This window comes from Paenibacillus sp. PAMC 26794 (assembly GCF_000316035.1).
GTDB lineage: Bacteria > Bacillota > Bacilli > Paenibacillales > Paenibacillaceae > Paenibacillus.
On the sequence record NZ_ANHX01000080.1, the window covers coordinates 1 to 115,343 of the forward strand.

Here is a 115,343-nt window from a genome sequence, read left to right on the forward strand (position 1 = left end):
GTTACCTACTTCAGAGCAAAAGCGCTTGAAGTGCCATATAAGATGAACATTAAAGATCAAACGTTAACGGAGGTGACAGAACAAACGAAGGAAGCGGAGCGTTCGCCTTTATCCCCGGATTTTCCCATTCCAGATGGGATTCAAAAAAATCCGGGGATAACAGCGATCCGAAGTTGTTCTGTCACCGCAGTGGCTTAGTTGATCCCACTTATTCATCTTATATAATTGCCACTACATGCGCTTTTTGCGACCCACCATGATCCAAGCCCCACCCATAATCAACACAATCGCCACGAAAGGCTGGATAAAGCTCAAGCTGCTCAGCATCGTGCCAATCGACATCACGGCGAAGAACAGCAGTGATATAACCGTTAGAATGTTGATGGGGATCAGCAACCATTTGTTCCGACCACCGAACCAGTATAATTCAAACAAACCAACAGCTACAGCCAGAATGAAGCCCGGCCACATCGTACCCCAGTTGTTAAACAGCATGGCGATCTGACAGACAATACCGACAGTGAGCAACAAGCCACCAGGAACCAGCAGTCCAACCCCTCTGCCAATCATGGAGAAGTAGAGCCAGTGGAAGAACAGTCCTAGTGGAATCACGAATAACGTGGGCCAGAAGGTCGCAAAGATTGTACCCGGACCGAGTGAACCTCCCTGGTTCAGAATCAGGTACACGCCCAGCAAAATGAGAACAGGCGCAAGGATCGTACGTTTAGCCATAATATCTCTCCTTCTTAATACAAGATCAATTTTCCGAACGGTTGTATGTAGAGCAATTACTTTGTTATTCACAGCATACCATGAAATGGAAAAGTCTATCCTCCGTCTTTGGAGTTAAAATGAACCTAGACCAAAGTCTAGGTACGTAAATTTGAGAAACTATACTCCCTAGATGAGGGTGTAGTTGAACATACTAAAAACCCACTCTGCTGAAGAGTGGGTTCTGTCATTCTTTTTATCAACAGCGAAGCTTGTTATTTCACCACATCCGAATGTTTCTTGCCCCAGCTGTTCACACCGTCATCCTCAATAATGGATATGGCTGCGTCGGCGATGTCGGGGTTCGTCATCAACTTCTCCTGAATACGGAACTTGATGTCATCTGCATCAGCCAGGCTGAGTCCTTTGGTCAACTCAATCAGACCTTCAACATGATAATAACGGCCTTCCTGAATGATACGCATCATCTGAATGTCAGCAACGTGTGTGTCTGCCAGAATGGTTTGGGACACTTTGTCCTCAATATCCTGTGGAGCCGCTACCCCGATCAATCCGATCATATTATCGTAACCGACACGGAAGGCTACAGCGATCATCAGACATCCAATAATCGTTGTCACAATGCCATCGAGCAATGCAAAATTGGTCAATGCAATGACTACAACGGAGATCAAGGCGAGTGTCGCACCGAGTACTGCTACAACATCTTCGTAGAATACGAGACGGGTTGGTGGCGCAGCACGGCCTACATTTTTGATGGCAGCAGGGACCAAGGCCAATCCAGCGGCTTTGGGTGCGCGTGCTTCTTTTAGAATTTCCTTCATGGCTTTGATCAGGATGGCCCCGTCAATGACAATGTTCAGAACAAGCACTCCGATGTTAATCCAGAGACCGCCGGTATGACCAACAGGATGCTGCAAAAGATGGATGCCTTCATGGATCGTTTCATACGCCATAATGGTAACAACAATAACGGCGATCATACAGAAAATGTTGATGACCCGTCCGAATCCGGTCGGGAAGCGGCGTGTAGGTTTTTTTTCGGACAACACACTTCCGACAAAGACAAACCCTTGGTTAATGGCATCAGCGAGTGAATGCATCGCCGAAGCGAACATGGCACCACTGCCACTGAATAGGAAGGCTCCTCCTTTGCATACAGCAAGAACAGCATTACCTGCCATCGCTACGGCGGAGGATGTGTTTCCTTTTTTGACGAGAGACATAAAGCTCTCAGACTTCGGTTGTTCAGCCACTTCGGTTGTTCCTCCCAGATCAATGTATTAGGTGTAGAAAAGGCAGTTTATCTATACAGCATGTGCATTTCCACTAAATGTTATTATAACCGCTTTGACATATCCCAGCATTATGCAAAAAAGGTCATATCATCATGCGCATTTCAGTACTCGATGGCCTCCAAGGCACGTAAATTCCGGTTGGATTGTTCCAAAAGCTCCGTAAACGTTCCAGCAACATAATATACAAAATCAGGATCATGCACGTACATAATAATCTGTCCAACTGTTCCTTGCTCTGTCGGATCAAAGTCAAACATCAGATACAAGGACCCGCCTCCAAGCTTGCCAAACGTAACCCATTTTTTCTGAAAAAGGTAGGGTTTGATTCGGGGATCAAGCTCACGGATCTCTTCTTCGGTAAAATAATCATCCATGCGGTTCTCCACCAGCGTGGACTGCTCTTTTTGAATCTTTTCCAGGGATAACAGGTAAAATGGCTCGGACTCTCGTCCTTCCTCAAGGCTTGGGTACAAGACGTGAAAGCCATAACCGCTCCCATTTTTACGTTTATAAAATGCACGAAAATCAGCAGGTAAACGAATACCTTGCTCACGCTCGAATGCATCAAGCTGCTCATCCGTCACGCCTTCAAACTCGCGATATGCCTCCAAGAGCTCCCGGTTTCCCTCATCCTGTACCTTCTCCTCCAGCAACATATCCAGTTCATCCATCAATTCATATATACGCTGTTCTGGCATCCAATTCCCCTCCGTATGAGCTATTCAGATAATAAGGTGAGTGTATGCGAGCAAACTGTGCCTGATTTCACCTCATATTATAGTTATAATCCGGAAAAGCACACAAGAAACCGGAGTCCTTGCTTACGTACTACAATGGTCTCATTATTTAAAGGTGGTTGTTGCATATCAGCACACCTGTCTCCATCCCAATCGATTACGTACAACCATCATGACAGTCGGTCCTAACAACAAATAAAGCGTAGGTTACAGGGACAATCCCTGTAACTCACGCTAGTTATTTATCTACTATATAAATGAAACTAATCTTTTACACGAAAACGTAGAGGGCAGAAATAACCTGAAGAAGCGAAGTGTTCGCCTTTATCCCCAGATTTTCACCTTATATAAAGTGATTAAAAAAATCTGGGGATAACAGCGATCGGAAGGTTGTTCTGTCATCGGAGTATCGAGTGTGAATATTTTTAGTTTGTTTTATATAGTCCTCTTTAATCAAACTTCCAACAGGACAAGCTCAGGTTACCATACTGATAGGCTTTGAACAGGAGCGATGCCCGCTTGTTCTGATCACCCGCACCCATGGCGAGCAACAGCGGTACAAAATGCTCCGGCGTAGGCACGGCGGCTTGAGCTGAAGGTGCCAGTTTATCATAGGAGAAGAGAGACTGCGTATCCCAACTCACCAACTTGTCATGTAGCCAGTTGTCGAACTCTGATGCCCACGGGTCAACGCCGTCACTTTCCCAGTTCAATCGACGTAGATTGTGGACGGTTCCGCCGCTGCCAATGACAAGAATGTCTTGCTCGCGCAAGGAAGCGAGCGCCTGTCCAACCTGATATTGCTGCTCACCTGTCAGATAGCGATTCACGGACAAGGCAACTACGGGAATATCCGCATCCGGGTAGAGTAGGCGCAGAACAACCCAAGCGCCGTGATCCAGGCCACGAACGTCATCCGTTTGTACCGGAATCCCTGCTTCTGCAAATAAACGCTCCACTTCGGCAGTGGTTTCTGCCTGTCCTTGAGCCGGATATTTGATCTGATACAATTCAGGCTGGAAACCGCCGAAATCATAGATGGTCTCGTAATTGGCTACCGAGGATACAAGCTGAGTTGTGGATTCCCAGTGAGCAGAGAACAATACAATTGCTTTGGGTTTCGGCAGTTCCTGTCCAAGTTTTTGCAAAAATTCGGTGTACGCATTCTCCTCCAGTGCCAGGGATGGGGCACCATGAGCAATAAATAGAGATGGCATCATTATGAATTCAGTCCTTTCGAGTCTTCGGTAGTCAGATTTGCATCCGTCCGAAACCAGTGTTGAAATTGTTGATATAGAACGGGGGTCACCTGGTGTCCACCGTTGTAAGGTACATATGTGACGTGATTGGTGTGTTGACGGAAGAAATTGGCGTTATCTTCGCCCAGTTGCAGCGGGAATAGATGATCCTGATCTCCATGCGATATGAACACAGACAGCTCCGATTCGGGTTGCAGCTTGTACTCGTCTTTCACAAATTGCGGGATGTACCCACTCATCGCTACAATGCCTTTAATGGCATCTCCCATAATCAGCGATAAGGTCATCGCCATAATGGCGCCTTGGCTGAATCCGGCGATATAACGCCGCGTGGGATCAATAGCATATTGGGCCGACAGATCAACGATCAACTGTTGCAGTCCCAGCACGGAGGCATCATACAATTCACGAATGGGGTTGCCGATGCTTTTGATCTGAAAATAAGCATAACCACTACCCTGAACGATAGGCCCACGGATGGCAACAATAATAAAATCAGACTGCATAGGCTCCATTAAACGAAGCATATCCTGTTCATCTGATCCCATCCCATGTAAGGCGAAAATCACGGGATAACGTTGATCTGGATTGTAATTAGACGGTAATCGGACTTCATGTATATAAGGAGAATTCATTGAAAACACCACCTGATGAGGATTGAGTTAGATATATTGTTCTGATAATAAAGTTCACCAATATGAAAAAATATTCTTATTTATGAACAAAATTTATCACGGTTTCATTGTAGGGTCAATACTTTTTTTGTATGATGAATATATGTTGTTTATAAAAAAAAAGTTAAAAAAAGTTAATAGATAAGCCACTGAGATGGATTCATATTTTATTCCCGAGGACGTGATCAGGATGTTAAAGCGTATCGTGCCTATTTTGAGAATATTTGATGAAAATAAAGCTAGAGAGTTCTACCTTGAATACCTGGGTTTCCAATGGGATTGGGAACATCGATTTGAGCAAGATATGCCCTTATATATGCAGATTTCACTCGATTCCATCGTGATTCATCTGTCTGAACATCATGGAGATTGTACACCTGGAGCTGCCTTGCGCGTGGAAACGGATAACTTGGATACATTCGATGGTGCACTTCGTCAGAAAGAGTACAAACATGCGAGACCCGGTATAGAGGAGACCCCTTGGAATTCAAGGGAGATGACCGTGACCGATCCGTTCGGAAACCGGATTATTTTTGTTGAGGCAAGCGCCGGATAGATAACCTGAAGAAGCGACGCGTACGACTGGTGTTCGAAAATCAATAGAAGGGGAGGGACGTAATATGGATATTGGCTTGGCTATTCGTACGATTCGCAAACAGAAACAGATTACGATCATGCAGATGTGCGAGGGAACGGGGTTGTCCAAAGGTTTTATCAGCAACGTAGAAAATAACAAAACATCACCTTCCATTGCTACGCTTGAAAGTATTGCGGATTATCTGGAAGTGCCACTTCCCTATTTGCTGCTGACACCAGAGCAACGGATGAATGTGGTACGTAAGAACGAGCGCAAGGAGACGACAGCAGGAAGCGGACAGATCAAAGTGCAGCAGCTTACAGCCAAAGGTGCGATGCGTATGTCCATTGTGGAGTTACCGCCAGGTGCTTCGACCGGGGTGAGCAAACATGCCGGGGAGGAAAGCCATCTGGTGTTGCAGGGCAAGATTCGTGCGGAGCAATGCGAAGATGTGGAAGTTCTTGAAGTGGGTGATTCGTTTACCTGGAATGCGATCGTGCCTCATGAAGTGACCAATATCGGTGAGGAGCCTGCAGTGGTGCTCATTGCGGTGTCCAAGGAATTGGGTCTGGATCATTTGTAAAATACAAAAAGGACGGCTCCCAGGTCATGAACATGCGAACCTGCATACATGTATAATGGGAAACGTCCTTTTTTATATTTCTAACGAACTGAGCGAGCCCTATTAGATGATTTTAAGCAGATATCGAGATGTAACGAATCTCAGACGCTTTATTTCACTGCTGTGTGTGTAATTTGGCTACATTCCACAGACTTCTGGCGAAATAACGTCGCAGAGATTCGTTACGTTTCTCATTTCCTGCATATGACAACAATAGGGTGCGAGAAGTTCGTTAGAAAAGACAGAGGCTCTGTTTATTGCGGATTGGTCGTCCAGATGCCTGCTGCTTTGACAAAGACACGGTCCGACAGTTTGAGCGTTGCGAGTGCAAGTTCAGCTACATCTTCCGCTTGCATCATGCGATCTTCGTCGCCAATTTTCAGTCCGGCATTGGTCGCAAGCTCCGTATTGACTGTACTTGGTGTCAGTGCGGTCACGCGAATGTTGGACTTACGCACTTCCTGCATCAGAGATTCGGTCATGCCGAGTAGCGCAAACTTGGATGCACAGTATGCCGAACCTGTAGCGAATCCGCGTTCACCTGCAGTGGAAGCAATATTGATAATGCTGCCGCTACTTTCCTTGATCATGCTTGGAAGGACAGCGCGTGTAACGTAATATGTACCCATAACGTTAACATGCAGGATGCGCTCCCACTCTTCCGGCTCCATCTCCATGAACGTCCCGAACTTTCCGATCCCCGCATTATTGATAAGGATATCCACCGCACCGAGTTCCATCTCGATGGCTGCTACAGCGGCTTCCGCCTGCGTGCGATCCGAGATATCTGCTACAGCACTGGTTACTTTCACACCGTATTCTTGACTCAGAGACTGTTGCAGAGCCTGAAGATCTGAAGCGGTACGTGCAATAAGCCCGAGGTGTACACCTTCTTTGGCAAGTGCTTCAGCGATCGCACGGCCGATACCTTTACCGGCACCTGTGATGATAGCAGTTTTATTTTTAAGTTCCATGTGGGTAATTCCTCCTTAGAATTGGACTGGCATCTGATTATACTATATTACCCACAGTTCGGAAATTTGCTTCATCACTATTTGGTAATCTCGATGCTGCCAGAAGAGGTACGGGCCTTGATCACTTCCCGGCTTACCATTGGGGATTCAGGTACATCGATACTTCCGGAAGTAGCCTTAGCATCGTAGATTCCGTCAAAATCAGGTGCAGCTTGAATGAAAATATCTCCTGATGTTCCAGACGCATTAATCGGGGCGGAATGGGACTGTTCAATATGAATGCTACCCGAAGTGAATTGAACATCGGCTGCGCCGTTTAATTCAGTAATCTCAATATCTCCTGATTTAATCTTACTGTTTACTTGACCGACTACCTGATCAGCAGTGAAGCTTCCGGATGTCTGTTTCACGGTCATGTCTCCATTAATCATGGAAGCGTTAATGTCACCAGAAGTTAGAACCAATTCAATATTGGGCGCCTTGATGTTTTCCAGACGTATGGAACCTGAGGTGTTGTTCAGCTCAAGCTGATTGGCATTTAGACCTGTCAGATCCCAGTCACTTGAAGAGGAGTCCAGCTTAACCTCATTTAATTGGTGTCCTTCAGGCAGGGCAACCGTTATTGTGGAGTCTTGATCATTCCAATACAGGGTGAAAAATTGCAATCGATCACGTGCTGTCTGAGACAGTTGGAATGTGCCGTTAGATAAAGTGGCTTGTTCGAAGCTTTTGACTACGGCAGGGTCCCATTTGCCATCCACTTCGATATAACCATTCGAATCCGGGCTTACAACAAATTCAATATCTGCACTGAAACTCGCATTCATGACAATGTTCTGCAATTCATCTTCTTTGAAATCCCATCGTTTGGAGTAATGCTCTCGTTCATCCCCAAACTGAACGCCATAGATGGATGTTCCGAGTAAACCTATTCCGATACATATCACGGCAAGCGCAAGCCATTTCTTGGTACTCATGCAGAAACATCTCCTTTCATTGTGTTTTTATTCCATTTCATATATTGAAGAGTGACGATTTTGAAGGCTCTAAAGACATACTTTGATGCGATGGCAAAACAAATGCCGACACCAAATGCGCCAATCGCAACGAAGATCTCTGCTTTATCGAGTTGGCTCAGAAATACGAAATCCACAACCGCTGCCACAGGAGCCAATACCAGTAAGGACAGGCTGGCGAGCGTAAGCCATACTGACCACATCATGAGACCAAGAGGGATACCAAGGATCAGATTCAGGAACAACAGGCCGATGGCCGTGAAGAAGTTGCGAGTGGCTCTGGTGCTATTTCTAGGTGACCGCATGTGGCGATACGTCGGTGCATAGAACGCATCTGAACCCGGGGTATGCACGTCATAACGATCACCCAGTGCTTCCTTGGCGATCTCTTCCGGCTGTCCGAGTTCCCGAGCGATCTCTTCTTCCAGTCTGCCTTCTCTGAGTCCAAGCTCGAAATGTTGATCATAATCTGCGAGCAATTCGGCCCGTTCCTGCGGTTCCATCGGCCGTAGATGAATTTCCATGGCCTGCATAAATTGTTGTCTATTCATTTTGAATTCCTTCCTCAATCAGATTTGCAACATTGCGCACAAAATCATTCCACTCTGTCGTCAGTGCCGTCATGTAGTCGCGACCTGTATCGGACAGTCGGTAATACTTGCGCGGCGGGCCTTCAGTTGATTCTTGCAGATAGGTGGTGCAGTAACCGTCATTTACAAGCCGTCGAAGCAAGGGATACAGTGCACCTTCAGCAACTTCGATATGTTTGGAGACCGCCTGAGCCAGTTCGTAGCCATACCGATCCTGGCGGTTAATTAATACCAGGACGCACAGCTCCAATACTCCTTTTTTGAACTGGATGTTCACATTCACACAGGTTCCTCCTTAGTAGCTTCATTTATCGCTAGTGTATATTGTTCAGTAGTGGTGAAGTCATCATAGCATCCAGTACTGTTTAATGCAAGGTAGTGACTTTAAAATAGTTCCGTATCACGATTGATCGATAATAAGTTCGTTTAATACTGATGAGCAGCTGAAGCTGTCTGTTTGGCTATAATTCAGCATACGCAAAAACCGGATCGGTTACTTCCGTCTGGAGGCGGATTCCGATCCGGTCTGTGAGATGAACTTTTGTTTCTTTGGTTTACAGGTTAATCGCTAAATGTCGGTTATTCTTGTGCATCCAGAACTTTAAGGTCTTCCACAGCAGGGCCCTCAATGACATGGCCTGCATAATCGAAGCGGGAACCATGGCATGGGCAATCCCAAGAGCGCTCGCCCACGTTCCATTCGACTTCGCAACCCAGATGGGTGCAGGTGGTATCCACCAGAAACAGCTTGCCACTGGTGTCCTTGTAGGCGCCAGCACGTTTGCCATTATGACGAACGACGGCTCCTTCGTCATCACCAATATCGCTAACCTTTTTGTGCACAATGCCTACTTTACCGGAGATTAATTCCTTGGCTACATTCATATTTTCCACAATAAAGTGCTTCATACCAGGATCGGCCTTGAATCTTGCCGGATCGAATATGGCAGCATGAGGGTTGTCACGTCCAGTGATGCGATCCGCAAGAAGATGTCCTGCCATCGTGCCAGTCGTCATCCCCCATTTGGCAAACCCGGTCGCCACATAGACTCGTTCATGTCTTCCGGTAATCGGTCCAATGTAAGGCACCTTGTCGATGGAGATCAGATCCTGCGCTGACCAGCGAAAAGGAATGTTGCGGATGCCAAATGTCTCCGCTGCGAACTGCTCCAGGCGTTCATAATGACCGAAGGTGCAGATACCTTGCCCGGTTTTATGATTTTCGCCGCCAAAGAGGATAAGTTCCTTACCATCATGTAAGACGGTACGCAAGGAGCGGTACGGTGTATCGTCCGAGATGTACATGCCACCCGCATAGGCTTTCTCCGGTTCGACTAATACAGCGTAGGATCGTTCGGCGTGTAATCGTGTGAAATAAAATCCGGGATCATAGACGGGAAAATGAGAAGCCACGACAATATGTTCCGCTGTTACGGATGGGCCATCTCCATAGGTTCTGACATGCAGGGAAGCATCTTCCTCCACATCGGTTACAGTGGTGTGCTCATAGATGCGAACCCCTTGTTTCACAGCAGAATCGAGCAAGTAGTGCAGATAAGCCAGCGGATCAAAGCGTGCCTGACCCGGCATGCGAATGCCTGCTCTGGCTGGGACTGGAATAGGGAGGGGATCGACCCACTCACCAGGGATATTGAGTTTGCCATAGGCGGTCAGCTCGATCTCCAGTTTTTTAATGTTTTCCTCCGACTGAATATAGACGTAGGCATCTTCCTCTGCCCACTGGCAATCAATCTGTTTTTCCTGCACCAGATTACGCATCCATTTCGCGGCATCGGCATTGCCTTCATAATACATCTGGGCCTGTTCTTGTCCGAAGTGATGCATAATTTCATCAAATATGACGCCGTGCTGTGCAGATACCTTGGCCGTGGTATGTCCGGTCGTGCCATCCAATACTTTTCCAGCCTCTAGTACGACCACACGCATACCCGTCTGTGCCAGCAAATAGGCTGTAGTAATGCCGGCAATACCGGCACCAATAATCGCAACATCCGCGGTGATATCTTCAGTCAGTTTAGGATAGGCGTCGAATTCATGCGTAGCACGCCACAGTGATTCGGGGACCGGGGGCAGACCCGTCTTGGGCTGCTGATTGTCGCTCATTTTTTTTCCTCCTTGATTATCTTCAATCTATCGAATGGGATGTTGTTCAGCGCACATTTTTGTACTCTTATTCATGATTGCCAGACTATGCCAGGAAAAAACGGTGTTATTCAGATTTTGCAGAGAGGATGTTCACAATTTCCTGCGCAGAACCTCTGTTTTTTTTGTTAAACATGCTATATGATAAGATTACCGAAACCGTTTTAGGTTTTGAAAAGGAGATCGAGTTTTACAGCTGTAAATGCTTATTTTAGAAGGATTAATACATCTATTGGAAGAAAGAAATCAACCGAATTTGTATCCGTTTTTTTCTGATAAATGTATTCGCTATCATTTTAATTAACTACCGATAACCAAAGGAGATTCCATATGACGACCAACCAAACGAAATATCCGTTTCAAGATACAGCACTAGAGTTAGACACCCGTGTAAAGGATCTTGTATCCCGCCTGACTGAGGATGAAAAAATTGAATCCATGCTGCAATATCAGCCGGCAGTAGAACGCTTGGGTGTGCCTGCATACAAACACGGTACAGAAGCGGCCCATGGCTTGGCCTGGCTTGGAGAAGCAACATCTTTCCCACAACCGGTGGGGCTAGCATGCACATGGGATGCGGATCTGATGAAGGAGATTGGCTCCGTGCTCGGAGACGAGGCACGTGTATTTTATAAACGCAATCCGGCAGTGAACGGTCTTACGCTGTGGGCACCTACAGTGGATATGGAACGTGACCCGCGCTGGGGACGGAATGAAGAGGCGTATGGTGAAGATCCGGAACTGACAGCCGAGCTGACGACAGCATTGGTCAAAGGAATTCAGGGCGACCATCCGAAGTATTACAAAGCGGTCGCTACCTTGAAGCATTTTCTTGCGAATAATAACGAAGTTGATCGTGGAAGCGGTTCGTCCAGCATTGATCCGCGCAACATGCGTGAATATTATCTGAAGGCGTTCGAGAAGCCATTTAAAGAAGGCGGCGCACAGTCCATGATGACGGCGTACAACTCCATTAATGGTACGCCAGCATTGTTGCATCCTTTTGTGAACGAGATTGTCAAAGGCGAATGGGGAATGGATGGTTTCATTGTCAGTGATGCAGGTGACGTAATGGGTATCAAGAACGATCATAAATACTATGAATCTCACACACCAGGTACGGTAGAATCCGTGAAGGCAGGAATTGATAGCATCACGGATGATGCTGAGCTGTCCAAACAGGCACTGCGTGAAGGATTGGAACAAGGTACACTCACGATGGATGACATCGACAAAGCGTTGTTTAATACGTTCCGTGTGCGTTTCCGTCTGGGTGAATTCGATCCGGAAGAAGGCAACCCGTACGCTGCTATTGGTGAAGAGTCCATGATGACGGAGAAATCAAAAGAACTGTCGCTCAGAGCTGCTAGAGAACAAGTGGTATTGCTCAAAAACGACAAAGGCACACTGCCGCTGGACAAAACCAAAGCAAGTAAAGTGGCTGTGATTGGTCAATTGGGCGGAACGGTCTATCGTGACTGGTATGCAGGCACCATGCCGTATAACGTATCCCCGCTTGAAGCAATCCGTGGCAAAGTAGGCAACGACAAAGTGACGTTCAAGGATGGAAATGATCGAATTACGTTAACTTCCGTAGCCAATGGGAAGAAGATTGGACTGGCGGATGGTGAGAAATCACCTGTCATTGCTTCGGGAGAAGCGGAGACGTTCATGGTTTCCGACTGGGGCTTCGGAAGTTATACCTTGCAGGCGGAAAGCAACGGCAAATATCTGACAACAGATGAAGAGACCGTAACGGCTTCCGCAGATGAAGTGTATGGTTGGTTCGTGAAGGAAGTATTCCACCTGTTGCCACAGCAGGATGGTAGTGTAGGTCTGACCACATGGAATGGCAAAACGGTGACTGCACCTAATGGCGGAAACGATGCATTCGCGGTGTCCGAAGAACTGAAGACCTTTGGTGCGACAGAGACATTAAAGCAGGATGTGGTTGTGAATGGACTGGAGGAAGCGGTAGCAGCTGCCAAAATTGCAGAAACGGCAATTGTTTTTGTCGGTAACAATCCGCTTATCAATGGTAAAGAAGAGGTTGACCGTCCAAGTCTGGATCTGGCCGAATCCCAGCAACGTCTGGTTGAGGCGGTCTATGCCGCGAACCCGAACACGATAGTTGTCATCGTGGGTAGTTATCCATTCACATCCAATTGGGTTCAGGAGAACATCCCGGCGGTATTGTATACTTCACACGCAGGACAGGAACTGGGTAACGCAGTAGCTGACGTATTGTATGGCGAATACGCGCCTGCTGGCCGTCTGAACATGACATGGGTGCAATCAGCAGATCAACTGACCGACATCAAGGATTACGATATCATTCAATCCGGTCGTACGTATCAATATTTTGAAGGCAATGTATTGTATCCGTTTGGACATGGTCTGACGTATGCAACGTTTAAATACAGCAATTTGGAACTTAGCCCAGCTCAAGTGGGTACAGAGGGCAACGTTACGGTAACTGTAGATGTAACCAATACGGGTTCAATCGCCAGTGACGAGGTTGTACAGTTGTACGTTCGTGCAGGCAAATCCCGGGTGAAACGTCCACTCAAAACGTTAAAAGGATTCCGTCGTCTTCATATCGAAGCGGGAGGTACAGCGAAAGTCAGCTTCACCTTGCCTGTTCTGGAACTGGCAATCTGGGATGTAACTCGTGATCGTTATGTCGTGGAAAGTGGAACATACTCCATTATGGTTGCCAAGTCATCCTCTGATGTTCAGCTGGTTGCAGACCTGACGGTAGAAGGAGAGACAATCCCTGCTCGTAATCTGGGTGTGGCTACTCGTGCCGAGAATTATGACGCTTACCTGGGTGTTGACCTGGATGAGAGCAAAGAGGGTGGAAGTGCTGTCCGTGTAGTTGGAGAGCAAGGATGGATTGCTTTCAAGGATGCCGATCTGGGTAGTGGGGCAGCAGCAATTGAAGCTCGTGTATCCGCAGAACAAGCAGGCGCTGTATTGGAAGTTCGACTCGGTTCACCAGACGGTACGCCCGCAGGACGTGTGGAACTGGCACAAGGTGAAGCCCAGCAGTGGTCTACCGTGAAGGCGGAACTCACAGGTGCATCAGGTGCACAAGATGTATACATTGTGCTGTCCGCAGGTGTACGTATCAGTCACTTCGAGATTCGTTAAGTCAAATAGCTCATGAAAAAGCCTCCGAACTCATTCGGAGGCTTTTGTTTGTTGTTTGCTATCAAACGCATTTTTTATTTTCTATCAAACGTATTTTTATTTTCCGTCAAACGTAATCATTTTTTGCACAAATTGCTTCAATTGTTTGTTGGTTTCATTCAGCTGCTCAATTGTGCTCATAAAATTGTTTACGAGCTCAGCCTGCTCTTGGGAGCTTGCAGTGATCTCACCAAGTTCATTCTCCATGCCTTGAATGGATTGCCGTACCGAGAGAAGAGAATCTTCAATACGGGCCGTTGCTTCCTTGGTATCCACAGACAGTTTGCGAATTTCTTTGGCAACAACGCCAAAACCTGCACCTGCTTCCCCTACACGAGCAGCTTCAATGGCTGCATTCAAGCCGAGCAGATTGGTTTGTTCGGAGATTTCACGAATGAAACTGGCGACCTGAGTTACATTTCCTGATTTCTGTACGGCTTGTTTGGAGTTGTTCCGGATCTCTTCGGTTGTGGCACTGAGTTCCTCGGAGTGTGCAGCTACATGCTGTACACTGTCAATTAACTGGTTAGTCAGATTTTCGGTAGCATCCATGAGCTGTTGCAGCTGATCCTGGTCATCCATACTGTAGAGCAAGTTAAACAGGGCGATGACTTCACCTTGTTCATTTTTAATGGGGATAAAAGCTACGTCAAACGGAACACCGAATAAATCTTTAGGGTAGTGATCGAATCGCTTGACTGTACCGCCGTTGAGATCAGCAAAATTTCGATTTACATCCAATAGAGGGTCGCCGGGTTGATAATTCAGTTGCTTTAACGATTCCCCTGCTGAGAAATATAAGAATTTTTCATGATCAATAACGGAGAGGGTTACATCCTGACGAATCGTATCTCGAAAGAAAGGCATACATGTAATTAATGCTTGAACAATATCCATATAAAAGATCATTCCTCCCTAGTTACCTGATGTAAACAGTTAAATTTTAAATGCTAAATTACTAACTACTTATATAATATATCGTCATGCAATAGAGAAGAGAATAGAGAGAATGGATAAAACTTATTTCTTTAAAGAAGGCGGTTATACGCCAAAAAGACACGAGTCCTCTGGGGGGACCCGTGTCTTGCTAATTAGTGATGGGGGATAAAATTAATGTTTACAGCATACTGAGCTGTATCGTAACGACCTTTTGAGTGTCTAGTGTTGCACTGACATCAATCAAACGTTGATTCCGACTGCCGCGGAAGGGCAGGGAGATATCACGCTCTGCTTCAACGTATCGCCCGTCGATAATGACATCGCACAAGCGGGCAAGCTCCGCTCTCGCAGGGTCGGTGACCAGCTCTTCATATTCGAATCCCGTGTAGGCCCATACCGTCAGATCAGGACGTGCAGCACGGAGCTGCTGAACCCAAGACGTACATTCTGCTGCCGAGAAAAAGGGATCACCACCACATAACGTAATGCCATCCAGCAACGGATGGGTCGTCACTTCATGCAGAATCTGCTGCTGCCGCTCCTCTGTAAAGGGCTCACCCGCTCGAAAGCTCCATGAATCCGGACTGAAGCAGCCCGGACAGGCGTGTCGACATCCGCTGATGAACAACACGGCACGCAAGCCTGTCCCTTCATTTATCGATTCCGGGATGTAACCATATAGATTCACCGGTGTTTCACCCGATCCCGCACTTCGGCCTGCTTCGCAGCATTGAAGCGTACTTTGTAATCTCCGGTCAGATAGCCGGTTACGCGGCGTAACCGCTGGAAGTGTACATGGTTCTCGTGGGCTTCACAGCCTGGGCAGACATCCCCGATGACGCCTTCATAACCACATGCAGGGCAGCGATCAATCGGATGATTAATCGAGAAATAACCGATATCCTGCGCCAGTGCATACTGCACAATTCGCAGGAAAGCTGCGGTGTTGGCTCGAACGTTCCCATCGAGCTCCACATAGGATATTGCTCCTGCGTTACATAACGTGTGGAACGGGGCCTCCAGTTCAATCTTCCGATAAGCTGGAAGGGTATGATAGACCGGAATATGGAATGAGTTCGTATAATACTCCCGATCATTAACTCCAGCAATGAGGCCGTATCGCTCTCTGTCAATCTTCGTGAATTTGCCCGACAACCCTTCAGCAGGTGTGGCAAACAGTGTGATATTCAAGTTATGCTGCTCGCTCATCCGATCACAGAACTCTCTCATGTTCCGAATTATGTTGAGCGCTTCGCGATGCACATGGGGGTCCTGCCCATGATGGCGCCCATACAGAGCTGTCATACATTCTGCGAGACCGATAAAACCAAGAGATAACGTTCCGTGCTTTAATAGATCGGCAACGGGCTCGTTCGGGCCAAGCTGTTCTCCACCTTCCCATACACCCTCCCGCATCATGAAGTCCGATGCCTTGGCAGGCTGTGCTCTCTGAATTCGGTAGCGATGCAGCAAACCGGAAGCGGCATTATGCATAACCGATTCCAAAGCAGTATAGAATCCGGCCCGGTCAGCGACAGCTCTGGCACCTTGGCAGATGCCATACCGGATGCCCAGCTTGACAAGGTTAATGGTGTTGAAGGACAGATTACCTTTACCACTTTGACGATTGCGACCAAACCGGTCAGCCAGTGTACGTGTGCGGCATCCCATAGTTGCGATGATCGTATCCGGATCTTCCGGATGATAGAAAGGCAGATTGAAAGAGGCATCCACATTGACAAAGTTAGGATACATCCGCCGGGATGAACAGGTGACTGCGAGCCGGAACAAATCATAGTTCGGCTCTCCTTGAGCCTGATTGATCCCCTGTTTACATTGGAAAATATGTTGAGGGAACACGGGAGTCTCCCCGTTGCCCAGGCCACGAATGGTTGCTTCCAGCAACGAGCGTGATACCAACCGACCTTCCGCTGATGTACATAATCCATAGTTCAGTGAAGTAAATGGAATCTGACCCCCTGCCCGGCTGCTCATCGTATTCAGGTTATGAATCAGTGATTCAGCAGCTTGTCCTGTCTCCAATTCAGTCTCTTCATAGGCGAAGGCATATGCCCGCGGACATTGATTCTTCGCTTCGATGCTATCCAGATGAAGCTGTTCATCCCCGATCAGAACATTTTCACCAAAGAGCCGTTGCCCTTTGCGGTAATGTTTGCGGAACGATCGCTGTACATAAGGGGCCAAATCCCAGTCAATCTTATTGGCCGATACACCGCCATATTGACTGTTCTGCTGGGATTGGAAGATGATCGCAACCAAGGCCATTGCAGACATGATCGTCTGAGGTGTGCGAACCGATCCGTTGCCTGTATTGAAACCCGCAGCAAGGAGACGGTCAAACGGGATAAAGATGCAGTTGGTCGTTCCGAGTGCATACTGATCCAGATCGTGTACATACAGATCCCCGTTCTCCACAGCTTGGGCAAGCTCTTCCGGCAACACATGACGCAGAGCATGCCACTTGGCTGTCTCCGAACCGAGCCTGCTCATCTTACCGCTGAAGGAGTCCCCGTTCAGATTCGCATTTTCTCTCAGCGTATCGGCGTCTTCTGCGCCAATAATTCGTCTTCCCAGGTCGGATAATAGATCGGATGCCGGTGGAGTGGCATACTCAAGCATATTCATGTAAGGTTCCTCCTAAAATGATTTTGGGTATCATTCAATTCACGTTAAATACTATATGTAGATTCATATTATCCATTTATAAACTATATGTGGTTTTTTGGGTGTGATAATGATCACACAACTTACTGGACCAAGTGGACTTTCCTTTAATTGCTGCGGATAAAGGTTTCCAAAGTCTGAGTAGAAGCGTATAATTTCTAGTTATCCTGCAAGGATAATATTCGAAGTTGGGCAAGATGGACTTTAATCCATCTGAAAAGGCGATTAGCAAACCATTTTCGGTTGTTAAACCATCAACTCAAGACCTGCTTTTGTCCGAAAACGGGCTATCGGCAGGGAGTATGATTCTCTTTTACTTCTACGGTGTTAATCATATAAGTATAGATTGTGACAGCTATTCGGATTCTTGATGAACCCTTGTACGTGATTAAACATTCTGATATACAGATTTGAAAGTGCAGCTAAGACAAAAGGGGTGGATCATGGGGACGGCAGAAGGCATTACGAGAGGCTTCTATGAAGATATAAAGGAAGCTGCGGCCCATATTGTAGACGTATTAAGCGGTATATTGAAGGTCAATACCATCTTCGTTGCGACGAATGACGGGGTGACAAATGTCATTTTGGAGGCCTTTAATCGTACGGAAGAGTTAGTTGTTAAAGGCAGTGCACTTCCATTTACAGATTCATATTGCAGCCTGGTATTAAGAGACAACGGTAGTGTTCTTACGATCCAGGATACATGTGAACATCCGATGACACGATCCATGGGCGTTACGAGCGGACTTGGCAATCGCTTCTTCGTGGGCGTGCCTATTATGAAAAGATCGGGCCAAACATTTGGTACCATCTGTCTGATGGATGATCCTGGTTATGTGATCAGCGAAACCGATATGAAGACACTGAAGGCGATGGCTGTATTCCTGGGCTATGTTGTCGATCTGGAAAGCACGTTGCATGTTCAAGAGCGGAAATTGAGTGATTCGGAACAAATGCAAGAACAGCTCCAGGCAGAGAAAGAACGTGCCGAATCCGATGCCATGACCAAAACACAGATGTTGAAGCTGATGAGTCATGAGATTCGTAATCCCTTGAACGGTATTTTGGGACTGACAGATCTGATTCGCACACCGGATATGCCCGAGGAGCAGTCCGAATATGTGAACATGATTGAGACAAGCGGTAATATTTTGCTTTCCTTGCTGAATAATATGATGAATTTCAACATTAATGAAGCAGGTAAAACGGTTATACATGATGATCCGTTTGATCTGGTAGGTACCATTGAGAATACCGTGTATCTCTATGCCGGGATTGCGACGGGCAAGAACATTGAGCTGGGATTAAATCTTGAACTGAATGTATCTCAAGTGTTCGTTGGTGATGAAGTCAAGATTGGACAGTTGGTTGCACACGTCATTCAATATGCTCTCGATTCAACGCGTGAAGGTTCCGTTCTGATCACAGCAGTGGTGAACGGAGAAGAATTGGAGGAGACCGGTACACTTCAGCTCAAGGTGAAGTACACGGGTCAGATGTTATCGGACAAGAAGACACAAACCTTTAACAGCCAAGATGAAAATTTGAATATCCAAAAACTGATTGGAAGCAATCTGGGTTTAGCTGTAAGCCAGAATCTTGCCATTCTCATGCATGGCCGTATTCAGGTGAGCAGTGTGAAGGAAAATGAGACGGAATTCAACATCTCCCTTCCGTTGCGCAGATACTGGGAGTTACCTCAACTCGCAAGTGTTCAGCAGCGGTTAAAAGGGAAAAAGGTGTTGCTTGCCAAGGACCCTGACATTTTGCAAGGCGTCTCTTCCCTGATGCGCAGGTGGGAGATGGATGTACACATGACCTCGGGTGTGACATTAGCGCATGATTGGATCAAGGAAGGATTTACGCCTGATGTAGCCGTTGTGGATATGGGATTAATGGAAGGCGGTGCGGTCGATTTTGTACATGAACTGAAACAGCGACTGCAGAATCTGCCCGTCATTGTTCTTGTTCCTTATGGTATGCACATTGAATTGCATGAAGCAGAAGCCTTTGATGCTGTTCTGACCAAGCCGGTCAGACAGGCTGATCTGTTGAATGCATTGAGCATTACTTTGCCTTAAATTATAATCATATGATAAATCTTTATTCGGCGCACCGGTTATAGGTGCGCTTCTTTTCATTTTCCATTTTCTGAGCCAAAGCCCTTTTATTCCGAGCTGGTTACGTTACAATAGAAAGTGAACTTCATCTTTATAACCGACAGAGGAGGATGTACATTGGATTATCGCAGATTAGGTGGAAGCGGACTGAAAGTAAGCGAGATCAGCCTGGGAAGCTGGCTGACGTACGGAGGGTATGTGGAACGTGAAAATGCGGTAAAATCAATTGAAACTGCATTTGATGAAGGCATTAACTTTTTTGATACAGCTAATGTATACGAACGGGGTGCAGCAGAAGAACTGCTTGGGCAGACGCTCAAAGCATATTCCCGTGACTCTTATGTACTTGCAACCAAAGTATTTGGCAAAATGGGTGATGGTCCGAATGACCAGGGGCTGTCTCGCAAACATATCAAGGAGCAATGTGAAGCAAGCTTGAAGCGCCTGGGCGTTGAATATGTGGATATCTATTACTGCCATCGTTATCATACCGAAACACCAATTGAAGAAACACTCCGCGCTCTCGATGATCTGGTACGTCAAGGCAAAGTGTTATATGTTGGTGTCAGCCAGTGGACTGCGGCTCAGATGGAAGCTGCGTTAGGTACAGCAGACCGTCTGCTCCTGGATCGTATCGTGGTCAATCAGCCGGTGTACAACATGTTTGACCGTTATATCGAAAATGAAATTATCCCGCTCGGCGAGCTTAAAGGCATCGGACAAGTTGTATACTCCCCGCTTGCTCAAGGTCTATTGACCGGGAAATATACGTCGGTTTCCGATATTCCAGAGAACAGTCGTGCTGCCAAACTGGGCTGGGACGAAGGAAAGATCAATGCGGATCGAATCGGGAAAGTTCGTCAACTGATTGAAGTGGCGGACAAGCTGGATCTGAAGGTTGGCCAACTGGCCCTTGCCTGGATTCTGCGCCAGAATAATGTATCCAGTGCACTTGTAGGGGCGAGTCGTCCCGAGCAGGTAAAAGAGAATGCGGCTGCATCTGGCGTGAAGCTGGATGCTGCCATTGTCGAGGAGATTGAGAGCATCCTTGCTTGATCTCTTGTCAGCACACAAGCTGAGATGATATGTAATGATCCATAAAGCAAGGGATGTCCTGTGCGCCTGAATAGGCGAACGAGACATCCCTTTTTTGGAGAACGTTGAAAGGTTAGTTTATTGAAAGGTTAGATGTTACTTTAAAGTGTAAGAGGCAAGGAACGAAAAGTTAAGGCACACACACGGTTACGGCCTGTATTCTTGGCTTCATATAAAGCACGATCGGCCTGTTCAAAGAAATCGTCATCGTCATCACAATGATCGGGATACACGGCTACACCAATGGAGATGGTTAGACGTGTCGTGTGCCCGTCGGGCAGAGCAAAATGGTATTTCTCTACAGCCTGCCGTATAGATTCGGCGGTAGCTACGGCCTGACGGTGTCCACAGTCGAGCAAGAGAATGGCGAATTCTTCCCCACCATTTCGTGACACGATATCAGCAGAACGTGCATGCTCAACAAGCAGTTGTCCAAGTTGCTTCAGGACCGCATCGCCGGCGGAATGACCATAGGTGTCGTTTACCTTTTTGAATCGGTCAATATCAATGGCAAGCAAGGACAACTTTTGTTGGTAATCCCGCGCACGCTGAAGTTCCAGTTGAAGTGATTTTTCGAACTGTCGTCGATTGCTCAGGTTGGTAAGATGATCGGTAGATGCTCTTCTCTCCAATAGAAATAACATTTCATTGGATTTATTAATGAATTCAGCGATGAAATAGATAAATATTCCACCGACAAAGGAAATGGTCATTTGTAACGGATATACCTTCATTAATGAATTCATGCTGTCCGTGTTCAACATAAGGATGATAAAGATTAATGTTATGCCGAGCAGATTCATCGTAATTATTTTGGTCAGTCTGGACCAGGAAGCATAGGCGAAGTATACACCGGACAGTCCGATCAGAGTCATGACAAATCCCGCATCAATGGCAGAGGATGATATGCCAAACATCAGAATACGAAGGACGGAGAGAACGAGTCCTGTAATGACCGAAGCCAGTCCTCCCAGATATACAGCCGCCGTTACAATGGCCAGATGCCGCAGATCTACAATTGTAGTCTCGTTCAGAGGGAAGGAATAGTTCATGAGTACTGTGCCATATATGCCGAATAATAAGCCGCCGATCAACTGAACACGTAACGAGGGAAAAGGCAATCGGATACTATAGAACTTGGCGATGATCCCGGACACATACATAAACGTAATCATGACACAGATATTAATGAAAAAAGTGCTAAACAACCGACATTCCCCCTTTATACGCACATCCCTATATTTTATCTGAAAAGTGGTGCTGTAGCGAACCATATTATCCCAAATTTATGAGGGGTTGCTGGGAAAGGTGTTTTATTTGCATATCCAGGATGTTAGAGTGATATTGACTTCAATATACAATAAGATTTATACTTAATCTAAGTCAAAATTTATTCCTTATTTTTTGGGAAGACCATCATAAGTAGAAGATCAGTGTCTGATTTCATATAAAATGGATCAATAATAAAGGAGAAATGGTTGTGAGAACTTTAAATCTGACGATACAACGGCAAGCGGTATATGATGTGGTGCGCCATTCGGAGGATCACCCTACTGCTGCTGATGTCATGAATCGACTCGTGGAACAAGGATATAATCTGGCCTACGGTACGGTGTATAATTCTCTTCGTTATCTGACGGACAAAGAATTGATACGGGAACTTAAACTCGGAGAGACAGCAAGCCGATACGATGCCCGTATGGATGATCATCAGCACATTATGTGTGAAGTGTGCGGCAAAGTGGACGAGGTGATGACGGAGGTTCCTCCACAATGGATGAAACAGGTAGCTGAAGAAACCGGATATGTAATCGATCATGCTCATGTGGTCTTTGGAGGTGTCTGCGGGGAATGCAGAAACAAACGGATCAAGTAAAAGTAAGGTTGCCTGGTCGCCGTTTGCCCCTTCGGGTCAAACCTGCCTTGTCCGATCCAGCACCGGTTGTGGATAATTGTCCGACTACACGGCGTGTCATTCTGATTAGCCCAATGCCGGGACAGGTCCATGAATTGGTGAAGGCTCTGACAGACAGCTGCTTCGACGTGCTGGTCTTTCATCGCTGGGAACCGGATCTGCATGAGCGCCTTGTCTTTGATCTGTTGATCTATGACCTGTCTGTTGCCGGAACTATCGATGCATTTGCCGGCATTAGCAGCCGATTGAATCGTGAGGCTGAGCATACAACCCCTTGTCTGTATCTGGTTGGTGAGAAGATGATCGGCAGCGCGAGTGGACCGATGCTTCAAGAGGAATTGCTAGTGTGGCCTGCACGCCCGCAGGAAGCTCTATACCGGGTGCAGCGCATGATTGGAAATAGTCCTGCTCTGCCCAACCGTGGGTTCTTGCCTGAGGAAGGGCACCGTATCGGATTTAAGGATCTGTGGCTCGATCGTGAACGGATGAGTGTGCAGCGCGATAATAACCGGATTCATCTGACCAAGACCGAATATGATCTGTTACTCAAGCTGATTGATGCCAAAGGTGCAGTCATTTCCCGTGAGGAGATGCTCAGCGATATTTGGGAGACGGACTTTACGGGTGGAAGTAATGTGGTCGATGTTCATATCAAAAGCTTGCGCAAAAAATTGGGCGATAACGCGTCTTCGCCGCAATATATCGTAACTGTAAGAGGAGTGGGCTACCGCCTGGCGGATTAGTCCGCTTTTTTTGTCTAATTTTATAGTTCACCTCATGTATTTTCGGGTAAAGCCTAATAGATAGAGTAAATCCGAATCACTTCCGTAAAAACATGTTCATAGTTCATTCATGAAGTGGTGAAGAACCTCATCTTAATCTCATGTGAACCTCATGCAAGAGCAGAGGGGGACATGTTAGAATCAATTTAACAGTTAGATCAAGTCTAAATGTATATTTAAACCGAAGCCGAATATGATTTTAATAGTAGATATATAGCAGCCGTGAAACCCATTAGAGGAGGACGACATGATGACAGAACGTATGACAACCAATCAGGGCGCACCTGTCGGTGATAACCAGAATTCCCGCACAGCAGGCAGAAGAGGACCAACACTGCTTGAAGACTACCACCTCATTGAGAAAATGGCCCACTTTGACCGTGAACGTATTCCGGAACGGGTGGTACATGCAAGGGGTACAGGAGCTCATGGCGTATTTACGTTGGAGCAGAGTATGAAGGCTTATACCACAGCGGACTTCCTGCAAGATCCGGGTACGGAGACGGATGTGCTGGTTCGTTTTTCGACCGTTATTCACGGTACGGGATCACCAGAGACTGCACGGGATCCGCGTGGATTTTCCGTCAAATTCTACACACGGGAAGGCAACTATGATATTGTCGGCAACCATCTGCCTGTGTTCTTCATTCGTGATGCCATGAAGTTCCCTGACATGGTGCATTCCTTGAAGCCGGCTCCAGATACAAACATTCAGGAACCAGCCCGTTATTGGGACTTTATGACCCTCTCACCGGAATCAACGCATATGATGACTTGGCTGTTCTCTGATCTGGGCACACCGGCAAGTTATCGGGAGATGGATGGTTTCGGCGTACATGCTTTCAAATGGATTAATGCACAGGGGCAGGTCCACTATGTAAAATATAAGTGGGAGTCTGCACAAGGGGTTCGCGGCTTTTCACGTCAGGAAGCTGCCGAGGTACAGGGGCAAGACTTTAACCATGCTACCCGGGACCTGCATGAACATATCAAGAACGGGCAGTACCCGCAGTGGAAGCTTCAGGTACAGCTCTTGAAGCCGGAGCAGATGGATGATTTTGCTTTTGATCCGCTCGACCCTACCAAGACCTGGCCTGAAGATGTATTGCCGTTCCATACAGTGGGCACGATGACCCTGAATCGGAATCCGCAAAACTTCTTTGCTGAAGTAGAGCAGGCGGCCTTTTCTCCTAGTGCGCTTGTACCCGGAATTGAGCCTTCTGAAGATAAATTGCTGCAAGGACGCCTATTCTCCTATCCAGATACACAGCGTCACCGGCTTGGACCGAACTATTTGCAAATTCCGGTGAATTGCCCGTACGCACCTGTTCGTAATCACCAGCGTGATGGACTCATGAATGTGAACCAGGACCCATCTCCGGTGAACTATGAACCGAACAGTTCAGGAAACAGCCCGCAGGAAGATCCGGCATACCGGGACAGTCAGGTTCCGTTGCAAGGGCATGTTACACGCGAGAAAATCGAGAAAACGGATGATTACACACAGTCAGGTGAGCTTTTCCGTTCATTTACTCCTGTAGAGCAGCAACATTTGCTTGATAATCTGATCAATGACCTTAAGGGCGTATCTGTTGATATTCAAATGCGTGCCCTGTGCCACTTCTTCCGGGCGGATGGACAGCTTGGCGGACGTTTGGCTCATGGACTCGGCGTGGATATTTCTGCACATATGCCGTCACAGGATGGAAAATAAAGTGCAGTTTGACCCTGTACTCACAACATCATACGGACTGATATTTGATGAAGACTGGGAAAACCGTGAACGTGCGGAATTTCCCAGTCTTTGGCTTTTTTACTGAAATTGAAAACAAATTTACAAATCATTTACATAAAATAGCTGACATAGAGGTTGACTTCTCATTTGTTGGCACTACAATGGGTAGTGTGAGGGGTGTCAGAAAATGAGAATACACAATTTCAAAGTGGGTGAGCGTGGGCTCAACCGATTTTTCGGTCCGCTGGAGGCCAAGATCATGGACATTTTATGGGCTCGTCCTGGCAGTAGCATCCGTGAAGTGCAGACCGCACTTGAACAAGACAAAGACGTCAATTTTAATACAGTCATGACAGTGATGAACCGGCTCGTGGACAAGGGACTGCTTGGCAAGTCTCAGAAGGGCAGAACATCTTTGTACCAACCAGTACAGAGTAAGGAGGAGTTTATGAACGACCAATCCAAGGAACTGTCACATGAGTTGGTGGATGAATTCGGAGCTTTGGCATTGAATCATATGCTGGATGCGCTGGACGAAGCAGATGCGGGTCTGATTGAACGCTTGGAACAGAAGATCAAACAATGGAAAAAGGATAGCGATTAAGATGTGGAAGACCCGCTCGAAACTTTTGTTTACCGTCGGGTTTGGCATTCCGCTACTCGTGTTCATGCAGATGTTCATGTACGCTATGTACAAAATCTTTGGCTGGGATATCCCGTTTAATCTGCTCTGGCTCTGCAATCATTGGATGAGTCGACTGGGTTGGTTATCCGTGGGACATTTCCTGCTGGCACTGGTATTGCTGACATTTGCGGGAACAGGCTGGTTGCTAACGGTACGTATGGTGAAAACCAGAGCAGCCGTACGTAAACTCCGCTCCATGGAGGTGCGTGCATTGTCCCGCGAATTGGAGTCCAAGTATCACCATCTCGGACAGCCCGGATTCATTGTTGTGGACAAGCCATCTCCGGTTGCATTTACAATCGGTTTATGGAGACCTTGCATTGTACTCTCCACAGGGCTTCTGACGATGCTTGATGCAGAAGAGGAGACTGCTGTTGTGTACCACGAAGTCCATCATCTGTGGCACCGTGACCCACTGAAGACGACACTGTTATCGGTATTTGCAATTATGATGCCGTATATTCCCGTATTGAAGCATACTTCGAAACATTACAATATCGTTAGAGAGATTCTGGCAGACAATGAGGCCATTGAGCGTACAGGCAATGTGGCGGGCATTGGCAGTGCTTTGCTCAAGCTGCTCCGTGCTTGTCCTGAACCTTGGGGGGCCAAAGAACTGACCGTTCAATCCTCATTTGCGGATACGTCGGTGAATGTCCGAATTTCACGTCTGCTGGACCCGGAAAAGGACGTCACGCTGAGGTTACCACGCTATGCTGTCCTGATGTCGGCTACCGTTTTCCTATTGATGTCTATCTTGTTTGTTTGGTCCATTGGATGAATCAACTTAGCTATGTGAGGTCGAGTATAACACTAGGAAGGATGATGAACATGAATAATAAAAGTGTAGAGATTGGATTATTTTTCTCAAGGATTATGATCGGTCTGATCTTTGTATTGCACGGCTGGAGTAAATTCGAAGGTGGAATCAGCGGTACAGTAGGTTTCTTCGAAAGTATCGGTATTCCCGGATTTCTTGCATCGGTTGTAGCCATTATTGAGTTGGTGGGTGGTGTGGCGATGATTTTGGGTCTGGGTACACGTGTGTTTGCTGCCCTGTTTGCCATCGTGATGGTTGGCGTTCTGTTTACAGCCAAAATGGGTGAGCCGTTCCTGAGTGGTACCGAGTTAGAGTACCTGCTGCTGGCGGGTTCCCTGACACTGCTCTTCACAGGAAGCCGCTTTCTGGCCGTGGATTATCTGTTCTCCAGACAAGGGAACGCTCGCCAGAATGTGAGCGCTTGAATTGAATAACGATTGCTAAAAAATAATGAAGTGCAGGATGAGTCCTGTAACGAGGTTCTTTATTGGCCAGGCCGGTTCGGGAATTGTATTTGCGAACCGGGCTGATCGGTAGAGAACTTTTTTCTAAATATAGGAAAGTATATCATGTCGCCATTCTTTATCTATATTTCTTCGGAATGAAACACGCTGAGCCGCTAGAGGACGGCGATAGCCGTTTCACCTTGTTTGGACGACATGCCTTTGGTTTGTTACAATGAGAATAAGTATGCTACTAAGAAAAAATAAGGAGGATGCATTTTATGATTAACGTCATTCCATCCGATGCCCGCTCCAGCTTCGATCGAGGCTGGCTCCGTGGTAGTCACAGCTTTTCTTTCGGAGAATACCAAGACCCGGAGAATACGGCGTTTGGACCGATGCGGGTAGCAAACGACGATGTGATTGCGCCTGGTCGCGGTTTTGGAGCTCACCCACATAGTGATATGGAGATTGTGTCCATTGTATTGAACGGCAAGCTGCGACATGAAGATAATCTGGGCAATGTGGCCGTTACAGGTTTTGGCGGTATTCAGCGAATGTCAGCAGGCAGTGGCATGATTCATACCGAGCATAATGCATCCGATACCGAAGAAGTACGTCTGCTTCAGCTCTGGTTCATGCCGCAGACGAAAGGGTTGGAGCCATCCTATGAGACCACATCATTTGATCCAGCGGCACTGGCAGGAGCACTCGTGCCGATTGTATCCCCAGGAGGGGGCCCAAGAGTTGCGACCATTCATCAGGATATGACGATCTACCTTGGCCGATTAGCCAAAGGCGAAACGTTAACCTTTAATCAGGATACGGGCCGCCGGATGTACATTTTCTCCATCGAAGGCAAGCTGGGGTTGGATGGAGAGTACCAGTTGAACGAAGGCGACACGGCTCGTGTGGAACAGCGGGATTCAATCGAACTGCAAGCAAACGAAGATACGTTCTATATGATTATTGATTTGCCGTAGATGGCTGATGAAATGAACTCCAAGATGAAGGAGGATATACACGTATGGAGCAACAGGAATGGTTTATGGTCAAACATGCGGTGACCGGGCGAGGACTAGCTAATAGCAAAACAGATTCCCTGTCCTATCGTTTCCAACAGGAGGATACAGGCTTCATATTTACCGTTACGGGTCTGGACGAGCATATTGTGGAACAGATTATGGAGCTTAGACAGGAACTGAACGTATTTCGCTTCGTCCAACGTAAGGATCAGCCCCTTTTGAAGCACTGGTACTACGTAGACGGTGAACGGGTAGTGTATGACAGGGAGAGTCACACGCTAAGCATCTATGCGAAGTCGGAGATTCGCTATGTGCCTGAAGATTATTTCGCAGATTAATTAAAAAATAGGTTGAACATGATTTGGAATAGATCAGAAGGTCTCTGTTAAATACAGAGGCCTTTTTGCTGTCTGAACTCAGAGAATTTAATCGTAATTTTGCAAAAAAGACCACATAATTCCCGTCTGTCTGGCACAAGCTACCTTGTATAAAAACAAGAACGGAGGGGCGGCATATGGCGGACAAAACATCTGGGAAAGACAAGTCCCGACAACCGGGACGCGCTTCAGAAGAGAACAAACATATCCCTTTGGGACTGCCGTCCCCGCCTTTTCTACGGCAGCCGATTAGTGCAGTACATGAAATTCAGATTCAAGCGGTAAAGGAGATCTTCTCCGAATGCTCGGATGTGGTTTTTCGCAACGTCATGATTACGCCGGAAGTGAAAGGGCTTCTGGTCTATATTGAAGGCATTGTTAACTCGGCTGATATCCAGGAGCATATGCTGCGTCCGATTATTCGAGGGTTGGTGCAGCAACGCACAGATGAACCCGATGTTCCACTGGATGAGACAACCGTTGAGCTTACGCAGGTGAAGCGAGTTAAAAATTGGGCTGATGCGACAGAAGGGGTGCTGGCATCCTCTGCCCTTCTGGTGGTCGATGGAAGTAGCGAAGCCTGGATGTTCAATGTCAAAGGCGGCGTCAGACGTGGTGTGGAGGAACCACAGACGGAATCCGTAATTCGGGGACCACGGGAAGGATTTACCGAAACGCTCCGTGTGAATACGGCTTTGCTGCGGTTCAAGCTGAAAACTCCCTCTCTCAAGATGGTGAGTATGACACTAGGCACTGAAACCAAGACAGATATCGTTCTGACCTATCTGGATGATATCGCTGATCCGAAGTTGATCCGGGACGTGAAGAAACGCCTGGAAAAAATCAAGATTGATGGCATTTTGGAAACGGGTTATATCGAGGAACTAATTGAAGACCACCCGTATTCTCCATTCCCACAGATGCACTATTCCGAGCGTCCAGATACGGTAGCAGGCAACCTGTTGGAAGGGCGGTTTGCCATTATGGTAGACGGTACTCCCTTTGTATTGATTGCTCCAGTCACGATGTGGCAGATGCTACAGGCCAGTGAGGACTACTATGAACGATTCTTCATCAGTAATCTGTTGCGTTGGATACGGTTTTTGTTCGTAGCCATTGCACTTTTCCTTCCAGCGTTGTATATCGCCATTACCACATTTCATCAGGACATGTTACCTACGACACTGATACTCAGTATTGCTGGAGCTCGTGAAGCGATCCCTTTCCCGGCTTTGGTGGAAGCCCTCATCATGGAGCTGTCGTTCGAAGCCCTCCGGGAGGCGGGGGTCAGGTTACCGAAAACAGTCGGTCAGGCCGTCAGTATTCTCGGTGCGCTCGTGATTGGGCAGGCCGCAGTTCAGGCAGGGATTGTGTCCGCCCCGATGGTTATTATCGTATCGATGACAGGGATAGCTTCCTTCACGATCCCGCGGTTTAACTTTGCGATTACGGTGCGTTTGCTGCGATTTCCCATCATGTTGCTGGCGGGTATGCTCGGACTGTACGGTATTGTGATCGGTTTGGTCCTGATCTCGGTACATCTGACACAGATGACATCTTTTGGTGTGCCTTATCTGTCAGGTCTTAGCCCTTACAGTAAAACAGATACCAAGGATATTCTTATTCGTGTGCCGTGGTGGAAAATGATCAATCGTCCTTCTACGGTTCAGGATAACCAGAAACGGATGAATGACAAGATCAATGGTTCGCCTGAAGCTGAGGAAGGATGGTGAACACATGTTTCTTATTCGTAAATTCCGCGCTGTGTTGATGTTACTGCTGTGTACCCTTTTCATAGCAGGGTGTTGGGATCGTAAGGAAATTAATGATATTGCCTTTGTAATTGGAATTGCCATTGATAAGGAAGGAGAGAATTACAGATCTAGTTTGCAAATTGCACTTCCCGGTCAATCCGGTTCTACCGGCAGTTCTGGAGGTGGCGGTGGTACAAGCGGGGACAAATCATGGTTCATGTTGTCCAACACGGCGAAGACGCTACGGGGGACTACACTTGAGGGCCAAAAAGCGCTATCTCGCAAGATTTATTATGCGCACCGCCGTACCATGCTCATTGGGGAAGATCTTGCCCGGGACGGCGTTGCCTCCATGCTCGATTTGTTTACACGTTACCCGCTTAACCGCTTCTCTGCATTGCCGATCGTTACAAAAGGGGCAGCATACGCGGTCATGGATACGGATGCACCTATAGAAAAGTTCCCATCTGAGATGGTGCGAGAGCTATGCTTTCTAAATATGCGCAACCCACGTTCGCTTAAAACGTTCACGGATGCCATTCTTAGTGAAGGTGTAGATCCATTCCTGCCCGTTGCTTCGAGAGTGGACAATGTTCCTAAAAATTGGAATGATGCTAAAACAAACATCAAGCTGGATGGATTGGCCGTGTTCAAGAAAGACAAGCTGGTTGGCATGATTGATAAGGCTCCCGCCGATGCCCTGATCCTCGCTATGGGGGAAGCCAATGCGCCGGAAGTTATGGTCAAGGCTCCGCGAGGAGAAGGAGATATATTCATCAAGCTGAATGAGAACAATTCTTCGTTGCACCCCAGTGTCAAGAATGACAAGGTTACTGTGACCGTTCAATTGTACGCCAAAGGCGTGGTTGTAGATAACGAATCAAATTACGGTGATTTGCGTGAAAAAGAGATTTTAAAATTAAATGACGCGATCCACAAAAAAATAAAAGAGGATATCGTTGAAGGGGTTCGATTAATACAGCGAAAATATCATGCAGATATTCTCGGGATTGGTCGGTCGATCCATCAACACTTGCCTGAAGAGTGGGACAAAATGAAGGATCGATGGGATGACATCTATCCTGATGTTGAGGTGAACGTTATCCCCCACGTCATTATTGAAAATGTAGGGGTAGTCAATAAACCGATCGGTGTCGTTGAGGAGGATATCGTACATGATTAAACCACTTTTGTTCACCTATCTGGGGATGGTCATCGTTGTCATTGTGATGGACTTCAGACATCTGAAGCAGGCGGCGGTCATTAATCGCTGGTTATCCTATGGCCTGATTGCATTAGGGACAGGCCTATGGCTCTATGTAACCCATTTAAGTAAAACCTTTTTTGTAGCGGTATGGATCAGCCATGTCATCCAGCGATTCTTACCGCTACCATAGATACGGGCTAGAAATGGTGCGGAGTACAGTTTGAATGATAGAAAGGAGGTATTGTATGAATCAAAGTGTGACTTCTCGACAGATTGTACTACTCGTGCTGCTACTCAGTATTACGGGCACGTTGATTCAACCCCATGCACAGGCCATTTTTTATGCGGAACAGCACGCTTATCTCTCGTATGTGCCAGTTGTTTTCGTGATGATTATATCCATGTGGATGGTAAGTCGAATTCAGCGGAGATTTCCGAATCAGGATCTATTTGAGGCCCTTGCTGACCGGTTCCCCTTTATGGGAAGGCTCGCAGGCGTGATGTACATTTTGTTTTTTTTCTTCATATTCGCAAGAGATATCCGATTAATTGGTGACTATGTAAGTATAACCTTGCTAGAGACAACGCCGATATCCATTGTGGTATTGTCACTCATGATTATGGCAGTATTTATCGTCAGAGGCGGGCTTGGTTCGTTGATCGGAATGTCAGAACTATATGTTACCCTGTTCCTATTGAACTCTATCATTGTGCCTTTCATGCTTATTCAGCAGTTGAATATGGATAATCTGATGCCCTATTTTCATGTCGATACGGCAGGTGTAGGCAAAGGGAGTTGGTACATATTTTCTTTTTATGGGGAGATGATCGCCTTACCTTTTGTCGTTAAGGGCAGTGATTTTCGCTTCAAGCCTGTGTTATGGGGCATCATTATCTCGGGATTGGTGATGATGCTGATTATGGTGGAAACCATCACGTCGATTGGTGTGCCCATTGCTTCCAGACTAGTATACCCTTCGTATGAACTTGCAAGGCAGCTGCAAATTAGTGATTTTCTGGACCGGTTTGATCTGGCACTTGCAGCGGCAACCTTGCCTACCATGATTACAAAAATTGCATTTGATCTGTACTTTGTCTGTTGGGGAATGAAGCGAATGATCCCGAATGTATCGGGAAAGGTCCTGACAGGTCCAGTGGCACTGGTGGGCTTTGTCTGTGCATTCTGGTTTTTCCAAAATGCAATTCAGCTCTACCGTTTTACCCGGGAATGGACATGGATCGCCATTTTGTTTGAAGTGCTGTTCCCTATTGTTCTGTTTATGTTTCTTCGTCCACGTAAAAAGGATAAAAAACAGGGACAAGAATCTTCTGATTCGGAGAAGAACGGAGAGAAAAGAAGACCGGATTCTCATGGTGGAGAACTCCAGCCTTCCTGATGCATCCCATCAAAAATCCTTATAGATGAACGGGCAAAAAGAGGGGAAGTGCAGTTTCCCTTCGCAGAAGTACCCTGTATACTGTAGTCAGACTGATGAACATTCGGCTGAACTAACGGGGGGAACATGAATGGCTCAACATTTGGCAGGTGTGCGTGTAGCATTGACAGGACCACGAAAATCGAAAGAAATGTCCATACTGGTTGAGAAAATGGGTGGAATCCCGCTTGTGCGACCAGCACAGGGAACGGTATTTCTGGATGACCGGAATATCAGGGATGGACTGGTATCCTGGATCTCGGACCCGCCGGACTGGGCGGTATTGACCACGGGCATGGGATTGGACGCGTTGTTTGAAATGGCCGAGGATATGGAAGTGGCGGGAAAATTACTGGATGTGCTGTCGGAATCCCCGATTGCAGCCAGAGGATACAAGACGGTGAATGCACTCAGGAAACGCAAGTTAACGCCATTGGTACGAGATGATGATGGTAGCACGGACGGGCTCATTCGAGAATTCGCCCCGCATGATCTCGCGGGGAAAAAGGTTATGTTGCAGCTTCATGGCGAGACAGCTCCCAAACTTGTCGCATGGTTGGAAGAACAAGGCGCAATCGTCACACAAGTGCTTCCTTATCGACATGTACCGCCGGAAGATGCAGAGCTGGAGCAGCTATTGAATGAAATCCTAAATTTCGAAGTAGATGCTGTTGCATTCACAAGTGGACCGCAGGTCAGATTTCTGACGCAATATGCGGCCTCCCAGGACAAGCTTGAGCCGATGCTTGCAGCCTTCAGACAAGGTGTAATTCCTGCGTCTGTAGGTAAAGTTACAGCAAACTCCATGCGTGAAGAAGGCATTGAGGCACTGGTCATTCCGGAGGATGAGAAGATGGGAGCACTCATCGTTGAGCTGGGACGTTACTTTGCAGCGGAACGTGCGGCCAAGATTAGTGGCCTGCAATCATAGTTTTAATGACTATGAACGTCTTCAATCATTAGGTAGATGGATGGTTGAAACGAATCGTATATGTATATGTTACTTCTGGTTCTGATCCGTTTTTTGGAGCAGGACTTTTTTCAGTTTGCTTGCCTAGCAAGGGGTTACGTGGCTTGAAGCAAGAGGGATATGCCGCAGGCAACATCGTGGCGGGGTATACGCACGTTCATCTGGGGCTCTTACCCGGCAGCCGCTCGAAGATGGGTGGAGCATTGTCTAGCCTATCGGCAGGAGCGAGAAATGTAGGGATAATAACAGTTATTTGTAGCTCAAATAGATAGCTGGATTCAATAAGCAAAATGGCTCTAATCTTGCTTTTACCTCCTGAGTCTTTGGTCGTGAAGTTGGCGATCCGATTCTGAATTAAAGGTTTTTAGATGAAAATGTGGAATGAATAAAAGACAGAATCATTATGCGAGGGAGGGACATCATGATGAGAACCGTATGTGTAACTGGAGCTGCCCGGGGATTGGGATTGGCTTTGACGGCACAGATGCTGAAGAGAGGGTATTTCGTGTATGCGGCCGGTCTGGACGTGGAAGATTCCGAGGGGATTCGTATGCTTGCAGAAGGATATCCTGACCATCTGCGCGCCATCGAACTGGATATCGCGGACGACCTGTCGGTAGCTCTGTTCACGGAGACATTGAAGCTGGATACGAATCATCTGGATATGCTGATCAATAATGCGGCTATACTAGGAAGTATTACGGATCATATCCGCGGGCCGTTGAATATGGCGGAGATGGCTGAAGTATTTAATGTGAACACCTTAGGTACACTGCGTGTGACTCATTCCCTGTTACCCCTCCTTCTTCAAGGACAGGTCAAGCTGATTGTTGATATCTCTTCCGAGGCTGGAAGTATAGAGCAATGCAGTCGGGATGGGTGGTATGCCTATTGTATGTCCAAAGCTGCTTTGAACATGCAGGCCCGTCTTGTGCACAATGGTCTGAAGGATGAAGGCGGACAAGTGATGCTTGTGCATCCCGGTTGGGTACAGAGTTATATGAGGGGCGAATTGGATGTTGCTGCGGATCTCACGCCCGAGCAATCTGCACAGCATATCGCAGTACTTATCGACCGCCATGAACAGTTTAAAGGAGATCAGCCCGCATATGTGGACTACAAGGGAGAGAAGCTCCCCTGGTAGTTGGTTTTATACAGTGAGGTGAACAAGAAAGGAGATTAATTGAATGGATCATCGTAAAAAAGCATTACTACTTGGCGATTATACACATCCGGATTGGCACCCGCTTCAGGGGGTGGATGCGGAGATAAGCCGAATTTTCCATGATACTATGACTGTGCAGTGCAGTGAGAATCGGAATATGCTGCTGCAAGAAAATATAACCGGATTTGATGTATGTATCTCATACATGGACGATTGGAAGGGGAAAGTCTCTCCTCAGCAGACAGCAGGTTTGTTGTCCTATGTAAGTAATGGAGGTGGACTGGTCATTATACATAACGGCATCTCGCTCCAAAATCGTTATGAACTCAAACAGATGATCGGTGCCAAGTTCCTGCATCATCCGGCTTATGCACAACTTGAATTCACCGTAACCGCGGAAAGCCATCCAGTGACGGAGGGCATTACGGGGTTTACGATGGAGGAGGAAGCATATCAGTTCGAGTTTGGTTCTTTTGCCGAAACGAAGGTATTGCTTGAATATCAATCTGAAGAAGGACCGAAGCCTGCAGTATGGGCACATCGATATGGTGTTGGACGTATTGTTTATCTGATGCCGGGTCACCATGTACCGTCTTTTGCACACGAAACGTACCGCAAGTTACTCCTGCAAGCAGGCAAATGGGCTGCTCGTTACGTCTGATTGGACAGACATTTTTGCATGCGGAGTATAAGGGGTATAATATAGAGATCAACGAAGAGGAGGATGACAAAAATGAGCGATTTGTTCAAAAAGGCGATCTCGTTAGGGCTTGGTCTTACTGTCGTAAGCAAAGAAAAAATTGAGAAAACCGTGGATGATTTGGTCAAGCGCGGGGAACTTGCACCCGGTGAATCCAAAGCTTTGGTTGAACGCCTGATGGAACGGGGCGATGAAGAGCAAGGCCAGTTCAAGAGAATGATTCAGGAACAGGTCAAGCGAGTGCTTCAGGAAGCTGGTGTGGCATCCGAAAGTGATGTAACCAGTCTGGAACAGCGCGTTGCCGTTCTGGAGAAAAAACTTGCCGAACTGGGCCACTCACCACAGCTTCAACCTGATGAATCCCCAGCTCCACTTGAAGTTCCGCCTCCTCTCAAAGGAAACGAGATCGAGTAGATGGCAGTGCGAATCAAACATGTCGGCAGATACCGTGAAATTGCCATGGCGCTCGTGCGTCATGGCTTCGGTTATATGGTCGAGGAGCTGGGCTTGTTCCAGCTACTGGCTCTGCCCAGACGGTGGATGTCGCGTGAAGCACACACCACCAAAACGCTGAGTGAACGCATCAGGCTTGTGCTGCAGGAGCTGGGGCCAGCTTTCGTCAAGCTGGGGCAACTCGCAAGCACAAGGGCAGATTTATTGCCTGAGTCTGTCATTCGTGAGCTGGTGAAGTTACAGGATCAGGTCCCGCCGTTCTCTTCCGAGACGGCACGGGGTATTTTGGAACAGGAATTGGATACACCGCTGGAGGAGATCTTTTCCCGGTTCGAGGATACCCCTGTAGCTGCGGCCAGCATTGGACAGGTGCATATGGGCAAACTTCGAAGCGGTGAGTCGGTAGCCATCAAGATTCAGCGGCCGGGTATATCGCGTATTGTGCAGCGTGACCTGGATATTTTGCGTGAGCTGACAGCCATGGCCGAGAAGCGCTGGGATTGGGTGAAGCAATATCAGATTCCGCAAATGGTAGAAGAATACGCTCAGGCATTGATGGCCGAGCTGGATTATACGGTCGAAGGCCGCAATACGGAAAAGATTGCACAGCAATACCAACAGGACAACAAGGTGAAAATCCCGACAATTTACTGGGATCAGACTTCGTCACGTGTGCTCACTATGGAGTATATCGAAGGTATCAAACTCAATGATCGTGAAGAACTGGTCAGACGCGGTCATGATCTGAATAACATTGCTGAGCGGCTGGTGGATTCATTATTGAATCAAATCTTTATTCATGGGTTCTTTCACGCTGACCCACATCCGGGCAATCTGATGGTATTAAAGGATGGACGTCTTGCTTTTATAGACTTCGGTATGGTGGGTAGTCTGAGTGATGAGATGAAACAACAGCTCGCTTCGCTTATTATTGGGTTAATGCGCAAAGATACAGACAGTATGATCCGAGCGATTGAGAAATTGGGCATGATGCCTGATGACATGGATCTGCGTGGGCTTCATGTGGATTTGGACAAGTTGCGTACCAAATATTACGATATTCCCTTTTCCAAGATTAGTGTGGGTCAGGCGTTGAATGACTTGTTCGGCGTAGCTCAGAGGCACCGGGTTGTCATGCCTGCGGATATTCTGCTGCTTGGTAAATCGTTGCTTACGATGGAAGGTGTAATCGAACATCTTGATCCTTCCCTGAGTATTGTAGATATGGCCGAGCCCTTTGGCCGTAAGCTGATCAAGGAGCGTTTTAGTGCCGGAAGAATCAAGAATCGGTTGTTCCGCAGTGCGGCCGATATGGCTGAGAGTGTCATTGGTCTGCCAGGGCAGTTAAGGCAGTTATCATCCATTATTAGCAAAGGCAAGCTGAGGCTGGAGATCAGTGTCCCTGAACTGGATGCCCTCATGCGCAGAATGGACCAGATTAGTAATCGGCTGTCCTTCAGTATCGTGCTGCTCGCCTTTTGTATCATCATGGTGGGCTTGATTATCGGTTCGTCCATCAGTCATCAGTCCACGATGCTGTGGGATATTCCGGTCATTGAGATTGGTTTTCTGGTGGCGATTTTGATGGTGGCTTTCCTGCTCTATTCGATATTCAAATCAGGAAGATTCTAGCATAGTATCACATGAACACCCGTAAAGAGACTTTCTTCAAAGGATCTTTGCGGGTTATTTTTTGTGAATAGAGAATTGGTGAGTAAATTATAGAAAGATTAAGATAATAGAAGAAAAGGTTCTGTTTTTTCGCCTTAACTGTATTAGTACATATCCGGTCCTGTGACTATAATAATAGGTCAGTACATTAACGGACCCGGTTTTTCTGAGAGGGGAAAACCTATGGGCATCAGGATCAGCTCCTGATGTCGCATGAAGTAAGGCAACTGAGGCAGTAATGGAACACCAGCGGTACACACTGGAACGGAAAAGACATGAGTGCATATTAACCCTTCAAAGCTATATGGATGGTAAATAATGGTGCAACTCAGGGATGAGCATAGGTGAATGACGCGGAGAGGAATCCGTTGTTTTGTGCTGTCCTGGGTAGATGGTTAGTGTGAACGGCTTCCGTTACTCTTCAGCAGGATGTCCATTATGAGGAATACACGTAGGAGGAACGGCAAAGAACATATGAACACTTTAAAACAACAATGGTTTGGCAACATTCGCGGAGACGTGCTGGCAGGCATTACGGTAGCGCTGGCGTTAATTCCGGAAGCCATTGCTTTCTCCATCATTGCAGGTGTCGATCCGATGGTCGGATTGTACGCTTCGATTACGATTGCAATTGTGATCTCGATTGCAGGTGGCAGACCTGGTATGATCTCGGCGGCAACAGGTGCCATGGCGGTACTGATGGTTGGACTCGTCAAGGATTATGGCGTGGAATATCTTTTTGCAGCGACGATATTGACGGGCATTATCCAGTTTCTGCTTGGCATATTTAAGGTTGGGCGATTTATTACGTTTGTGCCTCATTCGGTACTGACCGGATTCGTGAATGCATTGGCTATACTGATCTTTATGGCACAGTTAACCCACTTCACTGGAGCGAACTGGATCATGTATGCGATGGTAGCGGGTACGCTGGCGATCGTTTATATTTTGCCGCGGTTTTTCAAAGGCGTTCCGGCTCCGTTAATTGCAATCATCGTGATGACGATTATTACCTTGGTGTTTCATCTCGATGTAAGAACAGTTGGTGACATGGGAAATATAACGAGCACTCTGCCGATGTTCCATTTGCCGAATATTGCGTGGACTTGGGACACGCTGATGATTCTACTGCCTTATTCATTCACCATGGCACTGGTTGGTTTGCTGGAATCTCTGTTGACCGCAACCATCGTGGATGAGATGACCGAGACCAAGAGCAGCAAGAACCGTGAAGTGCGTGGTCAGGGTATCGCGAATTTTGTGAACGGTTTGTTTGGCGGGATGGGCGGCTGTGCGATGATTGGGCAGTCGGTCATTAATGTGAAGTCTGGCGGACGTGGAAGATTATCTACATTTACTGCGGGTGCGTTTCTCGCGATCCTGTTGTTGCTGTTTAGTGGTGTGGTGAAACAGGTACCGATGGGTGCGCTCGTCGGTGTAATGTTTATGGTGTGTATCGGGACATTCGACTGGAGTTCCATCAAAAATATTGCTCGCGTGCCGCGCGCGGAAGCCTTTGTCATGATTGTGACGGTGGCAATTGTGGTCTATACCCACGATCTGTCGATCGGGGTTATGGTCGGCGTTGTGCTCAGTGTGCTGCATTTTGGCTGGAAACAGACCAAGATTCGCGTACAGGCGAGCCAGGAGCAAGGGCAGAAGGTATACCGGGTTCATGGACCGTTCTTCTTTGGTTCTTCGTCCCGCTTTGTAGATGAGTTCGATGCAGAGGCCGATCCGAAGGAAATCACGATTGATTTCGGAGGGTCACATATCTGGGACAACACTGCGGTTGTGGCTATCGGCAAAGTGAAGTTCAAATATGCGAAGCTGGGCAAAACCGTGCACCTGCGCGGGTTGAACGAGGAAAGCTCCCGTATTCTTGAACGGAGTGGGTTTGCTACAGCGGGCGGGCACGGTTCGTAACTTGGTTGGACGAAGGTTGTTGTACAAAGGTGCAATGTCGAAACGTAGTTACGCAGACAAGGTGAAAAATGAACGGCTTAGTAAATCTGGAATTAAGGATCTAAAGAAGTAATAAGTAGTAGTAAAGTTATGAAGGCTACTGTCCTAAAGTAGTGGTGAGCAGACATGTGACATCCCTATGAAGTAGACAACATAACTTTTTATCAGCGGCGCACTTTTTCCCAATGTAAGTCGGGGAGAGGGCGTCGTTGTTTTTTTATTAGAGTGTGTGGTGTGTCCAGTGAAGAAGTAGAAGTAGAAGTAGTTCTGGTGGTAGTTCTAATGGTGGTAGTCCTAGTAGAAGTATAGGTAGTGTTGATTGTTTTTGGTTGATAATGTTGGTGTTGGTGTTGGTGTTGGTGTTGGTGTTGGTGTTGGTGTTGGTGTTGGTGTTGGTGTTGGTGTTGGTGTTGGTGTTGGTGTTGGTGTTGGTGTTGGTGTTGGTGTTGGTGTTGGTGTTGGTGTTGGTGTTCCTAGTTCTAGTTTTTGTAGTTGATGTTCTGGTTCTAGTAGCTGTTTTAGCTGTAGCTGATGTTATTGTGCTTAAGCTTGTGTCCTTCCCTGTGTGTAAACTCTAACGAACCTAGCACGTCTTATATGGGGGTATTTCATGTTTTCGTTATTTTAACGAATCACAGACATCTTATTATGCCAATGTTACTGATATTGAAGCCGTTTCGCAGGTATTTCCGAGTAATAAGGTGACTGGAGTTCGTTAGAAAATCTAAAGGGTTTTAATTGGCGTAATAGGGTGTCCTGGATTCGTTAGAATTAGTGGTACGTGAGAGGTTCATCGTTAGGGCTATTTTCGAACCGTGAGAAATCTTGATCCCAATGTACAGAGTCCCAGGTACCCTCAATTCCTGATACTTTCGCAAAATCGATTCCTTTTGATCTGTTTTTAGGATTACCTTTACAACAATTTATAGAATCATAGCAGCTATCTCAATCTCAACGATATCACTAAACTATCCTGGGTTTTGGACATAACGATCCATTACATCCTTCTCAAGGAGTATCATTAGAGACAGTGTACCCTGTTATCCCCTCCGCCTGACCACGTGCAGTTCAATCCTCAACCAATTCACAGAGTCATATTTCGAGCTAGCGTCTTGGCTTGTTCCACTCATCATTATTCTCAGAGGGGCTCCTATAGTTACTGTCAAAACCATCCTCAAACTCACTTGGTCGATACAGTTACGCTGATCTTGGGATTTTGTGCTACAAGTTAGGGTTGAGACGCTGTATCCCCTTTTGTTTTGCTTGACTAACGTGTAAACTACAGGGTATGGAGAAGAAGAGCAACGAGTGGATTGCTTTTTAAAAAATTCATTTCATAATCAGGATTGAACTAAGGAAAACTAGCCTTGATTGCAGAATTGATTACAGAAATACTGAAGTCATTATGAAATGGACTTATCTAAATGAATATACAGAGGTGTAACGATTGGCAAACTTTGAACAACTGGGCATTCGCCCGGAATGGTGTGAGATCCTGAAACATCAGGGCATCACCGTGCCGACTCCGGTACAGGAGCGTTCGATTCCGGTACTGCTGGGTGGACGCGATATTATTGCCGAGGCACAGACAGGCACAGGGAAAACGCTGGCTTTTTTGCTGCCGATTATTCAGAAAATTAACGTATCCGACCGTTCGCCGCAAGCGCTGATTATTGCGCCTACGCGTGAGCTTGCGCTGCAAATTACGGAAGAAGCGAAGAAACTCACGGCAAACGACGATAAACTGCATGTGCTTGCCGTATACGGCGGGCAGGATGTGGACAAGCAGCTGCGTAAATTGCAGAACGGTACCCAGATCGTTATTGGTACACCGGGTCGTCTGCTGGATCACCTGCGCCGTGGCACGTTGAAGCTTGATAATGTGAAAAAACTGGTGCTGGATGAAGCCGACCAAATGTTGCACATGGGCTTCCTGGACGATGTGGAAACGATTCTTAGTGAGCTTCCACATAAACGTCAGACAATGCTGTTCTCAGCAACGATGCCAAAGGGCATTCGCAACCTGGCGAAGACCTACATGAAAGATCCGGAAGATGTAAAAGTATCTTCCCAATCCGTTATCCCGATCAAACAGATTCGCCAGCAGGTGCTGGAATGTACGGATCGCGGTAAGCTTGAAGCGCTTCGCGGCATGATTGATACGTATCGCCCATACTTGGCGATTATTTTCTGCCGGACCAAGCGTCGTGCATCCAAGCTGAACCAAGATCTGCGTGAAGCCGGTTATGCAAGTGATGAACTTCATGGAGATCTGTCCCAATCCAAGCGTGAGAACGTAATGAAAGCGTTCCGCGATGCCAAACTGCAAGTGCTCGTTGCTACAGATGTAGCTGCACGTGGACTTGATGTTGAAGGTGTCACGCATGTATTTAACTACGATATGCCGCATGATGCGGAAAGTTATATCCACCGTATTGGTCGTACGGGCCGTGCAGGCGGTACAGGTCTTGCTGTAACGTTTGCAACAGAGCACGACAGACCGGAACTTGCACGTATTGAACAAGGGATCGACCAGAAGCTGTCCCGCATCCAGTGGACGAGCGAAGGTCCAATTGCTTCAACTGGAGCAGCTAGACGTTCCATCAACGGTCAAGGGGATGACGAACGTTCAGGCGGACGCTCTTCCGGAACGGGCAGTGCCCGTCGCGGTGCAGGCCGTAACGATCGCAGAGATGGCGGACGTGGGGGTCGTGGTTCCCGCGGCGGCGAGGGTGGTCGCAGTGAAGGCGGACGCAGTGGTGGTCGTAGCGGTGACCGCAGTGGCGACGAGCGCAGCGCAGGCCGTGGTTCCGCACGCAGCAGCGACAGCAGTCGTGGTGCAGCAGGCCAAGGTGGACGCGGTGCGGGTCGCAGTGGCGACGAGCGCAGCGCAGGGCGTGGTTCCGCGCGCAGCAGCGACAGCAGTCGCGGTGCATCGGGCCAAGGCGGACGCGGTGCAGCTAGCAGCGGCTGGGCTGGCCGTAGTGCCGACAAGCGCACCTCCGGGCGCAGCAGCGAAGGCTCTCGCCGTCCGGAATCCGCAGGACGCGGACCGGCGAAGGGCGACCGTCGCGATTCTCGTCGCGGACGGTAAAGCCTTGGCGCAAGCGGCGATATAGCCACAATTGCGCAGGCACCATGCCATGCCACAGGGTTTGGCATGGCACATATGAGAGGGTTCGGGTACAGATGTACCGAACCCTCAGATCAAGGGTCGCGACGGAACCACGTCGCGGCCCTTTTTCACCAGGACAGATGATCATTTCCGCTTATTCTTTTTGTCACCTGCGAGTGTCTGTTTGCGCGCCTGCTTGATCCATTGAAGATGCCATTTAGGTATTCCCCATCTAGTTTTTCTTTTTGTCCGTGTATTGCGCATAGCACTTGGCAGACTGCCATAAAATTCAAAACACCTCATCCTAGACCTAAGGATGGGGTGTTTTTGGATTAATTCTTATATCATTAGAAGCATAACCTTCGATCTGTGGTGCTGACTCGCATGCAGGGATGGATGAAATTGCATTCGTCTATATACAGGGAGTGAGTTTGCACTAAACTACGTTTTTCTTTCTCAATATATCATCCCTACAGCTGAACATCTGCGTATTGATCCCGATATTTCTCGTTATACACTCGACCTACCGACTCTGCCAATCCCCCTCGTGCCTTGCTCGGATAGCGTTCAATCGTGTGATAAAGTCTCATGAAGCGATCCTTGGGCATAAAGCGGGCGTAGCGGGTAATAAGACTAGGGAATAACTCAATATATTTGCTCTTGCGTACGGCAGCAGCAGCTACGGCTGTAAGTATCTGAATTCCATTGTGCAGCTGTAAAATGTTCACTTCATAGGTCGCGATATAACGAATCGCGTCTTCCCGGATCAAATCGGGCTTAAGCCGTGCGATCTCACCGATATAATCAGCCAGCAGCCTCTCGAAGCTGTGCAGCAGCAGTGGCTTGAGTTGCAGATCCATATCACTGCGCAGGACGAAGGATTGCAACAGCGCAACCTGTTGCAGTCGAATCCGGTCATTGTAAACGAGTGAGCCGATCTCGCGGAGCATCTCATAGGCAAGTGCTTCATCCTGCTTTCGGGCTTCGGCGACCAGAGCCCAGTTGCGGTTAATACCCTGGCGGATGAGTTCCTCATCCTGTTGCAACGTGCGCTTCAACTCGCGCTGCTGCTCTACCTCGAACGAACGTTTCTGCATGAAGATCAGTCCAGCCAGAAGCAGCAGGGAAACGCTGGCCGCCGCCATGGTCTGATCTATGGTTTCACCGAAGTAGGTGGCAGCTGTACCGAACAATAACGTAATGAACAGGTCGCGTGCAATGCGGCGTTTCACTCGGGAAGTCGCCTTTGCCTGAACAGAGTTCAGTGTACCCCGGCCACAGGCCGTGCACTCGTCTTCCCACAGGCAGGTGTACTGTCCGCAACGTGAGCAGACTTGCAACTTTTCATAGGCATAGGTCGTTCGATGAAATGGTCTTATGGATACAACTAGTTTAGTACTCATGCTTAATCACGCTCACCATTCAGAATAGTGTAGAGGGTACGATCCGTGTCTTCCCGGGATACCGGTTTCCGTCGATGAAGCTGGAGTGAAAAACCCTTTATAATGACAAAAAGAAACAATATGGCGAGGCATCCGTATGTAACCATAATCCGTTCCCTTCTATGGCTTGGTGAACAAGCGCTGTTATATTGCAGTTTGCTGGCAATAACTATATCATATTTCCATAGTTGGTACTTTTGTGCCAGTTACAGATGTAGAATCGTCGATTTTTGTCAGTCATTACAAAACTGTAACTCAAGATAGGGGTGCTTTTCAGAATTTGTTAGCAGACTGTTAAGATTTCCTTAAGGCTTGACGCCTATAATAAACTATTCCCATTTTAATCTCAAACGTGAAGGAGTACACCTAATGCTGCGGACATACAAAATACGCTGGCTCAGCGGAACTCTGGTTCTGCTGGCATTTCTAACGCTGTTGCTTCCTCAGGCGTTGCTGCCACAAGCAGCCGCTGCTCAGGCACAGACGAGCGGAATCGATGCGGTGCTTGTAGCCGATGTAAGTAATTCAATGAATACAAGTGACCGTGACAAGATCAGTAATGAAGCCATGAAAATGTTTATTGATATGCTGCCAGTCCAGGGGGACAAGGTAGGGATTGTCGCTTATACCGATCAGGTGGAGCGGGAAAAGGCGTTGCTTACGATTCAGTCCGATGCGGACAAGAGCAGCCTGAAAGATTTTATTGATCAGCTCGCCCGGGGGCCATATACCGATGTCTCAGTTGGTGTCGCCGAAGCCGTGAACATACTGAATCATGGTGCAGACCCATCCCACTCGCCGATGATCGTGTTGCTGGCGGATGGTAACAACGATTTTAATAAAACCAAAGGTCGTACGCAAGCTCAGTCCGATGCGGATCTGGCAAAGGCCGTTAAGGAAGCGCAGAACCAGGGTATTCCGGTATATACGATTGGACTGAATGCCGATGGCAAGCTGAACAAGGATGCACTCGCAGACCTGGCTCAGCAGACCGGAGGTAAATCATTCATTACCGATACGCCGGATGATCTGCCACAGATTCTGAGTGAGATCTTCGCCGATCATGCCAAACTGAATGTGGTGAAGCTGCCCTCTGTAACGGGAAACGGCAGTTATCAGGAAGTTACCGTGAATGTGCCGAATGACAGTGTATTGGAAGCAAATATTTCTATCATGTCTTCGAAGCCGGTGGAAGTGCAATTGACGGACCCTTCCGGACAAGCCGTCGATCTGAACTCGGATGCAGCCAAGCTCTCGACGTCGAAGAGTTACTCATTGGTGAAGCTGTTGAAACCCCAAGAGGGCGACTGGAAACTTCGGGTAAAAGGGGCTCCGAAAGACAACATCGATATCAACCTGTTGTTCAACTATGATCTTCAGCTCGTTGTGGACCCAATTAAGACCAAGTCCTATACCAAAGGGGACAAGGTTGATCTTGCTGCCAAACTGGAGAATGGCGGTCAGCCACTTCAGGATAATGATCTGTATACAGATATGAAGGCCACGCTGGTTGTGAAAGATGTAGATACAGGTAAAAGCGAGGAACAACCGCTGGAAAACACAGGTTCTGGTTTTGCCGGAACGTTTGAAGTACCGGACAATCATAACTATGAATTAGTCATCCGTGCGGAAGAAGACAGCTTCTACCGTGAAAGTGCGCCAATCACCATTAATGCGAGCGGAGCAGCCGGAAGCGGATCTCAACCAACAACGTCAGGCGGTGAACAGGACAAGCCGTTTCCTTGGTTACCTGTCATCCTTGGTGTTATAGTCCTGATCGTGGTTGGTGTTGGTGCCTGGTTCCTGATGGGCTGGCTGAAACGCAAAAACCGGGGATTTGTAGGTCAGATGGTTGTGGAGATTCGTGATGAGAACACAGGAGACAAGTCATATCCGCAATATAAAAAGCTGGTATCCTTCCGCGGCAGATTCCATCTGCATCAGTTGTTGCAACTGGACCCTGAGCTGAAGGAAACCGAAAAATATGTATTTACGCCCAGCAATGGGGACCGAATTATAATCCGTAACACCGCAGGCGGTACGCTGGAGAAATCCGGTCGTGCAGTCGATGCAAGCTCAGGCGTTGAACTGAAGAACGGTGACCGACTGAGCATCCCGCTGCAACAGGCGGACAAGACGATTTTGATTGAGTATCTGGTGTGAAGGATTATAGCTAAATGAATGTAAGCTATATAAGTTGAACTAATCCATTTACACGAGAACGCAGAGGACAGAAAAAAGCTGGAGAAGCGAAGCGTTCGCCTTTATCACCAGATTTTCACCGTTGAAAAAGAGAATCAAAAAATCTGGGGATAACAGCGATCGGAAGTTTGTTCTGTCATCGGAGTGGCAAGTGTAAATATTCTTTAGTTTGAATTGTATAGATTGAAGCATATGTGCGTTAATCTAAGGAGGACATGGAATGAAACCGATTGTTAGAGAACATATTCAGCAACTTGATGTATCACTTGGCGGAGGTATTGTCAGTGAGAAGATCAGAGTTGATACGATTGATAACCCCATTCTGATTATTGGTCTGGGAGGAACGGGAATTGACGCACTGCTGCGTCTCAAATATCAGATCAACCGTCGTTTCAAGCTGCCACAGGACCCGGTATCCAAGAAAAAAATGGACAAGCCGGACAATGTGGAGTTTCTGGCTTTTGAGACAAACGAACAGGATCGTGCCAAAAAGTATAAAGGAATCGGACTTGATCCGATCAATGAATTCGTATTGCTGTCCAATGCCGAGATTGGCGGACTTCTTCAAAACCGTAGCGTGCTGGAGCCGTACATTACGGACTGGTTGTCTCCGGAACTGAGCATCACGGATGGCATGAACGGTGCCGCAGGAGTGCGTCAGGCTGGACGTCTGCTGCTGTTCACGAAGATTAATCAGGTCGTGCAGGCCATCGACAAAAAAATCAAAACCTTATCCGTAGGCACCAACAAAAAACTGATGGTGTTCCTGCTGACAGGTCTGTCCGGCGGTACAGGCAGTGGTTGCTTCCTCGATATTTCCTATATCGTGCGCGGTATTATCGAACGGGATCACGGCTCTGCCGGGATTGACCGCGTGAATACGCTGGGATATCTGTTCACGCCAGACGTGAACCTGTCCAACAAAAGCTTGAGCGAACACACTCGCGAATACATTCGCAAGAACGGATATGCTGCGCTCAAAGAGCTGGATTACTGGATGAACGTGGATAGCCGCGGTGAGCGGTTTACACAGAAGTACGGCAATATTTTAACAGTCAACTCACCACTACCGCCATTTAACCTGTGTCACCTGATCTCTGCTACGAATACCGAAGGCAAATTGCTGGAGAACGCCTACGATTACTGCATGAACGTTACGGCCGAGAACATTACCAACTTCATGGCAAGTGAGGAGAAGCAGTCGGGTGAGGAGTTTGCGATCCATGACTATATCAGCAACATTCGCACCAACATTGCACAGATGAACAAGGTGTACCCGGCGAACTATGATTACAACATCATTGGTGCATCTTCGGCTGTACTGCCGATTGAAGAGATGACCACGTATCTGGCGTATCGCATGTTCGACAAAATGAACACCATGTTCTCCAAAGCACCGAACCAGGAGGATACCGAGAAGTTTGCCCGCAAGCTGGGCATTGATCTCGAAAGTGTGGTCAAGTCCTTTGAAGCGCGCGTGCCAGAGCCACTACCTGGCTATCAGAACAGCGAGCGTTTATCCTATGGCAACGTGGTGAAATCACAGGTTGTGAATATGGATACCGAGCTGGAGCAGAACTTCCTGGCACGTGCCCGTGAAGAATATATCAAGGCGAAGAAACAACTGCCGGGCGAGATTGCCGGTCAGTTCACCGAACAGATCCGGCGTATGTTTTTGCATCCCGAACAAGGTCCGTTCTATGTCTCTCGTCTAATTTATGCGGAAAAAGGTTTCTGTGTACTGAAGATGATTCAGTCGTACATCGAAACTTTGCGTGAGAATGCATTCCGCATTCCGCGTGATATTGAAGCAGCTCAGGAGCAGTCCGAAGAGAAGCTGGGCGATGCGAAGAGTGCTTTTGTCTCCAAAGAGAAGAAAAAGAATGCTTATATTGAAGCAAAAATTCATGAGTACTGGCTGCACGCCGACGTGGAACGCAACGATCAGATGATCGAGTTCTATGAAGATCTGTATGAGTTGCTGAACCAGGAAAACAGCCGCATTTATAACGTATTTACCGAGACACTGAACGCCCTTAGCTCGATATTCGCGAAGAACGGCGATCTGCTGACACGTGGCGAAGAACAAGCCGATCACAAAGGCAACAAAACATATTATTGGAACGTTGTAAGTGTACCGGATATCGTCAGTGTGGTGGACGGGCTGTTGGATAAGCGTGATACAGATGATCTGATCCGTGACTTCTCTCGTGAATTGCTGGAAAACTCCAGCCAGTGGGTGAAAGAAAACGAGATTGATATCGTCAGCTCCATCTCCGACTTCCTGAGTGAGAAATTCGGTGATCTGATTACTCGTTCCATGGAAGATTTCCTGGTGATCAAATATGGTCAGGATGAGTCAGTCGAGAAATTCGTGGAACGTTTCATTGCTGGCAAGTTGGATGATGAGGCTGTTCCGGTGTTCAATCTGAGCAACAGTACAGGCAGTCTTCATTTTCCTTCATGGGGATTTGTATCGGTACCGGCACAGGCGCCAGGTATTCTGAAAGGGATTCGCAATTATCAGAACAATGCCGTGGGCAAGTCTCATTTTACCGTCAAGGAAAGTGAAGTGCGTAACCGGATTTTCTGGCTAAATACACGTAACGGGGTACCACTCTTTGTGTATACACCGCTCAAAGTATATGAGGAAAGTTATGAACGTACCATTTTGGACAAAGAAGGCATTGGTCGTCACTTGGTGCAAACGGAGAAAAACAACTGGACCTATCTGCCGTCTCCGATTCCAGAGAAATCATGGGGAGATGTGTACGAGAACGCCCGCGTGAAGCAGTATAACGCCCGTGTGCGTAACGAATTCGTACAGGCACTCGGATACAATATCGTGACAGCCAAATCGATTGATGAGAATACAAGCAACCGGTATGCGATTGTGACAACAGAAGCGTTTGATCTGTCTGCCAAACTGGGAGCCTACGACATGCGTCTGACGTCCACCACGCCGAACCTCGGCGAAGTGAAGCGGGCGGTGATCGAGCTGAAACGTCTGCAATCCGAAGGGTTGCCGCGTGTAGGAGTTAAGGATATTTTCGGCAGTATTAATGAAGATATGGCCAAAGAAAACCTGGTACGCTCCCCGCAGCTAATTGCACGTGTACGTGAGGAACTGGCAAAGATGAATGCCATCTCGGCCAAAGTCGCCGAACTCGAAGGCATTCTTGCCCAGTACCAGGATGAAGAGCAGTGGTATGATCGCTTCATCGAAGCGTTATATACCGACACCATCGTCAAAAAAGGTGCGCTCTACGTCTATGACCGTGACCCGGAAGAAGACGCATGGGAGCCATTCGCGAACCTGATGAAGAGCCGTAACTTTGCCGAGTATGAAGTGTTTGGCAACTTCCGCGGCCTGGCGGAGAAGGATCGCAGTACATTGCTGCGCAAAGCCTCCCGCCGCGATAACGATCTCACGGCTTCAGAGGATATCACCCCACTGCTGACAAAGCTGGATGATCTGGCTGCGCTATTCATGGAATCACGCGATCGTCTCGAATACGAGCGTGTAGAACTGGCTAACGGAGAAGACATCTATCAGTTCTACAGAACGATGTCGTCCAAGCTGAACGACATTCGCAGAAGGCTGAAGTAAGATGGCGGCCGGGATGGAGTTCAATTCGAACAATACCCTGAAGCGTGATCTGGAGAAGTATGCAGCGCAGTATGCAATAGAGCAGGAGCGTCAAGGCAGCCTGGGTGATGGACGCAGCAGTATCCATTACCCGGCTTTGTTCCTATTCGTGGGTGATCTGGTTGCACCTGCCGTGTCTGCCGTGCAGGAGATCAATCGGCTGAAATGGGATAACGGAGACGGTGTGGTCTACGTTCAGATTGGTACAGAAGATCAGGAAGCGGGTCCGGGTAAAACGAGAAATGGTGGCTCGTCCGATGACGCTCAGGTGACTCTTCACCGCTTGCCTCTGTCCACTGGGCAGACGGAGCGACCGTCCAAAACACGGCGTAAGGATGTACATCGCAGTTTCCACGAATCGGATCAGGCGCTCTACGATCTGAATCGTACGCTTCGGCGGGTCAGTAACCGAATTGCCGAATATGGACGGTTATACTCGTCATTTGATCGGATTTACGTTACGGTGGTAACCAGAGCAGATGATCCGTTGAATGTATTGTTGCCAGAACTGACCAAGCTGACGGAGACCATTTTGTCCCAAGCCTTCAAGTCCGTGCAGACGGATCTGCATGTGTTGGTCAGCGAGATGGAACAAGTGGATTCCTTCGGATATGCCAGCGCAGCAGGCCTCGCTTTTCTGCGGGAACTGGATTATATGCAGTCGCTTGACTACACGTTCAGCGGTAAACTGCTGGTGACGGAGGATGGGATCTCCATTCCGGTTACACATCCCGCTTCCCCGTTGTTTGATCTTGTATATCTGTTGTCCGACAAAAATGAGCGTGGAACCGGCGTTCCCGGTGGCTGGATCGAAAATGCCGAGATCATCTGCCGCATCTGCCTGTTGAAGAACCGGAAGCAGGATACGGATCACTCGGGTAGCGTTTCAAGCACGGGAGCGAATACGTACAACAATACATCCTTTAAAAACAATATTCGTACCACCTCTGATCAGCATGGTTATGCAAGTGCGGGTTTTGCCGAGATCAGGCGGCCAAACAAGCCGATTGCACTGGCGGTGTTATATCACATGTATCGGTATCTGCTCGCACGCATGCGGCAGGAGCCGGATTGGAGCATCAAGGACAAGCTCGCTTTCTTTGGACTGGACGCAGCCTCGGTGGAACGCAAAGTCGAAGGCCTGCTGCCCAATGAAGATCTGGTTAGTGGCATGAGTGGCATCATGACGCATAACGTCAGTTTCTCTGATCTGAAGCCGCTCTCACTTCGTGAAGCGGAGAGAGCGTTGTTTGGACAAGGAGCTGAAGCGTACTTCCGCGATAACGTGGTCCGTCTTGTCGAAGAGCGTGTGCGCGAGCGCAGCTCTGGCGGCTCTCTGCGCCGTCAGGCCGAACAATCCCGCGCGGAGCATCCAGAGGTTGGTTACTTCCAGTGGGCGGCTTGGAGTGACAGTGAGCCTGGCAGTGTACGTGAAGCGCTGCTCGGATTGATTCGTGATAAATCGATGCAGCTTGAATCGGCACGTGCTCTGCTGGAGCAACGTCAGCAAGAGCGAGTGGAAGATCAGTCGTTCAAACGAGCGTTGTTCCGTGATAAACAGAATGTACGCAATCTGATTGACTGTATGCTGGAGCGAGTGTATGTACCGAAGGTAGAATTACTGCGACTGGAAAATGAATTACATCTGCTGCGTATCTACGATACGGAGATGGAAGAGCTTCACCGTTTCAGTCGCCACGTCACCGCAGCACTTGAAGCGCTGGAACGCACACTGCGAGAGACAGCTGTCCAAAGTATCGCCGCTGCGGATGAATACATCGGGCAGAACGTGATGGAGTACTACGGCAAAGTGACGGAAGAGCTAATCATCGACCTGGAAGCCAAACGCGGACGGGATGTATGGTTTGAGGACCGTTACATGGGAGACATGAACCGGCTTGCCACAGAAGGCGATGACCGTCTTTTGAAACGCCTGATGGAGGTATGTCACTCGTTGCTGCTTACGGCCGAGCCGTTGCGATTGCCATTTGAAGAAGAGCTGTTGCAACGGGCTAACGTTACGATTGCCTACGGAGATAAAGACGTATTAACCCGGGATGATCTGTTCCGCAGGTTGTACCACACGCTGGAGGATCAGGCGGTGGTACGGGTACGGGTATTCGATTATACGCAGGAACATCGGTATGAAGAGAAGTATTTCTTTGGTGATCATCATAGTGCTTTCATGGACTACGCGGCACATGCCGAAGAGACGTCACGTATCTACAAGTTGGGTGTGGTGTACGAAGAACGCAGTAGTGGCGTGGAGAAGCTGAATCTGATGGGCGGTTTCCATCTGGAGGATCTTATGGTGTATCGGAACGGCAAGGTATATTATGACTCGTACACGGAGAATGGCTATGAACTTCACCCCGCAGGTCTGTTGGAAAAGTTGTCACCCATTCGTTAAGACGTCTGGCGGTGTCCTGACACCCAGCACCAATCTTGTATTAACTCAGCCTGTTTAAGGCTGGTATGGAAAGGATGCATGTGGACATGCAGCGAAAAATCAATCTTCTCCTGGTCCTGTTCAGCCTTATTGGCGGGGCAGTGGGCTTTGCGGCAGGAGAAATCATGCTGCGTCAATGGCTTGGGGAGATGCCACGTCTGTTGCTGATGGGATTATACTTTGGCGTACTGGCGCTGAGCGTTGGATTGTTCTGTTTGATCGCAGAGATGATCTCACCCAAGCTGAATGGCGCTTCATGGAAGCTCCGGTATCTGGGACTGTCGTGGAAATTGCTTGTTCCGGCAACACTGGCTCTGTTATTTGTTGTTGGACTCGCCCTGCAATTGTTGTATCAGATCAATCCGGGCGGTGTGAAGCAAGTCAAGGACATCGTACTGATGATCGATAACTCGGGCAGCATGAGCGAGACAGATCCGGATAACGGACGCTTTGAAGCAGCCAAGACACTAATCAGCCAGATGGAGAGTGACAAGCAGGTAGCTGTCATTACGTTTGATGACCAACCGCAGTTGTTACAGCCGTTTATTGCGCTCGATAGTGAAGCGGCCAAGAATGAGGTTTATAGCAAAATCGATGGCATTGTCACAACTTCGGGCGGCACCAATTTTGATGCCGTGTTGCGGGAAGGCATGGAGCAGATTCAGGGCAAACAGGACCCGAAACGCGGTACCGTTGTCATCTTGTTATCCGATGGCTTCAGTGAAGCGGACACGACCGATATTTTGTCCCAATATAACAACGAACAGATTTCCATTAATACAGTCGGCCTCAGTCTGGTGGACCCATCAGGAACGGATTTGCTGCGTAATATTGCCCAGCAAACGGGTGGCATGTACTATGATGTACCGGATTCCGGTGGTCTGAATCTGGCATTCCAGCAGATCTACGATACGATTGATGAACGGACGCTGGTGACGGAGCGTACAGGCATGATGGAGCATAGCGTTTATCTGGCGATTTTCCGTGTAGCAGCTGTGTTACTGATTGGAGTAGCATTGGGTGTGTCACTCGGACTCGTGTTTGATAACCGTCATCTCGCGCTCAGCTTTGGTATTGGTGGTGCGGTGTCGGGTCTACTGGCAGGGCTTCTGCTCGAATGGGGCCTCGACGGTTCGAACGTGGGTGATACATTCGTACGATTGGGTGCGATGCTCATTTTGTCTGGTGTACTGACTCTCTTCTCCTGGATTGTACCGATTAAGGAGAACACGCCGCGGAAGAGCCGAGGGCGTCGTGAAGCTGGCGGGGGAACTTCTTCTGCCGAAGGGTTTGGTCAGAGACCTAGAGATACACGCAGCAAAGGATTCTAACGTCGGGAGGTCAATGGAAATGCGGTTTACGGATGCAGACCCTTCGACACCCTTGATTCGAAAACTGACACTTGCGGTGGATGAAGGGCGTTGTACACTTCGCTGGCTCTGGCCGGAACGGGTAGAAGCTGTGTATGTGGAACGGCTGGAGCTGGATATGATGAGCGATGATCGTACCGGGGAAGAGCCTGCACAGGGCAAGCTGAAGCTGTACACGAGAGAGGAATATAAGGCGAGCAATGGATACACGGATCGGATCACAGGTTTTGGTGCCATTAAGTACACAGTGTATGTGTGTCAGGTGGGGGAAGAGGGACCTGTACTGATCCGTCAACGAGACGAGGACAACATGGTGATTGCAAGCGCAGGGAAGGCGGATATCCGCTTTTCCATTCGCTACAAGAGCGGTTTTTTTCAGAAACGAAAAAGTGTATTGATCACCGTCACAGCGGAAGTACCTGTTCCGAAGGAAGCACTCTGTTATGTTCGCAAACAGGGCGGGGTTCCGCTGAATAAGGAAGATGGTACGGTGTATCCTTTTGTGAGTGATTTTGCTCCCGGAAGAAATGAGATGCCGCCCGTTGAAGTTGCCAAGGATGATTATGTGCGAATATTCTTCACGGACGGACCGAAATATGGAGCCGCCTATCGGCTTATATCAGACTAGATAGTTGGACTAGCGATTGGAAGGTTACTCTGTCATCGTAGTGCAAGTGTAAATCACCTTAGTCTGACTGATCATGGGAGGGGAGTGGCTATGAGCTTTTTTAGTCGGTTTTTGAAGAGACAACAGCCGGAGGAACGTCCGCTGTTTTACGATATTGTATGTCCTTATTGTTTCAGCAAGTTCTCACCGGAAGAGGTGGTGTTCCGCGCCGCCCATCACCGCGATGATGATGAGGACTACGCACTCGGGGAAGATGCGAAGTTGAATCGGTATCGTGAAAGATTTGGACTCGATACGGTATTTGATATGGAAGCCGTATTGGCTCCGCATGATGTACCGGAGGAACATCGGATTTATTCCGATAACATCGTGATGGGTCTGAACGATCGGTATGGTGTCGTTACGCGTCGCCGGTTGTGTCCGAAATGTCATAACGAGCTACCTGTTACGGCGGGTAAAGCACCGAGCAATATCATATCCATCATTGGTGCATCCCAGGTAGGTAAATCCGTCTACATGACTTCATTAATTCATACATTGCAGCATTATACAGCCGATCATTTTGACGCGGCTTGCATGCCATTGAATGCGGAGATCAGCCGCCGGTTCCGTGCGGATTATGAAGAACCGTTGTTCGAACGGGGCGACCTGCTGGATTCCACGCAGAAGGAAAAGTTGCAGGAGCCGTTTATCTTCCAGTTTGTATTCAAGGATGAAGATAAAGCGCCGCTGACACTGGTGTTCTTTGACGTTGCGGGTGAAGGTATGGTGGAGCAGGACTATCTCGGACTTCACGGGCAGCACATCAAGAACTCGGCAGGTATCCTGTTCATGGTGGACCCACTCCAGATTCGTTCGATTCGGGACAAAATCCGCATTAACCTCGGCAATGAGCCGGGAGAGTGGACGCCACGATACGATGAGCCGCGCGATGTAGTGCTGACGATGTTCGGAGATTTTATCGCCTATCAGGACAAAGCCAAGACCAATATTCCAACGGCTGTTGTACTCACCAAAAGTGACATGCTACATTCCCTCAAGGATGACGAGGGGGATTATATCAAATCGAACAGTAATGTCTTCCGCAACATGGTGCACCGCGATTGGTTCGACTTAACCGAGTTCGAGAATATCGACGGGGAGATCCGGCGTTTTATCGAGAAGGTGGATCGTCCGTTCAAGGGCACGATGGATGTGTACTTCAAGGATACAGCCTATTTCGCAGTATCTGCGTTGGGCAGCAATCCGGTGGATATGAAATTGCAGGGTGTGGTTAGCCCGATCCGCGTGGATGAACCCTTCCTGTGGTTGCTGTACAAGCTGAAGTACATTGAGGGGAGAGTGGGATGATGCGTTCTTCCGTAACCCCGCCCATTGAACAACAGCTGTATACCCGAGAGCGGCGCGGGGTGTTTCGCACAACAGAGGGGTTTGATACGGTTGCGGCATCGCCGGGACTGGACCCTTCTTTTATCAAAAAAGTGCTTCACCCCTACTGTGTCTATGACGCTCCAGCGGAGCTAACAGGTCGTAGCGAGAAGGACGAGACGAAGTTTCCGGCTTCCATTCACCTGCTTCATCTGGAGAGTGGAGAGACGATTCTTGGGCAAAATGTGTACCAGTCTGCAGATTTCACCGGGCTGCGCAGTGCCTTTTTTGCACATAATTACGTCTTGTCTCCCGAACGCTCGGAAGGGCAGATGAAACACGGCGGCTGGCTGGATGCCGTGTTCGCCACGTCCTATGACATCGAACAAGGTACAGTTCTGCCAGCACTTGCTGAATTGCCCATATCGTCGGGAAATGGTCCGGATTCATCACCAGCCCAGATGCTGAGCGCCTTGAAGATGAACGAAGTACTGTTCAAGCGTCTGCTCTACGCGGTGATGCAGTCTGTAGCGACACGCAGAAAAGTATACATTGCCCTGGATCTTGCCGCAGAGGAAGTGACCGCAGGGGCCAAAGGCTTGCTACGCTTGCTGTACACGGTGTTACCTTACGCGTTCCGGCGGCAGCTTGGTTTTATGACATTTGCCAAGGAGCCGCAGGCCAAGAAAGGCATCCATGTTCAGTTTGTAGAGCGAGGGACGTTACGTCCGAAAGACCGGAATACGGAGAAGGATTTCACCTTTGATCTGGTATCCGGCAGAGTGACACATGCGGATGCATCTGTAGCGAAGTTACCTTATGCGGAATTCGCCTGGGCCTTATTGCAGGAACCTGGTGCTGCGGATGCGTTCTATACGTTTGCCGACGAGATGTTGTCTGGCATGGAGCCTGGACGGGAACTTTCTATTGAAGCATATGGTGAACTTGCGGTGTTCTATGGTCTTGAACAAGGCTTGGAAGACCTGTATCTGGATAACAAAAGCCATGTTCTGAGTGGATTGTTGACCTATCTGAAGCCGGATGGTGGATTACAGCAACGTTCCCGTCTGAACGAGCTGTTCTTGACCTTGCTCAGCAGGGAACTGGACAGTGTGAAGCGTGAGAACGTACCCGAAGAAGACGTCGCAGCTCGCATTGGAGAATATTTCAGTGTTGCCGCGCCCGTGGTGCAATCCCGGATTGTGGACTATTTCATCTACGGTGTGAATAATGCCCGCGCCCAGAAGCGTATGCGTGCTGTGCAGGAATTGTATGCTGTGCTGGATCGGGATCCGCAGCTGAATCGAGCTTTCTTTGATAAAGTGCTGGCCAATGAATCGCTTACCAAGCTGTTGTTCGAGCCTTATCTGGACAATCAGCTGAAACGCACCGAATCGGCAGCGAACGTCGTGGAAGTGATCCGAAGATGGGTTACGTCCCATCCATCTGCGATCCACTACAGCTTCTTGCAGGAGCGGACAGCCAATGAGCTGCGTGAACGGTTATGTTCTGCGCCTAATCCGGTAGAGTCTGCGAATGAAGCCCTCCAGCGTGTTAGCATACTGGATCGGGTATCCGCTGATGTCACCTATGATACAGGCATTACGGCACGAATTGGTCAATCTGAAGCTACAGCCCGCCCTAATCGCAAAGGGGGATCTCCTTCTGCCAGTCAAGATCCGGCATATCAGGAGGAGTTAACCCGCCTTGCAGACAAGCTTGCTTATGTCATTAACCTGTTTATGATTCAGGATCTCGATCTGGATCGGGTTAACCGTGAACAGCTATTAAGCATTGATATTTTGCAGCATGGCAATGAGGTTCGGGATTGGGCGGCACGTCAGGGCTCTGATGTATCCGCTCGAACGAACATGATGCTGGCTGCGAGAGTGTGGCTTAGTGGCGAGGGGAATGAAGAAGAGGCATTGGAGGCACTTTCCCTGGCAGAACGCAATGAACTTCAACGCTGGACGCGTCGCTGGCTTGCCGGAGAGCTGCAGACTCATCCGGGGATCGCGGCATATGAAGCTTTGCCGATGGCTTTTTATCGGGGGGGAAGCGGCAGCAATCGGTTGGATTATCCTGGTCTGATTGAATTCATCCGCATCAATGCAAGTCGTGCTGAAGGGCTGTATCCATTCTTCGAATGGTCAGGAGATCATCGGATGTTTGTCCGGGGTTCCAATGCGCATAAAGGATATGCGGATGCGATCGTGGCGTATTTCAAAGCCCATGACCGTGAAGCTTTCAAGTCGAAGTCAGCTTTCAAACCGTATTATGCGAGAGCAAGCAAGACAATGAAGCCGGTCTATGACCGTGCGAAGACGGAATTGTCCTCTCCACTGGTGCGAATGCTAACGGGTAAAAGGAAAAATCTGTTCGGATTAATCCTCTTGATCCTGGTTCTGGGTATTGCTGGCGGTACATATGCATGGATGAAAGATTCTGTAGAGCCGCCAGCGGCATCCCCTCCATCTACCCAGGAGCCTGTCATACCGGCTGAACCTGAGGTGCAGCTCGCGGAGCAGATTGCTTATATGATTCCTGCGAGTGAACAGGAGGGTACGGAATCACCTGCTCAACTGGTGATCCGTTTCAGGAATAATACGGGAAGCACTGAGTTTGAGCAAGGCAAACTTCAATTGACGATGAAGGATGATAGTACTCAAGAGTTGGATGCTACAGGTATGTGGGAGAGCTTTAATCGGAATGAAGAGCCTGATACCCAAGATACCTCCGATGGTGGCTCAGGAAGTACTTCCGAAGGAAGCACGGATGGCTCATCAGGGGGAAATGCGGGGAACACAGAGCAGACGGAGGATGGCGATCAACAGGCCGATCCTTCAACATCGGGTGATTCCACTTCAGATCCTGCTACCGATACAACAACGGATACAGGGACGAATGCATCGTCTAATGCTGCGAGTGGAGACACGGATCAAGGGACCGATTCAGATCAGGCTACAGGATCGACATCGCCTGACACATCTGTATCCAATGAACAGGATGCGGATGCGACTACATCTTCACAGATGTCTATTGGAGCGGTGGATCGCCTCTATCCGTATGGATTGCAGATCGATCTTCCAGCGAATATGGATGCCGAGAGCATTGTCAGTGTGAAGAGTACGCAGGGCAGTATGACGGTGATCCAATTGATACCGCAGCCTAATTAAGCTGTAAATCATATTATTTGAGCATGTTGCATAGATTCATTAAGTGTTTTTTGATCCAATGATGAAAAATGCTGGCTTCATACCTTATTAAACGAGCGTATGTGAGATGACCTTGAACTTGAATTTCAAGGTCATCTTTTTTTGTTCCACATCCCGGGATATAGCAAACGAATGAAAAAAACTCACACATTCACAATTCAGACACAAAATTTGCGATTCAAGAGTTTGAAAGACAGTCAGAAGTGATAAAGTACGCGGAATGAATGAGAAAAGATCTCATGTGTACTTGAGAAAAGAGGGGGATTTCTGCTACAGAAAGACCAAATAACGCACGAAAAGAGAAGGGAATTTGGTTTTTTATGTTGACAAATGATAATGATTATCAGTATCTTTAGTGTAGAAGATATTTGCGTCGGAAATACACAGAATTAAAATTTCGTTTTTGTTGTCATAGCCGGATTACATAACCGGGATAAATGAGAGAGGGATGATCGCATGTTTCGTCTGGAGACGACCAAGCTGGATATCGCTTATGAGGAAAGACTAATTGTAGAGGATCTGAATATTCAGATTCCCCAAGGAAAAATTACAGCACTTGTTGGAGCCAATGGTTCAGGGAAGTCAACCATCCTGAAAACGATGGCACGTATTATGGCTCCAAAAGCAGGTAATGTATTGCTCGACGGGAAGTCCATCCATAAACAGTCCACGCGTGAAGTTGCCAAGCAACTTGCGATTTTGCCACAGAATCCAACAGCCCCTGAAGGTCTTACCGTTACTGAACTGGTATCGTATGGTCGCTTTCCTTATCAAAAAGGATTTGGCTCCATGCGTGCGGAAGACAAACGTATGATTGAATGGGCTATCGAAGTGACAGCCATGACTGAATTCCATGATCGTCCGATTGATCAACTGTCCGGTGGACAGCGTCAACGTGCCTGGATTGCCATGGCACTTGCACAAGAAACAGATATCCTTTTCCTGGACGAGCCGACTACGTTCCTGGATATGGCTCACCAGCTCGAAGTATTGCAATTACTGGAGCAACTGAATGCCACAGCCAACCGTACCATTGTTATGGTTGTGCATGACTTGAATCATGCTTCCCGCTATGCACATCACATGATTGGTATCAAAAAAGGTAACGCCATCGCTCATGGTTCACCTGTGGAAGTTATGAACTCGGATGTGCTTCGTGAAGTATTCAACATTGAAGCAGATATCGTGATTGATCCGCGTTCCGGTGTACCGCTCTGCTTGCCTTACGCTCTTGCAGGCGAACGCCAGCAATCGAAGACGCCAGAGCAGCTGGTCATGAACAGTGCGATGGTTCATGCTGGGGGACGGACAGAACCACGTGTTCAAGCGACAGGAAGTTAATAAATTGGGCTTATGTGGTCCTTACATTATAGAATGAAGCCGCTGTGCGCTATTGCACGCGGCTCTTTTGCATTCATGGGGGATTTGCAATGCATGGGAGCAAAGGGGACGGGTAGACCCTGGATTTGGTAATCGCATCGGATCGGTCTATAATAATAGGACAGGCTGTGGGTTCATTGGTTATGCCAACGTGCTCGCAACAGCCCAAACCAACATATGTCATGGGAGGAATCAGTCATGTCCGTATATTCATATCAGGCGGTAACCGCCGCAAACCAAGAAGTCTCACTGGATCTGTATCAAGGTAAAGTATTGGTCATTGCCAATACAGCCAGCAAGTGTGGGCTGACCCCGCAATACGGTGAATTGCAAAAGCTCTATGATCGTTATCGCGATCAAGGCTTGGTTGTACTGGGTTTCCCTTGTAACCAGTTTGGAGGGCAGGAGCCAGGTACAAGTGAGGAAGCAGAATCATTTTGCCAGATTAACTATGGTGTGAATTTCCCGGTGTTTGCTAAGGTAGATGTGAATGGTGAGGACACTCATCCCCTGTTCCAATACCTGAAGGAGCAACAACCTGGCGTAGGTGAAACAAGCGACATCCAATGGAACTTTACCAAGTTCCTTGTTAACCGTGAAGGTGAAGTGGTAGGTCGTGTTGAACCGAAAGAATCTCCGGAGACAATGATTGCAGATATCGAGAAATTGCTCGGTTAATACAAGAACGTTTGAGAAGCCTGTCCTTGCATAAACAAGGATGGGCTTCTTTGATTATTTTATATACGCAGATTTATTCTCTTCACAGGTAGGAGTTGGATCCATGAAATCAACCCTGTAATGAAAATTGAAGCCATTTATTCTTTGTATAAGTCAAACATGAAGGCAGGAGACGCCTCTAAATTTTATACGTCCACACGGTGTTCATACAGGGATCACGGAAGCCATTACATAGCATAAACGCGCCCAAATCCGGGGACAATGAAATCAATACAATGAAGGGAAGAAAGGCTTAAATACAGGGAAATGACCTCCTCTGACAAATTTTTTTTGCTCAACCTATTGCAATGTGAAAAATATCACATTATAATGAGTGTATAAAGTGAAATAAATCACATACACAGTTTCGAACAAGAAGTGAAATGTTTCACAACCATAACAACCTTATATTCAAACTCATTTATATATTTCGAGGAGGAACTTTTAATGAAAATCGCAGTTATCGGATGTACACACGCAGGGACCGCAGCCATCGTAAATACCGCCAAATTGTACCCGGATGCTACCATCACCGTGTATGAGCGCAATGACAATATCTCCTTCCTATCTTGTGGCATTGCGCTCTACGTAGGTGGGGTTGTGAAAGACCCTGACGGTTTGTTCTATTCTTCGCCTAATCAACTGGCAGAGCTTGGTGTTGAGACCAAGATGCTTCATGAAGTAACAGCAGTAGATGCCAAGGGCCATACCCTTCAGGCTAAAAACCTGCAAACCGGGGAAGAATTTGAAGATACGTTTGACAAACTGATCGTGACAACGGGTTCATGGCCTGTCGTTCCGAAGCTTGAAGGCATCGAGATGGATAACATTTTACTTTGCAAAAACTACAATCACTCCAACACGATTATTGAAAAAGCCAAAGATGCCAAACGTGTTACTGTTGTAGGTGCAGGATATATTGGCGTAGAACTGGTGGAAGCTTTCCAGATGAACGGCAAGGAAGTTACCCTGATCGACAGTGTGGACCGGATTTTGAACAAATACCTGGACCCTGAATTCACGGATGCGATCGAAGACACGTTGACTGGACGCGGCATCAAACTGGCTCTTGGTCAAACGGTACAGAAGTTTACTGGTGAAGATGGCAAAGTAACTAAGGTGATCACGTCCAAAGGAGAGTTTGAAACCGATCTGGTTATTCTGTGCATTGGTTTCCGTCCAAATACAGAGCTGCTCAAAGGCCAAGTGGATATGCTGCCAAACGGCGCTATCATCGTGGATAAATATATGCAAACGAGTCAAAAAGACGTCTTCGCTGCGGGTGACAGCTGTGCTATTCATTACAACCCAACAGGCAAAGCAGCGTACATTCCACTGGCGACTAACGCCGTGCGGATGGGTACACTGGTAGCTCGCAACCTGGTACGTCCTACGACACCATACATGGGTACACAAGGAACATCGGGTATCAAAATTTATGAGCAAAATATCGCGGGTACAGGGATGACGGAAATGTCTGCTGCTGACGAAGGTCTGATTGTGGAATCTGTGGTACTGGAAGATAGCTACCGTCCGGAGTTCATGCCAACGGCGGAGAAACTGTTGCTTAAAGTGGTATATGAGCAGGCTACTCGTCGGATCGTTGGAGCACAGGTGATGTCACAGGTTGATCTTACTCAATCGATTAATACGATCTCGGTCTGCATCCAAAATAACATGACCGTAGATGAGCTGGCCTTCATCGACTTCTTCTTCCAGCCACATTACAACAAACCATGGAACTTCCTGAACACGGCTGGTCTGCAAGCATTGCCACCGGTAGAAATAAAAGCACCAGCAATGGTATAAACAATGTGATTCGTTGTGAGAGATATGAAAAAAAATAGAATGAGTAAAGGCTGGCGATCACTCGCCAGCCTTTTACTTAATTGATATTTCTAATACATTTAGGATGAGGCTCAATGATTATTATTCATTGTCTGAACTTATAGAGATTTTATAGCTCGTTGGTATTTTCAGCAGATATTCCCCAAGCTTCTGCACTCAAATTGTTTCCACCAGCTCGATATGAGATCTCATAATCTCCGCCTCTAACTCCCTGAGGGTAATCGATATAGCTTTTCCAATCTAATGTGCCTCCGGCAGGAATGGAATCTTCAATATATACTTTGTCAGAAGAGTGTTTCATAGTAACGGTCATTGTTGATTTTCCAGTGTTTTTAATGAAAATTTTAATATGGCCATAGCCTGCCCGAACATAAAACTCGGAAATATCAGACGGACGAGTAGCCAAAGGAGTATGAAAAAGTGTGGATGTTGCCATTGGCGTGATGATTTGGTCAGGTTCCTCTACAGTAATCGGAGTTACGGGTTGATTAACGTTTAAAATTCTGTCCGGTTTTTGATCGGATGAAGCAGAGGCGGCATAAACGGATACGGCTAGTAATAAGGACAAAATGGATAATAAAAACACTTTTTTCATATATAGTAGATCTCCTTATCTATATTGGACATACATAGTCATTGTACTATAAATGTATAAAAAATAAATATTTTTCCATTACAATCTCTTATTTTATATCAAAAATTCAACCATGAAGAGTTCACCTCCATACTTTGTGATAAAAGTAACAAACCTGCCGATATCTTCACGTTACAATGAACTTATCAACAAAACCCATGAAATGAATTTGTTCATGATTAGTGAAGGAGAGGAAGACATATGGCAGTCAAAACACCACTTGAGGTTGCACAATATACGGCACAAGCGGGGGCCAAAAAAGCGCATAATCCGGTATCTTCGGTGCTGATCCTTGGCTTTCTGGCAGGTGCATTTATCGCGCTCGGTTTTCTGCTGGATATCCGAGTAATTGCTTCTGCACCGGCAGAATGGGGTAGCTTTGCCACCTTTATCGGTGCAGCGGTGTTCCCAGTTGGATTGATGTTGGTGCTTATCGGTGGCGGGGAGTTGCTGACAGGCAATATGATGGCTGTGCCGCTCGCAGCGATGACACGCAAAATTACACTTAGCAGCATGTTCAAAAACCTTCTGCTTGTTACGCTTGGCAATCTGCTGGGTGCGCTGTTCGTGGCTTTTTTCTTTGGCCATGTACTGGGGCTTACCTCCGAGGGACTGTATCTGACTAAGCTGGTTGATATGGCGGGGCATAAGTTGCATGACGGTTTCCTGCAAGCTTTCATCTCTGGCATCGGCTGTAACTGGCTGGTCGCGCTGGCCGTGTGGCTATCTTATGCTTCGGATACGATGAGTGGCAAGGTACTAGGCATTTGGTTTCCAACGATGGCATTTGTGGCGATTGGATTCCAGCACGTTGTGGCCAATATGTTCCTCATCCCGGCGGCAATCTTCGAAGGACATTATTCGTGGGGCCAATATGTGATGAATTTCATTCCGGTATGGCTCGGGAATCTGACTGGAGGTGCTCTGTTTGTAGCTGCAGCCTATTGGGTGGTGTACCTGCGCCAAGCTGAGCCAAAAGTGAAGCCAGAGATGGCGACGTCGATCGAACCTATGGAGACGGAGGGTAGAGTGATATTGAGTAAGCAGGCATAGATGGCACAAAGCGGGGCATATATACACTTATAGCAGAAGTGAAGACGATTCTGATCTTGCTCGGTTCATGGCGAATATGCTGTGGTGGAGCAGGGCGGGATCGTTTTTTTGTATGGGGTACTTGTTGGAGTTCAACGCAAAATAAATTCGCCATGACAAGGTTCGGGGGAACGAAACCTGTTCATGGCGAATTTCGGGAGTGGTCCATGATATGGCATGAGGAGGAAGTGGGGAAACACTAGCCTAATGCCTTATTTTTAATTTACCCCTGAATTCTGAAGTTGAATCAAATGGCAAAACATTTTTTTGAAAATATTTTAAAGCCGCTATAGCGGCGAATATGAAGCAAAAACATACTGTTCTCTTTACGCGATAACCTCGAAGAAGATATGATATAGGGATAGCTTTTATAGAGGGGAGCCTTACGATGATCGATCAGGAGAATGGTATATTTGCGGCGGTGTGCCCGCTCGACTGTCCGGACACTTGTGGTCTGTTATTACATAAAGAGAACGGCAAAATAGTGAAGGTGGCAGGCAATCCGGATCATCCGATAACCAAGGGTGCCATCTGTAATAAAGTTAGAAATATGACTGAGCGGGTGTATCACCCCGAGCGTCTACAATATCCGATGAAACGTGTGGGAGCCAAAGGCGAAGGAAAGTTCGAACGAATTAGTTGGGATGAAGCGATTCGCGAGATTACGACCAAATTCACTGCATTGTCCGAAACCTACGGCCCGGAGAGCATCCTGCCCTACAGCTTTTACGGTAACATGGGCATTCTCGGCGTAGACGGCATGGATCGGCGTTTCTTCAATGCGCTTGGTGCGAGTGTACTGGAGCAGACGATCTGTAACTCCGCCGGAAATACCGGCTGGAAATATACGATGGGTGCCAATCGGGGAACGGTGCCGGAAGATACGGAGCATGCGGATCTCATCCTGGTGTGGGGTGGCAATATCGTCAGTACAAATATGCACCAGGTCGTTTTGGCGGAGAAAGCACGCAAGAAAGGCGCCAAGATCGTCGTAATCGATGTTCATCGCAATCGCACGGCCCAATGGGGCGACTGGTTTATTCCGCTGTATCCGGGCACGGACAGTGCACTGGCGCTAGGATTGATGTATGTGTTGTTCGAACGGGGACTAACGGATGAAGCGTTTATGCAAAAGTATACGATAGGTCATGAGGCACTACGTGATCATGTCCGCAGTTACACCCCTGAACGTGTTGCACGCATTACAGGCGTGCCGGAGGAAACCATTGTGGAGCTGGCCGAACTATACGGCAACGCACAGGCAGCCCATATTCACATCGGCAATGGCCTCCAGCACCATGATAATGGGGGCATGAATGTGCGCAGCGTTGCATGTCTGCCTGCTATTACAGGGCAGTGGCTGAAGCAAGGCGGCGGTGCCGTTCGCACTAACAGCTACGCGAGCACGAATAGCGACGCGCTCGAACGTCCGGAGCTGCGGCAGAATCCCGAGCCGCGAGTGGTGAACATGAACCGGATTGGCGAAGCGTTGCTGGAAGCAGAGCGGCCAATCCGGGCGATGATGGTCTACTGCAGCAATCCACTGGTGGTGGCACCGGATACTGAGCGGGTGGAGCGAGGTTTTGCACGGGAGGATCTGTTCACGGTTGTGCATGATCTGTTCATGACGGATACGGCGAAATATGCAGATATCGTATTGCCAGCCACATCTTCATTTGAAGCGACGGACCTGTACACCTCTTATTGGCATCAGTACGTTCATCTGCAAGAGCCGGTAATCGCACCGATTGGGGAGAGCAAGAGCAATGTGGAACTGTTCTCACTGCTTGGGCAGGCTATGGGGTACGATTCTGCAATCTTCGGAGAAACACCGGAACAGATGATTGAGGACGCACTTCAGGGCACAGGCAACCCCTACATGAATGGGGTCACGTTGGAAGGACTGAAGGAACATCGATTCGTGAAGCTGGATATGACGCCACATGCTACATATCTGGATCAGCTGCCCACGCCTTCAGGCAAAATTGAATTATATTCGGAGACGATGGAACAGAGAGGGCTTCCGCCGCTCCCTACCTATAGTGCTTTGGTTGAAGGATATGATGGGGAGCATCCGGCTGGACCTGCCGATACGTATCCATTGATGTTCCTGTCGCCGCCAAACCATAATTTCCTGAACTCCACCTTTGGTAATTCAGCCAAACATCAGCGTTTGGAAAAGATGCCTCTATTGCAGATACACCCCGAGGACGCCATCCGTAGAAACCTGGAAGATGGAGATGCAGTGGTCGTATGGAATGATCGTGGGCGCATTGAACTTACCGCCAAGGTGAGTGAAGCCATGCTGCCGGGAACAGTGATTAGCCAAGGCTTATGGTGGGATGGTGACGGGAAGAAGCAGCGGGCGAATTCACTGACGTCCAATCGGTTGTCGGACATGGGGAACGGGGCTACCTTCTTCTCGGCCACTGTTGAAGTGAAGCGTCAATGAGTGTGCTTGCGGCGTGATTTTTTTGAGGTAAGATGAACAAAGGCTAGAATTTGAGCAGGATTAAAGAGCAATTGATGTAACACTTCATAAAACCTTCGCTCTGGCTGGTTATGGTTATGCCGTCAGGGCAAAGGTCTATTTTTCATGGCCATTTGTTTGTGCAGAGGTACTAAGGAGAATGAATTAACGATGATGAGATGGCTGGATAACTATCCAAAAGAAGTGAGAATATTTTTATTAGCAAGTCTGGTTAACGCAACAGGCAGTGCATTGATGTGGCCGCTGACCACCATGTATGTGTTTGATGAGCTTGGACGGACGATGGCAAACGCGGGTTTTGTAATCCTCATTCAGTCCCTGGGTGGCATCTTTGGACAATTGCTTGGTGGTTCGTTGTATCACAGAGTAGGCGTGAAGAAGCTGATTATTGGCTCACTGGCGCTTAATGCGTTAGGTTTGTTTGCGTTGCCGTGGATTAGTGCGTATTGGGTCGTATTTATATGTGCCATGGGCTGGATTGGGCTGTTCAGTTCATTGTCGCTGCCAGCGATTCAAGCCTTTATTGGCTTCCGGTTTGCGGAGCGACGCGGTGAATTATTCAATATTATCTATGTGGCGAACAATATCGGGGTGGCGATTGGTACGGCGCTGAGCGGTTTTCTGGCTGACTTTTCCTATCACCTTAGCTTTGTACTGAACGGGGTGACCTCAGCCGGATTTGCAATTTTCTTCTGGTATTATCTGTCGCGGGTTGAACCGGATCAGGGGGAAGTGCATCTGACCAAACGGAAAACCGTCCCCGATGGGCCGGGCGTCTGGGCATTGCTGGGTAATACCCGACTATATCTGTTTATGAGCTTGGGCGTACTCTTCCTGTTATTCGGCAACTCCATCTGGAACACAGGTGTGTCCCCGTATATCATCTCTGAGGGTATGGAAAAAAGAATGTACGGTCTGCTCTGGACCCTGAACGGGGTGCTGATCTTTGTGGGCCAACCTTTTACCAGCTGGGTGAAACGGACCATGGCCCGTACCTCCACTGCCCAGATGACGGCGAGTGCGGTATTCTATGGCATGGCCTACATTGTCATGATTACCATGTACAGCTATCCAGGCATGGTGCTTGCAATGGTACTTGCCACGTTTGGAGAGATGTTGATTTCCCCTGCAACGCCTGCGTTTATCTCGGAGCATGCGGGCAGGGCGGCACCTTTTTACATCGGGATATCGGGTGGGATCGGTGCGGTTGGACGGGTTATCGGCCCCTATGCGATGGGGGTCATGTATGACAAACAGGGACTTATTCCGGTAGCGTGGCTGGCAACAGGCACAGCAGCTATTGCGGTACTTGGTTTTGTGTTGCATGCGGTGTTGAACCGTAATCGTGAAGTGAAGGAGTATGGAATGGACGCCTAACAGATCTCATCGGGTTGGATAGGATGCGGAAGGAAGAACGAGTTGAAGTGGACGGTAAATCCACTGTAAACTGTCTGTTCATCCGTAAATTATGGTTGACAAAAAAATGTATTTATGCTATAATTTACATATAAAAAAATTCCGTATATAATAAGATTCTCCTGGCCAGGGGAATCTTATTTTTGTTTGTACGGGAGGAATAAGTATGAAGCAAAATGAATCCAGTATCACATCATTGATTTCGACTTTTGGCCGAGCTTATCACAGCCAACATGACACACCCCTCATTTTCGATGATTTTATGGCGAAATTGCTGATCTCTCCTCAAGAGTTTTCAGATATCAGCAATAACATGGTTAGAGGCATTCATTTTTTCAACCCGGATATGGCTCACGAGCTCAAGGACGACCCGGAAAAGGTTCTAAAATGGATTACCCAGGTACAGTTATCTCCAATAACTCTGGCTCGGGCCGCTTACTGTGAGCATGTACTTTTGCATGAAGTCGCGTTGGGATTGAAGCAGGTAGTCATTCTTGGCGCCGGGATGGATACGTTTGCTTTGAGGCATCCGGAATTGGAGGACACGCTGGATATCATTGAAGTGGATTATCCGGCTACACAGCAATTCAAGAAAGAGCGGCTGAATCAGTCCGAGCTGACTATTCCGGACAATCTTCACTTTGTACCCATGGATTTTACGCGTGAGCTTTCGAATGACAGCTTGACTATTGAAGGTTTGAAGAAACGGAAGACGTTGGCTAGTCTCTTGGGTGTTTCGTATTATTTGCCCCAGAATGATCTGTTTAACGTGATTCGTCATGTGTTTGCGAACCTGCCAACCGGAAGCTCTATAGTTCTGGATTATGCAGATGAGCACCTTTTTGAGGAAAAAGGAATGTTTAATCGGGTTGAAAATATGGTTAAATTGGCTGCAATGGGTGGTGAGCCCATGCAATCCGGCTATGCATATGTGGAGATGGAGGCCTTGCTTGATGAAGCAGGGCTACTTATTTATGAGCATCTGACTCCCGAGGCGATTCAGGAACAGTTTTTCCAGGATCGAATCGATCATCTAAGGGCATTTGAAACGATACATTTCATTCACGCAGTAAAAAAATAAATCGATCCGGGCATGTAAGTCACCTATATAGCCCGCATTTGCATAGCAGCGGCAAACCTTCACCCTGTGGCAGGGTGAAGGTTATTTGGTTTGATCAAAGGAACAGCACAAACCATGATTCTGTAGCCAATAACATCACACGTGATACAAATGTTCAACAATCAGACTTGTTAGGGTGCAATTCCATGTCATTCAATGTCCTCCCCTCTATTTGTGCATAATGCCCATATAATAGAATGGATCTGGTTAAAGGCAGGAGGATGCATACGATGTACAAGGTTTTGCTGGTTGATGATGAATTTATGATCTCGGACGGGATCTCCAGTGTGGTGAACTGGTCCAGATTAGGAACAGAACTGATCGGCATTGCTCAAGATGGATTGGAAGCGCTTGCTTCAATTGAGCGGCAACGCCCGGATATCATCATCTCGGACATCCGCATGCCGGGAATGGATGGGTTACAGCTGGTTGAAGCTGTGGCAGAGAAGTATCAGCATATCTCGTTTATCATGCTCACGGGTTTTACGGAGTTCGAATATGCGAAAACGGCCATGCAGTATGGGGTGAAGCACTATTTGCTTAAGCCCTGCAGTGAGGAGCATCTTGTACAGGCTATCAGTGAATTGGTCAGTGAGAAGCGAGAGTTAACCGATCAGGAGCGTTTTGTGCAGTCGATCCAATATAATCTGGAGCGTGTACTGCCGCATGCCAAGGAATATTTTCTGAAAGAGCTAGTCACGAACAGAACATACGGGGTCAAGGAATGGAAGTATTTCGAGGAATTATTCGATGTACAGTTTCAGGATCAACGTGTGCGGTTGCTACTGGTAGAGATTGAGGGGGATCATGAGTATTTGCACTTGTTCGCGGTGAAGAACATCGCCGAAGATATTTTTCACAATCCCATCTTAAGTGCCACGGTTGGAAGGCATGTGCTACTAATTATGGAGGACAAGTTGTCTGAAACGCAGTTGTTCCATAATATCGATGAGATTCGCGCCACATTTACCCGATATTATCATGATGATCTCACGATAGCGCTAAGCGAGCCAGGAGACCTCTCGCAGGCACGCCATTTGTACATGCAGACGCTGGTTTATCTCAATTACCGCTTTTACCTCGGTGAGGGCAGTCTCATTATGGAACGGGATATCTACTCTCCCGGGGAGCGCACCCTTCCCGAATTCGAATATAACCCAGAGCGGATGGCTACTGCGATGAAGGCCGGACACTGGCAGGAAGTTGGAACAGAACTGAACCGGATGTTTCAGATGCTTGCCAGCTTGCGATACGATATTTCTCAAACGAAGTCCTATCTTATTCAGATATTTATGGAGATGATTCGGCTCAGCGGCTCTGCCGAGATGAAAAGTTATATGAATCAGTTGCCAGGTATGATTGAGTCCAGCACCCTGCATTCTTTTCAACAGTTTCTGCTTGCCGTCGCCAAAGAAATCACCTTGCGCCGCTATGAACAACATCGCTCAAGACAATCGCAGATGGTAGGCAGTGTGAAACAGTTGGTAGAGAAACGCTACAAGGACGAGACATTAACACTCCAGTCCATCGCTGGGGAAATATACATGAATCCAGACTACATCGGCAAAATGTTCAAAAAAGAAACCGGTGAGAAATTTACGAACTATGTGTTAAGCTACCGCATCCGTAAAGCGTTGGAGCTTCTGGAGCAGGACGGGAACTGCACTGTATCCTCGCTTGCCGAACAGACAGGCTTTGGTGCCAACTGGCCGTATTTCAGCAAAATGTTCAAGAAATACACGGGATTCTCTCCTTCCGAGTATAAAAAAGTACCCTAAGACAGCGTTGCTGTCACTTCTACATAGCTAATCTTTATATCCGATCTACATCTAATCTGTGATCGGGCCCTGTACGCCATTCATCGGCAGCAGGGTCTTTTTTTGTCGGACGGAACTCGGTTTTGAACATCCATTTATCGGAAATGAGCATGGGAAGAAAAGGCGCTCGCTTCTATCATTAGAAGTGTCATGTTAGTGAATGAACATCGAGAGTGGAGGTTGAGTGGATGGAGCTGAATCGAAGCCGGGGGATTGAACCTGGGCGTTTGAAGCCAGCTGGCAAATGGAGTTCGGTGAAAAAGGAACTTGTCCGCAACAGATACGTTTATCTGATGCTCGTTCCTGTGGTAGCCTACTATCTGATTTTCAGCTATGGGCCAATGTACGGGCTACTGATGGCATTTCAGGAATCCTACAACCCGATCAAAGGAATCTTGGCAGGCGAATGGGTCGGATTTGACAACTTCACCATGTTTTTTGAAAGTTATTATTTCTGGCGACTGATTAAGAACACACTGATTTTGAGTTTTTACAGTATTGTGTTTGGTTTCCCGGCTCCGATTCTACTAGCACTGCTGCTGAATGAAGTCCGGAAGAAGTGGTTCAGAGGTGCAGTACAGACCATCAGTTATATGCCGCATTTTATTTCGGTTGTCGTCGTGGTCGGAATGTTAAAAACGTTCTCATCTCTGGACGGTGGGTTATTTAACGTCATTCGTGACTTTTTCGATCTGCAGCCGATTATGTTTTTGGCGGAAAAAGATATGTTCCGTCCGATGTACATTCTGTCCAACATATGGCAGGGGGCAGGGTGGGCCTCGATTATCTTTTTGGCAGCACTAAGTGGTATTGATCCTCAGTTGTATGAAGCTTCCAAAATTGACGGCGCAGGCCGCTGGAGACAGCTGTTACATATTACACTGCCGGGCATTATGCCAACGATTGTGATCATGTTAATTCTGCGTATGGGGGCGGTCATGAACGCGGATTTTCAGAAAATATTGCTGATGCAAACGGCACCGACCTATGAGACATCGGATGTCATATCCACCTTTGTGTATCGATCGGGTATTTTGGAGGGGAACTATACGTATTCAACCGCCATCGGACTATTTAACGGCGTCATTAATTTCGCGCTGCTCATTATCGCGAACGCGATCAGCAGAAAGCTTAACTCAACCAGTCTCTGGTAATTGGAAGGTGAAGCGATGAAACAGTCTATAGGGGAACGAGTTTTTGATGTATTCAATACACTGCTGCTCTTGGTGATCATGGTTTTATGCTTTTACCCGATGATGTACGTGTTCAATTCTTCAATCAGCGACCCGGACCAGATGCTGCGTTCCCGTTCACTGATGCTCATTCCTGAAGGTTTTCAGCTGGGAGCGTACAAGTCGGTATTTCAGGATACTCGCATCTATACGGGATATATGAACACCTTGTTCTATGTTGTGGTGGGTACAGCCATCAATCTGCTTATGACTTCGCTGGCAGCCTATGGGTTATCACGTGGTGATCTGATGGGCAGAAAAACGCTGATGAAATTAATTACGTTCACGATGTTCTTCGGCGGGGGCATGATCCCGACGTTTCTGCTGATTCAAAATCTGGGGATGGTCGACACCCGCTTTGCGCTTATTATTCCCGGTGCGATCAGTACGTTCTATTTCCTCATTATGAAAACAAACTTTGAGGGCATTCCGATCAGTCTGATCGAATCGGCGAAGCTCGATGGCGCCAATGACTTTCTGATTTTGTTCCGAATTGTACTGCCTTTGTCAAAGCCAATCCTGGCGGTCATGATGCTGTATTATGCAGTTGACCATTGGAATGATTATGTCGGACCGATGCTCTATCTGCGCAGTCAGGAGCTGTATCCGATCCAGATTATTATGCGTGATATTCTGATCAGCAGCAGTACAGAGGCCATGGGCGCTGGCGCCGATACCGGCTTTGCCATTGGGGAGAACATCAAATATGCGACCATTATTATCTCCACGCTGCCGATTATGCTGGTATATCCGTTCATCCAACGTTATTTTGTTCAGGGCGCCCTAATCGGTGCTGTGAAACAATAAAAAATGTATCCTATGGAGGCGAATTACGTGAAAAAAAGAATGGGGTCCATCCTGTTGTCATCGCTACTTACCATGTCTTTACTGGCGGGTTGTACGGGGGATAATGAACCAGGTAACGCAGAGCAAGCAGAAGGAACAGAACCTGCGGTTCAGGCGTTGACCGAGATTCCGCTACCGATTACAAGTGAGCCATTTACCATTGACTACTGGCGCGCCAATGATGCCAAACTGACGGCTTCCTTGAACAATTTTGGGGATATCGCGGCTTACAAGGAAAAGGAGAAGCTGACGGGTATCCAAGTGAAATTTACACATCCCCCGCTCGGGCAACAGCGTGACCAGTTCAATCTGCTGATCTCCACGAAGGAGCTGCCGGATGTCATTTATTACAACTGGGCAGATGCCGTTGGCGGACCGGAAAAAATGATCAAAGACGGTCGAATCATCCGGTTGAATGAATTGATCGACAGTTATGCACCGAACTTAAAGCGGATTATTGAATCCGATCCGGATGTGAAAAAGCAGATTGCACTCGATGATGGAACGATCTATATGTTCCCGCTGCTGAAGCTGGATGCATTGAAGCTGAATGCCACTTCCGGTTTAATTATGCGCCAGGATTGGCTTGATGCATTGAACCTTAAGGTACCTACCAACATCGATGAGTGGTATACGGTGCTTAAGGCATTCAAGGAACAGGACCCTAACGGCAACGGCAAGCCAGATGAGCTGCCATTCACTGGAAACTGGGGGCCGGGTAACCTGACCAAGCTCCATGATTTTGCCGCGGCATTTGGTGTAATTGGTGGTTTCCAGATGAATGGAGACAAGGTGGAATTCGGACCGATTCAGCCGGGCTACCGTGATTTCTTGGAGACCATGGCCAAGTGGTACAAGGAAGGGCTGATTGATCCCGAGATCATGACCAATGACGGTAAAGCATTTGACTATAAGGTCACCAGCAATCTGGCAGGCGCATATCAGGGTGGTGTGTTCAGTGGTATGGGGAAATACTTCAATCTGATGAGAGATACGGATCCGAACTTTAACGTGACTGGTGTACCGTGGCCTGTATCTCCAGATGGAACGTCCTATGCGACATTTAATCTGGACGCTAAAGTGTTGACTTATGGTGAGGCCATTACAGCTTCCGCAGACGAAGACCAATTGAAATACATTGTACAGTGGATGGACTACAACTATAGCGAAGAGGGTAGTGATCTGTTCAACTTTGGTATCGAAAATGACAGCTATGTTCGTGACGGGGAAGGTGTCAAATTCACAGATACCATCATTGATAATCCGAACGGCCTGACGTATGACCAGGCACTGGCTTCCTATGCCTTATCCATTATGGACGGTCCAATTAATCAGGATAGTCGTTATTTGGATGCCTTATTATTTGACGACGGACAACGTGCCGCGAATGCGGAATGGATGAAAGCAAGCTCAGCTTTAACGCTTCCCCCAATTCGTTTGTCAACAGATGAGGTGACCACAAGTACGTCCATCATGAGCCAAGTGAATACGTATTTGAATGAAACGATGACTGCCATCATTAGCGGACAGAAACCGATCACCGAATTTGACACGATGGCCGAAACAATCAAGAGCATGGACATTGACCGGGCGATTGAGGTTCATCAGGCGGCATATGATCGATATCAGTCCAAATAATACGTGAGAAATCGAGCGCTAAAACTTTGGGGGAACCTTCCTGTATGTGATATACCTAGTAGTATCACGTGGTTCAAAGGAGCGCTTTGGTCATGACAGCCTACCGCAAACTCAGCATCAAAATGAAAATGTTTCTGATGATTATGTTCATGATGGCGTTTATCATCATCTTGGCGTTTGGGTCCTTGTATTATACGTACTCGGTGTATGACAAACAGCTGTTTGATAAGTCGTCCCGACTTCTGAACCTTTCTTCGTCTACAGTGGATGTTGAACTCCAGAAGTTGGAAGCGTTATCATTAAACATGATCTCCGATACGCAGATTCAAAGAGCTTTGAAGTCGTTGTTGGATGACGATAGCGCATATTCAAGCTTTATTGAACGAAAGAAGATCACGGATCGGCTATGGGAGCATATTAGTGGGGCTGCACGTTATGTGCAGTCCGTTCATCTGATTGATTCCAGGGGAAGAGTGAATAAATATGGCGAGACACTAACCGTATCCCAGGAAAAATATGATCGGATGATTGCGGCTGCGGAGCAGGCCAATGGTGCAGTGCGCTGGTTATACCCGGATGACGATGACCCGATGCTGGTTATGGTGCGTCAAGTACGAGCCTACGAACCCATGACCCTGGAACCGGTAGGTATACTGTTTCTGCGTATTAATATCGAGCGACTTGTTGAGGAGTATGCGGGCATCGATAGCCAGGACAGTGACATTATTTTAAAAGCAGGCAGTGATGTGGTGTATCCTTATCGCCAGCTTCCAGAAGCGGTGTCCGCCGGACTGAATCCACTTCCAGGCAGTGGGGGATATGAGATCAAGAATCTGGATGGGAGGGAGATATTTCTTTCCCAGAAGAAATCCGCATACACCGGCTGGGTGTATTATAATATGGCCTCTTATGATGAAATTTTTGAACGTATTATATGGTTGAAAAATAGTTTGATTGTCGTTTATCTTATCGCCATTCTGGTTGTTCTCGCGCTTGGTATGGTGTTCGCACGAAGTCTGACAAGGCCGATCAGGCAGCTCATCAGTCAGATGAAGGAGGTTCAGTATGGGGATCTGGAGAATATGGATGCTAATCTGTCCATTCCAACACACCAGCACATGGATGAATTGGGGTTACTACAGCGTACGTATCGAATGATGATTACACATATTAATACATTGATCAAAGAAAATTATGCAAGCCAGCTGGTCATTAAAGAAACGGAGTTCAAGGCGCTACAGGCGCAGATCAATCCCCACTTTCTGTATAATGCGCTGGATTCGATCCATTGGCTCGCCAAAAAGAACAGGCAGGAGCAAATCTCCAGTATGGTGCTATCACTCGGATATCTGCTGCGTTCCTCCATCAGCTTCAAGCAAAATATCATTACCATTGCGGAAGAGCTGGAGATCGTCAATCATTACATCACCATTCAGACCTACCGTTTCCGGCAGCGGCTGGATTTCCGTATGGATGTGCCTGCTTCTTATCTGGGTTGTGCCATTCCCAAGTTGACCCTACAGCCACTACTGGAGAATGCCATTCAATACGGATTGGAACCACAGGTTGGATCATGTCTGATTCGAGTGTATGCCGAGATATCAGGTGGCAAGCTGGCCCTTATCGTGGAGGATCACGGTCCCGGCATGGAACCCGAATATGTGGAACAGGTGCTGCGCGGTGAAGTGAAAACCAGAGGAACAGGTATTGGTCTACTGAATATCAGGGAGCGGGTACGTTTGGCTTTTGGCGAAGAATATGATGTTCTGCTGGAGAGCAAGCCGGGGAGTGGAACGAGAGTAACGGTGCTGCTGCCACCCCCATCACCAGGTAAGGAGGAGAAGCTATGGGAATATGGATGCGAATGATAGGCATGCTCTGCCTTATGCTGACTCTTCTTGGTTGCGTGAACCAGTTGGATCAAAGGCCAGGCATGATTGTGGAAGAAGAGCCGATAACGTTGCGAATCGCTTGGTGGGGTGGGGAGTTTCGCAACAATGCAACGATAGCTGTTATCGACCTGTATGAGAAGTTGAATCCACATGTGAACATCGAATACGAATATAGCAGTTTCAACGAATACTGGAGAAAACTTGCCCCACATGCAGCAGGCAATGCGTTGCCCGACATTATCCAGATGGACATCTCCTATCTGTCCCAGTACAGTTCGCTGCAACTATTGGAGGACATGACGCCGTACATGCAGAGCGGACTGATTGACACGACAGATATTGAGAAGGAACAGCTGGAGAGTGGTAGCCTGAATGGAAAAACCTATGGTCTCAGTTTGGGGGTTAACGCCATGCTCAGCATCTATGATCCGGAAGTGTTAAAGGCCAATGATATTGAATTGCCAACAGATACGTGGACATGGGCGGATTTTGACCGGATGGGCGAGCAATTGCTCGGGAAAGGCATCTATCTAGGAACCTATTTTACGCCGGAACAGTTTTTCGCGTATTACTTGAGACAGTATGGTTCCAAGTTGTACGCGGAGGATGGCAAGAGGTTGGGTTATGTGGATGATGGGTTGTTTATTGAATACTTTGGCAGGATGCAGCAGCTCGCGGAGAAGAAACTTATTTTTGCACCGGATATCTGGACATCAGATATTGGCCAGCCTGATAACGACCCGTTTTATCTGGGAGAGGCTTTGTTTAGCTGGGGGTATTCCAACCAATTTATCAGCACCGCTCAGCGTTATGGCAAACCATTAACCATCTCCCCAATGCCTGGGCCAAACAGCCAGGATGGATTGTTCTTGAAGCCAGGCATGTTTTTCTCCATGGCGGGTAATTCCAGACATAAGGAGGAGGCGGCCAAGTTCATCAGCTTTTTTGTGAATGATTTGGATGCCAATCTGCTGCTCAAAGGGGAGCGGGGTGTGCCCGTCTCATCCAGTGTCAAAGAGCGGATGAAGCTGGTGGTTGAACCGGAGCTGGCGCAGGTGTTTGACTATATTGATTGGGTTGCGGATAACAGCACTCAGATGGACCCCCCTGATCCCGTAGGTGCACCCGAGGTCACTGCGGTATTGAGAGAGTTGTATGATCTTCTGCTGTTTGGCAAAATTACGCCTGAGCAGGCGGCGGTGGAATTTCGTGAACGGGCGAACGGAATACTAGGTGGAAAGTGATATAAATTGAACTAAACGTCACTTACACTTGCTACTCCGATGACAGAACAACCTTCTGATCGCTGTTATCCCCAGATTTTTTGGATTCCCTTTTTCAAAGGGTAAAATCCGGGGATAAAGGCGAAGCATATGCTTCCGATGCAGCTTTCTTTCAGAAAGCTTTTAGCTCCCCTTCTTCAGGTTATTTCTGTCCTCTTCGTTTTGTGTAAATATGTCGTTCAATTTATATAACGAATAGTAAATATAAAAACAAGCTTCCCTCTAGTACAGAGGGAAGCTTGTTCTTTCATTGTAGTGACTTATTTCTACAACTCATATGTTGGATTTTAACCGTTTAATCCTCTCACTTAACCAAACTGGGCTTGATGCAGTCGGCTGTAAGAGCCTTTACGCGCGAGAAGTTCTTCATGACTTCCTTGTTCAGCAACGCTACCGTTCTCCACCACCACGATGCGATCGGCGTGTCTAATGGTCGCCAGTCGATGGGCAATCACCAATGTCGTACGGCCTTGAGCCAGCTCGGACAACGCCAGTTGAATGGCAGCTTCCGTCTCGGTATCGAGCGCGGATGTAGCTTCATCCAGAATGAGAATTGGCGGGTTTTTCAGGATCATTCTGGCGATGGATAGACGTTGTTTCTGTCCGCCGGACAATTTCACGCCACGTTCACCGATCATGGTGTCCAGTCCATCTGGCTGGGATTGTACCAGCTCTTCCAATTGGGCCCGGCGAATGGCTTGCCAGATTTCCTCATCGGAAGCATTCAGTTTGCCGTATGCAATATTTTCTCGAATCGTTCCATCAAACAGGAAAATATCCTGCTGCACAATCCCGATATGGGAGCGCAGTGATTCCAGTGTCATGTCCTTCACCGGAATACCATCAATGGAGATATGTCCTGCATCCACATCGTAGAAACGTGGGATCAGACTGCATAACGTCGTTTTACCTCCGCCCGAAGGTCCAACCAGAGCAACCGTCTGGCCTGCCTGAATATCCAGATTAACCTGAGACAGCGTAGGTTTGTGTTCTCCATAAGAAAAGGTAACGTTATGGAAAGCAATATCTCCTTTGACATCCGGAATCGGCTTCGCCTGTGGTGTATCTTCTACATCCGGTACAGCTTCAAGCAGCTCCAGGTAACGTCTGAATCCGGCGATGCCTTTGGGATACGTCTCGATGACGGAGTTAATCTTCTCGATTGGTCCCAGAAATACATTGGACAGCATCACAAAGGCGATGAATTCCCCGTAAGTCATGCTACCCTGAATGACGAACCAGGTTCCACATACCAACACAAACAGCGATACGAATTTCATCAGAATGAAGCTGAGTGAAGAGTTCCAGGCCATAATGCGGTAGGTGATTAGTTTGGTGAGTCTGAAACGTTCGTTGTTCTCAACGAAACGTCCTACTTTATGCTTTTCATTGGCAAAAGCCTGTACTACACGGATGCCGCTCACATTGTTCTCTACCCGTGCATTATAATCGGCAATATCCGCAAACATGCGCTTGAACGCCTTGGACATTTTGCGACTGAAATACAGCGACAGGTAGATCATCAGCGGCACAATGATGAACGTCATCACAGCGAGTTGCCAGTTGATGCCCAGCATAATGCCGAAGGCTCCGGCTAGTGTCATGAGGGCGATGAACAGATCTTCAGGCCCGTGATGTGCAATCTCACCGATATCCATCAAATCATTGGTCATTCGGGATACGAGGTGACCTGTCTTGTTGTTATCGAAGAAACGGAAGGACTGCTTCTGTACACGCTGGAACAGTTCTCGCCGCATATCGGATTCGATGTTAATACCGAGCTTGTGGCCCCAATAGGTGACTGCATAATGGAAAAAGGAACTGAGCAGGTAGATGCCGAGCAAGAAGGCACAAGCCGCTACGATCATGGACCAATTGCCAGCCGGAAGCAGTTGATCGACAACCCGGTTAACGGCGAGTGGAAAGGCCAGCTCCAGCAGCGCGGCGGCGATGGCACAGGAGAAGTCCAAGATAAAGAGCCTTTTGTAAGGACGATACTAAGACATAAAGCGGCGAAGCATATGTAAGTCCTCCTCGATATGACACAAATGCCCGAGCAGGCTTATTAGCCTGTCCGGACACCAGCATTCATCCCTATGTTATTTGCGGTTTTGCTCGGCACGTTCTACGATCATATCGGCGAATTCTTCAGCCTGACCTTGAATCGCAATCGGGTCAAAGTACCAGTAGCGGTCTTCCAGCAACTCATACACCTGATTGTTTTTTACAGCCGGCAGGGATTGCCAGATGGAATCACCCTGGTAATTTTTATTGTTCTCTCCAACGGTTAAGAAGATATGATCCCCTGCATAATCACCAACAACTTCACGCGAAATCTCTTTCCACTGGGTGTCACCCATCAGTTCCTTTTTGGTGATTTCGAGTGGTGCAAGTTGCAAAGCACTGTAGACCGCTTGTCCTCCTCGACCAAAATTGTCTCCATATCCATAATAACTTTTGTCAGATACTTCAAGGATGGAGAAGGTTTCCTCCGGTTTGATGACGGTGTTCACCTTGGCACGAGCAGCTTCAATTCGTTCATCATACGTTTTCAGCCAAGCTTCGGCTGCTTCGGATTTGTTCATGAGCTCTCCGAATCCCCGGATTTCGTCATGTACATCGGTGAATGTACCATAAGGGATGACCACGGTAGGTGCGATTTTTTGATAACTCTCAATTTCGCTGACCTGGTCAGAGTAGGTAATGATCAGATCCGGGTTCAAGGCAATGACCTTCTCCATGGATACCGCCGCCCGATCACCGATACTCTCTATGCCCGCCACCTGATCTGCATAGAACGGGTTTTCCAAAAAATATTGAACAGCACCAACGGGTTTCACACCCAGTGCAAGCAGATCACTTACGTACATATCTGTTACGATCCGTTTCGGTTCAGCCGGAATTTCAACATCCCCGCTTAATGACTTGTAGATTCGTGTAGCATTTGAATTATCCGAACCGGCCGACGTGTCTGTGTTCGTCTCGGTAGAGCCTGTTGTCGCTTCTGTTCCCGTTGCCGATGTCTGTTTCGTGGCAGTCGAGCCTGTTCCGCTGCTGCAAGCAGCCAGGATCATAATAATGGCGAGCATAAGAAGCAAGCCGGAAAAGCGTTTTTTTGCAGCAAACATATTTTTGTTCCCCCTGTGTGTAATCAATAATGATTATTATTCTCATTAATAACATAGAGGAAGATATGATATTTGTACATGGACAACTATGATCACTACTGCATGGACAATTATGATGTGAGGTGACGCATGATATGCTGCAACTGCTCCATAACGGACAAGGGATCAAATCCATAGAACATGTCGGCATTAATCTCGTATACACGTCCTTCACGAACGGAGGATAGGGTGCCCCAAGATTCCTGATTCAGCAGGTTATCCAGCATTTCTCGTTCGGCAGGTTCCTCAGGGAAGGCGACAAACATGTGATCTGCGGCATACAAGTGAATCTCGGACAACGGAACATGAACGTACCCCGTAAGTAACTGCCCATCCTGCTCCATACGTGACGGCGGAGTGAAGCCCAGCGATTGATACAGCACATGAGAAGCTCTTCCCCAGCCATGACCATAGATATAAGCCCCGTCTTCTCCAATCATAAACATGCAAACGGCGGACCCTCGTGTTCCTTCCATCCATTGATCCAACACATGATTGGCCTCTAGCTCAAGTTGATGATATCGATCTAACAACGTCTGTGCATTGGACTCAAGACCTGTGATTTGGCCCAAATGAAGAAGCTGCTCTTGCCAATCGATTTCCTCAAAAGGCATCAGAATGGTCGGCGCGATCACACGTAGTTCATCGGAAGCGGGATGCGGTGCATACCCGATAATGACATCGGGCTGAGCGTTTGCAATCAGATCTGTATGTTTAACCAGATCATATTCGGAATGCTGCTCAAATGGTTCATGACCATCCTGACCATGTTCACCCAGTTTCTCTTCCATCCAGCTGGCTACGGCACCCATGTGGGGAGTGTGGCCCAATGCCAGAAGTGAGGCCGTGTAGTTGTAAGTCAACGATACAATCTTTTTGGGCATTTTTCGGTAGTGTGTTGGTGCTGATCCAACCATCTGTTTGAATTTTCGGCTCAGATAGAAGGTGTCCCTGTAGCCTGTCAGTTGTGCAATTTCCTGTAGCGTGGGGTTCGCGAACATCAGATGTTCCTGAGCCATCCTGATTCTGAGACGGGTCACATATTCAACAAACGTAAGACCTGTATGTTTCTTGAACTCCCGTGAAAAATGCTCAGGACTCACATTTGCATCCCGTGCCAATTGTTCCCGGGTCAGCGGATGGGTATACATCTGATGGATATGTCTGAGCACGGCATCAAGCCAGGAGTGATCTTCATGAGCAGAATGAGCCACATGATCCCGCAAAATATCCAGTAACTCATAGAAAAGCATATGTGGCCTGAAGGGGCTGGAATCATGGCCTTTCGAACAAGCTTGAACCAACTCTACTGCCCTATCGGTGAGAGTACGACTCGCAATGGGAGCTGGTATCCCGAACGGCCAGAGCAGCTGTTCATTTTCAGTGGAATCAAAAGCAATAGCAATGCCCTGTACTGGCGACAGGGAGCCGCGCTTGTTCTCGTGCTGAAGCAGGCTTCCAGCTTGTCGAACGACTGCAGAGCCTGCATTTAATGTCAGTTTTCCCTCTGCACTGATCAGCCTGGCCTGGCCAGCAGTAATGACGTATAGCACGTGAAGTGTGCTCCACATCTCATCTATGCGGGAGAATGCCTCGCGGTCGTGAAGCTGCACCAGATGGCACAGCTTGAAGAGGGCAACAGGTACGGACTGAATCTTCTGCAAGGAAATGGGACGTGACAGCGATTTTTTATGGTAAATGGACTTGGAAATATTCATTAGATAACTGTCTCCTTACATAAGTCAGCGGGGGCATTATTCGTCTCATGCCCCTGGTGTACTGGCGTAATTCTCGGATCTCGACTATTATGCAGTATATACTATAAACGGAGTGACGTGGATGGACAGATTGGACAATTCAACTTTTTCTGTGAAAAATAGATAAAGTGGTTGAAATCGCTATCAACACCGACTATAATGAAAATGTCGAAACGTTTCAATCTAGCGTTTACTGCCAGTTTCATTGTGTTAGGCACAAACTGTTCAGGGGGCGTCAGATTGAAAGACGTGTCATGACCATCATTAATGGTACGGACTGGAACGGGATGCATTCAACCGTGGTCCCATAAGGATGGAAACGAGGATTTTTTTTGAGAACACCTCGAAACGTTTCGATTGACATCCATAGCTATGATATGTACAAAGATTAATAAACGATAATGAAGGATTTAGTGGTTGTTCTAACCATGTACCGTATAAAATGTAGATAACCTTGAATTTGTTTTAGTTTAGAAGGAGCGAACGTCGAATGGCAACGATTAAGGATGTGGCAAAGCTGGCAGGTGTAGCACTCTCGACTGCTTCCTATGCGCTGAGCGGGGATAGCAAGGTTAGTGCCAAGACCAAGGCTAAAGTGCTTGAGGCAGCACGAGAACTGAATTACCGCAAGAACGGCTTTGCCATGGACCTGAAACGGAGCCGGACGAACACGATCGCTTTGATCCTGACCGATCTGTCGGGCCCGTATTACTCGGAGTTGATCCGTAGTGTACAGGATGTAGCACTTGCGAACGGGTATGACCTGATTGCTTGCAGCTCCATGGGTGGACGGGATTCAACGGCAGTACGATTTTTGCGTGAAAAAAGAGTAGATGGAGCCATCATCCTGGCGCATAACATCCATGATGATATTCTGGTAGAATCTGCCGGTCATCGTTTTCCGATCATTGTGATGGATCGTCAGCTGTCGAGTGACCATCTGGTAAACGTGCTGGTGGATGGAGAGCAGGGCGGTTACCTTGCAACCAGCCACCTGATCCAGGCTGGGCATCAGAAGATTGCTTATATCAGTGGCCCATCCAACTCGTATGACAACGCGCTCCGTTACCAAGGGTATCTGCGAGCGATGCGGGAAGCGGGACTTGAAGAAAAGTCCAAATGGCGTCTGAACGGCAATTTTGTGCGTGAGGGCGGATACAGTGCAACCAAAATGATGATCATGCAGGGAGATCTTCCCTCAGCGGTATTTTACGGTAACGATGAGATGGCGATTGGTGGCCTGAAGGCATTGGAAGAGCGTGGTATATCGGTGCCGGGTGACATTTCCGTGATCGGTTTTGACGATATTCAGTTGTCCGAATATGTGAGTCCACCACTGACAACGATACGCCAGCCGAAGCATGAAGCCGGGTCGCTCGCCGGACATCTGTTATTCCAGATGCTCAATGGCGAAGCGGTTGACCCTTCATATACGCTAACGATTAATATGATCGAGCGCAGCTCTGTACGTTCGGTTTAGACCGAGTCTGAACAACAAAGCAATGCCTGCATGCTGAAGTAAAAGTTCAATGATGGGGTTATCGTCCGGACGGGCCGTAAAAGGCCGGTTTGAAGAGGCCCCTATTCTTTTTCAGATTTATCGAAACGTTTCGATTTTAACTAATTCAAGGAGTGAACCTTATGACAACGATGATTAATGAACCGATCCGGTTAAGTGCCGGAGAGTTATCCTTTACCTTTTTGAACAGTGGCGACCTATACCAGGCTACATCCGGTACAACGATGTTGAACCAGTTGCTCAGCAACCAGATTGATGGATCATTGAACAATCTGTACCTGCGTGTACATGAGGGAGAGAATATCAGCTCGTTCCCGTTGCTCGGTGTACGTTCGAACAGCAAGGTGATTACAAGCAAGGCACAATCCAGCAACCAGTTGATCTGGGAGGGTACAGTCCAACTGGAAGGTAGCGAAAAAGGCATTGGCTATCAGGTCGTATTTACGGCTACACCGCAAGGTGTCTGGTTCTGGGATGTGAAGCTCACAGGACAACAACATAACGTAGACGTGGTATATGGACAGGATGTAGGTCTTGCTGATCCAGGTGCGGTGCGCAGTAATGAAGCTTATCTGTCACAATACATTGACCATACGGTGTTTGAAGATGAAGCGAAAGGTTATGTCGTTTGTTCCCGTCAAAACCAGCCTCAGGGCGGCGCATTTCCATATATGCAACAAGGTTCCCTGACCAAAGCAGTCGGGTACTCCACAGATGGATTCCAATTCTTCGGTCTGTCGTACAAGGAAACGAATCAACCAGAGAGCTTGAATCGCCAGACGCTTGCGAATGAGACGTATCAGTATGAATTTGCCTATACGGCATTGCAATCTGAACTGTTGAATCTGAACGGAGAAGCTCAGGTGGTCTTCTATGGACTGGCGAAGCCTAATCATGCCGAAGGAATCTCTGGACTGGAATTCGGAGATGAAGTTACCGCAGCATGGAATGAAGTACAGGCTCTGACTGTGGAAAATGGCGATACGTTGGAACAGGTGAAACTGTCCTCCTTCCTGGGTGAACCGCTGGTTACGCTCGATCTGACGCAAGATGAGATTCATGATCTGTTCCCTGATCGTCATCAGGAAGAGCATAGCGGTGAGGAACTGTTATCCTTCTTCACAGATAGCTATGAACATATCGTTCTGAAAGCAAAAGAATTGCTTGTGGAGCGTCCGCACGGCCATATTCTGATGAGTGGTGGCAACGTACAACTTGGAGCACAGGTTATTACGACAACGTCGTATATGTACGGTATTTTCAACTCACAGCTTGTTATTGGTAACACCAATTTTAATAAAATGATCAGTAATGCCCGCAATGCATTGAACGTGCCGAAGACGGCTGGACAACGCATATATGTGGAAATGGACGGACAATATCGTCTGCTGACGATGCCTTCCCTGTTCGAGATTGGCTTCAACTATGTTCGTTGGATCTACAAAACCGAATCCGATACGATCATCGTGACCAATTACACAGGTGCACATACTACGGAATTAAGCATGAACGTGCGCTCCACAAGCGGCACGGCATACCGTTATCTGGTAACGAACCAGATTACGATGAATGTGAATGAATACGAGTATCCGCTGCATATGACGCAGGATGGCGATACTTTGATCTTCAAGGCTGATCCACAAGCGATGAGTGCAGGAACGTATCCAGATCTGCAATACCGCATGTCGGTGGACGGGGCAGCTGTGAATGTAGGGGACGAAACGTTGCTGGCAAGTGGTATCCGCAGTGGTTCCGCATCGCTGGTTACGCTTAGTCTGGAAGCAAGTGCTGAATGGACGCTGAAGGTACAAGGGGTATTGGAAGGCCAAGCGGACAGCGGAGTGGTAGCAGGTTCAAGCCTCACGTTCGAAGAGGAAGTGCAGGCATACCGTGAGTTCTTCGCAGGTGTGATGAACGGGTTCCGTTTGTCCCGTGGAGAAGGTCAGAGTGCAGAGGATCTGTTCAAAGTAAATGCGCTGGCTTGGTGGTACACCCACAACATGCTGGTTCACTACTCCGTGCCTCACGGTTTGGAACAGTATGGCGGCGCGGCTTGGGGTACACGGGATGTGTGTCAAGGTCCGGTGGAGTACTTTATGGCAACGCAAAAATATGAGCAAGTTCGCGATATCATCAAAATGGTCTACACTCACCAATATGAAGATGATGGCAACTGGCCGCAATGGTTCATGTTTGATAAATACTTTGCGATTCAACAGGAAGAGAGTCATGGCGACATCATCGTATGGCCGCTGAAAGTGCTGGCGGATTACCTGACAGCGACTCGCGACTATGCAATCCTGGATGAGAAAGTACCTTATACCGTTAAACATAGCTTCGGGTTCACAGAAGAGACGGCAACTGTACTGGATCATGCGAAAAAAGAGATCGAATATATCCGTTCGCACTTCCTGCACGATACGTTCCTGTCTTCCTACGGAGATGGCGACTGGGATGATACGCTCCAACCAGCCAATGCACAGCTCAAGCAATACATGGTGAGCAGCTGGACCGTTGCACTGACGTACCAGTCTGTAAATGTGCTTGCACAGGCGCTGCAATACAAAGATGCTGCATTTGCACAGGAGCTGGACGTTCTGGCTCAAGGCATCCGTGAGGACTTTAACCGTTACATGCTGGGCACAGATGTGATTCCAGGCTTTGTGTACATGGAAGAAGCCGACCAAGCGAAGCTGATGCTTCATCCAACGGACACAGAGACAGGCATTCAATATCGCCTGTTGCCAATGACGCGCAGCATGATCGGTGAATTGCTGAATGCGGAGCAAGCAGAATCGCATTACGCATTGATCCGTGAACAGTTCCTGTGCCCTGATGGCGTGCGTCTGATGAATCGTCCGGCTCAATATGCTGGCGGTGTAAGCACCCACTTCAAACGTGCAGAGCAAGCATCCAACTTCGGACGTGAGATTGGTTTGCAATATGTACACGCCCATATCCGTTACGTGGAAGCGATGGCGAAGCTGGGTAAGACAGATCAGGTGTGGAATGGTCTCGCGATGATCAACCCGGTTGGCATCGGTGAGGTTGTACCTAACGCGGAGATTCGCCAAGCGAACTCATACTTCAGTAGTTCAGACGGTAAGTTTAATACGCGTTACGAGGCACAGGAGCATTTTGACCAGCTTCGTAAAGGGACTGTACAAGTGAAAGGCGGATGGAGAATCTACTCCAGCGGCCCTGGAATCTACATGAACCAGCTGATCTCCAATGCACTTGGCATTCGTCAAGAGGGCGGCGATCTGGTCATTGACCCGGTATTGCCAGCTGAGTTGAACGGCATGCAATTCGAATTCGAGTATGCAGGTGAGCCAGTAACGTTTATCTATCACTTGAACGAAGGTGCGGTAAGCCGTGTAGCGGTGAACGGCAAGGACATTCGCACCGAGCGTACAGCGAACCGTTACCGTCAGGGCGGGGTCTGCATCTCGCTTGATGAGTTCAGACAAGCACGTAGTGCAACTGAGCGTACGATTGTTGATATTTACATGTAATTTAATAACATGATGTACACCAAGGTCATCCTCCTTTATTCAAGGCGGGATGGCCTTTTTGGCATATGCTCATGATTGGTCACCGCAGTGGAACCGCCAGCAACGTATGTAACAGCTCATTATGCCGTACATGCTTTGTTACATAGCCCTGTTGTTCCAACCAGCTGCATAGCTCACCCAGCAGAGGGAAGTGACGCTCGCGCAAGGCACGCAGCAGTTCCTCGTGTCCTGTGGTTTCTGCCTGCCGAATATAGGAATCACGGTGAGCGGAATCGACAAACATCAGATCAGTTAGACCGATACGTCCGCGCGAGGTTAATACCCGCTGCATCTCTTGTAATGCCAATAGTTGCTGATCTGGACTCAGATGATGGAAAGCAAAGCTGGATACAACAAAATCGAAGGAATGATCGGCAAAAGGCAGCGCCAGAAAATTACCAAGTTTCACATGCATCTCAGGATATTTGGTACGACATCTGCGTAGCATCTCCCGGGATTGGTCGATTGCAGTCATGTCTGCGCCGTGCTGTAGCAGTTTCCCAGCCAGATTACCTGTGCCTGTACCGATATCGAGTCCTTTCTCACCAAGGGCGGGAGAGATCAAATGAGTCGTCTGTTCGAGCGCTTCGTCATAGTTGTGATACAGATAAAAGGAAGACTGTACCGTATCATTGGAATCGCTCGGCGTGGAATGATCTGCATCCTGGTGTGGATGTGAAACTTCATTCTCATCGCTTATAGGCGAAGCGTTCGCCGAATGATGCCTGCCCTCTGAATTGGGATGTTCAGTACTGACTCTGCCTTCTGCCTGCACTCGCTGATCATGGATGGCTGCCTGCGTGTCATAATTCCACCGATCATGCCAGTTCTGCCGTGCTTCGCGCAGGCGGCGTGCACTGTCCGCGAGATCGTGCAGATGGCTGACATCCAGCGGTCCGTCCTGACGATTCAGGTCAATCATGCGCTGGGTTGTATCCATCATACGTTTCAGCTCAATCCACTGGGCATACATGACGGCCTGTTGCAGCTCCAGATATTCTTCCAGCCGCTGCTGATTCCCTTGATCAATCTCTCCTAGCGCATGTGTAATATCCTGTAGGGACATGCCAATCTCACGCAGCGCAGCAATGGTCTGAAGCCGCCAGATATCATTCTCAGTGTATGTGCGATAACCGTTACTGGACTGTTTGGCGGGTAGAATCAATCCTTTTTCCTCATAAAAGCGAATGGCTCTCGCCGATATACCAAGCCTGCTTGCTGCCTCTTTGATATTCATCATGCATCCCCTCCTTATCGAATCAGTATAAACCATGACGTTACGGCAAGGTTAAGCGTTTATTTCATTTTGCGAAAAGGTTCAATACCGAGTGGAATTTTAGTCAAAGCTGAGGCTATGCTACAATATATAGAACAAAGAAATGTAATCAGTGAAGCGAACGAACAATGTATTCTAAGTTTCTTAACTATCTTAACTTACTTAATTCTTCTGACGTTGTAACCGTACAGCGTTGTCGACTATAGCACGAAAGGTTGAATCATTATGCTTACCAGCCATACATTTACGATTCGTCCATCCGAAATCAAGGATGCAACCCAGCTAATGGAGTTGGACACCCTGGTATGGGACCAATACACCTCTCCTGCACCGATGCATTGGCGCTCCAGACAACAATATCTGCAGCATTGTCCGCCAGGCAGTCAATTGATTGCGGTGCAGGGAGAGCGGGTATGTGGTTATGTGGGCTTTCAGCCAGCCACAGGTATGCCTGTTAACCGTCATGTCTACGAGATTCATATTGCAGTTCACCCTCATGATCGGCGTTGTGGCATTGCCACAGCGTTGATGAATGCCATCAAGCAGCATGCGGCCCAACAAGGCATTCGCAAGCTCAGGCTGCGCGTACTTTCCAGCAATCCGGGAGCCATCACGTTTTATACACAGTGTGGATTTGTGACGGAAGGCAGGTTGGTGTCCGAGTTTTATATCGGAGGCAAGTATGTGGACGATATTCTTATGGGTTATTTTATCCAGACCAAATAGAAACGTAGCTGAGGAGGAGGAACAACGATGGACATGGGACTTCAAGGTAAAAAAGCTCTGGTGCTGGCTTCCAGTCGAGGGCTAGGCAAAGCGGTAGCCGCTCAATTGGCAGCAGAAGGTGCTGACGTCATGCTCGCCAGCCGGAGCGAAGAAAAGCTCGCAGCAGTGAAGCAGGAGCTTCTGGCGCTTGGTGGTGGTGGACGTGTGGAATATTGTGCAACCGATGTGACACGCAAGGAAGATATTGAGGCTCTGATTCACAAGACAGCAGAGCTGTTTGGGCAGATTGATATTCTGGTGAACAATTCGGGTGGCCCACCATCGGGTTCATTTGAGTCACTGACGGATGAGGATTGGGAACGTGCATTTGAATTAAATGTACTCAGTTACGTAAGGCTGATTCGCGGTGCGCTTCCTTATATGAAAGAAAGCGGAGGACACATTGTGAATATCGCTTCAACTTCAGTGAAACAGCCCATTCCGGGTCTGGTTCTGTCCAATACGTTCCGTACCGGCGTTTTCGGATTGGCGAAGACTTTATCCCAGGAGCTGGCTCCATACGGAATTTTGATCAACACGGTGGCGCCAGGACGTATTGCAACAGACCGCATTCGTGAGCTGGATGCAGCACGGGCAGAGCAGAACGGAGTCAGTGAGGACGAAGTCTCTGAACAGTTCCGCAAGGAGATTCCTCTCGGTCGTTATGGTCAACCGGAGGAGTTTGCCAAAGCGGTGGTGTTCCTGTTATCCGGGGCCAATACGTACATTACCGGAACGTCATTGATCGTGGATGGGGGCATGGTCCGAGCCCTCTAAAAGTCATTGATACAATAAATAAATACCCTCTGTCACCACATGTCGTGGAGATAGAGGGTATTCATGTTGATCCGATATGTTGGGAGAGATCACTCCCGATTCATTATGTAAGCGAATTAGCGCAAAAGTTCCCATTCATGCTGAAGCATGCCGTACACCGCATGGTTCACGTAACCTTTAGGCAGTTTCTCTGCCTGACGAATGACACCCTCGAGAACAAATCCGAGTCTTTCAGGGATAGCACGACTCCGTTTGTTATTTGTTGCCGAGCGAATCTCGACGCGATTCAGATCGAGTGTGACCAGAGCATAATCAACCAGAACGCGACAAGCGCTTGTCATCAAGCCTTGACCCTCAAAGCCTTTTCCAAGCCAGTATCCGATGCTTACCGAGCGGTTGGTCCAGTTAATCTCGTGGAATCCGATGACGCCGGCTAGATTCCCTTTTGACCATACCCCAGCGGTGAAACCGCCATTTTCGGCACCTTGTTTTAACGCGTTAGTAATAAAGTTCGAGGTATGTTCCACTTCTGTCACATGATCCACCCACGGCAACCAATGTCTCAATTGATCCCGCGAGCGATCCGTCAGTTCAAACAGCGGTTTGGTATGTTCCATGGCCAGTGGCCGGAGTTCGGTATATTCATCCAATGAATAGGTAAACATGAATGCAACCTTCTTTCTTTGTATAGTGTTGTTCAAAAAAGTCCACTTATGATTACGAATTATGCCTAGCGGCATTATTAGCATCGAATATGAAAACCGGATTTTTTGAACACGTATTTGTAGTGGATTAACGTGAGGTCTTGGGCAACTTTTGCTCCAGTGCAAACAGGTCTTCTTCCATTGAGGCCATGCGTTGATTGACCGTTGTTCGTGCGTCACGGAGTGCCTGATTATATATGTAGGGAGCCAGCTGTGTCATGAACAGGTCGAGGACACCCCAAGCGGCCAGATCACCCAGTTCTTCGCCACGTTCCTCTTCGAAATACGACTGGATGGTGCGAATGGCTTCATCCTGCTGTTCTTTGGTCAGTTTAAGCGAGTTCGGTGGAATGGGAAACCCTCCCTTTAATTTGTTTTTACTATCATGCTACATGATTCGAGCGAACCCGTCAAAATGGTTTAGGGCCTATTTATGCACGGCTAATCCTGACTTTGGTGCCGTTCTTTATTGAACTCCTCCCCCGTTAAAGGTATATTTAAATGAAACGCGTACGAAACTTTCCAAGAAAATAGTCTTTTTCAGGAAATGACTTCGTTATTAAGGAATTATAGCCGGAATTGCTGCAATTCCCTAAGGCTCCAATCCATTCATGAAAGGTTTGATACCTGTGGACAATCGTACAACCCCACCTAACTTTATCAAAAATATTATTACCGAAGATCTCCGGTCTGGGAAAGTCCAGGAAGTTATTACCCGTTTTCCTCCGGAACCGAACGGTTATCTGCATATCGGCCATGCCAAGGCGATCTGGATTAACTTTACGCTGGGCGGCGAATTTGGTGGCAAAACGAATCTGCGCTTTGATGACACGAATCCGGTCAAGGAAGATGTAGAGTACGTTCAATCGATTCAGGAAGACGTGAAATGGCTCGGATACGAGTGGAACGAGAAACGTTTTGCCTCGGATTATTTTGACGAGATGTACAACCGTGCTGTCTTGTTGATTAAAAAAGGTAAAGCTTACATCGACGACCAAAGCGCCGACGAAATCCGTGAAATGCGCGGAACGCTGACGGAGCCGGGTAAGAACAGCCCGTACCGTGATCGTTCGGTGGAAGAGAATCTCGACCTGTTCACACGTATGCGTGCAGGTGAATTCAAGAACGGAGAGAAAGTGCTGCGTGCCAAGATCGATATGTCTGCACCGAATATCAATCTGCGCGATCCGGTTATTTACCGGATTTCACATGCACACCATCATAACACGGGCGACAAATGGTGTATCTATCCAATGTACGCCTTTGCTCACCCGCTTGAAGATGCAATTGAAGGTGTAACGCATTCCCTCTGCTCCTTGGAGTTCGAGGATCAACGTCCATTCTACGATTGGGTTATTGCCGAGTGTGAGATGGAGAACCAACCACGTCAATACGAATTTGGTCGGCTGAATCTGTCCCAGATGGTAACAAGCAAGCGGAAGCTGAAACTGCTCGTAGATGAAGGACATGTGGATGGATGGGATGATCCACGCATGCCAACGATTTCGGGTCTGCGCCGCCGGGGTTATACACCGGAAGCTATTCGTGATTTTGTATATGAGACAGGCATTTCCAAAAACTATGGAGTTATCGACCTGCAAACGCTGGAGCACTTTGTACGTGAAGACTTGAAACTGAAAGCTCCACGCACGATGGCTGTCCTGCATCCGCTCAAAGTGGTTATTACCAACTACCCTGAAGGGCAAGTGGAATGGCTTGAAGCAGAGAACAATGTGGAGAACCCAGAGATGGGTAGTCGCCAAATTCCGTTCTCCCGTGAGATTTATATTGAACAAGACGATTTCATGGAGAATCCGCCGAACAAATATTTCCGTTTGTTCCCTGGCAACGAAGTTCGTCTGAAACATGCATACTTCATCAAATGTAACGATGTGATCAAAGATGCAGAAGGTAATGTAACCGAGATTCATTGTACCTATGATGTGGAGACGAAGAGCGGCAGTGGATTCACTGGCCGTAAAGTCAAAGGAACAATCCACTGGGTAGAAGCGACTCAAGCGGTACCTGCTGAATTCCGTCTGTACGAGCCGTTGATCCTGGATGAAGCACCGGAAGCAGAGGTGGAAGTGGCAGTAGCTGGGGCTGAAGCTGAGGTTGTGGAAGAGCAACCGGAGAAAACGTTCCTGGATCAATTGAACCCGAACTCCCTTGAGATTGTTAATGGGTATGTGGAACAAGAGATGAAAGAAGCGAATGCTCAGGATAAATTCCAATTCTTCCGTCACGGTTACTTTAGTGTAGATCCGAAACATTCCGAACCAGGACGTCCGGTATTTAACCGGGTCGTATCCCTGAAAAGCTCGTTCCAACTGCCGAAGGCATAAGGAAGTGAGAAGGAGGAATCCGATTATATTTTAAGATGCCTAGTATTCATTAAACCGCACAGGCTACAAGAGTTTTTTTACCTTGAGCATTTGGCTAAGTTTTTAGTGTAATCTCTTACAATTTGGTGACCAGTGGCTCTAAAATATGATGTAATAAGTATATGAAATACTGATGAGGAAAGTTTCTTATACAGTAATTTGAGATGTATATTTTTAGTATGTACCCTATAAGATGGTTACTTTGAAAAAAACCATCTTATAGGGTATTTTGCTTATGATAATAAAAGGATATTGGAGCGGAAGTGCTCTGACTAAAAGTTTACTGACTAAGAAAGAACAAGAGCAACTGAGACAAGATTCAAATGGAAATGGTAATCTGCCATGAGAAATTTTGAAGAAGCGGGCTTAGATTTTGAATGTATTGATTTGGAGCGTATCCGTTCTTGCGAAAACGTTGGGTTGCCTCATATTGTGGAAGCCGGCGTTAGAGGGCTTTCAGGATCAAGCGAAACAAAGGTGAATGGACACTGGAGGAGAAGATTAAAGGATTAGAAGCAAAGAACCAACTGTTACGAGCGGAAAACGAACTGTTAAAAACTCTATCTACTAGAAAGGTAGATGTTGAAAATGAAATAATCAGTGCAACAAAACTGAAATTTAAGGATTTTCATCACATGAATAAAATGTAAAACATGAAGCGTATTCGCCGGATCATGATGAAATTCGAGATCATCTGTCCCATTCCGCAAGCTAATCCAGTACGTGTAATCAAAAGCAACGAAAGAGCATCGTACATGTCCAAGCAAATTACATAAGCAAATTTTAAGCCAGCCCAAGCTGGAGCGGTGTTATTAACTGATATTACATATCTAACATACAAGCGAGGTAAACGCACGTATTTATCGACCATTAATGACACAGAGACGAAACTATAACTATCTTTAGTCAGAGAAATTACTGCAAAAAATGTTGATAATAAAAATGATTACTGTCGTTCTCTCCCCATTTAATTAGGGAGAGAACTTTTTTTAGATATGCTTCATGCATTTTCAGGTCGTATATTCTTCTAAATTGCTAAACTACTTCTTTGTCCGAGCCCGAATAATCTTCAAAACTCCTTCAGTTTTTGCTTTATGATTCCGTAAGATAATCTAGTATCTTTCTTAAAACCAATATTCTTTGCCTCTAAAACGAAATAAAAAAGGGAAAATATGATAAAAATGTGATATTGTTATTTACAAAATGAAATATATTGGTATAATAATCATCATGAGGTGTTAAACGTATAAAAAATTACTATTTTGTAAAAAAAAGATAATATTTATAGAGGTGGATTAAATGGTGTACATATTTGATGTCATATTTTCTTTCATTTTATTAACGGCTCTTTATATGAAGGCGATTGACTATCAAGATTCAAGATATGAAGTTTTTTCTTATGGCTTTATATCATATAAATACACTGGAGGACTTCTAATTCTTGTTCTAATTGTTGAAGCTGTTTTGGCAATGTGTTTTATATTTGGGAAGTATGCAATACAAGCATCTTTATTCACAGCTTTGCTTTTTATCTTTTTTGTATTCGCTCAACTGTATAAGAAGCATAATAAAGCAAATAACAAATGTAGTTGTTTTGGTAAAGTGGCGTGGTTAAATAAAATGCCTATAACCAGAAATTTGATTCTTATTTGTTTTTTGATGCTTAGAGTTCCTATGGCAGAAAGAAGTGTGGACATTAGGTCATCGTTGATAGAATTACTCTTGATCATTGTCATAATTATGTTGCTGGATTTTGTACAGACTTTCGTTAACTCTAGTGAAAGAAACTTGATATTATGATGCTTATCTATTTTCTTTCATGCTTACTTGTTTTGATGGGTTTAATTAGAAAAAGAGTAAGCAGAATGCTGAATACTGAAAGAAAACAAGTGTTTCTACGTTTAAAACAAGATGGGTACATTGATTTTGATACGAACTTCCCGATAATCTTTTTGTCATTGGAAACGGATTCATTTGAGGAGATTTCAAAGGTATTAAGTGAAGGTGAGATTCCCTTAATTGTAATTCTTAATTCTCCTTTATGGTATGTAAGGATGAAGGAGAAACAATGGAGCAACCATATTGTAATCCCATATGCTGATTTAAAAGGTTGGCTAAAAGATGTTAAAAGCAATTTTGTTTTTTTTGAAAAAAAAGAAAAAGTAACCAAAATAAATAATGTTTTATCTTTTTTAGATGCTATTAAAATCATAGAAAGGAGGTGATATTCATGGCATGTCCTGGTGGAAGCACGGTCATTGATACTACATACGGCACTCCGTTTTGCGCAAATAACGGCTGGTGCACTTGGTATCCGTGGGATAGCTCAAGTTCGAGAGTACAGCACGTGTACGATGTTTGCAAAAACAACAGTACAGGTGCAATATCTCACGAATACGCTAATACCAAAAACCTTGATCAATGTTGCTAGTCGTTGAATTATTTTAATACTTAGTGTAACGATGTATAGGTTGATAGGGATTTCTTTTACCTATTCAGCCTATACATTATGTCTTAGAAGGGAGAAACGATTATGGATGATGAACATAAAGACAAGCCACATATGAGGTTTCTCAAAAATAGTTTCATAAGTCAATTGGACATTGGACGTTACGTCCCGCAACCGATTGAAATTGAAAAGAGATGTTTTGATGATACAGTTTGGTCAAGTGAAGAATATAATGGTTCAGTAATTTTGATAACAAGTTTTTCATGTAACGTTTGTAATGCTGAGGTGGCTCGTGATCTTGCTGGTATCTTTCCTAATTTTCAATTTGTTCTTTTTACGGATGGAACCACGGAACAAGTTGAACAATTAAGAGAAAGACTTAGCGGAATAAAAGTAGTACATGCCAATGTCTTTATGGTGATTCGTCAGTTGGCGGTGCCTGGAGTACCTTTTGCTATTGCTGTAAATTCAGAAGGGCAGATCGTTTCAGGAAAAGCTTTCGATTCTATTGAAACTGTGAAGCTGGCAATACGCCCATTGCTTGAGGTTTATTATGATGAAGCTTTATAAATCTGGATGCACCTTTCTGTTAACAGTCAAAGAAGTGATAATGACTATTTACCGATATAACAGATGGATAGTTATTATGGGGATATTATTTAGCCTTTATTTTTCTGTTGTGTCACTAACCATGGTACATACCTCTAAATGGTTAATAAATAGTTTGAATAGTGCAGATTTTAAAAGTTGTATTCAAATTTTTCTGTTAGTTACTTTTCTTAATTTGATTAAAAACATAATGAACGACTATCAACAACTTAAAAATGAGGAATTCTCCTTTCAAATTTCAATATTTAATCAGAAACGTCTAATCAAAGGTTTGGATGAGTATGAATTATATGAAAAAGAACATTCAGATTTCCAAAGTAAACAAAATATTGCTACTAGAGGAATAACAATGTATTTCGGATACTTTCGTCTTTCCATTCAATTGATCGAGAGTCTCCTTATTTCGGTGAGTTCTTTGTTTTTTTTAGTTAACTATTCCATTTATCTTGGGTTGTCTGTAATTTTAATATCACTTTTTAAGTTGATTATAATCAGTAAAATTATTAATAAAAAGGTTGATTTAAATAGGGAGTTGCAACAGCATCAACGTGAGCCGGATTATTTTTATAATTTACTTATAGATGTGCCGGTACAAAAAGAATTGAAATCTTATGGTATCACTGATTATTTCCTTGAGAAATGGAATCAAGCTAATAACAAAATGTATAGTATAAGAAAGAAATTACTTGTAATGCAATTGAAAAATAATGTTAGTCAAAATTTATTTTCACAATTAAGTTTAGCTGCTGTCATAGTTATGATTATTATCTTAGTGAGTAAACAAAGTCTAACCGTGGGCGACTATTTTGCTCTGACATTAGCCTTGAATCTCGCTGAAAGCAATATTACATCATTAGTTCGAAATATTACACAAGGAGCTGAGGATACGTACTATATTGACGATTTTAATAAATTTGTCCGTCCGAGAAGAAAGAGTGAAAATGGAACGACCTATCCTTATCAATTTAGAGATGGCATTGATATTAAAAATCTTTATTTTAAATATCCTAACTCGACAAAAAATGTATTAAACGATATTAGCTTTCGTATAGAGAAAGGACAAAAGTTGGTTATATTAGGGGAAAACGGATCTGGGAAAACAACATTGTTAAAATTGATTGGTGGTTTATATTCCGCTCCTGAGAATACAATTTTTTATGACGGCACAAGCCAGCATCTCCTAGACAAAAGCTCTTTGTTTAAGGGAATAACTACAGTATTTCAAGATTTTACTAAATATATGATTACAGTAAAAGAGAATGTTATTTTAGGTAATAACAGTGATCATTTAAATGATGAACTTATGCTGGAAGCTTTTAATATAGCCTCTTTTAAGGATTACAGAAATTTGCCAAATGGTATAGACACTCGTTTAGGTTATTTGACATCAGATTCGGTCAATTTATCGGGGGGACAGTGGCAAAAGTTAGCTCTTGCTAGGGCTCTATATAAGGGAGCTGATCTATTATTATTAGATGAACCAACAGCAGCTATAGATGCCGAGAGCGAAGTTCTTTACCTTGAAAATCTTTTCAAAGAGGTCAATAAAACGGTTGTTGTTATTACCCATCGCATTAATATTGCTTGTCTAGCTGATTATATTATATTCATGAAAGATGGAAATATTGTAGAGGCAGGATCTCACGAACTACTTCTGTCAAATGAAAACGGAATATATAAAAGACTTTGGGATAGACAGTCCAGTCCATTTCAATTAGAAGGAAGAGAGGTTGCATATGGATAAGCTTCCCGATATAGAACTTCTAAATCAAGATGGTCATTCAATAAAGACGATAGAGGCCTGGAGTGGAAAAGAACTTTTAATTGTTTTTCTATCTCTATACTGTAAGCGCTGCATTGAGTTGTTACCTGATTTAGAGAAAGTAAAGCAACATGGGTTACTACTAATAGTAGTTACGAATGGTGAAGTTGAGGAAAATCGTGACATTTCAGATCACTTTGGATGGGATATCCCTTTAATTTCTTTAAATAATAATGATATGGGAGAGTATTTCAATGTTTTTGAGACACCAACAATACAAATTTACAGTAAAGAAGGAAGTTTGCTTAGTAAAGGAATTATAAACTATGCTGATGACATCACATTTTATGTAGACAGTATTGGCTCTAAAACTACATTAGGTGAGGTGCGTGAATGAGAGGGAATCTTATATGCTGTAAGAACTTAGATTTTAACAAAGACAGGTTATGTCACACACTCGGAGAAGTTATTAATCGAATTGAAATCTCTACTAGACCTAAGGTATTAGAAATATATGTACTTATTAAGTTATCAGGAATAGAAATAGATAAAAGTTATGAGGTGGAGGTGCAATTCAGGAATGAGGATAGAACAGTTGTTGGGTATACCGACAAGTTTATACTTTATAACAGAAGAGGAAATAAACAAGTGCCAGGAGTAGATTCCAGTATAAAAATGAAGGTTGTTATAACAAATACTGGTAATTTCACCATGGATTTGATGATCGACGGAGAAGATATAGATTCTTATCCCATATATATATTTGATCAAGGGGATAGCTGATGAAATTGAAAATATATTTTAAGCTGCTGTCTACATCGTTAATTAGAAACAAAACGGTTACCAGTATACTCACTTTACAAATGGCTATCTCTTTGATACTTGTCAGTATCATTGTTTCATTTTTAAATGCAGGATATCATACAATTAAGGATCAAGTGAATAGAAGTGTTGGGAATTCTGAAATTTTGCTTGGCATGCCAATTTCATTTGGGAAATTGGTGAAATATGAAGACGAATGGAGAAGTAAAGGCGAATTGGTCAGGTTTTCATATATTGTTTCTACAGATGATCTAATCAAATCAGAGCTAGATGAGGTTGTCCTACCAATTTTCGCTGTTAATAGAGACTATCCTTATTTCTTTGGGTTTCCCTCTGATGGGCTTAAAGAAGGAGAAGTGGTGTTAACAGTGAATGCTGCAAAACGAATTTTTCCAAGTGTAGCTTCTAAGGATATTTATAATCAAAAGATTGAGATCCTAGGAAAAGAATATTTTGTGAAAGCAATAGAACAGAAGAGCCTTGTGGATAGAGTGTATATACCATTAGCTGATTTTCGCAAGGCTTACGAAGACTTGGGAGATGTTGTTGTTGGTTCGTTATCGGTAGATCAAACTTCATCAAAAGTAATTCTTAAAGATCTAGAGTCATTCAAACCGAAGATAATGTCTCAAAGCTCTCAATCCAAATATCAAAGTTTTATTAGTTTTCTTGTGTTGGCCAGCATAATAACTATATTCTTGATATTTTATTCGATTATTAATTTTGTCCAGTTGTTCAGCTATAAAGTCAATAAAGAAAAAGACAAGTGGGATATATTGTTTCTTCATGGTGCTACTCGTAAAGATTTAAAATCCTATTTATATATTGAAACAGGGATTGTGACTATTGTTGCATTAATAATCTCAGCTATCGGTGTCGTAACAATTGTGAAATTTCTAAATGTAGATGGAATTACATTTTTATTCAATTATACAATTTTATCTGTGATCGTGGTAATTTTGCTTATTATGGTCTTATTTAGCGTAGAGATGACTCTTCGCAAGTTAAGAAGAAACTTATTGAAGTGAGGTATAGCATGCTTGATCTATGGAAAGTTGCTGTAAGTATGCTTCGGAGCAATCGAAGGATGATTTGGTTAATACGTATTCAATTTTTTTTCATGTTTCTCTTAACATTAATTTTATGCAGTGTCCTATTTGAAAATCAATCGCAAAAAAAAGTATTAAATGAAGAAATAGGAAGAGGAAGCTGGGTGATCAGTCCTACTATTAAAAATAGTAAAACCTCTAATATCCAATGGACAGAAGAACAGATTAATTGGTTGAAAGAGGAATATGCTGACCAAGTAGGACTAATTTATCTTTCCAAACATCAGGAAGCATTAAATCAAATATATGTTAATGATGTCATTCATAAATTTCTTGTACAAGATGGAAAAAATCCATCAACTGAACTCCTAGGGTATCTTTTGAATGAATCTGTAGAGTCTGGTACAAAAATTATTGAGATGGATACCTTAAATAACTTATCTGGAAGTCCATTAGTTTTTTTAATTGGTGTTGAGGAAGCGCAAATTCAAATCAAAACTTTAAGCAATGAGTTGAGTGAATTAAACTCCGGCTATTACTACGATATAAGACAGGTAATCAAGTATAAAGAGCAAAAAACTGAGATTAATCTAATATATACCAAGTCCTTACTCTTTTTTACAACAATATCACTTCTGCTAATTTTGACTTGTATCATTAGCTTTATTTTACTACAAAATCAGTATCAAGTGGCAAGGGTGAATTTGTTCAGGCATTTTGGTGCTACGAAAAGAGACATATTAAAAATATTTATTCTGATTAATGTGTATCTTACAGGACCATCTTATATCTTAGCTGTAATTCTCTCTATGCTTGTTGGATGGTTTTTATTCAATGCAATGGCATGGGTAATCTCATTTTTTATAAGTATTGGCCTATTGATTGTGATCTTAATATTTATGACACTTCCATCGGTGACGATTAATGCTAAAACTATTTGATTGGAGTATTCTAAATGAGTCTATTGGAATTACATGATATCAATAAAACGTATATTGGGCGTAAAGTTGATTCTGTCGTATTTCGTTCCATAAATTTAACAATTGAAGAGGGGGAGTATATCGGTATTTATGGAAGATCCGGCTCTGGTAAGAGTACATTACTGAATATGATTGGCCTTGTTGACTTACCAACATCAGGTGAAATCACCTTAGAAGGAAAGAAACTCCGCTCATTGGACGATGAACAATACGCGTTTATCCGTAATAAATATGTAGGATATATATTCCAGGACTTTAAATTGGTCGAAGATATGACAGTTTATGAAAACATAGAAGTGCCACTACTTTTTTCCAAAGAAAAGCTACCCACTACTGAGAGGAATGTGCGCATAACTAATTTATTGAAAGATTTAGGTCTTGAGGGCAAGGGAAATGCTTTTCCTGAAGAGCTGTCGGGCGGGCAAAAGCAGCGAGTTGCAATCGCTAGGGCTCTTGTTAACAAGCCTAAGTTACTGATCGCAGATGAACCAACGGGAAATTTGGATAGTGCTTCCTCTGAGGATGTTATGAGGATGATAACTCGTATTCAGAAAGAGAACAGGATGACAGTCATTATAGCCACACATGATAACTATATCAAAGAATTTGTTAATCGTATCATTCATGTTGAAGATAACAATCTTAGGGAAGGATAGTTTTTAATCATAAATGAATAAAATCTTGGTGCAATCAGGCTAGGATGGCTTTCAGAATGTGATGGGTCGCAAAAGTTTGGAAGTTGAGATTGTCTAGGTATTCAATTTTATTGCAGCATTAAGAACCTTTCTCGTTGGCACACTTTCAGGAGCCTAACAAGAAAGGTTCTTTTGTCATTGATAGTATCATGATTGAATTTCGATACCCTTCAAGGGTTTAGGTTGATATTCTGGGTGCGAAAGTTACAAGATAAACACTAGTCTTAGCCCTCATCTATACTACCCATCTCTGTCAATACAACTGGCTGATAGCCGTTACGTCGATTCGATAACCACATGATGCTAAATCCAACAGCGCCGATGAGCGAGAAGAATACGCCGATGCTATACATGATTTCTGCACCGAAGCTCTGGAACAACCAGCCGCCGAACAGACCGGCAATGACGCCGGAGAGACCGCCCCAGGCCATTGTGTAGACCGCTTGACCGGAGGAACGGTAAGGTCTTGGAATGAACAGCATGGTCAGTTGCGTACCCACATAGAAGTACCCACCAAACGTAATGGAGTGCATCAACTGAATGAATACAATCTCCAGTGGGTTGTTAGCCAGTGCCATGAGTTGCCAGCGAAGTGCAAACAGCACACTGATCAGAATGAGAGATGCCAGGAGCATGCTCATTTTGCGTTTGAGTAAGCGATCGAGCAACAGGAATACGCCGACTTCGAGAATGGATGAGGTGAAGATGGCCCAGCCGACCATCTGTTTGTCGCCACCCATTTCTACTATGTATAGTGACATAAACGTACTGTTCATGGCATTAGGCACCGATACGAGTACACCCAGGCCGATAAATGCCATAAAATACGGATTGAACATGACTTTGCCAAACCGCCGAAAAGTAACCACCGGTGTATCCGAAGCGATCGGCTGTCTGGGTAGAAATACGGATAATACAAAGGCGGTGGCAATCATGCACGCAAATATAATGGATACACTGCCGATGCCAAAACGGTCAATGAGCGGTCCGGCTGCGACGGCAGTCAGCGCCCAACCGAGTGAACCCCAGAGCCGGAATGACCCAAATTTTTGGGTTGTACCATCGATATATCCGAGAATCAGACTGTTCGTTTGAGCAAATAATGGGCTTTGAAAAAAATAAAAGAAAATCATGGCTACATAGATCCACGTATACGTGGGCGCATAGAATACACCTTGGGCGAGCACAAATGTGCCTCCCATCATAATCATCAGAATGATGCGAATGTTGCGAGATTTATCGCTCCAGAAACCCCAGAACGGGTTGGCAAACAAGGATACAAAGGGTCCAATCGCCATCAGACTGCCAATCTCCAGTTTGGTCATACCAATCTCTTGCAGGTAAAGCTGCAGGAATCCGGCGAAGATGGAGATGGCTCCATATATGAAAAAGTTATATAGTTTCAGAGAAACCAATGAGGGATTGCCTCTTGAAGGTGCAGGTCTGTCCAATTAAGCCATTCCTTTCAAATGCATATTGTTCAATGTATCATTTGTTGAAAGGGGATTCAATGCATAGCGAACGTTTTGAAATTGATGTAGTCAAACACATATCGTTTCCAGGAGGGAGGATAACAACATGAACACGCGTGAATGGACAGGCATCATATTGGCAGGAGGATTATCCAGTCGCATGGGGACCAACAAGGCCATGCTGGAACTGAATGGTTCCGTTGTACTGCAACATGTCACAAATGCCATGAGACCCGCTGTATCCCGTATCATCGTGGCTGCCGGACCCAATGTGACAACCTACAGTACAATGGGCTACGACTGCGTTCAGGATCACTATCCGGGGAAGGGGCCACTCGCCGGTCTTCACGCGGCACTGGAGGCTTCCGGTACGGAATGGAATCTAGTCTGCGCCTGCGATATGCCGCTCCTGCAAACGTCTTTTTTTGATGGGATAAAAAAGCTGGCCGAGTCGCATGACTCTTATTCTGCTATCGTTCCACGCGTGGATGGACATGTCCACCCTCTTGCAGGGGCTTACCACAAACGAGTGCTCCCTGATCTGGAGCAGCGTCTGATACAGGATCATCTTCGAGTCATGCGATGGCTTGAAGAGATCGGTTGCTGTTATGTCGAAGCGGAAGAGCTTGAAAGAGCGGGCGTTCATCAAGTAGCGATGCAAATGAGTAATATGAACACGCCGGAAGAGTACGAACGTATCCGTAATCAAGATTCTGGACTCGATTCCGATCTGTAGGATACAGGATCACCTGATGCATCTGCATGATGATTGCGATATTGAAGCGGGCTTTGGCCTGTCCAACGTTTGAATTGTCTGCTGAAATGGGACAGATGGGTGTAACCGAGCTTCCACGCAATTTCCCCGAGCGACAGCTCTGGCTGTTCGATCAGCACTTTGGCCTCCTGCAACTTCAAGCTGGACAGGTAAGCCCTGGGCGATCGTCCATACACCTTGCGAAAGACCTGTAGACCATATCCCGGGCTGATGCCAAACGAGGATATAATCTGCTCTACTTTGACCGTGGATACGCTGCTTTCCTTGGTTCGAAGCTGGGCATGGAATGCCTGCTTGATTGCCTCCGCTATAGCTCCCGCATAATGCATGGCTGTTGGAGCTGGTGCATGTGAAGCAGCAACGGAAGTGGTGGCCTCCGGCTCATTGTCAGCGGCTTGGGACAACAGGGCGAACAGTTCAAACATGCGTGCCTGCATGATCATTTTGTCAGTGGACGTGTAGGCTTCAGATACGTTAATCATCCCCATCCAACTCTCCAGCACAACGCGCATCTTCCTATTATCTGCCGTACCTGCTGCGTAGATTCGGCTGTGCTGTGACATCAGCTTCAGGGTGAAGACCGGATCATCCACATTAAAGTGAGCGCTAAAATAAGTCATGCCTTCCGTGGATACACATTGATTTGTATGTTTGAACCCGGGAGGAATGAGAAGAATGGAACCTTCCTCCACGGTATAGGTATAACCATGAATCACACTCTCCTGCGTACCTTCGATGATCAACATAATTTCAAAGCCCGGATGTGATTCCTCAGGCATCGCCCATCCATAGGGTACTTGTTGGCTATGAGCACCATAGAATTTGATGTTACAGTCGATAATAGGCAGCCAGTGGGCCAGCGTATGGTGAGGCATTTCTCGGAGCTGTGATCGGATATCCATAACATTCACCTCGGAAAAGGGTAAAAACAACTTGCCTTATACAATCGGCACCCGTAGTATACTTCATTATAATCAGTTTAACGTGAGCATGGTTAATCCATTTAACACATCAGCGTTTGAAGTGGTTGCTGAACAATCCAAGTTCTTCAACCGACATTAATGTAAACGCTACCATTATGGATTGGAATATGTCAACTCTTGCACACGTCAAGATCATTATATTTTCCACCTAAAAAGGAGATTAAATCATGGACAAATTATTATATGGCGTAGCTTACTATGATGAATATATGCCCTACGAAAGATTGGACAAGGACATTCAGATGATGAAGGATGCAGGGATCAACGTGGTCCGTATTGCAGAATCAACCTGGAGTACCCATGAACCGCAGAATGGCGTATTTGACTTCTCTTCCGTAGACCGTGTGCTCAATGCCATGCATGAGGCAGGGATTCAGGTTATCGTTGGCACACCAACGTATGCTGTTCCAACATGGATGGTCAAAGAACATCCGGACGTGCTGGCTACCACCTCACAGGGACCTGGCAAATATGGCGCAAGACAGATCATGGATATTACACATCCAACCTATCTATTCTATGCCGAGCGGATCATCCGCAAGCTGATCTCTCGGGTAAGTACACATCCAGCGGTAATCGGTTATCAGACAGATAACGAGACGAAGCATTACAATACGGCCGGAGATAATGTACAACTGCAATTCGTCAAATATATGCGGAACAAATTCAGCTCCCTGGATGAGCTCAACAAGGAATTTGGCCTCGACTACTGGAGCAATCGGATCAATAGCTGGGAGGACTTCCCGTCTGTTGTAGGAACGATCAACGGCAGTCTGGGTGCTGAATTTGCCAAGTTCCAGCGACAGTTGGTAACCAACTTTTTGGCTTGGCAAGTGGGGATCGTGAATGAATACAAACAGGAAGGACAGTTTGTTACCCAGAACTTTGACTTCGATTGGCGTGGATATTCCTACGGCATTCAAGGGGATGTGGACCATTTTGCCGCATCGAAACCTTTTGACATCACCAGTGTGGACATCTACCATCCTTCCCAGGATGATCTGACCGGCATTGAGATTTCATTCGGAGGGGATGTGGCGCGTTCGACCAAACAATCGAATTATCTGGTACTGGAGACCGAAGCGCAGGCGTTCTGGCATTGGGTTCCGTATCCGGGACAGCTGCGTTTGCAGGCATTCAGTCATCTGGCTTCAGGGGCGAACATGGTCGCTTACTGGCACTGGCATTCGTTGCACAATTCCTTTGAGACGTATTGGAAAGGATTGCTCAGTCATGATTTCGAACCGAATCCGGTGTACAACGAAGCGAAGACCATTGGTAGGGATTTTGCAAGACTGAGTCCTAAGCTTGTGAATCTGAAGAAAAAGAATCGGGTGGCCGTGCTGTTCAGCAATGAGGCCCTGACTTCCATCAAGTGGTTTGGGTTTAACTTCACCAGTGACAAGAACTACAATGACGTGGTGCGCTGGATGTACGATGAATTGTACAAGATGAACATTGGCTGTGACCTGATCGATCCATCGGTTGAGAGTTATGCGGAATATGATGTGCTCGTTGTACCTGCTCTGTATGCTGCTTCGGATGCATTGCTGGAAAAATTGAATCAATTCGTACAGGATGGCGGACATATCGTCTATTCGTTCAAAAGCGGATTCACAAATGAGCATATCAAGGTACGCTCTACCCGCCAGCCCGGCCTGATTAGTGAGGCATGCGGGATCAGTTATAACCTTTTTGTAGAGCCAAAACATGTCTCCCTGCGGGATGATCCATTTGGAGTTGGTGAAGAACAGAACAAGATTCATACCTGGATGGAGTTAATTACGCCGACAACGGCTGAAGTACTCGCTTGGTATGATCATCCACATTGGGGTGAATATGCGGCAATTACCCAGAATGCCTATGGAAAAGGCAAAGCAACCTATGTCGGCTGTTACACCAGTTCTGCGGTGATCCGTAAGGTGTTGGAACGTGTCATGAAGGAAGCGGGCGTATGGGGAGCGGATCAGGAACTTGCTTTTCCTATCATTGTGAAGACAGGTGTGAACGATCAAGGAAACACAATTCGCTACTATTTCAATTACGCGGATGAGGCAACATCCTTTGTGAATGCTTATGGAGAAGGGACTGAACTTCTGGCAGGAACTCCGATTGCTGAAGGAGAGAAGATCGAACTCGAGCCATGGGGCATACGGATTATCGAACAATAATAGGAAATAATAAATATAGGTATATAAGTTGAATTTAACATTTCCAAACGAATATAAAGACCAAAGCGCCCTCAGCTTCCATGCTGGGGCGTTTGTCTATTTTAGCTCAGGAGTGGATGCGCTGTGTTTACCGAATGTTATCGGAAGCTGATCGATCCTTTCAAACGCAGCATTCGCAATAAATTGATTCTTACCATGACGCTGCTGGCCGTTCTGCCCGTCGTTGCCATGACCGCTATGGCTGCTGAGAATACCCGCTCTTCCATGGAAGAGGAGATTATGGAGACCAACCGGGCGAACATGAACTGGGCCTCCATCTATCTGGGTGAACAGTTCGCCCGTATGAATAATATTATCTATTCCATTCAGATCAGTGACGAATTGCATCAATATCTGGCGTTGAACCAGGAAGCGCCGGCAGCCAGCCGATTCGATGAACAGAAGGCCATGTTCAATATGCTGAACAGTGTATACTATTCTGCTGGCAATTATGTATTTGGCGTTGAACTGTACCTGAAGGAATTGGACACCTTGTTCACCTTCAACTCGATGGATTCTCGCATCAAAGCGGTATCGGAAATACCGGAAGGATATCATGAGCTTTTTGCACAACATAAAGATTTTACGATTATCAATGATCCGGACGATCCGCAAAAGTTTCACATGACCCGCAGCATGAACCGCTTCGAGGATCAGGCACAGATCGGGGCCATCAGTCTGGAGGTCAAGTGGGCTGAGTTCAACCAGACCCTGGAGCTGCTGGATAGCCGAGGTGACTATGCGGTATACATTGCTGACAGCACGGGGAGTCCGGTCTATCAGCCAAACCAAGAGATTCAGCCGTCTGCGGAAGCACTGGAGAAATTGGCAGGTACCAAAGAAAGTTCGGGCTTCATCCAGACAGCCAAAGAATATGTATTCTTTCACTCCATCGAGCCGTCAGGACTGCGTGTGATCAAGATTGTACCTGCCCATGTCGTTAACGAAAGTGCCTTGGAAACGATGAAATACGGATTGGTTGTAGGTGGCCTGGCAACCGTCATTTCTGTGGGAATAGCTGCGCTCGTGGCCTGGCGTACATCAAAGCCCATTGTCAGACTGGCAAATTCCATGAAGGGTATCCAGCTGATCAAGGACAGGGAAGTGGTACGAAGTGGCCGGGTAGATGAGATTGGTCTGCTGGAGAAAAATCTGCACGGCATGGCTAATCGTATTCGGGAACATATTCGCGACAACTACCTGATGAATCTGGAGAAGCAGACGGCCGAGCTCAAAGCACTGCAATCTCAGATCCATCCGCATTTCCTGCAAAATACGTTGCAGATGATTGGGGGCATGGTCTACTCGCAAAAACCGGCAGACAGTTACAAAGTCATTCGAGCCTTGAGCGAGATGTTTCGTTATATTGTACGAGCGCCGGATGGACTTGTCCCTCTACAGGCTGAACTCGATCAGTTGGAGCATTATATGCTGATTCAGAAGCAACGTTTTGCCGGCAGGCTTGAATATACACTGGAGATTACCGGAGAACTTCGGGCGTGTTATATTCCCAAGTTGTCTTTGCAACCCATTGTGGAGAATGCATTTTTGCATGGTCTGGAGAAGAAACAGGGCGAGTGGAAGCTGGGTATTGAGGTCGTCTGTGAACCTACAGATGTAACCATTCGAATTTGTGATAACGGCGTGGGTATGGATGCTGAGAAACTAACGGAGATGCAGTTCAGACTGGAGCGGCTTACCCGGCAGGCTGATCGGGTGTGGAGTTCAGGTACAAGTATTGGACTGGTCAATGCGGCCTCACGAATGGTAATGCATTTTGGACCTGAATATGGGATGAGCATAGAAAGTGAATACGGACAGGGGACAAGCGTTACGGTACGAATCCCCTGCAATACAGGAGGCGAAGCCTTGTGAACAAGGAACTGTACAGAGTGCTGCTAGTGGACGATGAACCGTGGAACCGGGATATTTTGCGCAACCTGGGAGATTGGAATGAACTCGGCATGACCGTTGCAGGTGAGGCAGAGGATGGTGAGCAGGCCATACAACTGGTCAAGCAGCATCAGCCTCACATTATCATTACGGACATGCGCATGCCCGGTACAGACGGTGTGGAACTGTTACAGACGCTGAGCGGACAGTACCCACAGATCAAGGTGATCGTGGTGAGCGGATATGATGACTTCAATTATGCAAAACATGCGATCCGCCATCGGGCTGCAGATTATCTGCTCAAACCGGTGAATCCGGATGAACTGAATGGTGTGTTGGCCAAATGTGCACGAGAATTGGTGAAGGCTGAATCAGCGCCTGAATCATGGGAGTCGTACCCATCTTCGTTCGCAGGTGAGTTCTCCCTGTTTCAACAGCAGGCCCGTCTGCGGTTTAATGACCTAAACGTTCAGAGTCTGCGTGAGTGGTTCCAGCAATTACAGCAGAAGCTGGAACGATGCGAGATTAACAGACCCCGGCAGCTTGGGCGGGTGGCTCATGAATTACAGGCTTTGCTGGATGAATTGTGCGTCTCCAATGGCTTGTACGAGCGGCCCGAAGCAACGGCGCTACCTCCTTCAACAGCGCTGGCTTCCATCGAATCCACGATCGCATGGATTTCGACTCCGTACTATCAGGCTTTGGAGCAGCTGATTGCGCAGCGTAAATTCAAGAACAAGCTGAACCTGAATGAGGTGAAGCAATACATTGAGCAGCACTGTATGGAGATGATTACGCTGGAGCAGCTCGCCCAGATCTTTTTTGTCAGCAAGGAATATCTCAGTAAGGTATTCAAGAAAGAGTATGAGGTGAATGTGACCGATTATGTTGTCCAGTTACGTATGACGAGAGCGAAAGAATGGGTGATGGATGAACAGATTCCGTTCAAGCATATTGCCGAGATGGCGGGTTATGAAGACGTATCCTACTTCTATCGGGTATTCAAAAAGCATTTCGGAGTTTCTCCAGGGGAGATGCGGAAGGGACAACCTCGTATGTCAGGCAATTCAGGCAGTAGCACGGAATGAGTCGTTTGAGAGAGCATTTGCGGCTGGATTAAGGTTTAAAATAATCCAATACACGAGTCTAATTTTGTCCAATGAAGCGCTTTCATTTCCTGATATATAATGAGCCTATGAAAGACAAACCAGTCACACCGGGAGGTCATAAGAGATGAAAGTATGGAAAAGCGTAGCAAGTGCGGTACTGGTCAGTGTTCTGCTCGCAGGTTGCGGCTCCAATGCAGGAACGGACAATGGGCAGGAGGAATCGGCATCAGGCAGCACGGTGTCACTCAAAGTATTCGTTGCACAACCTCGGCTGAAAGAACATTACGATAAATATATAGAACAGTTCAAAGCCAAGGAGAAAGCAGAGAAAAACATTGAGGTGAACGTGCAACTGGAGATGCCGCCAGCGGACAATGCACCTCAGATTTTGAAAACACGACTCGCCTCCAATGATGCGCCGGATGTGTTCGCCCTGCATGCAGTCAATGAGATTCCACCATTCAGCAAAGCTGGTTATCTGGAAGACCTGTCGGGCCAACCTTTTGTCGATAAGCTGCTGGATTCGGTTAAACCTTCCATAACGGATGCGGAGGGCAAAGTCGTAGCTGTTCCATTGGAAACAGTATCATGGGGCTATCTGTACAATAAAGATATTTTCGAAGAGCAAGGGCTGGAAGTGCCAACGACTTTAACGGAAATGAAAGCGGTCGTGGAGAAACTCAAAGCAGCCAACATTACACCGTTTGAACTGTCCTACAAAGAAGCCTGGATTCCGCAATTATTCCTGCCACTTACCGTGGGTGCATTAACTCAGTCTGAGCACAAAGACTTCGTGGAGAAGATGAATCAGGATCAGGGCTCCTTCTCCGATATGAAAGCATTGTTTGATATCTTCGATCTCGTCAATGCCAATGGAACGGACAAAGCGCTGGAAGTGGGCGGAGATGATGGTTCAGCAGCCTTCGCATCAGGAAGCGCCGCGATGTGGATTCAGGGACCATGGTTTGCCGAAACCATTCTGAAGTCCAACCCGGACTTGAACTTTGGTGTAGCACCAATGCCGATCAATGACAATCCGGATGATACCAAAATCAATCTGAGCACCTCCACTTCACTGGCAGTATCGTCATCTAGCAAAAACAAAGAAGTGGCACTCGATTTCGTGAACTACATTCTTGATGACAAGGATTCAAGTGCATTCTTCGAAGCACTCAAGTTCAATCCGATTGCCAAGATCCATGACTTCAAGAGCTTCCCGTGGGTAGACGATGCCCAGAAATATGTGAGTGAAGGTAAAGCTTATGAGGATCCATCCCTTCCTCAAGCGGTGAAAGACGAGTCAGGCAAAGCGTTGCAAGGCTACTACTCTGGGCAATTAAATCAACAGCAGGTTATCGATGCGCTCGACAAGGCGTGGAAATCCTACAACAAAGTCAACAAGTAAGGAGTTGCGAGGAATGGAGTATCCGCTTTTATTGGCAAATCTCTACGGTTTGAGAGCTTGTCAACAAATTAGCGGTACTTTGTTTCGTCACAGTCTCCAAGCAGATGATACGGCAGGCAGAACGTTCTTTGTTCCCTCGTTTACAATCATCCGCTTCGAGTGAAAAGGGGGAGAACCAATGGCTACGAATGTGTTCAAGAAGTATCTGTCACTGCTCGCGTTCACTGCGCCTGCCTTTGTCATCTATGCGATTTTCCTGCTGTATCCCACGTTTAGTGGCATGTTCTATAGTCTGACGGATTGGAACGGACTCAATCGGGATTACAGCTTTATCGGTCTGGGCAACTTTGTGGAATTGTTCAAAGAAGATCCAGACTTTCTGAACTCTCTGTGGTTCACGATGAAATATGTCATATTTATGCTGATTCTGCAAAATGGAATTGCCTTGCTGCTCGCTGTGTTGATTGAGTCACGAACGCGCAGCAAAGGGCTCTTCAGGACGCTGTTCTTCATGCCTAACATGATCAGTACAATCATCAGTGCTTTCATGTGGACCTTCATCTTCTCTCAGGTGCTGCCACAGCTCGCAGAGAAACTGGCTTTTTCGTTCCTCGACCAGCAATGGTTGGGTGATCCGAAGTTTTCATTTTACTCCATTCTGATCGTATCGCTCTGGAACGGTGTAGGGTATATGATGATCATCTATCTGGCTGCTCTCCAGGGTGTGCCGAAAAGCCTCAAGGAAGCGGCTGTTATTGATGGGGCCAATGCATTCCAGGTACTGCGCAATGTGGTGTTGCCGATGATTACTCATGCCGTGACCATCTGTTTCTTCCTGACGCTGAACGGAGCATTCAAAGTGTTCGAAGTGGTGTATGGACTGACGGGTGGTGGACCGGGCCGAGCCACGCAGGTGATCACGATGAATATCTATGAAGAAGCGTTCTCCAATAACTTCAGATACGGCTATGCGAGTGCCAAATCGGTTGTGCTGTTCATCATCGTACTCATCTTTACACTCATCCAGATCACCGTCATGAAGAAGAAAGAGGTGGAAGCATGAGGATGCAACGACTGAACAGTTATCTGATTCGACTGCTGCTGATTCTGGGCTCTCTCGTCGCCATGCTGCCGATCTACATGGCGGTGGTGAACTCTTTCAAAACACAGGGTGAGATGTTCCAATCTTTTATCGCGCTGCCAACGACGCTTCACTGGGAGAATTACTCGGACGCGTTTAACAAAATCAATCTGTTGGGCAGTTCGATGAACTCGGCAATTGTATCTTTTCTGGGGATCGGGGGAATTGTCTTCTGTGCCTCACTTGCGGGATACAAGCTGTCGCGTACCTCAGGCCGCTTGAGCAACCTGATCTTCTTCTTGTTTGTTGCTTCCATGCTGGTGCCGTTTCATTCGATCATGATTCCGCTGACGCGGGTAGCCAAAGGCATGGGTGTACAGGGAAGTACGTACGGATTGGCCCTAATTTATATCGGGCTTGGTGTGAACATGGCGATCTTCCTCTATCACGGGTTTGTGAAATCCATTCCGCGTGAATTGGAGGAATCGGCTCAGATGGACGGATGTAATGAGTTCCAGACGTTCTTCCAGATTATCTTTCCGCTCTTGCTTCCGATCACAGTTACCATCGCGATTCTGGACTTCCTCTGGATCTGGAATGACTTCTTGTTGCCACTGCTCATGCTGACCGATGTGAATCGTTATACGCTGATACTGTCCACGAACATGCTGTTTGGTGAATATAACAAGGAATGGCCGTTGATTCTGTCCTCCCTGGTACTGACTGCGATTCCGGTTATCCTGATCTATGCGTTCTTCCAGAAGTTCATCATGGAGGGTATTGCGGAGGGTGCGGTCAAAGGATAGAACGTTCAAAGGAATCCCGCAGCGCATCTGGTGTTTGCCCGTTCTGTTATTCGGCCAAACTTTCGAAACTTACGCAAATAGCCTTGATCTGAAGGACGTGGTCCTTCAAGGTCAAGGCTGTTTTTTTTGATTGTGAAATCAGGAAAAAGCATTCGTCGAAGTCAGGAGCCAGAATCCATAAGCCTGTGGACAGCCTCTGCCAGGCATTGTAGTCCACGCTCCATCTCATCGGGGGAAGCATAAGCGTAAGACAGCCGAATATGACTCGCATCTAACCGGTCATACAGATAACCCGGGTGGATAAGTACATTTTGCTCCAGACAGGTATGGAACAATTGGCGGATAGAGAGCGGAGAGACAGTGAATTGCAGCCAGATGTAAAACCCGCCAGCGGGTATTTCCCACTCCGCAATCCCATGGAAGTGACGTTGAAGCAGCTCCAGCATGAAGTCTCTGCGTTTGCGAAGTTCAGGACGAAGGCGTTCCATATGTCCAGCGTGATGTCCTTCTGCGAACCACAGGGCAGCAGCTTCTTGGGCGAGTGAACTGGTACCATAATCGGTCTGCATCTTGATATCTGCGAGACGACGAATGACCGGCTCTGGCCCAACCAGCCATCCGAGGCGCAGTCCAGGACTGACTGCCTTTGACAGAGTACCCATATGCAGCACCCGTCCTTCCTGGTCACGCGCCTTCAGCGATGACGGAGGAGGTTTATCC

At 46.8% G+C, this 115,343-nt stretch carries 91 protein-coding genes (1 of these 91 running past the window's edge); 66 read left to right on the forward strand and 25 right to left on the reverse strand.

The window, feature by feature from the left end; all coding sequences use genetic code 11:
* A partial coding sequence (locus tag D829_RS33860) for a hypothetical protein (RefSeq protein WP_036662343.1) occupies nt 1–198 on the forward strand: 198 nt, incomplete at its 5' end.
* A gap of 33 nt (nt 199–231) precedes the next feature.
* On the opposite strand, the gene D829_RS0125780 is transcribed toward D829_RS33860, so the two are convergent.
* The 5 genes from D829_RS0125780 to D829_RS0125800 form a co-directional block, all read right to left on the reverse strand.
* Nucleotides 232–732, reverse strand: coding sequence for a hypothetical protein (locus tag D829_RS0125780; protein ID WP_017691802.1), 501 nt, complete (start codon nt 730–732; stop codon nt 232–234).
* Between the two features lie 254 nt (nt 733–986).
* Nucleotides 987–1,988: a cation diffusion facilitator family transporter gene (locus tag D829_RS0125785; protein WP_017691803.1), complete on the reverse strand. Its 1,002-nt coding sequence runs from the start codon at nt 1,986–1,988 to the stop codon at nt 987–989.
* A gap of 143 nt (nt 1,989–2,131) precedes the next feature.
* Entirely contained in the window at nt 2,132–2,728 is a 597-nt protein-coding gene (locus D829_RS0125790; RefSeq protein ID WP_017691804.1) for an SMI1/KNR4 family protein, read from the reverse strand.
* A 488-nt stretch (nt 2,729–3,216) separates the two neighbouring features.
* Nucleotides 3,217–3,987 carry a class III extradiol ring-cleavage dioxygenase gene (locus D829_RS0125795; protein WP_017691805.1) on the reverse strand — a complete coding sequence of 257 codons (771 nt, stop codon included), beginning with the start codon at nt 3,985–3,987 and terminating at the stop codon, nt 3,217–3,219.
* The gene (locus D829_RS0125800) at nt 3,987–4,661 is read right to left on the reverse strand and encodes an alpha/beta hydrolase-fold protein (RefSeq protein ID WP_017691806.1); all 675 of its coding nucleotides are present in this window, start codon (nt 4,659–4,661) and stop codon (nt 3,987–3,989) included. Before D829_RS0125800 ends, D829_RS0125795 begins: the two co-directional genes overlap by 1 nt.
* Nucleotides 4,662–4,890: 229 nt before the next feature.
* Here D829_RS0125800 and D829_RS0125805 point away from each other — a divergent pair, with 229 nt between their 5' ends.
* Both D829_RS0125805 and D829_RS0125810 read left to right on the forward strand, forming a co-directional pair.
* On the forward strand, nt 4,891–5,256 hold the full coding sequence (locus tag D829_RS0125805; RefSeq protein WP_017691807.1) for a glyoxalase superfamily protein: 366 nt from the start codon (nt 4,891–4,893) through the stop codon (nt 5,254–5,256).
* A gap of 64 nt (nt 5,257–5,320) precedes the next feature.
* Nucleotides 5,321–5,860, forward strand: a complete 540-nt coding sequence (locus tag D829_RS0125810) for an XRE family transcriptional regulator (protein WP_017691808.1) — start codon at nt 5,321–5,323, stop codon at nt 5,858–5,860.
* Nucleotides 5,861–6,153: 293 nt separating this feature from the next.
* On the opposite strand, the gene D829_RS0125815 is transcribed toward D829_RS0125810, so the two are convergent.
* The 5 genes from D829_RS0125815 to D829_RS0125835 all read right to left on the reverse strand — a co-directional run bounded on the left by D829_RS0125815 (nt 6,154) and on the right by D829_RS0125835 (nt 10,603).
* Nucleotides 6,154–6,873, reverse strand: a complete 720-nt coding sequence (locus D829_RS0125815; RefSeq protein ID WP_017691809.1) for a 3-ketoacyl-ACP reductase — start codon at nt 6,871–6,873, stop codon at nt 6,154–6,156.
* Between the two features lie 77 nt (nt 6,874–6,950).
* A complete protein-coding gene (locus D829_RS0125820; RefSeq protein WP_017691810.1) occupies nt 6,951–7,850 on the reverse strand; it encodes a DUF4097 family beta strand repeat-containing protein in 900 nt (299 codons plus the stop codon).
* Nucleotides 7,847–8,440 carry a DUF1700 domain-containing protein gene (locus tag D829_RS32675; RefSeq protein WP_017691811.1) on the reverse strand — a complete coding sequence of 198 codons (594 nt, stop codon included), beginning with the start codon at nt 8,438–8,440 and terminating at the stop codon, nt 7,847–7,849. The genes D829_RS0125820 and D829_RS32675 overlap by 4 nt, the downstream gene beginning before the upstream one ends.
* A complete protein-coding gene (locus D829_RS0125830; RefSeq protein ID WP_017691812.1) occupies nt 8,433–8,762 on the reverse strand; it encodes a PadR family transcriptional regulator in 330 nt (109 codons plus the stop codon). Before D829_RS0125830 ends, D829_RS32675 begins: the two co-directional genes overlap by 8 nt.
* Before the next feature lie 296 nt (nt 8,763–9,058).
* A complete protein-coding gene (locus D829_RS0125835) occupies nt 9,059–10,603 on the reverse strand; it encodes an FAD-dependent oxidoreductase (RefSeq protein ID WP_017691813.1) in 1,545 nt (514 codons plus the stop codon).
* 369 nt (nt 10,604–10,972) lie between these two features.
* Between D829_RS0125835 and D829_RS0125840 the strand changes: the two genes are divergently transcribed.
* A complete protein-coding gene (locus tag D829_RS0125840; protein ID WP_017691814.1) occupies nt 10,973–13,795 on the forward strand; it encodes a glycoside hydrolase family 3 C-terminal domain-containing protein in 2,823 nt (940 codons plus the stop codon).
* Nucleotides 13,796–13,891: 96 nt separating this feature from the next.
* Here D829_RS0125840 and D829_RS0125845 read toward each other — a convergent pair whose 3' ends face one another.
* The 3 genes from D829_RS0125845 to D829_RS0125855 form a co-directional block, all read right to left on the reverse strand.
* A complete protein-coding gene (locus D829_RS0125845; protein WP_017691815.1) occupies nt 13,892–14,731 on the reverse strand; it encodes a methyl-accepting chemotaxis protein in 840 nt (279 codons plus the stop codon).
* Nucleotides 14,732–14,951: 220 nt separating this feature from the next.
* Nucleotides 14,952–15,461: an anaerobic ribonucleoside-triphosphate reductase activating protein gene (nrdG, locus tag D829_RS0125850; RefSeq protein ID WP_017691816.1), complete on the reverse strand. Its 510-nt coding sequence runs from the start codon at nt 15,459–15,461 to the stop codon at nt 14,952–14,954.
* The gene (locus D829_RS0125855; protein ID WP_152417147.1) at nt 15,458–17,413 is read right to left on the reverse strand and encodes an anaerobic ribonucleoside triphosphate reductase; all 1,956 of its coding nucleotides are present in this window, start codon (nt 17,411–17,413) and stop codon (nt 15,458–15,460) included. The genes nrdG and D829_RS0125855 overlap by 4 nt, the downstream gene beginning before the upstream one ends.
* 488 nt (nt 17,414–17,901) lie before the next feature.
* Between D829_RS0125855 and D829_RS31955 the strand changes: the two genes are divergently transcribed.
* Both D829_RS31955 and D829_RS0125865 read left to right on the forward strand, forming a co-directional pair.
* Nucleotides 17,902–19,539 carry a histidine kinase dimerization/phospho-acceptor domain-containing protein gene (locus D829_RS31955; protein ID WP_017691818.1) on the forward strand — a complete coding sequence of 546 codons (1,638 nt, stop codon included), beginning with the start codon at nt 17,902–17,904 and terminating at the stop codon, nt 19,537–19,539.
* Nucleotides 19,540–19,695: 156 nt separating this feature from the next.
* A complete protein-coding gene (locus D829_RS0125865) occupies nt 19,696–20,634 on the forward strand; it encodes an aldo/keto reductase family protein (RefSeq protein ID WP_017691819.1) in 939 nt (312 codons plus the stop codon).
* Between the two features lie 140 nt (nt 20,635–20,774).
* Here D829_RS0125865 and D829_RS0125870 read toward each other — a convergent pair whose 3' ends face one another.
* Nucleotides 20,775–21,881 (reverse strand): diguanylate cyclase, encoded by a 1,107-nt coding sequence (locus tag D829_RS0125870; protein ID WP_017691820.1) that lies wholly within the window; start codon nt 21,879–21,881, stop codon nt 20,775–20,777.
* 272 nt (nt 21,882–22,153) lie between these two features.
* Here D829_RS0125870 and D829_RS0125875 point away from each other — a divergent pair, with 272 nt between their 5' ends.
* From D829_RS0125875 to D829_RS0125970, 20 genes are all read left to right on the forward strand, one after another.
* Complete coding sequence (locus D829_RS0125875) at nt 22,154–22,549, forward strand: transcriptional repressor (protein WP_017691821.1); 396 nt, start codon at nt 22,154–22,156, stop codon at nt 22,547–22,549.
* Nucleotides 22,525–23,331: a winged-helix domain-containing protein gene (locus D829_RS0125880; protein WP_017691822.1), complete on the forward strand. Its 807-nt coding sequence runs from the start codon at nt 22,525–22,527 to the stop codon at nt 23,329–23,331. The genes D829_RS0125875 and D829_RS0125880 overlap by 25 nt, the downstream gene beginning before the upstream one ends.
* Nucleotides 23,332–23,620: 289 nt before the next feature.
* On the forward strand, nt 23,621–25,084 hold the full coding sequence (locus D829_RS0125885; protein ID WP_017691823.1) for a catalase: 1,464 nt from the start codon (nt 23,621–23,623) through the stop codon (nt 25,082–25,084).
* Between the two features lie 208 nt (nt 25,085–25,292).
* A complete protein-coding gene (locus D829_RS0125890; protein WP_017691824.1) occupies nt 25,293–25,709 on the forward strand; it encodes a BlaI/MecI/CopY family transcriptional regulator in 417 nt (138 codons plus the stop codon).
* A gap of 1 nt (nt 25,710) precedes the next feature.
* The gene (locus tag D829_RS0125895) at nt 25,711–26,571 is read left to right on the forward strand and encodes a M56 family metallopeptidase (protein ID WP_017691825.1); all 861 of its coding nucleotides are present in this window, start codon (nt 25,711–25,713) and stop codon (nt 26,569–26,571) included.
* A 50-nt stretch (nt 26,572–26,621) separates the two neighbouring features.
* Nucleotides 26,622–27,035, forward strand: coding sequence for a DoxX family protein (locus D829_RS0125900; RefSeq protein ID WP_017691826.1), 414 nt, complete (start codon nt 26,622–26,624; stop codon nt 27,033–27,035).
* A 299-nt stretch (nt 27,036–27,334) separates the two neighbouring features.
* Nucleotides 27,335–28,036, forward strand: a complete 702-nt coding sequence (locus D829_RS0125905; RefSeq protein WP_017691827.1) for a pirin family protein — start codon at nt 27,335–27,337, stop codon at nt 28,034–28,036.
* Nucleotides 28,037–28,080: 44 nt separating this feature from the next.
* Nucleotides 28,081–28,416 (forward strand): hypothetical protein, encoded by a 336-nt coding sequence (locus D829_RS0125910; protein WP_017691828.1) that lies wholly within the window; start codon nt 28,081–28,083, stop codon nt 28,414–28,416.
* A gap of 176 nt (nt 28,417–28,592) precedes the next feature.
* On the forward strand, nt 28,593–30,188 hold the full coding sequence (locus tag D829_RS0125915) for a spore germination protein (RefSeq protein WP_017691829.1): 1,596 nt from the start codon (nt 28,593–28,595) through the stop codon (nt 30,186–30,188).
* Nucleotides 30,189–30,192: 4 nt separating this feature from the next.
* Entirely contained in the window at nt 30,193–31,392 is a 1,200-nt protein-coding gene (locus D829_RS0125920) for a Ger(x)C family spore germination protein (protein WP_017691830.1), read from the forward strand.
* The gene (locus tag D829_RS0125925; protein WP_017691831.1) at nt 31,385–31,606 is read left to right on the forward strand and encodes a hypothetical protein; all 222 of its coding nucleotides are present in this window, start codon (nt 31,385–31,387) and stop codon (nt 31,604–31,606) included. Before D829_RS0125920 ends, D829_RS0125925 begins: the two co-directional genes overlap by 8 nt.
* A 55-nt stretch (nt 31,607–31,661) precedes the next feature.
* Complete coding sequence (locus tag D829_RS0125930; RefSeq protein WP_017691832.1) at nt 31,662–32,813, forward strand: endospore germination permease; 1,152 nt, start codon at nt 31,662–31,664, stop codon at nt 32,811–32,813.
* A gap of 130 nt (nt 32,814–32,943) precedes the next feature.
* Nucleotides 32,944–33,783, forward strand: coding sequence for a uroporphyrinogen-III synthase (locus D829_RS0125935; protein ID WP_017691833.1), 840 nt, complete (start codon nt 32,944–32,946; stop codon nt 33,781–33,783).
* A gap of 460 nt (nt 33,784–34,243) precedes the next feature.
* Nucleotides 34,244–34,966 (forward strand): SDR family oxidoreductase, encoded by a 723-nt coding sequence (locus D829_RS0125940; protein ID WP_026081426.1) that lies wholly within the window; start codon nt 34,244–34,246, stop codon nt 34,964–34,966.
* Between the two features lie 43 nt (nt 34,967–35,009).
* Nucleotides 35,010–35,648 carry a ThuA domain-containing protein gene (locus D829_RS0125945; RefSeq protein ID WP_017691835.1) on the forward strand — a complete coding sequence of 213 codons (639 nt, stop codon included), beginning with the start codon at nt 35,010–35,012 and terminating at the stop codon, nt 35,646–35,648.
* Nucleotides 35,649–35,720: 72 nt separating this feature from the next.
* Entirely contained in the window at nt 35,721–36,101 is a 381-nt protein-coding gene (locus tag D829_RS33555) for a phasin family protein (protein WP_017691836.1), read from the forward strand.
* Nucleotides 36,102–37,772 (forward strand): AarF/ABC1/UbiB kinase family protein, encoded by a 1,671-nt coding sequence (locus D829_RS0125955; protein WP_017691837.1) that lies wholly within the window; start codon nt 36,102–36,104, stop codon nt 37,770–37,772.
* Nucleotides 37,773–38,285: 513 nt separating this feature from the next.
* On the forward strand, nt 38,286–39,737 hold the full coding sequence (locus D829_RS0125960; RefSeq protein WP_017691838.1) for a SulP family inorganic anion transporter: 1,452 nt from the start codon (nt 38,286–38,288) through the stop codon (nt 39,735–39,737).
* 358 nt (nt 39,738–40,095) lie between these two features.
* The gene (locus tag D829_RS33865) at nt 40,096–40,272 is read left to right on the forward strand and encodes a hypothetical protein (RefSeq protein WP_017691839.1); all 177 of its coding nucleotides are present in this window, start codon (nt 40,096–40,098) and stop codon (nt 40,270–40,272) included.
* 951 nt (nt 40,273–41,223) lie between these two features.
* Nucleotides 41,224–42,870, forward strand: coding sequence for a DEAD/DEAH box helicase (locus tag D829_RS0125970; protein ID WP_017691840.1), 1,647 nt, complete (start codon nt 41,224–41,226; stop codon nt 42,868–42,870).
* 491 nt (nt 42,871–43,361) lie between these two features.
* On the opposite strand, the gene D829_RS0125975 is transcribed toward D829_RS0125970, so the two are convergent.
* Nucleotides 43,362–44,294, reverse strand: a complete 933-nt coding sequence (locus D829_RS0125975; RefSeq protein WP_026081427.1) for a hypothetical protein — start codon at nt 44,292–44,294, stop codon at nt 43,362–43,364.
* Nucleotides 44,295–44,702: 408 nt separating this feature from the next.
* Between D829_RS0125975 and D829_RS0125980 the strand changes: the two genes are divergently transcribed.
* The 10 genes from D829_RS0125980 to D829_RS0126025 all read left to right on the forward strand — a co-directional run bounded on the left by D829_RS0125980 (nt 44,703) and on the right by D829_RS0126025 (nt 63,120).
* Entirely contained in the window at nt 44,703–46,496 is a 1,794-nt protein-coding gene (locus D829_RS0125980) for a vWA domain-containing protein (protein WP_017691842.1), read from the forward strand.
* Nucleotides 46,497–46,755: 259 nt separating this feature from the next.
* Nucleotides 46,756–50,145 carry a tubulin-like doman-containing protein gene (locus D829_RS0125985; RefSeq protein WP_017691843.1) on the forward strand — a complete coding sequence of 1,130 codons (3,390 nt, stop codon included), beginning with the start codon at nt 46,756–46,758 and terminating at the stop codon, nt 50,143–50,145.
* A 1-nt stretch (nt 50,146) separates the two neighbouring features.
* Nucleotides 50,147–52,594: a hypothetical protein gene (locus D829_RS0125990; protein WP_017691844.1), complete on the forward strand. Its 2,448-nt coding sequence runs from the start codon at nt 50,147–50,149 to the stop codon at nt 52,592–52,594.
* 86 nt (nt 52,595–52,680) lie between these two features.
* A complete protein-coding gene (locus D829_RS0125995) occupies nt 52,681–53,964 on the forward strand; it encodes a vWA domain-containing protein (protein ID WP_017691845.1) in 1,284 nt (427 codons plus the stop codon).
* A 19-nt stretch (nt 53,965–53,983) separates the two neighbouring features.
* Entirely contained in the window at nt 53,984–54,631 is a 648-nt protein-coding gene (locus tag D829_RS0126000) for a hypothetical protein (protein WP_017691846.1), read from the forward strand.
* Between the two features lie 90 nt (nt 54,632–54,721).
* Nucleotides 54,722–55,981 carry a hypothetical protein gene (locus D829_RS0126005; RefSeq protein ID WP_017691847.1) on the forward strand — a complete coding sequence of 420 codons (1,260 nt, stop codon included), beginning with the start codon at nt 54,722–54,724 and terminating at the stop codon, nt 55,979–55,981.
* Complete coding sequence (locus tag D829_RS31965; protein WP_017691848.1) at nt 55,978–59,175, forward strand: hypothetical protein; 3,198 nt, start codon at nt 55,978–55,980, stop codon at nt 59,173–59,175. Before D829_RS0126005 ends, D829_RS31965 begins: the two co-directional genes overlap by 4 nt.
* Before the next feature lie 495 nt (nt 59,176–59,670).
* Nucleotides 59,671–60,555 (forward strand): ABC transporter ATP-binding protein, encoded by an 885-nt coding sequence (locus D829_RS0126015; RefSeq protein WP_017691849.1) that lies wholly within the window; start codon nt 59,671–59,673, stop codon nt 60,553–60,555.
* A gap of 237 nt (nt 60,556–60,792) precedes the next feature.
* Nucleotides 60,793–61,272 (forward strand): glutathione peroxidase, encoded by a 480-nt coding sequence (locus tag D829_RS0126020; protein ID WP_017691850.1) that lies wholly within the window; start codon nt 60,793–60,795, stop codon nt 61,270–61,272.
* Nucleotides 61,273–61,758: 486 nt separating this feature from the next.
* Entirely contained in the window at nt 61,759–63,120 is a 1,362-nt protein-coding gene (locus D829_RS0126025) for an FAD-dependent oxidoreductase (RefSeq protein WP_017691851.1), read from the forward strand.
* Nucleotides 63,121–63,268: 148 nt separating this feature from the next.
* On the opposite strand, the gene D829_RS32680 is transcribed toward D829_RS0126025, so the two are convergent.
* On the reverse strand, nt 63,269–63,754 hold the full coding sequence (locus D829_RS32680; protein ID WP_017691852.1) for a hypothetical protein: 486 nt from the start codon (nt 63,752–63,754) through the stop codon (nt 63,269–63,271).
* A gap of 240 nt (nt 63,755–63,994) precedes the next feature.
* Between D829_RS32680 and D829_RS0126035 the strand changes: the two genes are divergently transcribed.
* The 10 genes from D829_RS0126035 to D829_RS0126080 all read left to right on the forward strand — a co-directional run bounded on the left by D829_RS0126035 (nt 63,995) and on the right by D829_RS0126080 (nt 78,581).
* Nucleotides 63,995–64,846 (forward strand): formate/nitrite transporter family protein, encoded by an 852-nt coding sequence (locus tag D829_RS0126035; RefSeq protein WP_017691853.1) that lies wholly within the window; start codon nt 63,995–63,997, stop codon nt 64,844–64,846.
* A gap of 427 nt (nt 64,847–65,273) precedes the next feature.
* Nucleotides 65,274–67,337 carry a molybdopterin oxidoreductase family protein gene (locus tag D829_RS0126040; RefSeq protein ID WP_017691854.1) on the forward strand — a complete coding sequence of 688 codons (2,064 nt, stop codon included), beginning with the start codon at nt 65,274–65,276 and terminating at the stop codon, nt 67,335–67,337.
* A gap of 192 nt (nt 67,338–67,529) precedes the next feature.
* Nucleotides 67,530–68,753, forward strand: coding sequence for an MFS transporter (locus tag D829_RS0126045; RefSeq protein ID WP_026081431.1), 1,224 nt, complete (start codon nt 67,530–67,532; stop codon nt 68,751–68,753).
* Nucleotides 68,754–68,958: 205 nt separating this feature from the next.
* On the forward strand, nt 68,959–69,873 hold the full coding sequence (locus D829_RS0126050; RefSeq protein WP_017691856.1) for a class I SAM-dependent methyltransferase: 915 nt from the start codon (nt 68,959–68,961) through the stop codon (nt 69,871–69,873).
* A 269-nt stretch (nt 69,874–70,142) separates the two neighbouring features.
* Complete coding sequence (locus D829_RS0126055; RefSeq protein ID WP_017691857.1) at nt 70,143–71,690, forward strand: response regulator; 1,548 nt, start codon at nt 70,143–70,145, stop codon at nt 71,688–71,690.
* A gap of 227 nt (nt 71,691–71,917) precedes the next feature.
* The gene (locus D829_RS0126060) at nt 71,918–72,883 is read left to right on the forward strand and encodes an ABC transporter permease subunit (RefSeq protein WP_017691858.1); all 966 of its coding nucleotides are present in this window, start codon (nt 71,918–71,920) and stop codon (nt 72,881–72,883) included.
* Between the two features lie 15 nt (nt 72,884–72,898).
* Nucleotides 72,899–73,768 (forward strand): carbohydrate ABC transporter permease, encoded by an 870-nt coding sequence (locus D829_RS0126065; protein WP_017691859.1) that lies wholly within the window; start codon nt 72,899–72,901, stop codon nt 73,766–73,768.
* 27 nt (nt 73,769–73,795) lie between these two features.
* Nucleotides 73,796–75,445: an extracellular solute-binding protein gene (locus D829_RS0126070; protein WP_017691860.1), complete on the forward strand. Its 1,650-nt coding sequence runs from the start codon at nt 73,796–73,798 to the stop codon at nt 75,443–75,445.
* A 92-nt stretch (nt 75,446–75,537) separates the two neighbouring features.
* A complete protein-coding gene (locus D829_RS31975; RefSeq protein ID WP_017691861.1) occupies nt 75,538–77,313 on the forward strand; it encodes a sensor histidine kinase in 1,776 nt (591 codons plus the stop codon).
* A complete protein-coding gene (locus D829_RS0126080; protein WP_017691862.1) occupies nt 77,292–78,581 on the forward strand; it encodes an ABC transporter substrate-binding protein in 1,290 nt (429 codons plus the stop codon). Before D829_RS31975 ends, D829_RS0126080 begins: the two co-directional genes overlap by 22 nt.
* Nucleotides 78,582–78,928: 347 nt before the next feature.
* On the opposite strand, the gene D829_RS31980 is transcribed toward D829_RS0126080, so the two are convergent.
* The 3 genes from D829_RS31980 to D829_RS0126095 form a co-directional block, all read right to left on the reverse strand.
* On the reverse strand, nt 78,929–80,593 hold the full coding sequence (locus D829_RS31980) for an ABC transporter ATP-binding protein (RefSeq protein ID WP_241230823.1): 1,665 nt from the start codon (nt 80,591–80,593) through the stop codon (nt 78,929–78,931).
* 126 nt (nt 80,594–80,719) lie between these two features.
* Nucleotides 80,720–81,748, reverse strand: coding sequence for an ABC transporter substrate-binding protein (locus D829_RS0126090; protein ID WP_017691864.1), 1,029 nt, complete (start codon nt 81,746–81,748; stop codon nt 80,720–80,722).
* Nucleotides 81,749–81,858: 110 nt separating this feature from the next.
* Nucleotides 81,859–83,505: an AraC family transcriptional regulator gene (locus tag D829_RS0126095; protein ID WP_017691865.1), complete on the reverse strand. Its 1,647-nt coding sequence runs from the start codon at nt 83,503–83,505 to the stop codon at nt 81,859–81,861.
* A gap of 529 nt (nt 83,506–84,034) precedes the next feature.
* Here D829_RS0126095 and D829_RS0126100 point away from each other — a divergent pair.
* Both D829_RS0126100 and D829_RS0126105 read left to right on the forward strand, forming a co-directional pair.
* Nucleotides 84,035–85,024: a LacI family DNA-binding transcriptional regulator gene (locus D829_RS0126100; protein WP_017691866.1), complete on the forward strand. Its 990-nt coding sequence runs from the start codon at nt 84,035–84,037 to the stop codon at nt 85,022–85,024.
* A gap of 161 nt (nt 85,025–85,185) precedes the next feature.
* Nucleotides 85,186–88,578, forward strand: a complete 3,393-nt coding sequence (locus tag D829_RS0126105; RefSeq protein ID WP_017691867.1) for a hypothetical protein — start codon at nt 85,186–85,188, stop codon at nt 88,576–88,578.
* 79 nt (nt 88,579–88,657) lie between these two features.
* On the opposite strand, the gene D829_RS0126110 is transcribed toward D829_RS0126105, so the two are convergent.
* A complete protein-coding gene (locus D829_RS0126110) occupies nt 88,658–89,857 on the reverse strand; it encodes a methyltransferase domain-containing protein (RefSeq protein ID WP_017691868.1) in 1,200 nt (399 codons plus the stop codon).
* A 261-nt stretch (nt 89,858–90,118) separates the two neighbouring features.
* Here D829_RS0126110 and D829_RS0126115 point away from each other — a divergent pair, with 261 nt between their 5' ends.
* Together D829_RS0126115 and D829_RS0126120 are read left to right on the forward strand one after the other, a co-directional pair.
* Nucleotides 90,119–90,619, forward strand: coding sequence for a GNAT family N-acetyltransferase (locus D829_RS0126115; RefSeq protein ID WP_017691869.1), 501 nt, complete (start codon nt 90,119–90,121; stop codon nt 90,617–90,619).
* A 27-nt stretch (nt 90,620–90,646) separates the two neighbouring features.
* Entirely contained in the window at nt 90,647–91,435 is a 789-nt protein-coding gene (locus D829_RS0126120; protein WP_017691870.1) for an SDR family oxidoreductase, read from the forward strand.
* 116 nt (nt 91,436–91,551) lie between these two features.
* Here D829_RS0126120 and D829_RS0126125 read toward each other — a convergent pair whose 3' ends face one another.
* Nucleotides 91,552–92,100: a GNAT family protein gene (locus D829_RS0126125; protein WP_017691871.1), complete on the reverse strand. Its 549-nt coding sequence runs from the start codon at nt 92,098–92,100 to the stop codon at nt 91,552–91,554.
* A gap of 127 nt (nt 92,101–92,227) precedes the next feature.
* Nucleotides 92,228–92,491, reverse strand: a complete 264-nt coding sequence (locus tag D829_RS0126130) for a DUF2164 domain-containing protein (RefSeq protein ID WP_026081434.1) — start codon at nt 92,489–92,491, stop codon at nt 92,228–92,230.
* Between the two features lie 277 nt (nt 92,492–92,768).
* Here D829_RS0126130 and D829_RS0126135 point away from each other — a divergent pair, with 277 nt between their 5' ends.
* From D829_RS0126135 to D829_RS0126180, 9 genes are all read left to right on the forward strand, one after another.
* On the forward strand, nt 92,769–94,484 hold the full coding sequence (locus tag D829_RS0126135; RefSeq protein ID WP_026081435.1) for a glutamine--tRNA ligase/YqeY domain fusion protein: 1,716 nt from the start codon (nt 92,769–92,771) through the stop codon (nt 94,482–94,484).
* Between the two features lie 1,904 nt (nt 94,485–96,388).
* A complete protein-coding gene (locus tag D829_RS0126145; RefSeq protein ID WP_017691875.1) occupies nt 96,389–96,748 on the forward strand; it encodes a hypothetical protein in 360 nt (119 codons plus the stop codon).
* Between the two features lie 308 nt (nt 96,749–97,056).
* Nucleotides 97,057–97,542: a hypothetical protein gene (locus D829_RS0126150; protein WP_017691876.1), complete on the forward strand. Its 486-nt coding sequence runs from the start codon at nt 97,057–97,059 to the stop codon at nt 97,540–97,542.
* Nucleotides 97,526–99,325, forward strand: a complete 1,800-nt coding sequence (locus D829_RS0126155; protein ID WP_081595098.1) for an ABC transporter ATP-binding protein — start codon at nt 97,526–97,528, stop codon at nt 99,323–99,325. Before D829_RS0126150 ends, D829_RS0126155 begins: the two co-directional genes overlap by 17 nt.
* Entirely contained in the window at nt 99,318–99,740 is a 423-nt protein-coding gene (locus D829_RS0126160; protein WP_017691878.1) for a redoxin domain-containing protein, read from the forward strand. The genes D829_RS0126155 and D829_RS0126160 overlap by 8 nt, the downstream gene beginning before the upstream one ends.
* Nucleotides 99,737–100,126 (forward strand): hypothetical protein, encoded by a 390-nt coding sequence (locus D829_RS0126165; protein WP_017691879.1) that lies wholly within the window; start codon nt 99,737–99,739, stop codon nt 100,124–100,126. Before D829_RS0126160 ends, D829_RS0126165 begins: the two co-directional genes overlap by 4 nt.
* Nucleotides 100,126–101,193 carry an ABC transporter permease gene (locus D829_RS0126170; protein WP_017691880.1) on the forward strand — a complete coding sequence of 356 codons (1,068 nt, stop codon included), beginning with the start codon at nt 100,126–100,128 and terminating at the stop codon, nt 101,191–101,193. Before D829_RS0126165 ends, D829_RS0126170 begins: the two co-directional genes overlap by 1 nt.
* Before the next feature lie 59 nt (nt 101,194–101,252).
* Nucleotides 101,253–102,155 carry an ABC transporter permease gene (locus tag D829_RS0126175; RefSeq protein WP_127548975.1) on the forward strand — a complete coding sequence of 301 codons (903 nt, stop codon included), beginning with the start codon at nt 101,253–101,255 and terminating at the stop codon, nt 102,153–102,155.
* 14 nt (nt 102,156–102,169) lie between these two features.
* Nucleotides 102,170–102,850: an ABC transporter ATP-binding protein gene (locus D829_RS0126180; RefSeq protein WP_017691882.1), complete on the forward strand. Its 681-nt coding sequence runs from the start codon at nt 102,170–102,172 to the stop codon at nt 102,848–102,850.
* Between the two features lie 263 nt (nt 102,851–103,113).
* Here the strand turns inward: D829_RS0126180 and D829_RS0126185 are convergent, their stop codons facing one another.
* A complete protein-coding gene (locus tag D829_RS0126185; protein ID WP_017691883.1) occupies nt 103,114–104,304 on the reverse strand; it encodes an MFS transporter in 1,191 nt (396 codons plus the stop codon).
* A 163-nt stretch (nt 104,305–104,467) separates the two neighbouring features.
* Between D829_RS0126185 and D829_RS31985 the strand changes: the two genes are divergently transcribed.
* Nucleotides 104,468–105,097: a molybdenum cofactor guanylyltransferase gene (locus D829_RS31985; RefSeq protein WP_017691884.1), complete on the forward strand. Its 630-nt coding sequence runs from the start codon at nt 104,468–104,470 to the stop codon at nt 105,095–105,097.
* On the opposite strand, the gene D829_RS0126195 is transcribed toward D829_RS31985, so the two are convergent.
* On the reverse strand, nt 105,067–106,038 hold the full coding sequence (locus D829_RS0126195) for an AraC family transcriptional regulator (protein ID WP_017691885.1): 972 nt from the start codon (nt 106,036–106,038) through the stop codon (nt 105,067–105,069). The two genes, D829_RS31985 and D829_RS0126195, sit on opposite strands and share 31 nt — an antisense overlap.
* A gap of 248 nt (nt 106,039–106,286) precedes the next feature.
* On the opposite strand from D829_RS0126195, the gene D829_RS0126200 reads away from it, so the two are divergent.
* The 6 genes from D829_RS0126200 to D829_RS0126230 all read left to right on the forward strand — a co-directional run bounded on the left by D829_RS0126200 (nt 106,287) and on the right by D829_RS0126230 (nt 114,623).
* Nucleotides 106,287–108,290 carry a beta-galactosidase gene (locus D829_RS0126200; RefSeq protein WP_017691886.1) on the forward strand — a complete coding sequence of 668 codons (2,004 nt, stop codon included), beginning with the start codon at nt 106,287–106,289 and terminating at the stop codon, nt 108,288–108,290.
* Between the two features lie 123 nt (nt 108,291–108,413).
* Nucleotides 108,414–110,204, forward strand: coding sequence for a sensor histidine kinase (locus D829_RS0126205; protein WP_017691887.1), 1,791 nt, complete (start codon nt 108,414–108,416; stop codon nt 110,202–110,204).
* Nucleotides 110,201–111,310: a response regulator gene (locus tag D829_RS0126210; RefSeq protein WP_017691888.1), complete on the forward strand. Its 1,110-nt coding sequence runs from the start codon at nt 110,201–110,203 to the stop codon at nt 111,308–111,310. The genes D829_RS0126205 and D829_RS0126210 overlap by 4 nt, the downstream gene beginning before the upstream one ends.
* Before the next feature lie 145 nt (nt 111,311–111,455).
* Nucleotides 111,456–112,736, forward strand: coding sequence for an extracellular solute-binding protein (locus D829_RS0126215; protein ID WP_017691889.1), 1,281 nt, complete (start codon nt 111,456–111,458; stop codon nt 112,734–112,736).
* Nucleotides 112,737–112,914: 178 nt separating this feature from the next.
* Nucleotides 112,915–113,799, forward strand: a complete 885-nt coding sequence (locus tag D829_RS0126225; RefSeq protein WP_017691891.1) for a sugar ABC transporter permease — start codon at nt 112,915–112,917, stop codon at nt 113,797–113,799.
* Entirely contained in the window at nt 113,796–114,623 is an 828-nt protein-coding gene (locus D829_RS0126230) for a carbohydrate ABC transporter permease (RefSeq protein WP_017691892.1), read from the forward strand. The genes D829_RS0126225 and D829_RS0126230 overlap by 4 nt, the downstream gene beginning before the upstream one ends.
* A 161-nt stretch (nt 114,624–114,784) precedes the next feature.
* Here D829_RS0126230 and D829_RS0126235 read toward each other — a convergent pair whose 3' ends face one another.
* Nucleotides 114,785–115,343 carry the end of a PLP-dependent aminotransferase family protein gene (locus D829_RS0126235; RefSeq protein WP_017691893.1) on the reverse strand. The gene runs 935 nt beyond the window's last position, so 559 of the gene's 1,494 nt are visible here — the last part of the coding sequence; its start codon lies off the right edge, out of view; the stop codon is at nt 114,785–114,787.

Bases quoted from the DNA above. Each gene is read 5' to 3' on its own strand.
- D829_RS0125780 (WP_017691802.1), bottom strand. From the start codon at position 732: ATGGCTAAACGTACGATCCTTGCGCCTGTTCTCATTTTGCTGGGCGTG.
- D829_RS0125790 (WP_017691804.1), bottom strand. From the start codon at position 2,728: ATGCCAGAACAGCGTATATATGAATTGATGGATGAACTGGATATGTTG.
- D829_RS0125795 (WP_017691805.1), bottom strand. From the start codon at position 3,987: ATGATGCCATCTCTATTTATTGCTCATGGTGCCCCATCCCTGGCACTG.
- D829_RS0125800 (WP_017691806.1), bottom strand. From the start codon at position 4,661: ATGAATTCTCCTTATATACATGAAGTCCGATTACCGTCTAATTACAAT.
- D829_RS0125805 (WP_017691807.1), top strand. From the start codon at position 4,891: ATGTTAAAGCGTATCGTGCCTATTTTGAGAATATTTGATGAAAATAAA.
- D829_RS0125810 (WP_017691808.1), top strand. From the start codon at position 5,321: ATGGATATTGGCTTGGCTATTCGTACGATTCGCAAACAGAAACAGATT.
- D829_RS0125815 (WP_017691809.1), bottom strand. From the start codon at position 6,873: ATGGAACTTAAAAATAAAACTGCTATCATCACAGGTGCCGGTAAAGGT.
- D829_RS0125820 (WP_017691810.1), bottom strand. From the start codon at position 7,850: ATGAGTACCAAGAAATGGCTTGCGCTTGCCGTGATATGTATCGGAATA.
- D829_RS32675 (WP_017691811.1), bottom strand. From the start codon at position 8,440: ATGAATAGACAACAATTTATGCAGGCCATGGAAATTCATCTACGGCCG.
- D829_RS0125835 (WP_017691813.1), bottom strand. From the start codon at position 10,603: ATGAGCGACAATCAGCAGCCCAAGACGGGTCTGCCCCCGGTCCCCGAA.
- D829_RS0125840 (WP_017691814.1), top strand. From the start codon at position 10,973: ATGACGACCAACCAAACGAAATATCCGTTTCAAGATACAGCACTAGAG.
- D829_RS0125845 (WP_017691815.1), bottom strand. From the start codon at position 14,731: ATGGATATTGTTCAAGCATTAATTACATGTATGCCTTTCTTTCGAGAT.
- D829_RS0125855 (WP_152417147.1), bottom strand. From the start codon at position 17,413: ATGCTTGAGTATGCCACTCCACCGGCATCCGATCTATTATCCGACCTG.
- D829_RS31955 (WP_017691818.1), top strand. From the start codon at position 17,902: ATGGGGACGGCAGAAGGCATTACGAGAGGCTTCTATGAAGATATAAAG.
- D829_RS0125880 (WP_017691822.1), top strand. From the start codon at position 22,525: ATGCAGAAACAAACGGATCAAGTAAAAGTAAGGTTGCCTGGTCGCCGT.
- D829_RS0125885 (WP_017691823.1), top strand. From the start codon at position 23,621: ATGACAGAACGTATGACAACCAATCAGGGCGCACCTGTCGGTGATAAC.
- D829_RS0125890 (WP_017691824.1), top strand. From the start codon at position 25,293: ATGAGAATACACAATTTCAAAGTGGGTGAGCGTGGGCTCAACCGATTT.
- D829_RS0125895 (WP_017691825.1), top strand. From the start codon at position 25,711: ATGTGGAAGACCCGCTCGAAACTTTTGTTTACCGTCGGGTTTGGCATT.
- D829_RS0125900 (WP_017691826.1), top strand. From the start codon at position 26,622: ATGAATAATAAAAGTGTAGAGATTGGATTATTTTTCTCAAGGATTATG.
- D829_RS0125905 (WP_017691827.1), top strand. From the start codon at position 27,335: ATGATTAACGTCATTCCATCCGATGCCCGCTCCAGCTTCGATCGAGGC.
- D829_RS0125910 (WP_017691828.1), top strand. From the start codon at position 28,081: ATGGAGCAACAGGAATGGTTTATGGTCAAACATGCGGTGACCGGGCGA.
- D829_RS0125915 (WP_017691829.1), top strand. From the start codon at position 28,593: ATGGCGGACAAAACATCTGGGAAAGACAAGTCCCGACAACCGGGACGC.
- D829_RS0125920 (WP_017691830.1), top strand. From the start codon at position 30,193: ATGTTTCTTATTCGTAAATTCCGCGCTGTGTTGATGTTACTGCTGTGT.
- D829_RS0125925 (WP_017691831.1), top strand. From the start codon at position 31,385: ATGATTAAACCACTTTTGTTCACCTATCTGGGGATGGTCATCGTTGTC.
- D829_RS0125930 (WP_017691832.1), top strand. From the start codon at position 31,662: ATGAATCAAAGTGTGACTTCTCGACAGATTGTACTACTCGTGCTGCTA.
- D829_RS0125935 (WP_017691833.1), top strand. From the start codon at position 32,944: ATGGCTCAACATTTGGCAGGTGTGCGTGTAGCATTGACAGGACCACGA.
- D829_RS0125940 (WP_026081426.1), top strand. From the start codon at position 34,244: ATGATGAGAACCGTATGTGTAACTGGAGCTGCCCGGGGATTGGGATTG.
- D829_RS0125945 (WP_017691835.1), top strand. From the start codon at position 35,010: ATGGATCATCGTAAAAAAGCATTACTACTTGGCGATTATACACATCCG.
- D829_RS33555 (WP_017691836.1), top strand. From the start codon at position 35,721: ATGAGCGATTTGTTCAAAAAGGCGATCTCGTTAGGGCTTGGTCTTACT.
- D829_RS0125955 (WP_017691837.1), top strand. From the start codon at position 36,102: ATGGCAGTGCGAATCAAACATGTCGGCAGATACCGTGAAATTGCCATG.
- D829_RS0125960 (WP_017691838.1), top strand. From the start codon at position 38,286: ATGAACACTTTAAAACAACAATGGTTTGGCAACATTCGCGGAGACGTG.
- D829_RS0125975 (WP_026081427.1), bottom strand. From the start codon at position 44,294: ATGAGTACTAAACTAGTTGTATCCATAAGACCATTTCATCGAACGACC.
- D829_RS0125980 (WP_017691842.1), top strand. From the start codon at position 44,703: ATGCTGCGGACATACAAAATACGCTGGCTCAGCGGAACTCTGGTTCTG.
- D829_RS0125985 (WP_017691843.1), top strand. From the start codon at position 46,756: ATGAAACCGATTGTTAGAGAACATATTCAGCAACTTGATGTATCACTT.
- D829_RS0125990 (WP_017691844.1), top strand. From the start codon at position 50,147: ATGGCGGCCGGGATGGAGTTCAATTCGAACAATACCCTGAAGCGTGAT.
- D829_RS0125995 (WP_017691845.1), top strand. From the start codon at position 52,681: ATGCAGCGAAAAATCAATCTTCTCCTGGTCCTGTTCAGCCTTATTGGC.
- D829_RS0126000 (WP_017691846.1), top strand. From the start codon at position 53,984: ATGCGGTTTACGGATGCAGACCCTTCGACACCCTTGATTCGAAAACTG.
- D829_RS0126005 (WP_017691847.1), top strand. From the start codon at position 54,722: ATGAGCTTTTTTAGTCGGTTTTTGAAGAGACAACAGCCGGAGGAACGT.
- D829_RS31965 (WP_017691848.1), top strand. From the start codon at position 55,978: ATGATGCGTTCTTCCGTAACCCCGCCCATTGAACAACAGCTGTATACC.
- D829_RS0126015 (WP_017691849.1), top strand. From the start codon at position 59,671: ATGTTTCGTCTGGAGACGACCAAGCTGGATATCGCTTATGAGGAAAGA.
- D829_RS0126020 (WP_017691850.1), top strand. From the start codon at position 60,793: ATGTCCGTATATTCATATCAGGCGGTAACCGCCGCAAACCAAGAAGTC.
- D829_RS0126025 (WP_017691851.1), top strand. From the start codon at position 61,759: ATGAAAATCGCAGTTATCGGATGTACACACGCAGGGACCGCAGCCATC.
- D829_RS32680 (WP_017691852.1), bottom strand. From the start codon at position 63,754: ATGAAAAAAGTGTTTTTATTATCCATTTTGTCCTTATTACTAGCCGTA.
- D829_RS0126035 (WP_017691853.1), top strand. From the start codon at position 63,995: ATGGCAGTCAAAACACCACTTGAGGTTGCACAATATACGGCACAAGCG.
- D829_RS0126040 (WP_017691854.1), top strand. From the start codon at position 65,274: ATGATCGATCAGGAGAATGGTATATTTGCGGCGGTGTGCCCGCTCGAC.
- D829_RS0126045 (WP_026081431.1), top strand. From the start codon at position 67,530: ATGAGATGGCTGGATAACTATCCAAAAGAAGTGAGAATATTTTTATTA.
- D829_RS0126050 (WP_017691856.1), top strand. From the start codon at position 68,959: ATGAAGCAAAATGAATCCAGTATCACATCATTGATTTCGACTTTTGGC.
- D829_RS0126055 (WP_017691857.1), top strand. From the start codon at position 70,143: ATGTACAAGGTTTTGCTGGTTGATGATGAATTTATGATCTCGGACGGG.
- D829_RS0126060 (WP_017691858.1), top strand. From the start codon at position 71,918: ATGGAGCTGAATCGAAGCCGGGGGATTGAACCTGGGCGTTTGAAGCCA.
- D829_RS0126065 (WP_017691859.1), top strand. From the start codon at position 72,899: ATGAAACAGTCTATAGGGGAACGAGTTTTTGATGTATTCAATACACTG.
- D829_RS31975 (WP_017691861.1), top strand. From the start codon at position 75,538: ATGACAGCCTACCGCAAACTCAGCATCAAAATGAAAATGTTTCTGATG.
- D829_RS0126080 (WP_017691862.1), top strand. From the start codon at position 77,292: ATGGGAATATGGATGCGAATGATAGGCATGCTCTGCCTTATGCTGACT.
- D829_RS0126090 (WP_017691864.1), bottom strand. From the start codon at position 81,748: ATGTTTGCTGCAAAAAAACGCTTTTCCGGCTTGCTTCTTATGCTCGCC.
- D829_RS0126095 (WP_017691865.1), bottom strand. From the start codon at position 83,505: ATGAATATTTCCAAGTCCATTTACCATAAAAAATCGCTGTCACGTCCC.
- D829_RS0126100 (WP_017691866.1), top strand. From the start codon at position 84,035: ATGGCAACGATTAAGGATGTGGCAAAGCTGGCAGGTGTAGCACTCTCG.
- D829_RS0126105 (WP_017691867.1), top strand. From the start codon at position 85,186: ATGACAACGATGATTAATGAACCGATCCGGTTAAGTGCCGGAGAGTTA.
- D829_RS0126110 (WP_017691868.1), bottom strand. From the start codon at position 89,857: ATGATGAATATCAAAGAGGCAGCAAGCAGGCTTGGTATATCGGCGAGA.
- D829_RS0126115 (WP_017691869.1), top strand. From the start codon at position 90,119: ATGCTTACCAGCCATACATTTACGATTCGTCCATCCGAAATCAAGGAT.
- D829_RS0126120 (WP_017691870.1), top strand. From the start codon at position 90,647: ATGGACATGGGACTTCAAGGTAAAAAAGCTCTGGTGCTGGCTTCCAGT.
- D829_RS0126125 (WP_017691871.1), bottom strand. From the start codon at position 92,100: ATGTTTACCTATTCATTGGATGAATATACCGAACTCCGGCCACTGGCC.
- D829_RS0126145 (WP_017691875.1), top strand. From the start codon at position 96,389: ATGCTGAATACTGAAAGAAAACAAGTGTTTCTACGTTTAAAACAAGAT.
- D829_RS0126150 (WP_017691876.1), top strand. From the start codon at position 97,057: ATGGATGATGAACATAAAGACAAGCCACATATGAGGTTTCTCAAAAAT.
- D829_RS0126155 (WP_081595098.1), top strand. From the start codon at position 97,526: ATGATGAAGCTTTATAAATCTGGATGCACCTTTCTGTTAACAGTCAAA.
- D829_RS0126160 (WP_017691878.1), top strand. From the start codon at position 99,318: ATGGATAAGCTTCCCGATATAGAACTTCTAAATCAAGATGGTCATTCA.
- D829_RS0126165 (WP_017691879.1), top strand. From the start codon at position 99,737: ATGAGAGGGAATCTTATATGCTGTAAGAACTTAGATTTTAACAAAGAC.
- D829_RS0126170 (WP_017691880.1), top strand. From the start codon at position 100,126: ATGAAATTGAAAATATATTTTAAGCTGCTGTCTACATCGTTAATTAGA.
- D829_RS0126175 (WP_127548975.1), top strand. From the start codon at position 101,253: ATGATTTGGTTAATACGTATTCAATTTTTTTTCATGTTTCTCTTAACA.
- D829_RS0126180 (WP_017691882.1), top strand. From the start codon at position 102,170: ATGAGTCTATTGGAATTACATGATATCAATAAAACGTATATTGGGCGT.
- D829_RS31985 (WP_017691884.1), top strand. From the start codon at position 104,468: ATGAACACGCGTGAATGGACAGGCATCATATTGGCAGGAGGATTATCC.
- D829_RS0126195 (WP_017691885.1), bottom strand. From the start codon at position 106,038: ATGGATATCCGATCACAGCTCCGAGAAATGCCTCACCATACGCTGGCC.
- D829_RS0126200 (WP_017691886.1), top strand. From the start codon at position 106,287: ATGGACAAATTATTATATGGCGTAGCTTACTATGATGAATATATGCCC.
- D829_RS0126215 (WP_017691889.1), top strand. From the start codon at position 111,456: ATGAAAGTATGGAAAAGCGTAGCAAGTGCGGTACTGGTCAGTGTTCTG.
- D829_RS0126225 (WP_017691891.1), top strand. From the start codon at position 112,915: ATGGCTACGAATGTGTTCAAGAAGTATCTGTCACTGCTCGCGTTCACT.
- D829_RS0126230 (WP_017691892.1), top strand. From the start codon at position 113,796: ATGAGGATGCAACGACTGAACAGTTATCTGATTCGACTGCTGCTGATT.